The organism is Sediminibacterium sp., assembly GCF_030695065.1.
GTDB lineage: Bacteria > Bacteroidota > Bacteroidia > Chitinophagales > Chitinophagaceae > Sediminibacterium.
In genome coordinates this window covers 403,700-519,042 of sequence record NZ_JAUYTR010000023.1, presented here as the reverse complement: position 1 = coordinate 519,042, position 115,343 = coordinate 403,700, and the positions used below count along the sequence as shown (strand labels likewise).

Genomic DNA, 115,343 nt, shown 5'->3' with positions numbered 1-115,343 from the left:
AGGCCTAAATATAAAATTTATATACCGTTCTACCTTGAATTTTGTAAAAATGAGGGCCTTATTCTTGTTTATTGACTAATTTTTAACCAATCAGTTGGATTCATTTTGACTATTTTTGCTCCCTTGCAAGGGGAATAATCTTGCAATCAACCAAAATGAAAAAGATATTTTTATTATTTACGGTGCTGGTTGGTCTGGGCGCCGCAGCTCAAACTACCGAAACAAAGAAAAAAGATTGGAGCAAAATTGACTTAAGTGGACGCCCCAAAGATCATTTTATGATCCAGTACGGTGCCGACAGTTGGACAGGAAGACCCGATAGTGTTAGAACAGGTAATGGGTTTAGTCGTCACTTCAATTTTTATGTGATGTTTGATAAGCCTTTCAAAAACAACAAAAGAATGAGTTTGGCTTATGGAGCAGGTATTGGATCTAGCAATATCTTTTTTGATAATGTAAATGTAGATATTAAGTCTACTGCTGCTAGATTGCCATTTACTATTGCAGATAGTTTAAACCATTTCAATAAGTCTAAATTGACCAATATTTTCTTGGATATACCTGTAGAATTAAGGTATTACAGCAATCCAGAAAATCCAGCCAAGTCTTGGAAATTTGCCATTGGTGCTAAAATTGGTACCTTACTTAGAACACATACCAAGGGTAAAAATCTAGTAGACAAAAACGGCCAAACTGTTTATGGAAACAGTTTTGTTCAAAAAGAAGTTGCAAAAAAATATTTCAATGGAACAGCCATTGCTATAACTGGTAGAGTAGGTTATGGTATCATAGGTTTACAAGGAAGTTACCAAATCACTTCTGTTTTAAAAGAAGGCGTTGGCCCTTCTATGAACAGGTTTACTTTGGGGATTTCTATTAGTGGACTATAAACAGATCATTTGATAGAGAAAAAACAACTCATCTCCATTGAGGAGAAAGCAGTACTGGTTGGCGTAATCCTAAAGGACCAGACCAATGAGCAGGCAGCCGAATACCTAGACGAATTAGCTTTTTTGTCTGAAACAGCTGGTGCAACTACAGTAAAACGTTTTACACAGAAGTTGGCACATCCTGATAGTAGAACTTTTGTAGGAAAGGGAAAGCTAGAAGAAATTAAACAATATCTAAACGGTAAAAATATTACCCTTGTCATATTTGATGATGAATTAACCGGCTCTCAAATTTCTAATATTGAGAAAGAGCTGAATGTAAAAACCATTGACCGAAGCGATTTAATCTTAGACATATTTGCTCGAAGAGCAAGAACAGCACAAGCTAAAGTACAGGTAGAGTTAGCACAATACCAATATTTATTGCCTCGCTTAAAAGGAATGTGGAAACACTTAGAAAGACAAGGAGGTGGTATTGGTACAAGGGGCCCTGGTGAAACAGAAATTGAAACAGATAGACGTATCGTAAAGGATAAAATTTCATTGCTTCGCAAACGATTAAGTGAAATAGATAAACAATCTTTTACTCAACGCAAAGAACGCGGAGAATTTATTAGAGTTGCCCTTGTTGGTTATACCAATGTGGGTAAGAGCACGCTTATGACTGTTTTGAGTAAGAGTGAGGTATTTGCAGAAAATAAGTTGTTTGCAACATTAGATACTACCACACGTAAAGTGGTTTTTGAAAATACGCCCTTCTTATTAAGCGATACGGTAGGCTTTATTAGAAAACTGCCACACCATTTAGTAGAGAGCTTTAAAAGCACGCTAGATGAAGTGAGGGAGGCAGATATATTGTTACATGTGGTAGACGTTTCACATCCACAATACGAGGAACAAATTGGGGTAGTGAATAAAACCTTACAAGAGTTAAAAGCTTTTGATAAACCCATGCTCACCATTTTTAATAAAATGGATTTGTATGTTCAAAAGAATTTTGACGAGTGGCTAGAAGATTCAGTTAAAGAAGAAATCTTAAGAGATTTAAAAGACAAATGGGATTTAGCTACTAACGGCAACTGTGTATTTGTTTCAGCTACTGAAAAACAAAATTTAGATGCCCTGAGAGATCTTATATTAGAGAAGGTTAGAGAAATGTACGCCATTCGTTATCCCTACAAAACAATGCTTTATTAATTGGAAGAAGCAGCATTCAGTTGGATTAAAGTTGCCGATTACGCAAGCGAGCTACAATGGCAAGACAACCAAATGTGCATAGTTGAAGCAGATGGGAAAAAGATTACCCTGGCGTTGAACAACAAAGAATTGTTTGCATTTGCGCATAAATGTCCACATGCAAGTGGAATTATGGCTAATGGATTTATAGATGGTTCCGGTAATGTGGTTTGCCCTTTACATCGATATCGTTTTTCCATTCAAAATGGCCGTAATACCAGTGGGGAAGGCTATTTTTTAAAAACCTACCCCGTGAGAGAAAACGAAAACGGGGTTTTTGTGGGTTTTAAAAAAAGCTTTTTTAGTAATTTCTAGGGTATTTTTTTTGAAAGTATAGAGAAACCCCTATTTTTGCAACCCCGAAAGGGGAAATTCCTCCTTAGCTCAGTTGGTTAGAGCATCTGACTGTTAATCAGAGGGTCTCAGGTTCAAGTCCTGAAGGGGGAGCAATTTCAAAGTAAAAGGGTTATACTTTAATAGTATGACCCTTTTTTATTATTTGCTTTGCAGCATTAGTATTTCCCCATTTAGCCATCTCGTAAAGTATTGGCATCAAAGAAGTTCCTGCTGCAGTAAGCTCATATTCAACACGAGGGGGTAACTCTTTATATTCTTTTCGTTTAATCAGTCCAAAAAATTCTAATTCTTTGAGTTCATTAGTCAATACCTTATTGGAGATAGCTGGTATTAACTGGTTGAGCTTTCCAAACCTAATTGATCGATCTCCTATAACATTGAGTATTATTGGCTTCCATTTTCCTCCAATGATACTCATGGCTCTTGTTACCGGACAACTAAGCGGGTTGGAGATAAATTTTGCTGAAGAATTTGTAGTTACCATTTGGTTACTTGTATTTACTATTTTAGTTACAAAAATACACTATCGATTGTAGTTTTGTCAAAACAAATAATATGAAACAGATATTTGCATTAGGAATATTATTATGTAGTATGCAATTTTCCATTGCACAAAAGCAGGTAGTACTTGGCAAACAGGTGTTTGAATTACATAATGTAACAGGTTCAGTTATTAAATTTCAAGGAGAAAATGTCCTTAAAATCGAGAGAGATTTGCAATCATTACCATTTGATGCTAATAGATTAGAAGCAACTGTGGATGAAAAGCATTATGCAAAATTGGTAGGACTAGATGATTTTGAAAATGGGACTATTGAGGTTAAGATGTATAGTCAAATCCAAGACCCATCACCTTTTCCTGCAGCTGCTGGTTTTATTGGCTTATATTATAGAATTGCTCCAAATGATTCAGCATTCGAATCCATTTATTTGCGACCAAAAGTTGGTAGAGCAACCAATCAAATGTTTAGAAACCATGCTGTTCAATATTTCTCATATCCTAATTTTAAATTTGAAACATTGAGAAAGAATTATCCACCTGGTTCTTATGAAGGTTCTGCACCGGTTGCATTGAAAGAATGGATAACAATGAAAATTGAAGTTAATGGTGAAACAGCAGAGATGTTTATAAACAATATGAAGTATTCTTCTTTTATCGTTGATAAAATGTTGGGTAAAGTTAAAAAAGGAGGAGTTGGTCTTTATGTTGATATTGCAACAATAGGATACTTTAAGGACTTGAAAGTAATAAAAAGACCCTTAAAGGCTCCATCAAAGAAAGAGGAAAAACAGGATGGGATTTAACCTCCTGCAATTTCACACGATGACCAACTCTTTAATTTTCAGATAATTACAACCTTAATCATCGGCTTATAACTGCATCTTTCGTCTTTAAGGGGAGCTACACAATATAAGAGGTCATTTTTGACCTCTTTTTCTTTTCTACCCTTTACTAAATTCTTACTGGCATTGATTAAGACCCTCACTGGTAAGTTGAAATTTATAGTTGCATCTAATAATAATATCCATAAAGAATCCAAACATTTAATTAAATTAGGATTCATGAATAGTGTAACAAATAGAAGCATACTCTCTTTTTTCATCAAAAACTTTGTGTTGTCAGGTATCTATATCTACGGAATGGTGGTCATATATTTTTCAAGTATAAATATTGAAGGTTTACTAATTGGATTTTACCAAATGGCATTTACAATCATTCATATTATTATATTGCTATTATTAATGATCATTAAAGCTCCAAAATCAAAAGAATATAATAAAGCATTGCTATATTATGTGGCAGGAATTTTAGCAGTAACTATTTGTGGCTGGTCTTATGTCAAAATAAGCATCCTATTAAACTGGCATTTCTAATTATTGTTCCCATAATATTAAATGAACTAACTAAATGTTTTATAATAAAATAATGTCCTTTAGATAAGAGAAAAGCTGCATCTTTCGTCTGTAAGGGGAGCTTAAGTGTGAAAGCCATCATTTCTGATGGCTTTTTCTTTGTCCGTCAGTGAGTTAGGTGTGCTGCATCTTTTTAAGAAGACATATAACCTAATTTTTCAAACCTGTCACGTATATGACGTGTAGAAGTCGTTTTTGCTGCCGTTTATTCCTTATAGATTTGTAAAATGAAAATAGGAGGACACATAAAAGAAATTAGAATTTCAAAGGGATTTACCCAAACAGAACTATCTGAAAAGAGTGGTATTGCTGTAAGAACCATTCAAAGGATTGAGAATAGTGAGGTAACTCCAAGTATTTATTCTTTAAATGCTATCGGAGCAGCATTAGATGTAAAATTGAATGAATTTCCAATTGATGCAAATGGTGGTAAATTTGAATTCAAAATTGTCATCTCCAACTTCAGTAATCTTTTTGTAGATATTAAATCTTTAATTATAAGAAATTGGAAAACACTATTGGTACTTATCATTTTAGTATTTGGTACTCTATTTTATAAAGATTTAAAATCATTGCTTGTTATATCAAATGACAATTCTATCATATCTATTTCTACTATCAACTGCGGTTCTAAAAACGAGTGTGATATAGAACTTCTTAAAAAAGACAATAAGGGTAAGGTATTATGGAAGTGTATCATAGGCGGGACAAGTTATGATAGGGCAAGCCAAGTGCTTAGAACTAAAGACGGCAGTTACTTTGTAATTGGGTCTACTAGCTCTTTTGGTAAAGGGAATTATGATGTATTAGTAGTAAAAGTTAGTTCTGAAGGAGAAATTCTTTGGCAAAAAACCTATGGGGAATTCTTGAACGATTATGGATTAAGAATTGCTGCAGTTGAGGATAATTTATACCAAATTGAGGGAACGAAACAAATCTGTAAAACGGTAAATGTATCCAATGACTGTTACGACCAAGAGTGGTTATTTAAAATTGACGAAAGTGGTCTTGTTAAATAATTTCCTGATAGTCACAAACTCAATCATCGCATTATAGCTGCATCTTTCATTGAAAAGGGGAGCGAAATTCTAAAAAAGGTTATACTTTCAAAGTGTAACCTTTTTTTATTTGTAAATTAATGGTATGAAAATTCATACAACAATGCCCGATAAATTAAAACCATTCTTTTTACAAGAATTGAAAATTGCGGACAACTATTTTGAAAATAAGGATTACAAAACAAGTTGGTTTCATTTAGAAAGGGCTCATATCATCGGTCAGCCTTATCCTTATCATCATACCTTGGTTCATTGGAAAATGTTATTATTCGGAATTAAGATAAAAGACTTAAGAGAAATTATCGGACAGATACCTCGCTTAATTGTAGGGGGAGTAAAGTCGTTTGTTGGGGAAATACCTGTAGGCAATACTGGGGGAGCTAATATACCTCCTCTTAAAAGTATGGAGATTCCAGCCGACTTAAAATTGATTATTGAGGAGAATAAATGAGGATTAATAAAAAAATTTATGATTGAAGTAAAAAGGGTATCAAGCCCAAGTGAAATAATTGGCATCAGGGATTTACAGGCATTGAATTTAAAGCAGAATATAACTGCCGAAGAAGCCATTGACCAGGGTTTCCTTACTGCAGCCTATACGATAGAATATTTGCAGGAGATGAATTTAGCTTCTCCTTCCATCATTGCAAAGGATGGCGACAAAGTGATTGGTTATGCGTTGGTTGCAACTAAAGATATTAGAAATGGGCACGATCTTGTTGAAGGTCTTTTTGACGCAATTGATCAATCTGAACACAATGGGAAATTACTGAGGGATGTTAACTATGTAGTTGTTGGACAATTATGTGTAGCAAAAGAATACCGCGGACAAGACCTGGTGCAAAAGCTTTACGGACATTTCAGGGATTGTCTTTCAAAAGAATTTACTTACCTCGTTACGGATATAGCTCAAGCAAATACTCGTTCTCTTAAAGCACATAAGAAAAGAGGATTTCAAGTCATCAATGAATTGATGTATGGTGGTTTTGCATGGGATATTGTTTTGTGGGATTGGAATTCAGTAGATCAGCATCTATATTAAGAATACATTCATTTCCTAATAGTTACATGCTCAATTATAGAATTATAACTGAATTTTTTGTCTATAAGGGGAGCGAAATTCTAGAAAAGGTTATACTTTCAAAGTGTAACCTTTTTTTATGAATGACCTTAAGGAAATAAAGAATTTCGGGCCTTATATGGTCAAAGTAATGAATTTAATCAGAATTTATTCAAGAGAAGAACTAATGGCTTCTGATTACAAAAAAATCAAAAAGGACTTGATTAAAGCTGGAGTTAATCCTCATCCGAATATATTTTACTCTATTGAAATGGGATTACAAAATAAGCGCTGGAATGAAATAACTTCTGTAGAAAAGAAGGAAATTAAAAAAATTTTAGCCGATATAAAATAACTTTAATCATTTGGTTGATATTTACTTTTATAGATAAGTTTTACAAGATTGAATGAATTTGAAAAGTATTACTATTATAAAATTCAAACTTTATACTAGAACTAAAAAAATTGGCCTAGTTTCAATTACCAATTTCTCTCATCCACCCGCAAATAAAGAATTTGCTGATCACCCCGTTGATATTGGTACAATTGGTTACTTCCGAGATTTAAAAGTAACGAAAAGACCATTGAAAACTAAGCCTGATAGTGTTGAAAAAGTAAATGGCATTTAATAGCTTTTTGACCTTTTACTAATTTACCATAAAACTGATAGACTGTTTTTGTCGGTAAGTGACATTTCGCCCATTTTGAACTGCTGGTTTCCATTTTGGACTTCTGGTCATTAATCTTATGGCTTCTTCTTTTGAACCATAGCCAGGATCCGTTTCTGCTTTTATATCACTTATAGTTCCATCTTTAGCTACAATAAATGTTAGCACAACTGTATATCGTCCTGAAGGTGCGCCATTTTTGTATGGCAAGTCTCGATTAATATTCCGTTCTAAATATTTAATCCATCCATTTATTCCGCCAGGAAATTCTGGTTTAATTTCAACTTCTGTATATATTTTTTCATTTCCTTCCTCTTTCTTAATAGTATCCTCAGGAAGTTTTACATTCGTTTTAATAGTATCACTCAACTTATTATCAAAACTATCGTTTTGAGAAAAAGTCAAATTACAAATTTGCACAAACAATAAAAAAAGAAATATTTTTTTCATATTAATTTAAGTAATTGTTATAAACATATTGAAAATATTACACAAATAAAAGCACCAAAGCAATTGCTACACCTGCTATGGTAAATAAAATTCCTTTTTTGAATATTTGGGTACCTGGTGCAAACATCCAGAAAGTAGAAAGTACAAAAAACATTAACGAACAGCCAAAAAAGATATTTAAATAAAAAAGTGGATGCGTTGTGTTGGCTTTGTGAAAATTATTCATTTTGCTCACTATATAGGGCAGTTCTTTTACCTTATAGTCTGCTATTCCTGTTTTTAAGTTGTAAGTGCCTTTTTCAAAAACTAGTAGGTCTCCTTGCTGCTTTATAATTTTTAAATTTTTAATCTTTATGGCTTTCCCAATCGCTTCTTCATCTAGATTAGTGGCAATTGCTTCAATTTTATGTATCTCTTTTTTTAGAAAATCAGTATTTCGGAAAATTAATATGATTCCACTAACAGAATAAATTGCCATAATACCTGCTAAAAAAAATCCTAAGTAACGATGATAAACTCTCATGTTTTTTGATACTGCACTCATAATTGCTTAATATAAATTTGGGCGAAACTATCTACTCACGTCTTCAGTAGCTATCCGAATCGGGAAAAAGTTTTACGATATCAGTAAGTAAATGCACCACCATGATTTTTTTAACTAGAATTTTATTTGTGTTTCGCAAGAATTACCTTTACTTTGTAATTCAAAGTACTTTTAAATAAATTATAATGAATAAACAACAGGATCAGTTAGATGCCATCCACGACATAAAAAGGTTGATGGAGAGGTCATCTAGATTTTCTGCTTTAAGCGGTCTTTCGGGTGTTGTAGTAGGCCTATTTGCCCTTTTATCAATTTTAGTAAGCTATAGTATCCTTGGAATTTCTCCACTTAATTCAGTTTCTTATTTAGCTATTCTTGCTCCAAATGGAGTAATCAATAATGAACTATTGAATTTAATAGCCATCAATTTGGGCTGCACTTTATTGATTTCCTTTTTAACAGCCATCTGGCTTTCTAATAAAAATGCAGTTAAACGAGGTGAGAAAACATGGGATCTTTCGGCAAAAAGAATGTTACTCAATTTTAGTATACCCCTGACTGCGGGTGCTATCTATTGCTCCATTTTATTCGTGCAAAATCATATTGAACTAATCATTCCAGCTACACTCCTTTTTTATGGACTAGCCTTATTAAATGCAAGTAAATATACCGTTGATGATATTAGGTATTTAGGTGTATTGCTAGTAATTCTTGGTTTACTAGCATCATTTTACTTTGACCAAGCTTTTCTCTTTTGGGGAATTGGATTTGGGTTATTGCATATTATTTACGGATCGTTCATGTACTTTAAATACGAAAAGTGAAAAATAGCATAGAGGCTTTAAATAAGGCATTTGAAAGCAGGGTTAGATTAGGTATTATGTCAATTCTAATGGTAGCAGAATCTGTAGATTTTGGTACGCTAAAAGCTGAATTAAAAATTACGGATGGTAATATAGCAAGCCATATATCTGCATTAGAAAAACTAGAATATATCAATGTAAAAAAGCAATTTATAGGCAAAAAGCCCAATACCACTTATATCATTACAGCTAAAGGCAGGAAGGCATTCACATTACATATTCATGCATTAGAAAAAATAATTAAACAAACACTTTAATACGTATACAAATGGAAGGAAATTGGGTAACTAAAGCAATCATTGACAATCTAGAAAATCCTAGTCAATTAGAGCAGCTTTATCAAAGTGATAAAAAAACATTTGTTCATTCATTTGAGGATGTATATAAACAATTCAACCATCACTTATCAGCACAAATTTGGAATGAACGATTAAACAAAAAATATGAAGTAAATGTTTTAGCATTTAAAAAAAAAGATTTATTATTTCTGCTGATAGGATCACTCATTGCAGGAATTATTGCAAAAATTCCTCACTATTTTAAATTAATTGAAGATGAATATTATGCAAAAAATATTTCGTTTATTATAGTTCCACTTTTGGTATTATTTTTTTCATGGAAAAAGAATTTAAATCCTAAAAAAATAGCACTATCGTTAATGATAATTATAGCATCTGTGTTGTATATCAATCTGTTGCCTCCAATAGGTTCAAATAATTCACTCATTTTAGCATGCATGCACTTACCCATATTCTTGTGGTCGGTAGTGGGTTACACTTTCATTGGAGCTAACTTAAAAAATAATGCTTTAAAAATTAACTACTTAAAATTTAATGGAGACTTATTAGTAATGAGCGCATTGCTAGTAATAGCTGGGGGACTATTTTCAGGAATCACATTGGGATTATTTAATCTAATTGAAGTAAAGATTGAGCAGTTTTATTTTAATTACGTAGTGGTTTGGGGATTGTCTTCTATTCCATTAATTGCAACTTATTTAGTGCAAACAAATCTAAGCCTCGTTAGTAAAATTTCCCCAATTATAGCTAGAATATTTACACCATTGGTTTTGTTAACGGTTTTGGCATTTTTAACAACCTTACTTTACACTGGTAAAAACATTTACAGTGATAGAAATTTTTTACTGACTTTTAATGCTTTACTAATTGGTGTAATGGCAATAATATTATTCTCTGTTACAGAAGCCACAAAAAATGAGTCAAATAAAATAACACTATTGGTATTATTAATACTTTCGATTTTAACAGTAGTAGTAAATGGAATAGCACTATCTGCCATTTTATTTAGATTGGCTGAATTTGGGATCACTCCCAATCGACTAGCAATATTAGGAGCAAATTTGTTAATTTTTGTTAACCTGATTTTGGTATCTCTACAATTATATCAGGTAGTATCAAAAAAAGTGCCAGTAGAAAAGGTTGGTTTAGTAATTGCAACTTTTATTCCTTATTATGCTATATGGGCATTCTTAGTAACCTTTCTATTCCCAATTTTATTTCAATACAAATAAACCAATTGTTGCCATTTCCTCATTATATGTAATATCTATTAAATCTCTTTTCGATATATACAATTCCAACTGTTCAATAAATGGGCTTGTGGTAATTCGCTCAGGGGTGGCTATAATAATGGTAGCCCCCTTTTTAATAAATTGCTGAATCAGCTTAAGTAAAGATTCAAATTCGGAAGGTGCATAATTGGTATCACTCAATAATACTATATCAGCATTGATTGAAGCAGGAAAGAAATTCCAATCAGCACAAATAGCTTTAATGGTTTGAATACCCCATTGCTCCGAATTTATCTTCATTAATTCAACAGCATCAATAGAATAATCTGTGATTACTATTTCAGCTACATCTTTAGCAATCGAAAATGAAGGCAAGCCAAGTCCTGCACCTATTTCTACAACGGCTTTGTGTTTAATCAAATCGAGGTTCTGTTGAAGAAATGTAGTCAACGCAACTGCAGATGGCCAAACTTTTGCCCAAAAAGGAAAGGGCGTTGCTTGATTTTCTAAAAGTAAGGCTTCGTATGTTGGTTTAATCAATAAAGGATCTGGTATGTATAGTTTTACATTATTGGGGAAATTTTTCAGTACAAGGGGATATTGCATATTACAAAACGGAAAAGCTGTTACTTTAATATGATGTTTTCGTATAAGCTATTTACAGTTTTCTTAATTATTGCATTGAATCCATCTATATATTTTTGTTCACTGCCATTGATAATTATTACAAAACCATATTTTTTATTTGGCTCAAAAAACATTGCGCTGTTTAATCCATAAGCCGATCCAGTATGTCCTGTTAATGTAATTCCATTAATTAACTTATTCGATTTGGAAAGAGCCAATCCATATTGTTCTTTTTCTGAAAGCATAGTTTGCATTTGCTTGGCACTTCTTCTAGAAATAATTCTCTTGCCATTGGCTTTACCCATCCTACTGTGCATGATCATGTATTTGGCTAAATCAGTTGCTGAGATTTTCATTCCTCCGGTTGGAGAAAAAATGGGTGTTGAATAACCCATTGTATAATTGGCAATTTCCTCGCTTCTTGGAGCATAGGCATTGGGGGACAAAATAAACTTTACAGAATCGCTATTGTACTCGTATATAGCGGCAAACTTTTGTTTATCTAATGAGTCTACGCAATAGCCCCCATATAATTGCAAAGGTTGCAAAATATGTTGCTGAATATAAGTATCAAATCGTTCCCCCGAAATTTTCTCAATAATGGTTCCTACCATATTGTAGTTCAAATTGCAATACATATATCCCGAATCTGGAGCATAGTTATTATAGCATTTAGCCCAGTTGGCATTCTTAGCAGGATTAATAGCATCTAAACTAAAGTAACCTTGACTATCATTGATAGAAGATCGATGAGACAATACCATTCTAAGGGTAATTGGTGTTTCAGGAAATTTGGGATTACGAATAATAAACCCTACCAGCTTACTCATATCATCATCTAACGATATCAATCTTTTTTCTACTAGCTGCATGATGGCAGTAGCTGAAAATGACTTTGAAATAGATGCAATTCTAAAAATGGCTGAATTGGTTAGTGGTGTTTGCATTTCTTGGTTCTTTAATCCAAAAGATTGCGCATACACAATTTCATTTTTCTTTACTACTGCTACAGACATCCCCATTACCTTATGGCTATTCATTATGACTTGAATAGCCGATTCGGCTTCTTTATTTTGTGCTATTAATTCGGCTTTATCGGAAATTAATAGAAGTACTACCAATAAAAAATAATAGGTCTTAGGCATGAAATACGATTTATATTATGTTTGATTGCTTAAATTTAAATGCTTAATGCCATTACCCAATCAATCCAATGAAAAAGACTATTCAAATATTTATTTTAGTAGTAATTGCTTTACCCGCTTTAGCGCAAAATACTTTGGATAATATTGGTTTAACTAGTAGTAATTATGCCGCATCTGCTTATAGCCTGAGAAAGTTAAGCAGTACGTATAGCGGAAGCGCCATTCAAGTTAGAAGAAGCAACGATAATACTACTCAAGACATTGGATTTACGGCTGGTGGAAATTTAGATACTGATGCCCTAACAAGTTTCGTTGGTTCAAATACCGGATATCTTACAATTTGGTATGATCAAAGTGGTAATGCAAGAAATTTAGCACAGGCAACTACAGATAAACAACCCGTAATCATTGAATCTGGAGTGATTTATACAAGAAATACAAAACCTACCGTTTTTTTTCAAGGAGAAGAAAATGGATTAGCTTCATCAACTTACGATGGCATGGCTTGTGTAACGGCCAACTATTTAACTTCAAACCCCATTAGTGTAAACTTGGTTGCTGGCAGCAAAGCGAACCAAAGTTCAACTCATTTAAGAAGAGCAATTCAAGGGAGCAACAACTGGTTGGTAGGGCCATATCAAGACAAACATTCTTGGTTCGCTGGTGGATTTAATCACAATATTAATGAAGCTTGGTCTACCACCGAAGTAGAAGTTTTTACAGTAATTCAAACAGGAAGCGGAAACAGCTCTTATAGAAAAAGTGTTGCACAAACTACTGCTAATAACAACGGAATTCCAAGAGTAATGAATATGGGCGGATCAGGTGCATACAATGAACCTTTAAATGGATATATTAGCGAGCTTATTACTTTTAATTCAAGCTTATCTAATACAGATAGACAAACTATAGAAAACAATCAATATGGATTTTATATTGCTTCCCCTAGCTTAAGCAGTTTTGCCAATCTTACTAGGTATCGATTTGATGAACCATTTATTTTAAATACGCCAAGTAGCAATAGCAATGGATTGTTTAGTTACAGCAGCAGCAATACTGCAGTTGCTACAATAAGTGGATCAACTGTTACTATTGTTGGGCCGGGAAGCACCACCATTACTGCAAACCAGGCAGCTGGTGGCAACTATTCAAGCGGTAGTATTACTGCCACACTTACCGTGAATGGAGTCAATAATATCATCACCAAAACAGGAAAAATTACCGACAATACCGCAGATTATGTAGATAAATTTGGTAAAATAGGTGGAGCAGAAGCGGTATCTAAATCAGGCGTTATTAATAGAACAAGAACCGCTTATGATGGCTTATCGGCAAGTAATGCATCCAGTAGTGCTTATCAAATTAAACAAGATTATCCCAGTTCTACAGATGGTTTGTATTGGATTAAAAACGCCAATATCAATGGCGGTACTCCTTTTCAAATTTATGCAGATATGACCACCGATGGAGGTGGTTGGACCTTACTTTTGACAAATGCTTCTAATAGTGGCTGGACTTTTGCCAATACGATTGAGCGTAATACTAGTAGCCCCAGTATTAGCACCAGCTACTCCATAGTTGGATGGGCCGATTATATTAAAAAAAGTGCCAGCGGATTTCAGTACATGATTGATGCGGTAACCAGAAGAAGCAATGGAGCTATTTGGACAGCCAATGGCAATTATAGTTTTATCAACAACAATAATTCCCAAACCAATATTACCCTGAATACTAAATTTGGTAGCTGGGTTTATAATAATGACGGCATTGAAGAAAGAATGCCTTGGTACAGTAATTGCGCTGGTTTTTTAACTACTAGCTCAAGCTGCAATGATTCTTGGTGGGGAACTTTAGTAACAAGTGCTACCAATTGGTCCCCCGCTCCATGGATTGCTGGTGGATGCGGGATAGAAGGTTGCGTAACAGACCCAGTCACCATCTGGTACTGGGTCAGGTAACGCTACTTATTTTAAGGGTTAGTAGACCAAATAGAACTGTCTTTTACAAATACCCTTCTGTTTAATTTTAATTGTGCAATAATCAATTCTGCAAAATCTTCTGGATGCATCAATCGATCTTCATTGTTGTTAATTAAATTAGCTGAATGAGCTAATTCAGTTACAACAGTGCTAGGAGCCATTGCTGTTACCCGGATATTGTATTTGCGAACCTCTTGCATTAATGACTCTGTTAATCCCATTACACCAAACTTAGATGCACTGTAAGCACTGGTTGTTGCTGCCCCTTTTAAACCCGCTGTAGAAGATATATTTACAATATCCCCTGTTAAACGCTTCATCATATTAGGCAACACTGCCCGAGTGGTATAATACACACCAAATAAATTGACTTTCACTTGCTGCTCCCAAACTTCAGGGGATAGATCTAAGAATTTACCAAATGTACCCGTGCCTGCATTATTAATTAAAATGTCAATAGGACCTAATGTATTTTCAATTTTCTCTACTGCCCAGTTTACTTCATTAATATTACTGATATCAGTAGGGGCAATAATTGATTTAACTCCTAGCGCATTAATTTCAGCAGCAGCTTCCTGAAGGTCTTTTTCAGTTCGAGCTACCAAACCAATATGCACACCTTCGTTTGCCAATGCAATGGCAATGGCTTTTCCAATTCCTTTTCCTGCTCCTGTTACTAGAGCTACTTTATTTTTCAATGATTCCATAATAATTTATTATTGTGCTGAATAAATAGGGTAATCGGTATATCCTTTTTCGCCTGGGGTATAAAAAGTTTGTTGATCTACATCATTTAATGGAGCATCTAATTGATACCTATTTACTAAATCTGGATTAGCAATAAATGGAACTCCAAATGCTACTAAATTTGCATCGCCTGCTTCTAAAACCTTTGTAGCTGTTTCCTTATTAAAGCCTCTGTTGATAATTAAAGTGCCTTTGTAAATAGGTCTATAATGCTTTGCTATTTCTTTTACTGCAAATGGTAAATGATCAACTGGAACAAATGGCTCTGTTAAATGCAGATAAGCCAATCCATACTTATTTAATTTATTTACGATATAATCGTGTGTAGCTATGGTAGTTTCATCCATCGTAATTCCAAATAAACCATTTAAGCTTGGGCTTAATCTTAATCCAACTTTACTATATTCAATAACCCCTTTAAATGCATCTAAAATATCAAATAAAATTCTAGTGCGATTTTCAATAGAACCACCATATTCATCTGTACGATTATTAGAAGTAGCATTAAAAAACTGTTGCAATAAATAACCATTAGCGCCATGTATTTCTACGCCATCAAAGCCTGCTTTGATAGCATTTGCTGCTGCATTTTTAAAATCTTCAATGGTTTGCTTGATATCTTCAATAGTCATTTCCTTAGGCGTTACTGTATCAGTAAACCCATTTTTGGTGTAAGATTTTTCATTGGGATTAATAGCTGATGGTGCAAGCGGTAATGCTCCATTGTGAAAATCAGGATGCGACATTCTTCCAACATGCCATAATTGTATAAAAATTTTGCCTCCATTTTCATGTACTGCTTTAGTTACTAACTTCCAGCCTTCTACTTGTTCTTCGGTATAAATACCGGGAACATTAATATAGCCAACACCCCAACTGCTTACTGGTGAGCCCTCAGTTACAATTAATCCTGCACTTGCTCTTTGTGCATAATAAGTTGCCATTAACAGATTGGGAACGCCTGCTGCATTGTCTGCCCTGCTTCTGGTCATTGGCGCCATCACCATTTTATTAGTCAACTCCAATCCTGCCAACTGATATGGCGTAAATAATACTGAACTATTCATATTGTTGTTTTATATATGTTCAATTCCTTTTTCGTCTTCATTATAAGAACGCAAAAGCCCTTTTTTTACAAATGCTAAATGCCTACATATATTTCCTTCCTGAAGCAAATACTGTTTCCTTCTAATTTTTTGGGCGAAAAAAATGTTTAACAAGCTTTTGCTCTGCTTCGGAAAGCAACACTTTATCTTTAACTTGAGAGAAGAATACTTCGAACATTACTGCAAAATTACATCAAATGGCTATCATTTAATTTTAAACGAACAATCGAATATGAAAAAGAAATTATGGAGCATTTTAGCAATTTTAGGCTTTTCAACAATAATGGCTCACGCGCAACAATGGACACCGGAAGAACAACTAGAACTATTTGGCTATTGCGAAAAAGGAATATTGATGAAAGAATTGAGTATTTCGGAAGAAACAGCCAATAAAATTGGACAAATAAATTATTGGGCTACTTTACAAAAACTAAAAATTGAAGCCAACACCAACGATACTTTTGCTACCGCAAATGAAGTAAACCAAGAAGTACTAAAAAAATACAAAGCCTTATCTATAACTGGAGATAGAGCAAAAGGATTGATCAGCAGAATGAATGCAACAGGTTGTGCCATTACCCAGCTTAGGTTTATTAAAAGCTACGATACACTTACTAAAGCTCAATTGGTTACCGGTTACAAGGCCAAGTTCAGGAAAAAATTAATGGATCAGCTGGGAGTAAATGGAAGACAAGCCGATATGATTATTGACGCAGAAGCCTGGAAACAAAAAGAATCTTTGGTTGTAGCACAAATTGCTGAGTCTGATTTTAATAGAATTAGAAAATCAGTTTTGTTAAATAAAGAATATGATAAAAAATTAGTTGTAATAGACCTGACAGATCAACAAAAAAGTCAAGCAGTTGAATATTTTATTCAAAATCAATTATGAATAAATATACTTTAAGTAAAATTAGTTCGGATGATGTAAATCAATTACAACAGATTAGTCGTATTACTTTTAGTGAAACATTTGCCGAGCATAATACTGAAGAAGACTTAAATAATTATTTAGAGGTAGAACTTTCTATTAAAAAGTTAACTGAAGAACTCAATAACCCGAACTCCACTTTTTATTTCGTTAGCGAAAACAAAAGGGTAGTTGGTTATTTAAAATTAAATTGGAGTACTGCGCAAACTGAATTAATTGATGAAAAAGCTTTTGAAATTGAAAGAATATATATTCTAAAAGAATATTTTGGAAAAGGACTTGGTCAATTTTTATTAGACAATGCAATTACTAAAGGGAAAGCCCATGAACCAACTTATATTTGGCTAGGTGTTTGGGAAAAGAATGCAAGAGCCATTCGTTTTTATGAAAAAAATGGATTTAAAGTATTTAGTAGTCATTTATTTACTTTAGGAAACGACGTTCAAACAGATTTATTAATGAAATTGGAAATCAACAACTAATTCTATTTTTATGAAAACCATTTACTTAATCGCCGCAATCTTTTTTAGCTTATCGGTTCAAGCACAACAAAATTTAAAAGGAGCTTATACATCTAAAGAAGATAAAGAAGTAGTTATCTGTTTAATGGATGGTTATTTTGTTGAGACCAAATTCAATGTAAATACCAAAGCTTTTAATTATACTTGGGGTGGACCATTTGTTAAAGAAGGAAACAAGCTACTCATAACTATTCACTTTGATTCTAGAGATAAAGCTGCAGTTGGAAAAACAAAAGAGATTTCATTTGGTGAGAAGCACCAAATATTAATTGATAAAGGTGAAAATGTATTAGCTGGAAATTGGCGTATGAGCGGAAGAAAAAATGGTGATCAATTTACTGATAACCCACTTAGAGCACGTCGTACCTACAAATTGTTAACAGGTACCCGCTTTCAATGGATGGCCATCAATATTGAAACTGGTGAGTTCGCTGGTACTGGTGGAGGTACTTACAGTTTTATCAATGGAAAGTATACTGAGAATATTGAATTCTTCAGTCGTGACTCTTCAAGAGTAGGAGCATCGCTCAATTTTACTGGTAAGATTGAAAATGGGCAATGGCACCATAGTGGCCTTAGTTCAAAAGGAGATCCTATCTACGAAATATGGTCAAAAAACTAGTTCTTCGCTTTAATTGGAACTAACTTAATAATCCCTATCCAATGAAAGATTTTAATGATTGGATAACAAGGATCTATTTCCCACCATTTAGCTGCAAAATTAGGTCTCGCCCCAGCATGATGATGATTGTTTTGAAATAACTCTCCCAACATTAAGAAATCAATGATTAATGTGTTTTTTGAATGGTCTTTTTCTTGTGGAAAATTTCTATATCCATATTTATGTCCTGCCCAATTAACCACCGCACCTTGAATTGGTCCAATTAAAAAATGAATAGGCAAGAATAAAAACATCCACCATTCTGTTGCAAAGAAATAGTAGAATGTAATATATACTAGCGCAAAAAATATTCTTGTAATCCAACTGTCTGCAATTTTATCGATGATTGGATAAACAGGAAAATTTTTATCAAATTTTGGTTCAACAGGCATTGTTCCTTTTAAAACTCCATGGTAAACTTTTTTGGTATGCCACATCATCGTAAATACTTCTTTAAAAAAATGTGGCGTATGTGGGTCCTTCTCGGTATCGCTGTATGCATGATGCATTCTATGTAATATGGCATAAGCTCTTGCATTTAAGTATGATGTTCCTTGTGTTACCCAGGTATAGATATACCAAAACTTTTCCCAGAATTTATTCATGGTAAACATTTTATGTGCTGAGTATCTATGTAAATAAAATGTTTGTCCAAAAAGAGAGAGATACCAATGAAGTACAAGGAAAATGATAATGGCAGCCATAGAATCGAATGGATTTCGTTAAAAGAGATGCAAAGATTAGGCATTCTTTTAAATAAAAATCTTTTGTTAATGACTCTCAATTAAAATACGGGCTGTAATTGCACAGTAGATTATCACACAATTAAAAAAGATATATGAATAGCTTAAGGTTTTTCCCAACTCTTTGTTAAGGGATTATATTGTTTTAAAACTTTTGCAGGATTTCCCCCTACTATGGTGTATGGTGGAACATTTTTAGTAACAACTGAACCTCCTGCTACAATTGAATGCTTTCCAATGGTTACGCCTGCAACTACTACAGAGTTGGCTCCAATCCAACAATCCTCTTCAACTACAATGGTTGCAGTTGTTTCCTTCTGATCTTTTATTGGAATATCAGGGTCCGAATACCCATGATTTAACCCAGATAAAACAATGTTTTGAGCCAAGATGGTATTGTTTCCAATACGAACTGGTCCTATAAGGGTATTACTTAAACCTAGATGAACATTGTCTCCAATAATTACATCACCTACCATATTGTTAACGCAACAAAAATCTTCTATTACCGCTTTTTTACCTATTGAAAACATATTCCAAGGTGCAAGATCTAGCCTTGCATAATTTCTGATAGTTGCTTTGCGGGAAATTTTATGAATAAAGGGATTAACAAATAAACGAACCCATAGCCTGCATCCTGGTGTAGTTGCAGGAACCATAAGCCAGTAAACCAATTTCTTTAACCTTGGGTTCAATTTAATCCTTTCCACTATACTCATAGTATAAAAATATAATCAGTAAGCCTACACACCAATTTTAATTTCTCAAACTCAAATTATCAGCTTTAACCGGAAAAATAGCCCGAAAACCCCCATCTATATAATGAAACATTAAAAAAACATTAAAAACGTATATTTGCCGCTTATTTAACTGAAAATAAGCCATGAATACTCCTATTTCAGCTCAGAATCGTCGTTTTCTACCCATTTTAGCTTTTACAATAATTGCCTTCATGGCCTGCAGAGACCAAGAAAAAACTGGTACAGCAGAATTGATTCCTTCATTACCTGTTGTAGAAGTAATTCAAAGAGATACCTTATTACAAACAGATTATGTTGCTGATATACAAGCAGTGAAAAATGTGGAAGTAAGGGCCAGGGTTCAGGGTTTTTTAGAAAAAATACTCGTAGACGAAGGAAATGAAGTTAAAAAGGGTCAACCCATGTTTCAAATAAATGACCTTGAATACAAAACAGAATTGGCTAAAGCTAAGGCTGCTGTTTCTAATGCCATGGCAGAAGCCAAAGCAGCCGAATTAGAATTAGGTAGAACAAAAATTTTAGTAGAGAAAAATGTAATTGCAAAAACAGAATATGAATTGGCTGTATCAAAAGTAAGTGCTGCTAAAGCAAGAATTGACGAAGCTTTATCTGCACAAACCAGTGCAGAAACTAAATTGTCTTATACTTTTATACGTGCTCCATTTGATGGTATCATTGATAGAATTCCGCTGAAAATGGGAAGTTTAATTGATCCTGGTGCATTATTAACAACCATTTCAGATGTGCACAATGTGTTCGCCTATTTTAATATTTCTGAAAATGAATATTTGCAATATAGAAAAGCTGTTTTGAAAGGATTAAAAGAAGATCGTCCTGTAACGTTAGTATTAGCTGATGGAACGCAATATGGATATACTGGAAAAATTGAAACAAGTGATGGGGAGTTTAATGAAAATACGGGTGCCATTGCATTTAGAGCTCGTTTCCCCAATCCAAATAAATTATTAAAACATGGGGCTTCTGGAAAAGCCAGACTAACTACTTCAGTGGAAAATGCAATCATTATTCCTCAAAAAGCCACTTTTGAAATTCAAGACAAAACATTTGTTTTTGTTGTAGACAAAGACAATATCATTCAAATGCGTGCATTTAAACCAGGTAGAAGAGTAGCTCAATATTATATAGTTGAAGCTGGTTTAAAACCAGGTGAGAATATTGTTTATGAAGGTGTTCAAAGTATTCGTCAGGGTGCTAAAATTAAACCCATGAAAATGAATTTAGACAGTCTTATGCAAACAGCATTAACCATCAACTAAAGCAATCATGCTAGAAACATTTATTAAACGGCCAGTACTTTCTTTGGTAATTTCTATAATCATTACTTTACTGGGAGTACTTTCTTTGTTCACTTTGCCTATTACTCAGTTTCCTGATATTGTTCCTCCTTCTGTAACTGTTACTGCAAAATACACAGGTGCAAATGCTGAAGTATGTGCCAAAGCGGTTGCCACTCCATTAGAAAGAGCCATCAACGGCGTACCTGGAATGACTTATATGTCATCGGTTTCTAGTAACAATGGAATTACGCTTATTACAGTTGCATTTAAAGTAGGAATTGATCCCGATGTTGCAGCAGTAAGTGTACAAAATCGTGTAAGTACAGTATTAGATGAGCTTCCGGAAGAAGTTATTAAAGCCGGTGTTACCACCGAAAAGGATGTAAATAGTATGCTGCTTTACTTGAATGTGATGAGTGAAGACACCGCTGCAGATGAACAGTTCATTTATAATTTTGCCGACATTAATATTCTACAAGAACTTAAGCGTATTGATGGCGTGGGATTTGCTGAAATCATGGGACAAAAAGAATATTCCATGAGGGTATGGTTAAAGCCCGATAGAATGTTGGCTTATAATATTTCTGCACAAGATGTAATTAATGCATTACGCAATCAAAACGTGGAAGCCGCCCCAGGAAAAACAGGTGAAAGTTCTGGTAAAACGCCGCAAAGCTTGCAATATATTCTTCGCTATACAGGTAAATTCTTTGAGCCCAATCAATATAAAAATGTAGTAGTAAAATCAGAAAACAACGGATCAATATTGTATTTAAAAGATATTGCCGATGTTGAATTTGGAGCAATGACTTATAGCATGATTTCTAAAACAGATGGTAAACCATCTGCATCCATTATGTTAAAACAACGCCCTGGCTCTAATGCAAAAGATGTAATTACCAAGGTAAAAGCAAGAATGGCAGAACTAAAAGAAACATCATTCCCTCCGGGCATGAAATACAATTTTGCTTATGATGTTTCGCGTTTCTTAGATGCTTCTATTAAAGAAGTGGTAAAAACTTTAATTGAGGCTTTTATATTAGTTTTCATTATTGTATTTATTTTCTTACAAGATTTTAGGTCTACATTAATTCCTGCGCTTGCTGTTCCTGTAGCATTAATTGGAACATTGGCATTTATGCAAGTAATGGGCTTCTCCATTAATCTATTAACCCTCTTTGCATTGGTATTGGCCATTGGAATTGTAGTAGATAATGCCATTGTGGTGGTTGAAGCTGTGCACGTTAAAATGGAAGAGCAACACTTATCGGCAATGGACGCAACACTTGCTGCTATTAAAGAAATCGCTAGTGCGGTTGTTGCCATAACATTGGTGATGTCTGCTGTATTTATTCCTGTTGCTTTTTTATCGGGACCAGCGGGTGTATTCTATAGACAGTTTTCACTAACGCTGGCAGTATCTATTGTGATCTCTGGTATTAATGCATTAACCCTAACACCTGCATTGTGTGCGCTACTGATAAAGAACACTCATGAGCAACCAAAAAGAAAAAATTTATTAGGGCGATTCTTTACATCATTTAACAAAGGTTATTCGGCTACTGAAAACAAATACATGAATTTGGTTAGTTGGATTAGTGCAAGAAAAATGGTTACTATTTCATTATTGGTTGTATTTTTTGTTGGGACGGCTGGTGTAAATAGTATTTTACCTGGCGGCTTTATTCCTACGGAAGATCAAGGAATTATTTATGTTAACGTGTCTGCACCTGCTGGCGCAACTGTGGAAAGAACAGAGAATGTTTTGGTTCAATTAGAAAAAGTAATAAAAGACATTCCTGCTGTTGAAAACGTAACCACACTAAGTGGTTATAGTTTAATTACTGAAGCTGCGGGTGCATCATACGGTATGATGATGATTAACTTAAAACCTTGGAAAGATCGAGAACAAACTGTAGCTCAATTGATTCCTATTTTAAGAGACAAAACCAGTAAAATAAAAGATGCCAATATAGAATTCATGCCTCCTCCAACGGTACCTGGATTTGGAAATACCAGTGGTTTTGAATTAAGGGTAATTGATAAAACAGGTTCAGGAGACTTGCAACAAACTGCTAATGTAACCAACCAATTAATTCAAGACATCAAAGCTGCTGGTGTAGTTGGTGCAGCGTATACCGGGTTTGATCCAAGCTTTCCGCAATACATGATTCATATTGACTATGATATGGCTGCCAAAAAAGGAGTTTCTGTAGACAATGCCATGACCGATTTGCAAACATTAATTGGTAGCTACTATGCAACCAATTTTATTCGATTTGGCCAAATGTATAAAGTAATGGTGCAAGCATATCCAAACTATAGAGCCAAGCCCAATGATTTAATGAATATGTATGTGAAGAATGATCGTGGTGAAATGGTTTCTTACGGCACATTTATTAAACTTGAAAGGGTTTATGGACCAGAACAATTAACTCGATACAATATGTACACATCTGCAATGGTAAATGGAGATGCAAGTGCTGGGTTTAGTAGTGGTGAAGCCATTGAATCGGTGGATAAAGTGGCCAAAGAAAAATTACCTAGAGGGTACAGTTATGAATGGTCTGGTATAACACGAGATCAGATTGAGTCTAGTGGACAAGCCGCATCCATTTTTTTAATTTGTTTATTATTTGTATACCTAATTCTTGCGGCGCAATATGAAAGCTTTTTAATGCCGTTTGCGGTAATACTTTCATTGCCTACTGGAATTTTTGGAGCATTTGTTGCTTTGAAATTATTGGGTTTAGAAAACAATATTTATGCCCAAGTGGCTTTGGTAATGTTAATTGGTTTATTAGGCAAGAATGCCATTTTAATTGTTGAGTTTGCTATGCTAAGAAGAAGTCAAGGCTTCTCCATTTTAGAAGCAGCTAAGGAAGGTGCTGTTTCAAGATTAAGACCCATATTAATGACTTCGTTTGCTTTTATTGCCGGATTAATTCCATTGGTAATTGCTACCGGAGCTGGTGCAATTGGTAACCGATCTATTGGAACTGCATCTGCTGGTGGTATGCTATTTGGAACCATATTCGGTGTTATTATTATTCCTGGTCTCTATGTAATTTTTGCTCAGTTATCTGAACAATTAACTAAAAAGAAAACAGCGAAAGTAGCCGTTTCAATTGTTGAACATCCTGAACAACTATCTGATAGATAGAACCCATTTATATGAAAAATATTCGCATCGCTTTTGGTTTTATTGTTAGTGTTTCTATTGCAGTTTCTTGCGCAATGCCCAAAACAGTAAGTATTAATAAGGCGGAAGTTTTGCCCCCTGCTTTTCAAAATTCAATAGACAGTAATAGTATTGCTACCCTACCAAAGAAACTATTTTTCCCTGATCCTGCATTACAAGCATTAATAGATACAGCCATTCTATTCAATGCAGATATTAGAATTGCGATTCAACGAATTGCCGCAGCAAGGGCAGGATTTGGAATGGCACAGGGTTTAACAAAACCAAGCTTAGATGCGGTTGTATCATCAGGGGTAGATAAGTTTGGAGACTATACCATGAATGGGTTGGGCAATTACGATATGAATCTGTCTCCCAATATTAGAAAGGATCAGCAAGTTCCATTGAATATGCCTGATTTATTTGTTGGATTCAGAAGCAGTTGGGAAGCAGATATCTGGGGTAAATTATCCAATCAAAAAAAAGCGGCATACAGTAAATATTTAGCCACCGAACAAGCTAGACAATGGGCAACAACACAAGTAGTTGCACAGGTTGCTGGCTTATACTATGAATTATTGGCATTAGATAAAGAATTGGAGATTTTACAAAACAATATCAAACTTCAAGAAAATGCTGTTGAAATAGTTAAAGTACAAAAAGCAGGTGGCAGAGCAACAGAATTGGCTGTACAACAATTTAGTGCGCAGTTGTTGGGCACCAAAAGTATGTTGAATGTAATGCAACAAAGAATTATAGCAACCCAAAATATGTTGGGTGCTATTTCTGGAAAATATGATTTTACAATAAAAAGAGGGAAGCCCATTATAGACTTAGTTGTTCCTGATGTTATACAAATTGGTATCCCTGCTCAACTTTTGATTAATAGACCAGATATTAGAGAAGCAGAACTATTATTAGAAGCTGCGGGTGCAGAATTAGAAGCAAGTAGAAAAGCATTTCTGCCTTCTTTAAATATTAGTGCATATACCGCACTCAATAGTTTTAGGTCTTCTGTTTTGTTTAGTCCTCAATCGCTTACATACGGTTTATTAGGTGGCTTAATAACACCTGTGCTCAGTAAAAATATGTTGAAGGGTAATTATCAATTGGCAACTGCTACACAACAACAAGCATTTGAAATTTATAGAAAGCATATTATTTATGCATATCATGAAGTTCAAACCGAATTAAGCGGTATAGAACAATACAAAAAAATATACCAACTAAAAGTTCAAGAGACCAAAGGATTACAAGCCGCAGTGTCTGCATCCAATGATTTGTATTTAGGAGGATTGGCCACCTATTTAGAAGTAGTTACTGCACAGAGAGGTGTTTTAGAAGCTGAACTAGAACAAATCAATAGTAAAAAAACAGTATTCCTTTACTTAATTGATTTATACCGATCATTGGGTGGCGGTTGGAACTAACTATATTATGTTCTTTGGTAAATACCGTTGGTTATTGCATAGGTAACAATGCCTGCACTACATTTTGCACCAACTTTTAACATGATTCTTGTTCTATGCCCCTCTACCGTCCTTTTGCTTAAATGCAATTCACTGGCTATTTCCTTACTGGTTCTTTCGTCACAAATTTTTTCAATAATTTGTAGTTCACGCTCTGTAAAATTAGCCGTGAGTTTATGGGGGAGTTGATAATTTTTAGCAACAATATTGCTTAAACACACAGAACTGATTTTACAGAAATAGGGTTTCTGTAAGTAGGAGCTTTGTATAGCTTCTACAATTTCATCTGGATCGGCATGTTTTGATACAAAACCCAATGCGCCTACATCTAACAAATGCAGAATCATTTCATTGGTAATGGCATAAGACAATAAAACAATTGCAGTATTGGGTGCTGTTTGCAAAACAGTTTTTGCTACAGTTGCCGAATCGGATTCTAAATCTATCAACACTACATCTGGTTGATATTTCCCAATATCGGCTACCCAATTTTCTTTATACTGATCTTCACCTACTAGTGTTAAAGTATCATAAGATTTTAAAATACTTTTTAAACCCAATTTGTACATTAATTGATTGTCGGCAATAAAAACTTTAATGGCGCTTTTCATACCTATGCATTTATTTGTGAAAGAATGAATACGTAAATTTCCTATTAAAAATCACAAACAATATCGTAGAAATACGAATTTTTTATGTTTTTTTCACGATATTCAAGTAATGAAACAATTGCTTTTAACCACCATTATCAGTGGCTTTGTTGCTAATGCCAGCTTTGCTCAGCAGAAACCCAATATTGACAGCTTAGTAAAAGAATCTAAAAAAACTGAAGTTTGGGAACCTATTCCTGCCATGGTTACGCCAGGAAAATTAGCCAGTGATGCTCCCTCCGATGCCGTTATTCTTTTTAATGGAAAAAACACCAACGCTTTTCAAAAAGAAGGGGGTGGTGCAATGGGATGGAAAATGGATGCGCAAGGAATTTTAAATGTAGTGAAGGGTTCTGGTAATATTGAAACCAAAGAAAAGTTTGGGAGTTGTCAATTACATATAGAATGGAAATCGCCAGCAACAATTGCTGGAGCTGGGCAAAGCAGAGGAAACAGTGGTATTTTTTTAATGGGCAAATATGAATTACAAGTATTAGATTCTTATAATAATCCTACTTACTCAAATGGTCAAGCTGGGAGTATTTATAAGCAATTTATTCCACTAGTGAACGCTTCTAAAAAACCAGGTGAATGGCAGAGTTATGATATTGTATTTAATGCCCCTCGCTTTTTTTCGGATGGTACATTGCAACAGCCTGCAACCATAACCGTTTTTCACAATGGAGTTTTGGTACAAAATAATGTGACTATTCAGGGTGGCACAGAGTGGATTGGAGCCGCCTCATACAAAAAGCATGCAGACAAGGAACCTTTGGTAATTCAAGACCACGGAATGGATGGCGGCAATCCGGTAAGCTTCAGAAATATTTGGATTAGACCTTTAAATAACTAATTGAATTGTCTGGCAAATTCAATGGCTCGGTTTTCTGCCCAAGTATGCATTTGACCTTTCACCATAAACCCACAATGACCTCCCCTTTTAGGCATTTCTAGAAATAAATGTGGGTGTTGTTCTGCGGTTTCAATAGGCATGCAATTCGATAATAAAAAAGGATCGTTTACTGCTTGCACAATCAAAGAAGGGATATTTATTTGATGTAATAAAGGGCCTACACTGGCTTTTTCATAAAAGTCTAAAGCATTCTCATATCCATGTAGTGGAGCAGTGTATTTATTATCAAATTCTATAAAGGTTTTAATTTGATCGTAATTGGTAGCATCAATTTGGCCAGGAAACAACTTTGCTTTTAATTTAATTTTCTCTCCTAGTTTGCGCAAAAATCGCTTTAAATAAATATTATTCTCTTTGGTAGATAGTGCATCTACACTTCCTTTTAAACTACATGGTACCGAAAATCCAATAGCGCTCTTTACTTGAGTGGGAACCTCTTCCGGAAACTCTGCAATTGCACGAAATGTTAAACTTCCCCCCATACTAAATCCTACCAATATTATTTCTTGGTAACCATATTGGTCAATTGCATGTTGAATTACCCTTCTTAAATCGTTGGCATCTCCGTGGTGATAAAATCGAACCAATCTATTCATTTCACCACTGCAGCTTCTACAATTCCATCCCAAAGCATCATATCCATTGGCTTGAAACATTTTAGCCATCCCTGTAACATAATGTCTGGTAGAATCGCCCTCTAATCCATGCGTAATAATGACCAATTTATTTGCCGATTTTTTAGCTACAGACCAATCTAAGTCTACAAAATCTCCATCGGGCAACTCTAGTCGTTCCCGTCTTGCATATGCAAATGGAACTTTTCTAAAAATACTCGGATAAATACTTTGCAAATGACCATTAAACTGAAGAAGTGGTGTTTTATATTGAGTAGAACTTAAAATAGGCATTGTCTAAATTGTATGCAAATGTATTAAATACCTCATTTTATTTAACTTCAATATATGACTGGCACCCAATACTTAAAATTCCTGAACCCTTTGGCTTTATTTAATACCAAGAGAACTAGGGATATTTTTAAAGTAAACCCTACACTTCCTCCCGAAAGAAAGGAAGCAGATAAAATAGTGGTGAAAGTATTTGATTACACGCCTTCTTCATTAAATGAATTCAATTATGATGCAATTGAAACCTGTAATCAATTCAATGACAATGGAAATATCAGCTGGATAAATATTGATGGTATCAGAAAAAAGGAAGTAGAATCATTGTGCAATCATTTTGGAATTCATTATTTAATTGCAGAAGATATATTAAGCGTAGGACAAAGACCAAAAATGGATGAAATTAATCCTGTGCTCTATTGCTTATTGAATATGCTTTATTTTAATGATCAAGCAGGTACGGTAGAAACTGAGCAAATTAGCATATTACTAGGAAAGGATTTTGTTATTAGTTACCAAGAAGACGCAAGTAGAGATGTTTTTGATTCGGTTAGAGAAAAACTAAGAATGACTGATTCAAAACTAAGACTAAGCGGTGCCGATTATTTGTGCTATGCCATGATAGATATGATTGTTGATAACTATTATGTGGTAATGGACAAAATAGGTGACCGAATTGAAATGCTAGAAGAACGGATTATACGTAGCAGCAATAAGCGTTCTTTGGCAGAAATAAACGCGCTTAGAAAAGAATTAATAGTATTAAAAAGAAATGTTGGACCGGTTAGAGATATTGTAAATGGATTTGTAAGAACAGATAGTGAGCTGCTAGAAGAAAAAACCAGAAAATACTTTAAAGATATTTATGATCATATAGTACAGGCCAACGACTTAGTAGAAAGCCATCGCGATATGATGATCAACTTACACGATTTATATGTAAGCAATGTCAATTTAAAACTGAATGAGGTAATGAAGGTAATGACCATTGTTACGTGCTTACTAGCGCCAGCAACAGTAATTGGGGGAATATTTGGAATGAATTTTGACGTAATTCCTTACGCGCATGAACGTAATGGATTTTTTATTGCCACTACATTAATGATTCTAGTTCCAATCATTATGGTTTTTATATTTAGAAAAAGAGGATGGTTTTAAATTTTAACTTTTTTCCACCTTCCTTTTTTAAACAAAATCATACTGGTGATGGCAATACAGGTTTCAGTAATTACTATAGCCCAAAATACACCACTCGTTCCCCATTTGGCGCTTCCCGATAAATAATAAGCAACAGGAATTTGAAATATCCAAAACCAAAAAAAGTTAATGATGGTAGGCGTTCTACTATCACCTGCACCATTGAATGCATTCATCATCACCATACCTACTCCATAAAATAAATAGCCGAAGCTGATGATTCTTAGTGCCCTTGCTCCTGTTTCAATTACCACTGGTTGATTACTCATCAATCCCACAAAAAATGGTGCAGCTGTTATAAACAATAAGGAAACTATTCCCATGAATATTCCATTGTATTTAGCCGTTTTCCAAACAGATTGTTCTGCTCGTTCAATTTGTTTTGCGCCTAAGTTTTGCCCAACTAAAGTTGCAGCTGCATTACTCAAACCCCAAGCAGGCATTAAAAAAAATATAATTAATCGGATGGCTATTGTATATCCTGCTATTGCGTCACTACCATAACCTGCAATAATTTTTGCCATAAAAATCCAACTGGCTGATGCAATTAAAAATTGCAATGTTCCAGTAGATGCAATATTCAATATCGATTTAATAACAGTAAATACAGGTTTAAAATGAGAGAGGCCTAATTGAATCAAACCCTTTCCTTTATATAAATGATACAACTGATACAGTACGCCAATTCCTCTTCCTGTAGTTGTTGCCATAGCTGCTCCTGTTAATCCATAAAAATGAATCAGGATAGGGCATAATACAATATTACACAGATTAGCCAACCATAAGCTTTTCATGGCAATAGCTGCATCACCTGCTCCTCTAAAAATTCCATTGATTAAGAAGAGCAACATGATTACAATATTTCCAGTAAGCATAATGGTTACATACGTAGAACCGATGTTAATAATTTCGTCGGAAGCGCCTACTAAACTCAAAATTTCAGGTGCATACAACAAACCAGCAATACTAATAAGTACGCTTATACAAAGGCAAATGATTAAAGCCTGTGCACCAGCTTCTGCAGCTGCTTTGGTATCTTTTTCACCCACCCTTCTTGCCACCATAGCGGTTGCTGCCATGCTTAATCCAATTGCTAAAGAATAAATAATGGTTAGAACAGACTCTGTTAAACCAACTGTTGCAGCTGCAGCTGAACCTAATTTGCTCACAAAAAAAATATCTACTACTGCAAATACAGATTCCATGCACATTTCAAGTATCATTGGAACCGCGAGTAAAAAGATGGCTTTTCGCAAGCTTCCTTTTGTAAAGTCTTTCCCCTCACTATTTAATGATTCTTTAAACAATAAAAATATAGCGCGCAAACGGCCACCTACAGATACATTAGACATCAATAGTGTATTAAGATTTGTTTATTGCTCTTTTATATTATTTGAAATGATGGTGTAAAGCGTATTAGGATTAAATGGTTTTGATAAACAACCATTCATTCCAATTTGAACTGCTTTGGCCTCAATATCTGTTGTTATTACTGATGCGGTGAGCGCAATAATGGGAATTTGCTTATTTAATTTTCTAATATTGCTGGTTGCAGTATACCCATCCATCACGGGCATCTGAATATCCATTAAAATTAAATCGTAATGATTCTGCTTTACTTTTTCTACAGCAATTGCGCCATTTTCCGCTAAGTCAACTTCTGCATTCCAATTTCGCAACATTCGTTGCGCAACCATTACATTAAATTCAACATCTTCAACGAGCAATATTATTTTACCTGTTAAGTCGGGTTTGTTTTCATTTCCACTTTGCTTAGATTCTTCTCTTATTTCACTTGTACTCTTTTTAAATTTAAGTGTAAAGTAAAATTTAGATCCTACACCTAGATCACTATCAATGTATATTTCACTTCCTTGAAGTTGTAATAGTCTTCGAATAATGGTTAAGCCTAAGCCAGAACCGCCAAACTCTCTAGTAATATTATTATTTGCTTGAGTAAACCTTTCGAATATTAAATGTTGTTTTTCTTTTGGTATACCTATACCAGTATCTTCTATAGAGAACAATAAATCTACATCTTGCTTATTGTTGGCTTTCAATTCAACCCGTATAGTAATGGTGCCGTCTTTCGTAAACTTTACAGCATTGGAAATAAGGTTATTTAAAATTTGTCCTAATCTTACATCATCACATACCAAAAACTCAGGTATATCGTCATCGTAGGTAATCTTAATTCTATTGCGTTTTTCTTCGGCCTTTACTTGATTGGCCATCTTAATATTCTTAAGAAAATGCAATACATTGACATTTCGTTCAGCAAAAATAATTTTGCCTTCTTCTAATTTACTAAAGTCTAGTACATCATTAATTAGGCTTAACAAATTCTCAGAAGAAATTTCCATTACATTCAAGAGCTCTCTTTGATCTGGCGCTAGGTCTTGGTATTGCAATAACATTATGGTTCCAATTATTGCATTCAACGGAGTTCTAATTTCATGACTCATCACAGACAAAAACTCACTTTTTGCTAATGCAGCTTTTTCTGCAACTTCCTTAGCGTTTATTAGGTCTTGTTCTAATTGTTTAGTCTTGAGAATTTGTTTCTCTAAAAACGAAATGATATCAATAAGGTCGTCGTTGTCATCTGCAAATTGCTGAGGAGCAGAAGGATCAAGCGCTCGTATAGCTTCTTTAAGTTTTGATATAGACTGTTTACGTATATCGTTTTGTTCTTGTAAATCTTTTGTAGCCCTTTGGTATTCTTGTTCACTTACATCAAATGCATGTTCGGTAATTTTTCTATCTCTTTCAAAAGAAGAATAGCTATTGTTAATAGCAGCCAAGAGTTTAGCAATAGCTGGGTTAATTTCTTCCGCAGGTGATAGAAATTGTGAAATTTGTTTTTGAAGTAAACTATGATAAGACATTAAGTGGCAATAATTATATTTCTGTAAAAGTAGTGATGGTCATGGTTTGATTGTGCAATTCACAATTGGAACCAGGATTAAAAGGGGATAATTCACCATAGGAATAAAAACCAGTAATGGCGGTATGATTGCCAAATACCTTTTGTGCAGCTTCTACTTCTTCGGAAGTTCGATCTTGCAAAATAAGTTTTCTACCCACACAGCTAATTAATATTGCCAAATCTGCATGGTGGTCTTTATGCATCAAAGAGGTATTAGTAGCAGCAATGGAAGAGCCGTTAATCACTTTTTCAAAATTCACTTTCATTAATCTTAACTTACTTCCCTCTGGCATATTACCAGCAAAAATCATAGAACCATCTTTTTCATTCACATTTAAAATGGTTCTAACTAAATTTTTATCAACATCATTGGTTCTTAATGAAATAGGAAATAACAATGCAGAGCCGGGCAGCTCATCTACATATGGACCTAAGTATTCTTTGTATAAATCCAATGCTTTTTTACCATCAATTTCATACAATACATTCTTAGTAGATTTGGTAATAACTCGCTCTTTCCCAAACTCATCCCAGCCTCCAAAAGAACTATGTCCAATGGTTAAATTGGTTCCGTAAAATCCTATTGCAACCACCGTCCCTTCTTTTGCCACTGTATTTAAACCAACTTGTGTTTTTGCAAAACGAGCAGCATCACCAGCTAATCCACCTGTAACAGGAATATTATTAGTATTTAATTCATTGAATCCGGCAACTAGGTCTGAACCATTCACAAAGGATCCCTCAGAAATAACCAATACCGATACCAAATCATCTTGGCTTAATAGGCTCATTAAAGACTTGCCCGTTTCAAAACTATTTACATTTTTATTGATCTCTACTGATACCGACTTAACGCTTGCTTTTTCAAAATAAACTGCAGTTACTACTGCAGAATCATCATACACTTCATTGTGTAATATTTCGCCAGCTGTTGAACAACTAACGATGTCTGCATGAGCAAATTTTGATCGGATTTCATCAAACAATGTTTGATTAGTTATCAATTCACCAGAACCAAAAACAAGCACTAACTGTGCTTTTTCTGCCGGAAAATTTGTTGGAATATCATCTACTATCCACTTACCTAAACTATATTGAATTTGGGCCGTTTTCATTAAACTTAATCTTTATACTTAAAGATAGCCCTTTTCAATTAATGTGCACAATCATCCTTATGGGCATGGTCATGCACCCTGCAAAGCTTAAAGTTAAGATAATGGGCAACAACAATAAGTCCAACAGAAGGGATTAAGAGTATCAATTCTAGTTGGTGAAAATTAACTTTGACTATAAGAAATAAAATACCAAGCGAGAATAAGCTGATTGGCCACCAACTATGGTGATGCTTTTTAAATCCATGGTACAATGCGTAAATACCCAATACAAAAGCCAGCACAATCATAAAGTATTCGAAACGAATATTCTCAATAATATTTACGCCAAATAAAGGCAAACTACTAAGAAAAAGGGGTAATAGGGCACAATGGATTGCACAGGCCACCGAAGTGGCAATTCCCAATGCGTCCCAATTCATCTTAAATTTCATTCAGCACAAAACTACAACAATGCAACTTTGTTGCAAAATATTTGTTGTAAATCTATCTTACCTTTACCAAATAATATAGACTATGAGCAAGAGAGTATTGGTGTATCTAGGATTCTTTTTGGTTTTATTGGGTGCTTTTTATTTTTTCCTGTTTAGGGGAACAGATAAGTGGAAAAGAAAGCTTTCTGTAATTAGTTACGTTAAGCCTTTTCAATTTACCACTCAAGAAGGGCTCCCATTTAACGACAGAGATTTATTGGGCAAAGTAACAGTTGTGGAATATTTCTTTACCAGCTGTAAAGGAATCTGTCCTAAAATGAACAACAATATGAAGGGGATTTACGAAACATTTAAATCTGAGCCCGACTTTATGATTTTGGCACATACTTGTGATCCAGAAACAGATTCTGTTCCAAGATTAAAACACTATTCGGATTCCTTAAAAATAGATAGCAGAAAATGGGTGATGGTAACAGGGCGCAAAGACAGTTTATACCAATTGGCCAGAAGCGCCTACTTATTAGATGACCCTAAAAATAGTGTAGAAAAAATTGAAGATCAGTTTATACATACCCAATTTTTTGCTTTGGTTGATAGAGATGGAAAAGTTCGTTCTCAAATTTATGACGGGCTTAAGAAAGATGAGATAGAGAAACTAAAGCAAGACATTCAAGAATTGCTTAAAGAAAGATCTGCCAATAGTAATTTTGTAAATGGAATTTTTAATAACAACCCATAGCATTATTAATGCAGGATAAAATAACAGCCATTTTAAGGAAACACCAGCTCAGTATAACTGAAGCTAGAAAAAAGATTCTTTCTCTTTTTTGGGAAACTGGTAATGCATTGGCGCACGGTGATATTGAACAAAAAAGCAGCGAAGATTTTGATCGGGTAACGATCTATAGAACGCTTCAAACATTTGTAGAAAAAGGAATTATTCATACCATTCCAACCTCGGATAATTCTGTTCGTTATGCGCTTTGCAAAGATGAATGCGCGGCCGGACATCACCACGATGACCATGTTCATTTTATTTGTGACGACTGTGGTACTACTTATTGCATTGACGAAGTAAGTGTTCCAAAAGTAAAGCTACCAAAGGGTTTCAGCGCAATACAAACAGACTTGGTTATTAGTGGAACCTGTAATAAATGCGAACAATGATATTAGTAACTGGTGCCTCAGGTTTAGTTGGTTCTCATTTATTGCAACAGCTTGTTCAAACAGGGCAATCAGTAAAAGCATTGTATAGAAACACTATTCCAACAATCAACAATACCGAAGGGGTAGAATGGATTAAGGGAGATATATTAGATGTGGTGTCTTTAGAAGAATCTATGGACCAAATAGACCAAGTGTACCATTGTGCAGCAGTAGTGTCTTTTAACCCTGCCAAAAAGGGCGCTATGCAGCATACCAATATTGAGGGTACCGCAAACGTGGTAAACGCATGTATTAATAAAGGAGTAAAAAGATTACTCTTTGTAAGTTCTGTTGCAGCATTGGGCAGAATAAGAGAAGACAAGCCTATAGACGAAACCATGAACTGGACGCCAGAAACCAGTAATAGCGAATATGGAAAAACCAAATACTTATCAGAAATGGAAGTTTGGAGAGGTATGAGCGAAGGGCTTTCGGTAGTGGTAGTGAATCCAGTAATTATTTTAGGAAACGGAGATTGGGAAGCTGGGTCGTCGGGCATTTTTAAATCTGCTTACAATGAATTCCCTTGGTATACAGAAGGCATGAGTGGTTTTGTAGATGTAAAAGACGTTGTGCGTGCAATGGTATTATTAATGAATAGTGCCATTAATGGAGAACGTTTTATTTTAAGCGGGCACAATGCATTTTATAAAGACCTATTTGGGTTGATTGCAGCCGCCTTTCAAAAAAAGCCACCGCATAAAAAAGTGACTCCTATACTTGCTGCAATTGTTTGGAGACTAGAAGCGATCAAAGCATTTTTCAGCGGAAAAGACCCTTTATTAACCAAAGAGACAGCTAAAACAGCTAGGGCTAAAGTGAGCTTCAATAATACCAAGCTCTTAAAACAGTTTCCTGCATTTACTTATACCCCATTATCTGAGTCTATTGGTCGAATCTGCGGGGAATTGAAGCAGAAATACCAATTATGATTCCATTACTTTCTTCCATAATTCAGGAATACGTTTGATCCAAACCAGTTCTCTTCTTTTAATTGAAGCGTCTTCAGCAGGATAGCCAAAATAAGTTTTTCCACCAGCAAGTGAAGAGGGTACTCCACTTTGTGCCAGCACTACGGCATTGGCACCAATGGTCAATGTTTTACTAACCCCCACTTGACCCCAAAGCGTAACTCCATCCTCTATAATAGTACCACCTGCAATGCCTACCTGAGCGGCAAACAAACAATTTTTTCCGACGGTAACATCATGACCAATATGAACCATATTGTCAATTTTAGTTCCCTGACCTATTCTTGTTTCAGCTGTTACTCCACGATCTATCATACAACCTGTTCCAATTTCTACGTCATCTTCAATTACCACATTACCACAACTCAACATTTTTTTATACCAAACCGGTCTATTCTTTTTAGTATTATAATAAAATGCATCCCCACCAATTACTGATCCAGATTGTATTACTACATTGTTTCCAATTTTAGTATTTGCATGAATGGTTACATTAGGGTGAATGATGGAATTATTTCCTATCACTACATTTTTTCCAATGAATACATTAGGCATGATAATGGAATTTTCTCCAAGTTGTAAACTAGAATCAATTGCTTCACTTGCTTTAACAAAAGGACTAAAATGTTGAACAATTTTTAAGTACGCTTCAAAAGGATCGGCAACAACAAAAATTGTTTTTCCATTTGGAATGGTTACTTCAGCAGTATTGATGATAATAAAATCAGCAGCACTATGTAAACAGGTATCATAATATTTTGGATGATCAACAAACACCAAATCACCTTGCTCTACTTTATGAATTTCATTGATGCCTAAAATGGAAGCACTGGTATTTCCTGCAACAGATGCATTAATAAAAGTAGACATCCAAGAAACGGATACTGGCGATGGAAACTTCATTTGGCTGGTTTTAATCAACAATAAAGGTAATATGCTGTGCTTTCCCGAAAATTTTTTTTTAGCAATTGGAGCAAAATCTTTGTTCAAAAAAATGAATTTTCTATCGTGTATTTTTAATTATATAATTAATGAACAAAAAAATTGCATATTCACAAAACGCTTTGTTCATCAATGTTTCAGCGAATTATAAAAATTGATTCGCCATTTTATATGCAAGCGTTTTTGTTCATAAACGTTCTTTTTTAATGCCGTAAAAAACTGCTGAATTCACATTTGGAACTAAAATGTTAATAAAATTGTTTAAAAAAATTTTTGAATAAGTTAAAAGTCTTTTTAATATTGTGTAGGGAAATGCGTTTCCCTGTACTTACTAACCCATCCATATACAAGGTCTCGCTTCTGCGAGACTTTTGTTTTATACCAATTACAACATTGAATTTATGAGCGAAGTACATTTTTCCGAACAGGAATTAATTAGAAGAGAGAAGCTTGCAAAATTGCAAGCAGCAGGTATTGATCCATTTCCCGCACCATTGTATCCGGTAAATAGTTTCTCTACAGACATTAAAAATAATTACACCGAAGAAACCAAAGAACAGTTTAGTAATCTTTGTGTAGCAGGTAGAATTATGAGCATCAATGATAAAGGAAAAGTTTTCTTTATCAAGATTCAAGACAGCAAGGGAATTATTCAATTGTATGTTAAGCGAGATGATATTTGCCCAGATGAAGACAAATCATTTTGGGACAATGTAGTTAAGCACGGTTTAGATTTAGGTGATATAATTGGGTGTACTGGTTATGCTTTCATCACTAAAACAGGTGAAACTTCTGTGCATGCACAAACAATTGCATTACTCACTAAATCATTAAAGCCACTACCGGTTGTTAAGCGCGATGAAGAAGGAAATATTTTTGATGCAGTAACCGATCCCGAATTTCGTTACCGTCAACGATATGCCGACTTAATCATCAACCCAGATGTAAAAGACACATTTGTAAAGAGGACTAAAATAATCAATACCATTCGTGAGTATTTAAATGCACAGGGTGCTATTGAAGTAGACACACCCGTATTACAAGCAATACCTGGCGGTGCAGCTGCAAGACCATTTATTACCCACCACAATGCATTGGATGTTCCTTTTTATTTAAGAATAGCGAATGAATTGTACTTAAAGCGATTGATCGTGGGTGGATTTGATTGGGTATACGAGTTTAGCCGCAACTTCAGAAATGAAGGGATGGATCGAACCCATAATCCTGAATTTACCGTTTTAGAGTGGTATACGGCCTACAAAGACTATATCTGGATGATGGAAATAACCGAGCAGTTGTTTGAAAAAATTGCTTTGACCATTCATGGTACAACCGATGTACAGTTGGGAGATAAAGTGATCAGTTTTAAAGCACCTTTTAAAAGAATCAGCATTCATGATGCTATTAAAGAGAATACTGGTATTGATGTAAGCGAAATGGACGAAGCGGGTTTAAGAGCTGTTTGTAAGCAATTAAAAATAGACGTGCCGCCTACCATTGGTAAAGGAAAATTGATTGATGAAATTTTTGGGGCTACCAGTGAGCATACTTATGTTCAACCAACTTTCATTATTGACTACCCGGTTGAAATGAGTCCGCTAACTAAGAAACACAGAAGCAAGCCAGGTTTGGTAGAGCGTTTTGAATTAATGGTGAACGGAAAAGAATTGGCCAATGCATACACTGAGTTAAACGATCCTATTGACCAGCGCGAACGTTTTGAAGAACAGGTTAAATTAATGGAAAGAGGAGACGATGAAGCCATGTTTATAGATTATGACTTTTTAAGGGCATTGGAATACGGTATGCCCCCTACATCGGGCATAGGCATTGGAATTGATCGCTTGTGTATGATGATGACCAACCAAGCATCTATTCAAGATGTGCTCTTGTTCCCTCAAATGAGACCCGAAAAATTTGAAGATTAGTCTACAAATAAATCAGGATACAATTGGCCACCTGGCACAACCGCATATTGATCTAAATTGGTAATACCTTCTTTGGCAAGCACTTCTTCGTCAATGAAGGTATTACCCGTATAGGCCAAACCTGTTTTAGACAAAATATAATAAACGCTATCGGCAATAATTTCAGGCGTTCTACTCATATTGGCCAATGCTTCACCGCCCAATAAATTTCTTACAGCAGCAGTATCAATTGTGGTTCTTGGCCACAAAGCATTTGAAGCAATGCCATCCGATTTAAATTCAGCAGCCCATCCCAACGCCAACATACTCATATTGTATTTGGTAAGGGTATAAGCAATATGGCCGCCCATCCATTTGGGTTTTAAGCTAATTGGTGGAGATAAAGTAATGATATGTGGATTGGTGCCTTTTTTTAAATAAGGCAAACAATGCTTTACTACTAAAAATGTACCTCTAACATTAATGCTTTGCATCAAATCGAACCGCTTTACTTCGGTTTTCTCGGTATTGGTTAAAGAAATAGCGGATGCGTTGTTAATGACAACATCAATCCCCCCAAAACGATCTACTGCTTTTTGCACAGCAGCAATAATTTGGGCTTCGTCTCTAATGTCTACTTGAACGGCCAATGCTTTACCTCCAGCTGCTTCTATTTCTTCTGCTGCAGAAAAAATAGTTCCACCTAAACGAGAATCTTCTTCTACGCTTTTGGCAGCAACAATAATATTAGCTCCTTCTTTAGCTAATTTTAAAGCAATGGCTTTTCCAATACCTCTGCTGGCACCTGAAATGAATACAGTTCTGCTCGTAAATGATGACATATACAAAAAGTTAGTTACTCAATTTAAGCTAAAGCCGTTTGCCAACCGAGGAATTCTTTGATGACTTCTTCGGTTTCTTTACAAGCTCGCTCTAAGTTGTCATTCAAAATATTTTTATGAAAATGATTCTTAAATGAAAGTTCATAACTGGCTTTATTCACTCGATTAGCAAGGCTTTCAGGGGTTTCTGTTCCCCTGCTCTCTAATCGATTTTTTAATTCTGCTACAGAAGGCGGCTCAATAAATATAGACAAGCAACGATTCGGAAACTGGTCTTGTAAGTGAATGGCCCCTTTTACATCAATATCTAAAATAGGGGTTTTGCCCAAGTTCCAAATGCGCTCTAATTCTGCTTTTAAGGTTCCGTAATAACTGCCTTCGTATACCATTTCCCATTCTACAAAAGCGTTCTCTTCAATTTTATGTTTGAAGTCTTCTTCAGAAATAAAATGATAATGCACCCCATCTTTTTCTTCCCCTCTTGGTTTTCTTGTTGCTGCAGATACCGATAAACACAAAGCAGGATATTTCTGCAATAAAAAACGAGTAATAGAAGTCTTGCCCGAACCGGAGGGCGCGGCTATGATTATGATTTTACGACTATCGGCTGTCATTCAACAATGTTTTCTGCAAATAAACATTTATTTGTTTATAACTACGATTATTTGCTTTAGCCAATATAATATCCGAAATTTACAATGGATAGTTAACCTGCTTTAAAGCATTCAAATTGTTCACCATGAATAGCGAGCCCGCCTATCAATTGCTTTTTGACCAAAACCCTAACGCAGTATTTTCATTAGACTTAGAAGGGAATATCACTTTAATGAATAAGCAGTTGCCTATTTTATTAGAGTGCCCTGAATCGAAATTAAAAGGTGAGAGCATTTTTCCATTTATGTTGCCCGAAGAAATGGAAGATATTTTTAGAAAGTTTAATTTGGCTAAAGCGGGTGCTACCGAAAAATTTAGGTGCAAAATTCAGACTGTTAAAAACAAGGAATTAACCTGGGTAGTCACTTATATTCCCATCAAAATTGAAGAAACCATTACTGGTATTTATGCTTTAGTGAATGATATAACCGATCAAGTAGAAAGTGAACTTCAATTAGAAAAATCTGTAAGAGATTTAAGAAAAATTTTAGACGCTTCATTAGATATTTTATGCGTACTCAACATAAAAGGAGAATTTGTTAGAATAAATCGTCAAGTGGAGACGCTGTGGGGTTATGAAGATTGGGAGTTAATTGGCAAAGACCATATTGACTTTGTATTTGAGGAGGACCGAAGAAAAACATTTGAAGCATTTGCTCAAATTAAACATGGAAAAGAATTAACCAACTTTGAAAATAGAATCGTTAAAAAAGACGGATCAACTATTATTATGCAGTGGTATGCTAACTGGGATAGTTTAACACATTCGGTTTATGCCAGTGCTCGTTATTTAAAATACTAGCACAAAACTTTATTTTCCCTTTTATTCATTTTTTTCTATCTTGATTTTCCCAATCGATTGCTATGCGTGTATGCTGGAACCTTTTTCTGCAACTGCAGGGATGGACTATTCGTGATGAATTTCCCTATCACCTGAAAAAATGTGTCATTGCTGTTGGCCCTCATACCAGTGCTTGGGATTTTGTTGTGGGCTTAGCTGTGAGAAGTAAACTTAGACTCTATCATTTAAAGTTTTTAGGTAAGGCAGAATTATTCAATGGACGTTTTGGATTCTTTTTTAGAAAAGTTGGTGGTTTTCCGGTTGATCGATTCAGCAACAATAATGTGGTTGACCAAGTAGTGGAAAAATTTAATGCTAGCGACTCTTTTGTATTGGCTTTATCACCCGAAGGCACACGAAAAAAAGTAGAGAAACTAAGAACTGGATTCTATCATATTGCCCATAAAGCGGGCGTACCCATTGTTTTGGCTGGTTTAGATTTTGGAAGAAAACAAATCACTTTCTCTAAACCCTTTATGCCAACTGGTAATATGGAAGCAGACTTTCAATACATCATTCATTATTTTGCTGATAAAGATGGCAAAATACCCGAATACGGTTTACAACATTTAGATCAAAAAGCCCCCAACTAATTATGATAAACGCTTATCCAACCATCATTGATCGTTTTTGCTTTTTCGAAGAAAGCCAACCCAATAAATTGTTTCTATCTGAACCCGTAAAAGGGGTTTACCAGGAATTTACTTGGTCTAAAGCAGGTAAAGAAATTAGATCAATGGCCGCTTGGTTGCAACAATCTGGTTTACAACAAGGCGATAAAGTAGCCGTATTGAGTAAAAACTGTGCACATTGGATCATGGCCGATTTAGCCATCAATATGGCTGGTATGGTTGCTGTTCCTTTGTATCCAAATATTACCAGCAATGCGGTAAATGAAATTTTATTGCACAGCGAAGCCAAGACCATATTTGTTGGAAAGCTAGATAACCCAGAATTAATTAGAATGGGCATACCAGAAGATATGACCCAAATCAGTTTTCCGTTTTATTTAAATGGAGGTTGTTTAAACTGGGATGATTTAGTACAATCTACTTCGCCATTAACCGAGCTTACCCCGCTTGATGCTAAAGCACTCTCATGCATCATTTATACTTCAGGAACCACAGGCGCACCTAAGGGGGTGATGCATAGTAACCATACCATGTCTTTTGCAGTGTATTCATTTTTAGAAAGTACGCCTCCATTAAAGGACGAAGTGTTTTTCTCTTATTTACCACTCTGCCATGTTGCAGAGAGAATGTTGGTTGAATGTGGAGCAATTTTTACAGGAGGTTGTATTCATTTTGTAGAGACCATGGATTCTTTTTCGAAGAACCTTCAATATACGCAACCCACTATTTTTTTAGCTGTTCCCCGAATCTGGGAAAAAATTAGAGAGGAAATATTGCGTAAAATGCCGCAACAAAAATTGACTAGGCTATTAAAAATTCCACTGATTTCTTCCATTATCAAAAAAATGATTCGGAAAAAATTGGGCTTAGGAAGGGTGAAGCATTTGTACACTGGTGCATCGCCTATTAATCCTATGGTTTTAGACTGGTTTTACCAAATAGGAATGGAAATTCAGGAAGCTTACGGAATGACCGAAAATTCTGCTTTGTCTCATTCCAATAGAAAGGGGGCTTGTAAGTTTGGTACCGTAGGTCAATCTTATCCTGGTGTAACAGTTAAACTAAGTGAACAAAATGAAGTGTTGGTGAAGAGCGAAGCCAATATGTTAGGGTATTATAAAGAACCAGTATTAACTGCTGAAATGTTTGAAGACGAGTATTTAAAAACAGGAGACGAAGGACATATTGATACAGAAGGCTACTTAAAAATCACCGGAAGAATTAAAGACCAGTTCAAAACCAGTAAGGGTAAGTATGTTGCACCAGCTCCAATTGAATCTAAAGTATTGTCTGATGCCATGATTGCCCAAGCTTGTGTAGTAGGATGGGGTATGCCAGCACCATTATTATTGTGCACTTTATCTGAACATGCCAGACAATTGGCAGAAACCAATTTGCAAGAACACTTGCACCAATTATTAGAAAAAATTAACCAAGAATTAGAACACCACGAGCAATTGGCTAAACTGATCATTATGGCTGAAGAGTGGACTATTCAAAATGGTATTTTAACCCCTACGCTCAAAATAAAACGTAAAGTTTTAGACGAAACCTTTAAAGACTATTATAACAATTGGTATAACGCAACAGTAAAAGTGGTTTTTGCATAACTTGCACCCTATTATAAATAATATGTAAGACCAATGAAAATGAAAATCTACACATTTGCCGCTTTGGCTTCCTTTACTTTATTTGCTTGTGTTAGCCCGAAACAATTAAGACAGGCCGAAGCCAGATATGGCGAATTAAATGGCGCTTATGCTGAATTGCAAGGAAAGTATAGAACATTAGAAGAAGAATTGAGTAAATCGAAGAACCAAATTAGTAATCTGCAAACACAGAAGCAATCTGCTGATGCCTTATTAAACACAACCAGTTCTCAGTTGGATTATGTAAAGCAAACCAACAATTTGGTATTGAATCAATTAAAAGACCTTTCTGTGGTAACAGGTGCTCAAGCCGAGAGCATTAGAAGATCACTGGAAAATATTGGTGCCAAAGACTTATACATTCAAGACCTACAAGGCTCTATTGCCAGAAAGGATTCTTTGAACATGGCATTGGTAATGAACCTAAAAGGGGTATTGGGTAATATTGACGACAAAGATGTAAATATTAAAGTAGACAAGGGTGTAGTATATGTTGATATTTCTGATAAATTGTTATTCAAGAGTGGTAGTTATGAAGTAACCGAAAGAGCAAAAGAAGTATTAGGAAAAGTTGCCAAAGTGTTGAATGCACAACCTGACATTGAATTTTTAGTGGAAGGTCATACAGATTCTATTCCGTTAATTAAAGGCGGCGGAATGATAGACAACTGGGATTTGAGTGTTAAAAGAGCAACCACTGTTGTAAGAATTTTACAAGAGTCTTATGGAATGAATCCTAAAAGAATGACTGCTGCAGGTAGAGGAGAGTTTGTTCCTTTAACAGATAACTCAACAGCTGAAGGAAGGGCTGCAAACAGAAGAACCAGAATCGTGATTATTCCTCAATTAGACCAATTCTTCAAATTATTGGAAAGAAAAAAATAACAACAATTTGTTAAATGCTGCTAATAGAACGTTAACCCAATTAAAAAGGGTTGGCGTTTTTTTTATATTAGATATATATCATAAATTGAATATCCAATAAGCCCTATGTTTCCAAACAGTACCAATATCCGAATCAGCTTGTTTTTGCTGATGCTTTTTATGGGGTTGGCGCAATTGGGTACTTCACAAACTAAAACCGTTAATACCCCCTTAGTAAAGAAAGGATTTATTGATTTAAGCAAGTCGAATCTTGATCAAACGCCTGTTTCCATTACTGGTGAATGGGGTATTTATTGGGAGAAATTGCTAACAGAATCTGATACCAATTCCATTCCAACTGCATATACTTATTTTCCAAATCATTGGAATAACACAATCATAAATGGAAAATCTCTGCCAGCAAAAGGATTTGCAAGCCATACAGTAAGGGTAATTGTAAATAGTAAACAGCAGCATCATTTAGCCATCAAATTACCCGACACTTACTGCTCTTTTCAATTACTGGTGAATGGAAAACCACTGGCCAATGCAGGAGTTCCAGGAACGAATAAAGAAAGTACAAGGGAGCAATGGTTAGAACAAGTAGTAGCGCTTCCTTCTGTTGACACTTTAGACTTAATACTACAAATAGCCAATTTTCGACATTCTAAAGGGGGCCCATATAAACCCATATTGATTGGTAACCATCAACTACTTCAATCTGATAAAGCTGCAGAAGATGGTTTTGATTTATTGTTGGCTGGTGCTTTATTGATGGGGGGCCTATTTTTTATTGGATTGTTTTATTTTGGCAAGCACGATAAAGTTATTTTATTCTTCTCCTTATTTTGTATTGCATATAGCTACAGAATCATTGGTTCTGATAATTATGTTTTACATAGCTTGTTCCCCCATTTTCCTTGGATAATTGGTGTGCATTTAGAATACCTCAGCCTTTTTATTAGTGTAATATTTTTCATGTTTTACACAAAGTATTTATTCCCAGACGAAACCAATAAATGGCTACTTTATGTTGAAGCAAGTTTAGCTACTCTTCTATGTTTAACTGTAATTATTTTCCCTCCTAGTATTTTTACTCAATTAATCAATCCTTTCTTAATTGTAATGTTCACTGTAATTGGACATGCATTCTATATTTATATTAAGGCTTATGTAAACAAAAAGCTAGGTGCCAAATATGCTTTGCTGAGTACGGGTATTTTGTTAATCATATTCCTTTTAATTAATCTTAAGTATTTTAATATAATTCAGCCTCCTCGATTTGTCCTATTTTTTGGCTATCTCTCTTTCTTCTTTTTCCAGTCGCTAATATTATCATTTAGATTCGCATACATTTTAAAGGAAGCTAAAAAAGAAGCTGAGCAAGGGCTCAAAGCAAAAAATGATTTTCTGAGCACTATGTCTCATGAAATTAGAACCCCGCTAAATTCCATTTTAGGTATGACCAATATCATGCTAATGGAAAAGCCTTCTGAAGATCAAAAAGAACAATTGAATGTGCTCTTGTTTTCGGCTAATAATCTATTATCAATCGTAAATGATATTTTAGACTATAATAAAATTGAAGCAGGAAAAATTGGCTTTGAATCCATAGAAATGGATCTCAATAATATTGCGAATAAACTAATTTCAGGTTTTAGAACCCTTGCAAAAGACAAAGGAATTGATTTGAGGATTTTGATTGATGATCAATTAAAATCCAAGCTTATTGGAGACCCTACAAGAACAAGTCAAATCATTGGTAACCTTATACACAATGCCATTAAGTTTACCAAAAAGGGTTATGTAGAATTAAGAATAAGTGTTAAAGCGCAGGATGCTACCAGTGTTCGCTTACTAATAGAAATAGAAGACACCGGAATTGGAATTGCACAAGAGAAACAACAATTAATTTTTGATCAGTTTACTCAAGCAGACAATAGTACTTCTAGAAATTTTGGCGGTACGGGTTTGGGGTTAGCTATAAGTAAAAAATTATTAGAATTACAAGGATCCAGTCTTCAACTTAAAAGTGAACCTGATAACGGTTCTGTGTTTTACTTTGAAATTAACTACCCAATTTTTGCTCCTGTTTCAAAGGAAAAAGAGATTGAGATAAGCTTAGCACCTACCGAAGATAGCAAGCCCCTAACTGGTATGTCTATTTTATTGGTAGAAGACAACGAGGTAAATATTTTAGTAGCAAAAACTTTTTTAGGTAAATGGGGTGCTACAGTTGATATTGCACAAAACGGACAAGAAGCGGTTGATCTATTTAACCCAACTATTCATCAGATTATTTTAATGGACATGCATATGCCTGTGATGGATGGGTATGAAGCCACCCGTATTTTAAGAGATCGTGGTGTAACAACACCCATTATTGCTTTAACAGCTAGCTTACCTAGAGAAATAGAAGATCGTATAAAAAGCACCGGGATAAATGATATAGTAGTAAAACCCTTTATACCTGCTGAACTGTTTAAACTAATTCTGCACTATACCGGAATTCACCGTTTATAAAAGCCAACCTTAGCCTATCTTGCGTTTGAATTTATTAGTATGCAGGATTATTTGAATGGACTTAATGAGTCTCAACGGGAAGCGGTTACACATATTAAAGGGCCATTGATGATTGTTGCCGGTGCAGGCAGTGGAAAAACCAAAGTATTAACTACCCGAATTGCACATTTAATGGCAAATGGAGTAGATGCATTTAATATACTAGCACTTACATTTACCAATAAGGCTGCAGCAGAGATGAAAGAAAGAATTGAAAAAATTCTTGGTAATGCGGAAGCTAGAAATTTATACGTTGGAACCTTCCACAGTGTATTTGCCAGAATACTTAGGGCGGAAGCTGGTAAATTAGGATACCCTAGTAATTTCACCATTTACGATACTGATGACAGCCGTTCTGTTTTAAAAACAGTCATCAATGAATTGCATTTAGACGACAAACATTATAAACCCAATATTGTTGGTAATAGAATTTCTTCAGCAAAAAACGCTTTAGTAGGTCCTGCAGAATATGCAACCGATTATGCCATTCAGCAAGAAGATGCAAGATCAAACAGGCCTGCTATTTCGCAAGTATATGCCGCATACGCAAAGCGTTGTTTCAAAAACGGCGCAATGGATTTTGATGACTTGTTATTGAAAATGTATGAGCTGCTGAATAATTTTCCTGAAGCATTACACAAGTACCAGCATAAGTTTAAATATTTACTTATAGACGAGTACCAAGATACCAATCCTGTTCAGTATCAAATTAGCAAGCTCTTAGCTGCAGCACATGAAAATATTTGTGTAGTAGGTGATGATGCGCAAAGTATTTATAGTTTTAGAGGAGCCACCATTGAAAATATTTTACAATTTCAGAAAGACTACGACGATGTAAAAGTGGTGAAACTGGAACAGAATTACAGAAGCAGTCAACAAATTTTAAAAGTAGCCAATCAAGTTATTAAAAATAACAAAGGACAAATACCCAAAAATCTTTGGACCGAAAACGAAGAAGGCGAAAAGATTAAGTTGGTGAGAACCATGACCGATAATGAAGAGGGAAAATTTGTTGCCGATACCATACAAGAACAAAAACTTCGCAATCATTATTTTAATAAGGATTTTGCCATTCTTTACCGAACAAATGCCCAGAGCCGATCTTTTGAAGAAAGCTTAAGAAAAATGGGGATTGCTTACCGAATTTATGGGGGCGTAAGCTTTTATCAAAGAAAAGAAATCAAAGATATTCTTGCGTATTTAAGGGTGATTGTAAATACGAATGATGAAGAAGCATTGAAAAGAATCATTAATTATCCTGTTAGGGGTATTGGCAAAACAACTATTGAAAAATTAGTCATCATTGCCAATGAACAAAATATTCCCATGTTTAATGTAGTGAGCAGGGCAGGGGAATTTGGATTTAAGTCGGGAACACTAGAGGCATTGCAAAACTTCACTACGATGATTCGCTATTTCCAAAGCATGTTAACAGATAAAAATGCTTTTGATGTAGCCACACAAGTGGGTAAGCATACCAGTTTGGTAAAGGAACTGTTCAACGATAAAACAACAGAGGGACTTGCCCGTTACGAAAACGTACAAGAATTATTCAACTCTATTAAAGAGTGGACCGAAAGCCCTAGTAACGAAGACGGAGAGTTAGGCGATAAAACGTTAGGATCCTATTTACAGCAAATTACTTTGTTAACCGATGCCGACGATGACAAAGAAAACAATGATGTAGTAAAATTGATGACCATACATGCTGCAAAAGGTCTAGAATTTGGCTGTGTATTTGTTGGTGGAATTGAAGAAACCCTTTTTCCAAATTCAATGAGTATTAATACTAGAGAAGAATTAGAAGAAGAAAGAAGATTGTTTTATGTTGCCGTTACCAGAGCCAAACAAAGACTATGGTTAACTTATGCCAATTCAAGGTATCGTTTTGGTCAGTTGGTTCAAAATGAACCCAGTCGATTTATAGACGAAATGCCTGAAGAATCTATTGACAAAACATATGCAGGTGGTGGTGCTAGAAATCATGCTGGATCCGAATGGGGCTCTGCATATGAACGAATGCAAAGAGGTTTTGGAAATGCGTCTCAACAAGCTGCAAATAAATATGGTCCGCCGCCATCAAAAAAACCAGCAAGTAGCAGACCTGAATACATGCCCATTCAACCATTGGCACCCAAAGTAGTAGCCCATATTCCATCTGCTGATTTTGCGCCTAGTGATACTTCTGGTTTAGAAGTAGGCCAAAAAGTAGAACACCAAAAATTTGGTTTTGGAATAGTGAAAGCCATGGAGGGTTCAGCACATAATCCGGTTGCTACCATTGACTTTGCGCAAAATGGAGAAAAGAAGATTATGTTGAATTACGCAAAACTGAGAATCGTTTCTTAAGGTTTTCTGTATTTAGCAACACGTACGGATTTTTCTCTTGTAGTAGTCGATTTTAAAAATGGTTTGTATAATCCACCATTGGGTTGTGGCAACAAAACCGTACCTGGTAAAAACAAAAAAGAAGACGGTGGTTCGGCTGGTGCTTCTGCTACCTTTTCTACTGTACCCGCGTTATTAGTATTGGAATCTGCTTGAACCAATGATTCTGTTTTTTCAATGGGTTTTTTATACGTCATTTCAGCACCGGCTAAAAAGGTTTGTAGTGTTTTTATTTGTGGGCGCTCTACACTTGCTAGCGGATAGGTACTCACTGGATTTCCACTCAATCTTTTTCCAGAAGAACTGTATTGTGCTGTTACATTTTCGGTTTTTAGGTATTGAAGAAACCTATCCATGATGGTTAACCAACGACCATCGGTATCAGGTACCCCAAATTGTCCAATGATTCCTTTCTTATTGTTTTGTTTTAGCCATTGCACAAATGGCATTGCCCGTTGTATTCCCGTTGAATCCCATGCTTGATTTTGGTCGTAAGAGAAAAGGTATTTTCCTGTAAAGTCATTATCAAAATAACAATGCGCATTAAAGACCAATTTATCTTGCGGATCATTTAAGTTTTTTAACTGATCGCTATAGTCTGCCCAACTTTCAGCGGCTGCGTAATTGTTACCCGACACAATAATGCGGCTTCTTCTATCGGCCATACGAATTGAACTAATGGCCCATTGTGCCGATGTTTGCCAATCAAATGCCTGCATATCATGTGGCTCAGACATTAAATTATATCCATAAATATTAGGGTATCCCGAAAATGCATTCGCAATTTTATTCCAACAATCAGCAAAATCTTGTCTACTAACAGAATAAGAACCCACTATATAATCCACCCCGTATTTTCTATACCTGCCCCCATTATACATAGACAATATTACTTGCATATCTCTTTGGGCAGCCCATGAAACAACTTTCCGAATTTCTCCAATTTCACCATAATCCAAATCTCCACCCAAGGTTTTTTGTACCCGCTCCCACCTGAAAGGAATCGTAATTAACCTAAATCCTTTCTGGTAATAATAATCCAGCTCTTCTTCAGATGGATATTGGTAATGTTCGTTTAAGTTACCTGGAAGTTGATTTTCATTGATTTCGCCCCCGCCTAGGGTCATTCCTAGCATAAAAGGGTCGTTTTGGGCATTTAATTGGCCCGAAACACATATAAAAAACATCAAAATGAAAATGATTCGCATATGCCTAATTATTAGCTGCTTATCTAAATCATGAGTAGCGCATGTAGAATAACGTAAAAAGAGGGCATTTATTGAGTGAACTTACGATATCCGAAAAATAAGGGTCAGGAATGGGTTAAACCCAAGGATTGAACTTTTGCTCCAAACGAATTGTTTTAAATTTGCAGTAGAATAACTTACGTAAAACAGCATACTATGATTAAGACTGGCAACCCTGTCATCAGCATTTATACAGAAATGACTCCCAATCCAGAGACCATGAAATTTGTGGCAAACAAATTATTGTACCCTGGTAAAAGCATTGACTTTGCAGATGAATCCTTAGCTACTCCTTCGCCATTGGCTAAAGAATTGTTCAGCTTTCCCTTTATCAAAAGTGTGTTTATTGCGAGCAATTTTATCACATTAACCAAAACAATTGATACCGAAGATTGGCAAGATATTATTCCTACCATCAAAGAGTTTTTGAAACAATACTTAGAGAACGGCGGTGTAGTGGTAAATGAAGAAGAGGTTGCAAAAGTAAAACAAGAAGCAAGCAATACCGTAAGTGCAGACGACGATGATATTGTTAAACGCGTAAAAGAGTTACTAGAGAACTACGTAAAACCTGCTGTTGAAATGGATGGCGGTGCTATACAGTTCAAAAGCTATAATGATGGTATTGTAAACCTTATGCTACAAGGTTCATGTTCAGGCTGCCCTTCTTCAATGATTACATTGAAAGCGGGAATTGAAGGAATGATGAAACGCATGATTCCTGAAGTAAAAGAAGTTGTTGCTGAGGCAGAATAAGCTAGAAATGCTTAATTTTCTGTCAATGTAACAACATGAAACTATTTCTTACCAAATTTTTTTATTCCTATTGGGATGCAACTATAGCGTCTGGATTGGCAACAGTTTGGTTATTACTATATACTAAACATGGTGGAATAGGGGTATGTCCTGATGGCCTTACTTATTTAAGTGTCGCAAAAAATTTTATTACAAATTTTTCTGTTTCCGATTTCAGGGGAATTCCAATGGTTGTATTTCCACTGGGATACCCATTATTCTTATCGCTGTTTCTATTGATGGGTGCTGACCCAATTACCATAATAGGTCCTATTCTGAACTGTTTACTCTTTACAGGTCTTTTGTTTATGAGTAGTTATATTTTTCAACAAGTAAAATTCTATAGTTCATTTGCAAGGTTGCTATTGCTCTTGTTTTTAACAACCAGTACAGCCCTACTAGAAGTATATTCAATGCTTTGGTCTGAGACCCTTTTTTTATTTTTACTATTATTATTTTTTATTCGGATTCATCAATATTCGTTAAAACAAAGCCTACGAAATCTATACGTTGTATCTATAATTACCGCATTACTCTTTTTTGTTCGATTTGCAGGAATTACTTGCATCTTAACAGGGGGATTAATCATTTTATTACAAAAAGGTCTTCCATTAAAGCAAAAATTGAAACACTTGGTTTGTTATGGATTAATCAGCCTATCATTAACCACAATAAATGTAGCGTACAATAAAATGCTAAGTGGTACGCTAACAGGCGTAAGACAAAAAGCCATCAAAACAGTTTGGGAAAATGTATACGATTTGTCTGAAGTATTTAAATTTTGGTTTCCATTTCCATCCGCAACATTAATTGGTTCAATAGCAGTTATTATCCTTTTACTATTTGTACTTGCACTTCCATTTGTAAGTACTTTTTTGCAACCGAAAAAAGTAACAAGAATCGAATTTATAATTGCTGCTTTTTTTAGTGTTTATATCATTTTCATGATTGCTATTTCTTCCATTTCAAGATTTGAAACGTTGAATAGCAGGCTCTTAATACCTGCGTTTATTTGTTTGCCAATTTTATTAGCGAATGGGGGTGTTTATTTGACTCGTAAAAAACATCTCGCTTTGCGTGTTCCCATATTCCTGATTTTGCTTTCTGGTTATGGATTTGCACAATACCATAATTACAAAAACAATCGTTTCACTTGGGAGGGCGTTTCCTATTCAGGAATACCTGGATATACAGATGACTATTGGAAGTATTCTCCAATGATTAATTTTATACAAAAAAATCCTACCGTTTTTAGTGAACAAAAGATCTTCTCCAATGCAATAGATGCATTGTATTTTTTATCAAATACTAAAGCATTTCCATTGCCACACAAAGATATTAAAAGCGAAATAGACCTTTTCATAACAAATAAATCATTTTATTTAGTTTGGTTTTTCAATACAGAAAGTTTTGATCTTATTCAAATAGATCAAATAAAAAAATATTACTCAATAAAAACAGCATGGCAATTTAAAGATGGAGTTATCATTGGTTTTTGATCAATTCGTTACCGGTATTCAACAAACCAGCTTGCTTGAATTTGTTGCTGTATGTGCAGGTATTGCTAGTGTTTGGTTTAGTAGAAAAGAAAATATTCTAGTTTACCCAATTGGACTAATTAATACCACTATTTATATTTACTTAAGTTTAAAGGGACAGCTATACGGTGAAGCCAGTGTTAATTTATACTATACCGTTGTAAGTATATATGGTTGGGTTTGGTGGAGTAAAATCAACCAAAATACCCAAGAAGCTCAATTAAAAATCACCCTAAGTAATTCAAGAGAACGAATTCAACAGTGGGGGTTTTTTGCCTCTTTTTATGTACTAATTTTTGTTGCACTCACTTGGTTAAAAGAATCTTTTGCACCCGAAGCAATTCCTTGGGCAGATGCATTTGCAAGTGCAACAGCATATACAGGAATGTGGTTAATGGCTAGAAAAAAAGTGGCTAGTTGGTATTGGTGGATAGCAACAAATATTGCTTCTATTCCGTTATACTTTGTAAAGGGCTATGTTTTTACTAGTGTGCAGTTTTTGGTACTATTGATTCTAGCCATTGCCGGCTTAATTAGTTGGCATAAAAAAGCACAGCATGAATGGCATTAAGAAATTTGTAATTCTAGGACCAGAAAGTACGGGTAAAAGCACATTGTGTAAATCGTTGGCCGAGCATTATCAATCGGCCTGGTGCGAAGAGTATGCAAGAGAATATTTACTAAAAAATGGTACCAGCTATACCCCTTCTGATTTATTGAAGATTGCAAAGGGACAATTAAAATTAGAAGAACTAACCATAAAGTCATTAGCAGATAGCAATAAAACGCCAATTCTATTTATTGATACCGATATGTATGTGATGAAAGTATGGAGTGAATATGTATTTGGTGAATGTGATTTTTTTATTTTAGACAGTATCGTTAAAAGAAAATACGACGGTTATTTATTGTGCAATATTGATTTGCCATGGACAAAAGATGAATTAAGAGAATACCCCGATGAAAAACCCAGACAAGAATTGTTTGCTATTTATAAAGACTTATTAATGAACCAAACAACCCCATGGGCTTTAATTAGTGGGAATGATGCAGAACGAACCCAAGCTGCAATAAAAGCAATTGATGGTTTTATGCTTTAACGTAACAAAGTTTTGATGTCTTCATCTCCTTCCAAATTATTCATCTGCTTTAGAATTTGGGGATAACGCCATGCAACCCTTCTGCTCATTGGTTTAACAGTAAATTTTTTAGGATTAGGTAAACATGAAATAATCATGGCAGCTTCTGCGCGTGTGAGTTTAGCGGCATCTTTTTTAAAATAGTGTTTTGCAGCTGCCTGAATCCCAAAAATACCTGGGCCCATTTCTATTACGTTTAAATACACTTCTAGTATGCGCTCTTTGCCCCAAACCCATTCAATTAATTTGGTAAAATAGAGTTCGGGCACTTTACGAATAAACTTGGTGATAAATCCTCCCTGCCATAAAAAAACATTCTTGGCTGTTTGCTGTGTAATGGTACTAGCGCCACCACCTAATGGAATTTTTGTTTTCTTTCCTTTTTTCTTGGGCTTTAAACTCTTCTCAATAGCATCCCAGTCAAATCCACTATGGTCTGGAAAAGCCTGGTCTTCGCTGGCAATAGCCGCAAGCTTCACTGAATAATTGATTTGATTCCACGAAACATAATCCCTTTTAAGCCCATACCCAAAAGTATTGGCTATTTGGGTAATAGTTATAGGAGGCATTAACCATCTACAAACAATGGTATATACAAGTGAAGTCAAAAACAAAATGAGTAGAATTCGTTTTGTTTTTTTCCAGATTTTTTTAATCACAAATTATTATTTCAACAGAAAGATACAATCTATTTTAGCTTGTCACCAAAATTGAGCACACCCCAAATCAATGCTATTCCAAAACCAATTAAAATCAGGCCCGATAATTTATTGATGCGATGTAAAATAGAGGGGGTTAAACGCTCTCGTAATTTACCAGCTAGGGCAACTTTGGCAATATCGGAAAGCAACACAAATACCAAACAAGTAATAAAAACAATCCACTTGTATTGATTGGGATTGGGGGTACTTGCAGCATCTCCCGTAATAGCGGCTGTCCAGGCAAACCAAAAAAGAAATACTGCTGGGTTAAGCATATTCATAAAATAGCCCGACAAAAAAATACCCGCTAAGTCTCTTTTACGAAATTTCTTGATTTCAATTTTATTGTCTTCATCTACAATCACTTTCTTAAAGAAAAAAGTATAGATACCTACGCCAATTAAAAAAATACTTCCGGCTATTGCAATGGTATTGCTATGAGAAAGTGCTGTAGTAAAAAAAGAAGTAAATACATTGCAAACCAGCACCAAACTAATATCACTGGCTGAAACACCTGCTACAAACGTATAACCCGCTTTATGGCCATTGGCCAAACTTTGTTTGATGATAGCAAAAATGACCGGACCCACTGAAATACTCAGAATCAATCCCAAAACAAGTCCCTTCATCAATGGTGCAATCATGCCAATAACCTTTGTTTAGTCCGTTTACAAAAATAACTGATTAGTGCAATTTTAACGGATAATTGTTGCGCTGATTATTTTATCTAAACCTGGGAAATGTTTTACCAAATATTGATTGCCATACAAGTAAATGGAATCTTGCAAAGGAAGAATGCGTTTTGCATATTGGTCGTTTAATTGAAAGAAGACGTGCATGCCACTAATTACTTTACCAAAAGGAGGATAACCGCGTACTCCTTCTCGTATGGTAGTATCTAATTTGGCATTGTTTTGCATGTCCACAAAGAGTTGAGTGGTGCGAGAGTTGATTCCACTTCTTGCAAATGAAACCATTCCCTTTTTATGCTTTTGAAGTACGGGTTCGTCTTTTAGTCTGGCTTTGTCCCAAAAACTGCTTTCTTTAGGGTTATCAGAAATTCCAAACTGCACTACATAGTCTTTCTCTACCCTAAAAATAAAGATATTGGTATAGAAGCCTTTCTTCACTAAAGTATAAAATCGGTCTGCTGCAAGTGGAGCCCAAGAGCGATAAGACTGAATAATAAAATTCCCTTTATTGGTTTTAAAAAGCACTTGAAGTGTTTCAGGTGATTTTAAGTCTTTATATACAGAACTGTTATTTTTATTAGCTATTTGCGCAAAAGCAGTAGAGCACAAAAAGAGTATTGTTACAATAAAGCAGGCAAGGAATGGCTTTAGCTTCATTTGTTTTTTTCTAAGAATTGATACCAGTCATTTAACATGGCCCCTTTTAACACCCTTGGAAATTTATGTTGACCACCTACTTTACCTTTACTCAACATAAAGTTCATAAAGTCGTCTTCTTTTAATACGGTCAATCTAATTTCTTTTAAAGCGCTTTTTCTTTCAACAGCATAATCATCGTTGAGTTCGTTTAAACACTGGTCTATAAAACTACACACTGCTTTTTCACTAACAACGTCGTTGCATGCAAGAAACCAATGGTGACCAAAGAAATTGTCTACAGGAATACCTGCCACTGTAAATTCGGGAATACTAATATTGAATTTTTGAGAAGCCATTTGAACCGCTTTGTTCATATTGTCTACGCTCAAATGTTCTCCAACTAAACTTAAAAAGTGTTTGGTTCTTCCGGTAATAATGATCTCCGATTTTTCTTTATCTACAAACCTTACTGTATCTCCAATTAAATAACGCCAGGTACCAGCAGTGGTGCTGATTAATAATGCGTAATCCTTTCCTTCTTCTACTTCATGCAACATCAATGCCTCAGGGTTTTCAATCATTTCTCCATCAGCAGTAAAATTGACATCATCAAAAGGAACGAATTCTAAAAATATATGTTCGTTGGTTACCAATCGCATGCCTTTTGCGTATTGCCTATCTTGATAGGCAATAAATCCTTCGCTGGCTAAATAGGTTTCTATATAAGTGATGGGTTTACCCAACATTTTTTCGAATCCTTTTTTGTACGGCTCAAAACTTACTCCGCCATGTACAAAAAATGCGAGGTTGGGCCATAGCTCATGAATATTATTTAACTTATAGCGTTCCACTATTTGCTCTACACACATTTGAATCCAAGCGGGTACGCCAATTAAAAAACCTATATCCCATTCAGGAGCTTTCTCTACTATTTCTGCAATTTTTTTATTCCAGTCTTTTTGTTTGGCTATTTTTTTACCTGGCTTATAAAATGGTTGAAACCAAAACGGCGCTTTCTTTGCAGTAATACCACTAAGATCACCGGCAAAATAGCCAGGCCCTTTTTGTAATTCAGTACTTCCTCCCAAGGTTAACCAACCTTTTCCAATAGAAGTAAAAGGAATATTTTCATACTTACCCAAACTGAGCAATTGCTTAATCATGACAATTTTATTGCCCCGCAATAAATCGTTGGTAATGGGTATGTATTTGCTTGCAGACTCACTTGTTCCGCTGCTTAACGCATAATATTTTATTTTACCTGGCCAACAAATATCACTTTGACCCTTGATGGTTTTATGCCACCACTCATTGTAAATTTTATTGTAATTGAAGGTTGGAACAATTTCCTGAAACTTTTTTCCTGGATGTTTGCTCAATAAGATTTCATCAAAACGATATTGCTGACCAAAAGATGTAAACCTTGCTTTTTTCAACAGTTTTTTTAGCACCCTCAACTGATCTCTGCGGAGATTGTTCTGTGGAAGCCTCAGTGCTTTCAAAATAGCATTCGGCAGTTTAAGATCAATTATAGACATGCGTTCGTTAACAGTTAAGCTACGAAGCTAAACTAAATGAATTATATATAATATTTTGTGAAAACGCTTATTGAATTTTTTTCTTGAAATAGGCCATCCAAGCAGTAAAGCGAATGCCCATTTTTAAACACCAAACCCCCATTAAGCCGCCATATAAATGGTGGTATTTTTCAACAAAAATAATCATGGATCCATAAAAATGGGCTAGGTATGCAGGGTCTTGTTTTGAACTTGCTCCTTTATAATGGGTAATTGTTAAGTTGCCTAAATAATGGTTCTCGAATCCTTGCTGAAGTATCCTTAAACTGAGGTCTATATCTTCCCCGTACATAAAAAAAGATTCATCAAAACCGCCTATTTTTTTAGCTAATGCTGTTGGCATCATCATAAAAGCCCCCGCTAAAACAGGTATTGTATGAATTTGATGTTGATCTAAATGGCCCAAGGCGTAACTATTAAAAAAAGCGGTATGTGGAAATAGCGCTGCCAATCCGGTCAATTTAAATATAGCGCCCAATAAACCAGGCTGGTCCCTTTTGCTTTCGGGTAAAAAACGACCTTTTCCATCAATCATTTGCACACCAATGGCGCCAACTTTTGAATTGGATGTTAAATACTGAATAGCCTCTTTGAGTACATTGGGCTGTATAGATGTATCTGGATTTAAAAACAAGACATACTTTCCACCTGCTTTTTTTAAGGCCAAATTATTGGCCCGCGCAAATCCAATATTTTGGTTTAAACAAATCCATTGAACCAGGGGAAAGCTTGTAGCCAAGATAGTTTGCTTGGCTTCATCTGTATCATTATCTACCACTATGATCTCTGCTTTTAACGTACTCAACGCTGTAGACACTGCTTGCAAACAAGTATCCAAATAGGGATAGACCCTATAATTAACAATGATTATGGAAAGTTCGGTAGTCACAATATTGTTCCAAAGATGCAGAATCTGGGTTACTTTTGCGCCATGCTTAAACAAACCTTATTAAAAGCCACCGAAGCAGGGGCTGTTCAACTTCGACATTTTTTTAATGGAACATTTGCCATCAGCAATAAAGAAGGCATTAATAACCTGGTAACCGAAGCAGATCATGCAGCAGAGAAAGCCATCATGGATACCATTCAAGCCGAATTTCCCGATCATTTTATTTTAAGTGAAGAATCAGGAGAGTTAAAACAAGATTCTACCTATAAATGGATTATAGACCCTATTGATGGAACAGTAAACTTTGCCAATGGCATTCCAATTTGCTGTGTGAGTATTGGTATTGAGAAAGCCGGTAAAATGATTATGGGTGCGGTATACAACCCTTTTATGAATGAATTTTATTTTGCTGAAAAAGGGGCTGGGGCTTTTTTAAATGATCAAAAAATTCAAGTAGGAAATAAAACTACATTAATCAAGAGCTGCTTAGTAACGGGTTTCCCGTATACTTATTTAGACGCACCCAACGGGCCTTTGCAGGTTTTTGAAAAATTAATCAGAAAGGGGGTTCCTGTAAGAAGATTGGGAAGTGCTGCAGTTGATTTGTGTTGGGTAGCAGCAGGAAGATTTGATGGATTTTATGAACACAAATTACAAGCCTGGGATAGTGCTGCAGGATTTTTAATGGTAGAAGAAGCTGGCGGAAAAGTAACCGACTTTAAAGGAGATTATTATTCTCCTTATCAACCACATATTATTGCAACCAATGGCCATATTCACGATGAATTAGTGGCTGTTGTAAACGGGGGACCTTTCTAAAAAGATTGTATGGAACAAAGAACAGAAATAGCCGACTTAGGCGAGTTTGGTTTAATTGAGCACTTAACCAAAAATGCAGAAATACAAAATGCTTCTACCATTTTAGGAGTGGGTGATGATGCTGCAGTAATTGACCATTTTGGTAAGCAGACGGTAGTTACAACCGACTTGTTATTAGAAGGCATTCATTTTGATTTAATGTATACCCCATTGAAACATTTGGGGTATAAAGCGGTAGTAGTTAACCTCAGCGATATTTATGCAATGAATGCCATACCCACTCAAATTACTATGAGCATTGGTATTAGTAATCGCTTTAGCGTTGAGGCTTTGAATGAATTTTATGAAGGTGTTTATTTTGCTTGCGAAAAATATGGCGTTGATTTAATAGGAGGTGACACTTCTTCTTCATTAAAGGGGTTTGTTATATCGGTTACTGCTATTGGCGAAGTAGCTCCCGATCAATTTGTTAAGCGCAGTACTGCCAGAAAAGGAGATTTAATTTGTGTGAGTGGAGATGTAGGAGGGGCTTATTTAGGGTTGACTTTGATGGAAAGAGAGAAAAAGATTTACCAAGAAAATCCAAATATTCAACCAGACTTAGAAGACGAGAGTTATATAGTAGGTAAATTATTAAAGCCTGAAGCTAGAAAAGACATCATTGAGTTTTTTGCCAGCAACCAAATAGTTCCAACTGCCATGATGGATGTAAGCGATGGAATAAGCAGCGAAGTTTTGCATATTTGCAAGCAGTCTAATTTAGGTGCGCGTGTGTACGAAGAAAAATTACCCATTGCTGATGCCAGTAGAAAAGCTGCATTTAAATTTGGATTAGACCCAACCGTTTGCGCATTAAATGGTGGAGAAGATTACGAATTGATTTTTACCATTGCTCAAGAAGACCACGATAAAATTGTACTGAACGAAGAAATCAGTGTGATAGGATACATCACCGACCTAGAAGAGGGCGTTAAGCTCTTAACCAAGGGTGGCAATCAATACGATTTGAAGGCACAGGGCTGGAATGCTTTTAATTCTTAAGCATGAAAAGCTTGCTGGTATTGATTTGTGGGGTTTTATGCCTGGGCGAATTGAACGCCCAGAAAGCATATAGTGCTTTACCCAAATATGCAGCAGCGCAAGTAAAAGAAGATGCATGGGTACTCAAAAAAGTGTTGGAAGCCAATCATCCCAGCTTGTATTGGTATACCCCCAAAGAACAATTAGACAGTGCGTTTGAACAACTGTGCAATAGCTTTACTGATTCTTTAAATGAAATTGAATACAGAAATAAAATTGCCCAATGGGTGGCGCTAATAAAATGTGGACATACCACTACATTGTATTCAAAACAGTTCATTAAACAATTGCCACAGTTCAGGTATCCACGATTTCCATTACAAATCAAATTTTGGGAAGACAGTGCAGTTGTGTTGAGTAATGGTTATTTTAAAGATTCTATTATTCAACGAGGAACCATTTTAAACAGTATTAACAATAAACCCATTTCGTTTTACAGAGATAGTTTATTCAAACAAATTGCTACTGATGGTTATGCTTATAATCACCAATACCAAACACTGAGCAGTAGTTTTCCGGATGGATTTAAACAAGTATTTGGAGTAGACAGTAGTTACCTTATTGGATACCAGAATCAAGTTGGAAAAGAAGACACTATTTCATTAGGCAATTTTGTTCCAGCTCCAAGGGATAGAAGTATTAATAGACCCAGACCAACACAGAGACCACCTTCATTAAGCAAAAGACAATTGCGCTTATTGGCCATTCGTTCGCTTAGTATTGATACCATTACGCATAGTGCATATATTCGGTTAACCAGTTTTAGTAAAGGAAATTTAAAAACTTTTTTTAGGCGCAGTTTTAAAATATTAAAGAAAGAAAATATTCAACACTTAATACTCGACTTAAGAGAAAACGGAGGAGGAAGAATCACCAATAGTATTGCACTTACTAAATACTTAAAACAAACTCCTTTTAAAATTGCCGACTCAGTTGCTGCCATCAGTAGAAAATTTAAATACGGCAAATACATTCAATCTAGTTGGTTGTATTGGTTGGCAATGAACTTAGGGGCAAGCAAAGCTGCCGATGGATCCATTCACTATAAAAGATTTGAACGGCATTATTATCAACCCAAAACCCGATTTGCTTTTAAGGGTAACACTTATTTAGTGCAAGGCGGATACACTTTTTCTGCAGCTACTATGGTTGTGGGCGCTTTAAAAGGACAAGAAAATATTCAAGTAATAGGAGAGGAATCAGGCGGAGGACAGTACGGTAATTCGGCCATGCATATACCCCATATTACCTTACCAAACACCAAGTTAAGAGTAAGGCTTCCTTTGTATAGAATGGTTATTAATCAAAACTTACAAAAAGGAAGAGGCATTGAACCAGACATAAAAATACCGCCATCTTCGTATGCAATCCGTGTAGGATTTGATCCAAAAATGGCGGCAATTCAAGCTTTGATTAAAAACAAAAACAATTAGTGTTTTTCTCCTGGCTTGCACTTTTCTTTTATTTCATGAAACACATCATGTGTAGCAGTAATTAAAGTAGTTAATTCTTTATCTGATTTTTTTGCTTTTACGGCAGCTTCTACTGCAGTACACTTTGCAACCAATTGTTTTAAGATGGGCTTAGCAACTTTGGCATCATAGGCTGCTGGTACTGCGCCAGATTCCCATGCTTTTGCTTTTGCAACTAAGTCTGCAATATTCGTTTTCAAAGGCTTTAAATTTCCTTCTTCTGCAGGATGAAAGGTTTTGCTCATCACTCCGTGAAAATCTTCCATTTGTTTCCAACTTGCTTCTTGTGCATTTGCGCTAAAACCAACAATTGCAGCAAAAGCCAATACCAATAATTTTTTCATGTTGTTTAATTTTTTAAGTATTCAAAGTTAATTCATTCAACAGATTGAATCAATGACAATTGTTCATTTAAACCAATCCAATCTGCTTTTTGGCCAGGCTTTAACATTCCAGTAATTCCTTGCTGTTGAATCACCTGTGCTGGATACAAGGAACACATTCTAATAGCTTCTCCCAATTCAATCTTACAAGATTGATGCAGTTTTTGCATGCCCGTTAACATGGTTAATGCAGATCCACTTAAAATGCCGTTGGATTCATATTTATCTCCATTTAACTGATGCGGATATGCGCCTGTAGCAGTATCGGTAACTGCATCGGTAATGGCAAACAACCGATTTCCCATTTGTTTTTTAGCAATTTGAATGGCTTCAAAATTCACGTGGTATCCATCTGGAACAATACTGCAATACACAGTAGGGTGATTAAAAATTGCTCCCACCATTCCGGGCTCTCGGTGATTTAATGCGCTCATAGCGTTGTACAAATGGGTAGCGGTGCTGATCCCTTCGTTAAAAGCATGCGTAGCAGTTGCATAATCTGCATTGCTATGACCTGCAGAAACTACTACACCATATGATTGTATTAAATCTACCATTTCGGAATCACAAACCTCAGGTGCAAGGGTAATCATGGTGATGATTCCTTTTCCGTACTCCAATAAATCCTTCACTTGTTGAGCAGTAGGCTGGTAAATAAATTCTGCTAAATGCGCACCCCTTTTGATGGGATTGATCCAAGGACCTTCAACATGTAAGCCAATGCAACGGTTATTGGGCAATTGTTTAAATGCCTTTACTGCATCAATGCATGCATGAATAACTTCATTACTATTGGTAGCAACTGTTGGCTGAAACCAAGCAGCACCGCCCTTTACACAGTAGTCTTTTAATAATTGCAACGCTTCTACTGTTGGATATACACTCAGCAATTGCCCGCCTGCCCCATAAATTTGTAAGTCTATTAAAGCTGGAATAAGTATTGGTAAATCATGCGTTACGGGCGCTTTAAGTGCTACAATAGGTTGAATAGATTCAATGATGCCATCGTTCACTATCAATGCATGATTGAGCAACCATTCTGTTCCAGTAAAAATTTTATTTGCTGCAATAATTTGTTTCATAAAAACTTAAGTATGATAGATATTAAATTGATCGGCGTCTTTCCAAAATGGAAAACGCTGGCGAATATCTAGTAAATGTTGAGGGTCTAAAATATGGGTACTAATGGCTTCTTCATGCGCACAGTGATAAACTACTTGGCCCAATGGATCTATCAACATAGTATCTCCACTATGATTGATTCCATTGGCGTCTTCACCTACTCTATTTACCCCAATTACATAACACTGATTTTCAATGGCCCTTGCAGTGAGCAAAGTTTTCCATGCATGGTTTCTGCGTTCTGGCCAATTGGCTACATACACCAATAAATCGTATTCGGGCGCATCTTGTATTTGCTGTCTTGCCCAAACTGGAAAACGCAAATCATAACAAATTTGTAGATTTATTTTCCATCCATTCACTGCAGCAATTAATCGCTTATTGCCCGAAGCATAAAACTGATTTTCTCCAGCAAATGCAAACAAATGTCTTTTGTTATAATGCGCCACAGTTCCATTGGGCAATACCCATAGTAATCGATTGTAAAATTGTTCTTCTTCTTCAATTATTACAGAGCCCGTGAGAATAATTTTTTGTTGTACAGCCATGGTCTTCATCCACTGAACCGTATTGCCCTCCATGGTTTCAGCCAATTGAGCCGGATTCATACTAAACCCAGTGCTAAACATTTCTGGAAGAATGACCAATTGACCTGGGGCGGTTTGTGACTGAATTTTTTGGGCAAATTGAGCCAGGTTAGCAGCTTTGTTTTCCCAAACTAAATTGCTTTGTATTAGGGTTACCGACAATGGATGCATATACCAATTTTAAACCAGCAAGTTAGTTGATTCGGTATTGCAATTGCAATCCTAAATAGCGGTGTTTATTTAATTGGATAGTGGTTTCTCTGCTTTGGTGAACCAACTCAATTTGTGCTGCCCATCTTCCTTCAGAATAAGCCAATCCAATAGTATTTTGAAATAGTAGGGTTTTAGGGTTGAGCGTAACCGCCGAATCAGTAGCCGTTTTACTTCCCCCTGAAATAGTAGCATTATATCCTTGCGCAGTAATTTTGGGATTCCAATAAATATAAAATTCCTTATTGGGCATTCCCGTTTTTTCAACGGCAGCATTCCATAATTGGCTGCTTTGGTTGCTATTAAAAAGACCATAGAGCATTTTAGTTCCAAGGGAGGCATTTATAAAAGCAGTACCTAATTGAGCAGCACCCCAACCCATCCATTTAAATTTATTGGTGGCCACTAGGGTATGCGCATAAAGTACTCCTGTATTCAATACGAGTTGGTTACTAATTTGATAGCGCCATCCTAAAAAAGGAGCATACTGCAACCAGCGATGGTAGGTATTCTGTAATCCCTCTCCGCCAGAAGCTGGACCAATAATACCAAGGGTTCCATTGATTTGGAAAACCGTTTTTTCCTTGTTAAACCAACTACGGGTATATTGAATATAGGTATAGCCTGCATAAGGGCGATCTATATCTGCTGGGGTTCTGGTGGTTCTTTTAAGTGGGGTAAATATTTGTTGACCTAATTCAAAACGATGGACTCTTTTTTGTTTTTTCTTAGATTCATCGGCATAGCCCAAGTGCAAAAAAATGCCGTTGGAATAATACGCGTCTTCTAGCTTTAATAAGTATGCATCGTTCTCTGTAGTAAATCCAACCTGCTGGGCAGTTGCTTGAAAGCTAAAAAAACAAATGCAAAAAAGGTATATAAAAAGGGGTTGATTTTTCATTTGTTGGCCCTAAATTTTTTCAAAATATTTTGAACCAAGCTAGGTTCAAAACCTCTTTGCTGTAAGAACGCGGTTGTTTTTACTGTTCGGTTAATATATTGTTCGTTTTTGAGGGTATTCCATTTAGTTGTTATCAATTTTTCGGCAACGGCAAGGTAGTCTTCTTCCGGAATTTCTTTCATTGCTTTTTTGATATTGTATTCGCTTACCCTTTTTTGTTTTAAGGCATAAGCAATTTTTACCTTACCCCATTGCTTTTGCCTGAAATGGCCACCAACAAAGGCTTTTGCATAACGTTCCTCATTTAAGTAGTCTTCTTCAATTAATCTAGAGAGCAACATTTCTACACTTGCTTTTCCCAATTTTAGACTGTACAATTTTTCTTTCACTTCTTGGTGACACCTATCTTGGTATCCACAATAGTGTTTAAGCTTCATGAATGCTTTTTCAATTGTTGAATCTGGTTCGGTTGAAAACAACTGTTAGTATTTTTAAGTAAAGTAATTATATTTGTTTCAGGACCCCAAATATCCCCTCGATAAAACGAAGTCCTGAACAAGAATGGCTGCAACTCAATACAATGTTTGTTTGATAGATGACGATAAAATCTATCAGTTTACTTCTCGCAAAATACTCGAGTCTACCGGACTTGCTAAGAATATTTTGTCCTTTTACAACGGAAGTGAAGCCATTGGGTTTTTTAGAGAAAAACTAACCCAGGGGCACCATGAGTTGCCCGATGTTATTTTTTTAGACATCAATATGCCCGTGATGAACGGCTGGCAATTTTTAGATGAATACCATAAAATAATAGAGCAGTTTAAAAAGCCTATCTATATTTATATGGTGAGTTCTTCTGTAGACGACTGCGATATTCAGCGTTCAAGGGAATACAGTGGGGTTACAGACTATATTGTAAAGCCCATCAACAAGATTAAATACCAGGAGCTGATAGACCGGCTCAACTTCTACAATGGCTAGATTTTGGGTGTAAATTGCTTGTGAAATATCATCCCTTTACAGTAAGTTTGTCCTGATTAAAATGATCATATGAAATTTATCGTTTCTTCCTCTTCGTTGTTAAAACATTTACAACAAATTAGTGGTGTAATTAATGCCAATACCGTATTGCCTATTCTTGAAGATTTTTTGTTTGAAATAGAAGATAAAAAGTTGAATGTAGTAGCTACCGACTTAGAAACAGTGATGCGTGTGCAAATGGAAGTAGAGAGCAAGGCCAATGGCCGTGTTTGTATTCCAGCAAAAATATTGATGGACTCTCTAAAGAATATTGCAGACCAACCACTCACTTTTACCATCGATAAAAGCTTTGCTGTAGAAATCACCAGCGACAACGGTAAGTACAAAGTGATGGGAGAGAATCCAGATAACTTTCCAAAAGAACCATCAGCAGACGATACTACCAGCTTTAATATGCACAGCAGTGCCTTATTAACTGCCATCAACAAAACCTTGTTTGCAGTAAGTGGAGACGATTTAAGACCAGCTATGACAGGGGTATTTTTTGAGTTGAGCAAAGACGGGGTACAATTTGTAGCCACCGATGCACATCGTTTGGTTCGTTACAAGCGCACCGATACCCATGCTACCAAAACTGATTCATTCATTGTGCCTAAGAAGCCATTGAATTTATTAAAGAATGCATTACCTGATAACGAAGACGATTTAACGATTAGCTATAACAGCAACCATTTGTTTGTAAAGCATGGTTCAACACATATGATTTGTCGTTTAATTGATGCCAGGTTCCCAGACTACAAAGTGGTAATACCTGCAGACAATCCTTATAAATTGATTGTAAATAAATCTGCTTTCCAAAATGCATTACGTAGAGTAAATGTATTCTCTAACAAAAGCACCAACCAAGTTGCTTTAAATATTACTGGCTCAGAATTGCAAATGGCTGCACAAGACGTAGACTTCAGTTTTGAAGGTAATGAGCGCATGAGCTGTCAATACGATGGAGAAGATTTACAAATTGCTTTCAACGCACGCTTCTTAATTGAAATGCTGAACGCAGCAGATACCGACGATGTAAAAATGGAATTGTCTACTCCTACCAAAGCTGGTTTAATTAAACCAACCGAGCAGGCAGAAGGCGAAGACTTATTGATGTTGGTAATGCCGTTGATGTTGAATAATTAAAAGCTTAATTGCATGATAGATTCCATCATCGACTATTTCAATACTATTCCTAGTTTACACAGAGCGCTGATTTTAGCGGGTGGAATTTTATTTTTCTGGATAGTGGAAGGCATAGTACCCTTGGCCAATTTTAAGTACAATAAATACCGTCATGCGGGCATCAACCTGTTTTTCACAGCAACTACCATTATCATCAATTTTGCTTTTGCATTAGTTATTGTAAAAGCCAGTGAATGGGCCATCGTTAACCAATTTGGTTTATTGCAATTGACCACTATGCCTGCTTGGCTAATGTTGATTGGGGGTTTGTTATTGCTGGATTTAGTGGGTGCTTATTTTATTCATTTTATTGAACACAAAATAAAATGGATGTGGAAGTTTCATATGGTGCACCATGCAGACACGCATGTAGATACCACTACCGCTAACAGACACCATCCAGGTGAAAGTGTTTTTAGGGCGGTGTTCACCACCGTTGGGGTGATTATTTGTGGCGCTCCTATGTGGCTGGTCATGTTGTACCAGAGTTTGAGTGCAGTATTGTCTCAGTTTAATCATGCCAATATGCGTTTGCCGCTTTGGTTAGACAATGCCATTAGTTGGGTGATCATATCCCCCAATATGCACAAAGTTCACCACCATTATCAACAGCCACAAACAGACAGCAACTACGGTAATATCTTTTCGATTTGGGACCGCATATTTGGTACTTATAATTACACTCCAGTAGAATCTCTGCGCTACGGATTGGATGTGCTGGACGACAGCACAGATGAGGCCCTCAATTATCAGTTGAAGATTCCCTTCGACAATAGCATTAAAACACATTACTAGGAAGTTTAGCATCATTTTTTTCTACTTCAGCCCGAGGTAGTGCATCTTTGTACAAAGTTTTATTTATGAAGATTGTTGCAATGATTCCTGCGCGTTATGCAGCTACTCGTTTTCCTGCTAAATTGATGCAGCAGCTCGGTAACAAATCGGTGATTCGTCATACCTATGATAATACGCTAGCCACCCGTTTATTCAGCGATGTAATTGTAGTAACCGATAGCGATATTATTTTCAATGAAATCACTAGCAACGGAGGCAAAGCCATCATGAGTAAAAAAAATCATGAGAGTGGAAGCGATCGTATTGCAGAAGCTGCTGCTGATTTAGATGTAGACATCATAGTAAACGTTCAAGGAGATGAACCCTTTGTACAAAAAGACCCTTTAGAAAAATTATTGACCACTTTTAATGAACCTAGTGTACAGGTTGCTTCATTAATGCAAGAACTAAAAGACCCTGCTTTAATTGAAGATCCGAATTATGTTAAAGTAGCAGTAGACCGAAATATGAATTCATTGTTTTTTTCACGCAGCGTTATTCCTTATCCTCGAGATAAAAGCATAGCTGTTCCTTATTATGAACATATTGGGGTGTATGCTTTTCGTAAACAAGCATTACTCAATTTTACCAATTGGCCAATGACTCCATTGGAAGCCGCAGAAAAAATTGAATGCTTACGCTACCTTGAATATAGTGTGCCATTAAAAATGGTGCTCACCCAGTACATGGGAGTGGAAATTGATACGCCGGAAGATTTAATAAAAGCCAGTAAGCTGTTATAGTCTATCGTACAATGCGCGTAGCTTTTCACGAGTCATGATGCTTTCCCAGTCTTTACCCAACGCATTTTCCCATAAAGGTTTCATTCCCAGGGATACATTCATCATGGTTTCAAATTGCTCATCGGTTAATCCTTTACAAATACCCTGTGGTATTTCAATTTGATTTTTCTCTACCATCAATTTGAATTCCTTTACACCTGCTGGATAATATTCTTCCAAATGATTCATGACAATGCAATTGCCAATGCCGTGCTTGGTACCTAGTAAATAACTCAAACCATAACTCACTGCATGAGCAACTCCAACTTGTGAATAAGCAATGCTCATTCCACCAGCATAAGAAGCCATCATCAATTGATCATCGCTTTCGTTGTCCCAATGATTTTTTTCAACAAATACTTTTTGACAAAGCTGTAAAGCTTTCTCTCCATAGCTTTTGCTGAACTCATTTAAATAAGTGCCTTCTAAACTTTCGATGCAATGGATATAACAATCCATTCCGGTATAAAATCGCTGATTTGCTGGAGCGTCTTTGGTTAATTCAGGATCTAATACAATTTGGTCAAAGGGCGTAAAGTCTGAATTCATTCCCAATTTTCTAGTTGGTCCCGTTAACACAGTGGTTCTACTTACTTCGGCTCCTGTTCCACTTAAGGTAGGAATGCCAACTTTGTATACACCCGCTTCCTGAACCAAGTCCCATCCCTGGTAATCGGCCGATGATCCAGGATTGGTCATCATCAAAGAAACCGCTTTCGCTAAATCCATGGTTGATCCACCTCCTATGCCAATTACGCCACTTATGGTTCCAAATTCTTCTTTTAATGAGCGAGCCAACTCATCTACCTGACTCGTTTTTGGTTCATAAGTAACATTGGCCAACACTACTTTGTCTTTGCCTCTTAATGGAATGCGATTCAGCAATGGTTTCCCCTCAAAATAATGGTCTACTAAGAATACCATGGGGGCATCGCCCTTTCTATGTGGGGTCAATATTTCATCTAGTTGATTAAAACTGCCGCGGCCAAAAACCACATAACTAACCATCTTAAAATTCCTGAAGCTCATAGTGTTGTTTTACTTGGTAAAGTTCGTATTTATTTCCAGATAGATCTCATGGGCCAGAACCATATATTCTCGAACACAGAAATATTTCCATCACTAAAAAATTCTATGCCAGTATCGTTTTCTTCTGGGAAAATTTGTGAAGTAAATACCAGTTCTCCATCATTGGCATACACTTCAACAATACTTTTATCAAAGAAGATATGCAGTTTTACTTTATCGTTTTGTTGTTTTAAGTACGCATTCTTCTTAGCAAAATAGGGATACTGTTTGCTAAATCCTGAAGGAGTATTGGTTCTATCAATAAAAAGTTGTTCAAGTGTTGCATCGTATCCAATTACAAAATTTCTATTTCCACCAACTGCAATTTTAATTCCACTCACACTTGTAATGGCAGGCTTCAACTCAACTTCCATTTCAAAACAATTGCTTCTAAATGGAAGAACATACCCATTCTTAACTGCTATAGGTCCCTCTAATACTTGTCCGGTAGAACGTATGGCTCGTAAGGCTTTAACGGGTTCTTGCACGAGCACCCACTCTGATCCCATTTTTTTCACGGCTAATTTTCTAGGCAATGACATAGCGCCTTTCCAAGGATTAGTAGGTATTTCATTGGCATAGTTCCAGTTGTTTACCCATCCAATAGAAATGGGAATTCGATCTGGTGTATTCTTATATGTAATAGCGGCATAATAGTCGCTACCATAATCGGGCCTTACTATTTTATTTTGTGGGTTTTCATTGTAAAATTTAGCGCCATCAAATTCTCCCACAAAATATTGCATGCTCGAGTTTTGTGATACCAATAAAACCCATTTCTTTTTATCGGGTTCTCCTACAACAGGTACTTGAATTAAATCAGGACATTCCCATACACCAGATGTATCGCCAATTGGTCCAAAATCACTTTGGAATGTCCACTGCTTCAAACTAAACGATGTATAAATGGAAATCATTTTTTCGTTTGGCATGGCCACCATCATCACCCATTGTCTGGTCTTATCGTGCCAAAATACATTGGGGTCTCTAAAATCACTCATATTTAAATCGAGTACAGGATTACCTGAATACTTACTCCATGATTTTCCATGATCAATACTATAGGCCAAATGTTGGGATTGATTAACACTGTCGTGTGCCGTAAACACTGCCACCAGGGGTGGGTTCTCTCTGTTATTACTTAATGCGCTAGTGTTTTTTGCATCGTATACCACCGATCCAGAGAAAGCCATTTTACCATCTTCTTCCCTTAGTGCCAATGGCATTGGCGTCCACTTCACTAGGTCTTTGCTCACTGCATGTCCCCAACTCATATGTCCCCAAATATTTCCAAAGGGATTGTGTTGATAAAACAAATGGTATTGACCATTATGGTATACTAATCCATTGGGGTCGTTGATCCAATTTTTTTGTGAAGAAAAATGGTACTGTGGCCTAAAGCGCTCCGCATAATAAGACGTTTGCGCATTTAGTATAAAAGGAAGTATGAATAAAATAAGACCGACCGTTTTTTTCATGAATCAAAATTATGCTTACTTAAATTTAATGAATTATACTGATGCTTCTTTATTTCATCTCTGTCAAGGTTTTTTGTAACCTAAACATTTCATCTCTTAATCTGGCAGCTTCTATAAAATCTAAATCTCTTGCGGCTTTCTCCATTTCTTTCTTCACTTTCTTAATAGCTGTTTCTACTTGCGGTATGGTTTTAAATTCTACTTGTTCTTCTGCAGCAATTGGCACCAAAGATTCTTCTTGTTGTAAAGCATATGGATTAGAAGGATCATAGCCTTTAATATCTAATACAGAAGTTTGTGCAAATACTTGCTCCTTACTTTTAGTTACTGTTGTTGGGGTAATACCATGTTCTAAGTTATAAGCAATTTGCTTGGCCCTTCTTCTAGTGGTTTCATCAATGGTACGTTGCATGCTCTCGGTCATTTTATCTGCATAAAAAATAACCAATCCATTTACATTTCTTGCAGCACGACCGGCTGTTTGTGTTAAAGAGCGTTCATTGCGCAGAAAGCCTTCTTTGTCAGCATCCAAAATAGCTACCAGCGACACTTCCGGCAGGTCCAATCCCTCCCTTAATAAATTCACCCCCACCAATACATCTATCACCCCCAAACGTAAGTCGCGCAAAATTTCTACGCGTTCCAATGTATCTACATCGGAGTGTATGTATTTAGATTTGATATTGATTCGGCCCAAGTATTTGTCCATTTCTTCGGCCATTCTTTTGGTTAAAGTAGTTACTAAAACTCGATCCCCTTTTTTAACCCGGTCGTCTATTGCATCTAATAGATCATCTATTTGATTGGTACTGGGTCTTATTTCTATTGGTGGATCTAATAAGCCAGTGGGTCTTACCACTTGCTCCACTACCACTCCTCCTGTTTTCTCTAATTCATAGTCTCCGGGTGTGGCGCTAACAAAAATGGTTTGCCCAGTTAAACTTTCAAACTCATGAAAATTAAGTGGACGGTTATCCATAGCACTGGGCAGTCTAAATCCATAATCTACTAATACCAATTTTCTACTTCTGTCTCCGCCATACATACCTGCCACTTGCGGAATGGTTTGGTGGCTCTCATCTATCACACATAAAAAATCTTTGGGAAAATAATCCAATAAACAGAAGGGTCGCGTACCTGGTTTTCTTCTATCAAAAAACCTTGAATAGTTTTCAATTCCATTGCAATAGCCCAATTCGCGAATCATTTCCAAATCGTATTCTACCCGCTCTTTTAAACGAGCCGCTTCTATAAACTTACCCACCGATTTAAAGTACTCCACCTGCAACATCATTTCGTCTTGTATCTCGTGCATCACTTCTACAATCATGTCTTTGGGAGCAAGGTATAAGTTGGCGGGGAATATAGCCGCCGTATCCATTAGGCCAATCCGCTTATTGGTAGCGGTTTCTATGCTTTCTATCTCTTCTATTTCGTCTCCAAAAAATGTAACTCGGTATCCAAAATCTACATATGGCAAGTTGATGTCTACTGTATCTCCTTTAACCCTAAAAGTACCGCGGGTAAAATCGCCCTGCGAACGATTGTACAACGAGTTAACCAATGCGTGCAAGAAACCTTGTCGCGACAATACTTGTCCTTTTTGTATGCGAATAATGCCATTCTCATATTCAGTAGGGTTTCCCATACCATAAATACAACTTACGCTTGCCACCACTATGATATCTCTGCGACCACTTAATAATTGGGAAGTAGCTTGTAGTCTTAGTTTATCTAATTCTTCATTAATACTCAGGTCTTTTTCAATATAAGTACCCGTCACTGGCATATATGCTTCTGGCTGATAGTAGTCGTAATAGCTTACAAAATAGCCCACTGCATTCTCAGGAAAAAACTGCTTGAACTCTCCATACAATTGCGCCACTAAGGTTTTATTGTGGGTCAAAACCAGGGTTGGCCTTTGTACCTGCTGTATCAAATTGGCTATGGTAAATGTTTTACCACTTCCGGTTACCCCCAATAAAGTTTGGTATTGTTCGCCTTCGTTTACCCCATCAACCAGTTCTTGTATGGCTTTAGGCTGATCCCCTGCTGGCTGATAATTCGTGTGTAACTGAAAGGGCATAACTAAAATATTGAGCAAATTTAGACCCTAATTGGCCAAATCGGGCATTTTACTGCTTTTTAACATCGCTTTTGAAAAACTTAATATTAATTAATTGTTACCTTTTTGTAACTTCAAGAAAATCGGATATCGTTGAAAACCGCCGTTTGGACCATATTAATCATCAGTTGCTTAGGCCTTCCATCCTTGAAGGCCCAGGGGTTGACTGTTCAGGGAATCCCCGAAAGCCAACAAACATATATTAATTTTTATGGAGATACGGTACATACCCCTGGAATAAATCGATTACAGGTTCATTTAAATGAGCCCATTTCTTACCCTTCAATCGAGTCGTTTTATACTAGTTTAAGTCAATTACCCATTGACCAATTACTAAATAATTTATTGTTTTATAAACAAGAAAAGCAATTAGACGATTGGTTGTTTTATCAGTTAATTAGAACTGCGGCGGAATCAATCAGCCCTAAAAAAGAAAACTACCATCGCTATACTTTATACAAATGGTTTTTGTTGAATCAAACGGGCTATGCTGCAGTTACCCGTTTAAGGAACGATACTTTATTGTTGTATGTTCAGTCTAGTGAAAATGTATACGATATTCCATCTATGTTTTATAATCAAGAACAGTATATCTGTTTAAATTTCCACGATTATGGAAGCAATATCAATTTCGAGCAAGGTCGTTTTCAAGACGTTCAAATAGTTAAACGCAGTATTGCTACTAAAGAATTTTCTTATAAAATTAATCGCATGCCCGATTTTAATCCGGACAGCTATGAAGTAAAACCGATTCAGTTTGCATATGGTCAACGCAATTATGAGTTCAAAGTAAAAGTGAATAAGTCTATTAATAAATTATTCAATAATTATCCTTCTGTTGAATATTCAATGCAGTTTACTGCTCCATTAAGCAGTGCCACTTATGAATCGTTGATTCCTGCTTTAAAGCAAACAGTGGCTAAAATGAATCAGAAAAAAGGAGTAGACTATTTAATGCATTTAACTCGTTCTTCTTTTGCATTTGAGAACGATGCTACTTTGTATGGTAAGGATAAAAGATTCTCTCCTGAGCAAACTTTATTTTCGGAATACAGCGATTGCGAAGACCGAGCTGCCTTCTTTTTTTATTTGGTAAAGGAGATTTATAATTTACCAATGATTGTACTTTCTTATCCGCAACATGTAACGGTTGCTATACAATTTGATTCGCCTCAAGGAAATCCAATTGTATACAAGGGCAATCAATACTGGGTATGTGAGCCCACCCCACAATTAAAAAACCTGAAGATTGGACAAGGTATTCCTTCGCTTAAAAAAGAGGCATTTGAAGTAGTGTACGAATACCAGCCTACTCATCGCTAGTATTTATTTTCTTCTAATGGTATGTATATAAACAGGGGGCTGTAAATATTGATTGGCTTCTTTTAAATCGTGTATTTTTCTAACGATGGGCATACCTCTAACTACTGAGCCAAATGCAGCAAAGCCCAATCCGTCTTCCATATTTTCGCCTCCATAATCAAATCCAGTTTCGTCTTCTACCATTATAAAAAATTCAGGACCACCTGAGCCCGGCTCGTTCCTTGCCATTGATATCGTTCCTTCTTTGTGCAATATGCCGGTTTGTTTTGTAGACTCGTGTGGTATGCCTTGTAAGCTTTGTGCTAATTTGTTATTCGATTTCCATATACCTCCTTGAACTAAAAAAGCTTTTGGGGCATTAGATGGTTGGTTATACATATTTAGCACCCTGTAAAAATTGCATTGATTGTAATACCCTGAATCTATATAATTCAGAAATGCATTAGCAGTTAACGGCGCTTTATTGGTATATAACTCTATTTCAATTTCTCCATACCCTGTTTCAATAATCACATGGGGTAATCCTTTTTGTTCTGGCTCTTTGCAGGATGCTATAAATAGAAAGAAACATATTGTGATAAACCATTTATTCATAGAATCATTGGTTGGATATAGTTGATTGCTTTGTTAACTCTAAGAGTGTTATTTGCGACTTTTGAATAGGGCTAAAATTATTATCGGATACCAATAATATGCTTCTATTTCCATTAGGCAAAATTGGACCAAAACTAATTCCCTCAATATTATCTGTATAAATACCCAACTGATCCAAATTCATCAACAATGTTTTTTTCATTGGTTGATATTGTGCAGGCGCTTTTAATGAAGCAAAATCTGTTACGTCGGTTGCATTGGTATAGTCTGCTAAAAATATTTTAATACTACATGGTATTCTTCCTGTAGAATAGGATCTTTCTAGTACAAGAAGCTGATTATTTCCAATCCATAAAAATTCTGGAACACTATTGATTTTAAATTCATTTACCGGATTGGGTATATGTGCAACTGGAGCTAATTCATAAGCAAATTGTTTTACACACTGCTTGCTTTTACTATCAAATGTATAGAATCGAATCATTGCTCCATTGGGCTCTAAGTCGGCTCTTGGACCATCTTCTTGCAATGGTTCTTCTACATTAACCATTAATTGTTGATAATTATTAATGTAGCTCATTCCTTCTAAAACACCATTCTGTCTAGGCCCTTTTTCTTGCAAACTCATATAAAGATTGGCAGGCATTTGCAAGCTATCTTTCCAAGATCCATTTCTATTTACATAAAAAACGGTAGGATTAATTAAAATACTGTCTTTGCCCCTAATAGTTCTTTCGCCTTCACTGCTCCAGACCAATAAATTATTGATTGGATTGTATCGCATGCTTTCGGGGTCCGGCGTTTTGAACGGGTTTTCTTTAGAACTCGGATAAGTTTTGCCCATTTCATCCTTTAAGTAAGAGCGCTTGGTGAATATAACTGTATCAATTTTATTTTGATTGATGGCAATTTTTGCTTTGTAAAATCTAGCAGGATTTAATGAAGAACGATCATCGCATACCATATAATATTGATTATTCTTTTCATCATAATCAATAGAAGACAGCCCTCCAACAATGGTTTCCTCAAAAGTATAATTATGGGGAATGGTATACGAGTGCAAATACTTTAAATGAGTATTTGTAGGGGTGTAGTTTAAAGTTAATTGTTGCGTACTTGAGCAAGAAACAATCAGTGTAAAAAATAAAACGGAAATGCCTAAATTAATCTTCATAAAAACTGTTCAGGCGGCAAATGTAATAAAAATGGGCTACCATCGGTTTACCCGTGCATATTGCACCATCATGGCGGTATTTTTTAAATTTAGTTTTCTAAGAATATTTCTTCGGTGAGTATTGATTGTTAATACACTTAAATTAATAGATTCTGCTATTTCTTGACTGGTTAAGCCTTTGCTGATTAATGAAACAATCTCTTTTTCTCTTTTGCTTAACCCACCATCTTCCTCCTTTAATTGTGTTTGCAGTTCTTCGCCCCACATAAATACATGATTTCCTGCAAGCACTTGTTCAACGGCTTCAATTAGCTCATCTGATGAAAGGTTTTTGATAATATATCCTTTTACACCCAATAGTCTGCATTGGTGCATAATATCGTTGTCGTTCTCCATGCTCAGAATAATAATAGAAGCCTGTGGATATTTGTGTAAAATTTTCTCTGCTACTTGGTAACCATTACCATCAGGAAAATGATAGTCTAATAAAAAAATGTCGGGGCGCCTATCCTCGTATAATTGAAAAGCATCTTTTGCGGTAAAAGCCTCTCCTACCCAGTTAATCCATTCTTGTTCTTTTAAAACCATTTGGATGCCTTCCGCAAATATTTTATGGTCATCGGCAATGGCTAATCTTGTTCTATTGGGCATGAAGAGAGTTTTGCGATCCGGATATTTCTATTACAATACTAGTGCCTTTTAGGTTTGAATCAATCAAAATTTTTCCACCTAAGTATTCAACCCTATATCGGATATTTTTAAGCCCGATACCTTCGGATTGATTGGATATGAAACCAGTTCCATTGTCTTCTACCAACAAGGTTATGGTTTGATTGCTTGTTTCTTCCCATAATGAAATGTACACTTCAGTGGCATGTGCGTGTTTTTTAACGTTATAAATAAGTTCTGACACAATTCTATACAAACCAGCTTCTACGGCTAATGGATACCTATTATTAATTGTACAGTTTAAATGGGTGGTAAATTCATTAGACAAATTCCACCTTGCAACTGTTTTCTCTAAAATAGCCACAAGCCCTTTTTCGGGTAGATTAACCGGCATTAAATCATGTGCTATATTTCTTAAATCTTCAATTGCTTCAGACAATTGTGCATCTAACCAAGATTGGTTGAGAGCGTCTTGTTTCAACTTATTAAATGCGCCAATTCTAATACTTCCCAGAAGCCCACCTAATCCATCGTGTAATTCTCTAGCCAATCTAGATCGCTCTTCTTCTTGTGCTTGAATTAACCTATCTGCTTGCATGCTTCTTTCAATTGTTAACTCTTGCTGAGCCTGTTCTCTTTCTTTTTTATAATAGTTATAACGCTGTGTTAAACCAAATGAAAGAATTGTACTATTCGCCAATATTCCAATTGCTGATCCATATTTGTTTATAAAGAAAACCCAATTCTCTTGTACGTTGTATTGAGAGAGAATAATCAAAAAAATAAAGATTGCTAAAGCCATAAAAGCAGCTAGAAAAAACAAGGAGATTGCCTTTGCTTTTTTATAACTCGTGATAATGAAAAATAAAACAGTAAGGGTAGAAACCAACCATAAAATGTTGGCAGCACTAAGTGTAAAATACCTTATCCCTTCATTAGCTAATGCTATATCACTAATTACAAAGGTTCCAAATAATAGCAATAATAATAATTGTAAAATGCGTGTAAAGCTATTGTACAATGGCTTTTTTTCGATGGAGGCAAAGTACCTTCTTGATAATTCTAGTATAAAAATGAAAGAGCTAGTACTAAATAATGGCCTGGCTTTACTAGCCATTTCTGGATAGTTTGGCCAAAAGTATTGAAATCCTAAGCCCCAGTTTGCTATAACCCAAAGCGCAGAGGAGCTAACAAATAGAATATAAAATAAATGAATATTGTCTCTTAAAGATGCCCATAAAAAAAAATTGAGTAATACCAGAAAAATCATCCAACCAATAAAAATTCCGTATGCCATTTTTTGATTGGATAGGTATTGAGTCATTTCTTTTTCGGCTACTACCCGAATGGGTAATTCTAAAGATTCTCCTTTTTTATCCACTTCAATTAATAGGCCTTTTGCTTGAGGGGGAATTTGAAACCAAAAGTCAGGATCATTAAGTGTTCGCTTCTTAAACTTAAAATAATCTCCTGATTCATACACTAAGATTGGCTCATTCGATTTTATAGAATAAATTCTGATTTTATTAATATGCGGATTGCCTACCTGCAAATAGCTTGCTGGCTGATTGGAAATTTTTACATAAACCCACCATTTATATTGAGAATAACCAGGATTAAAAAATCCATTAACAATACTGTCTTTTTGAGCTATTAAAGAATCAAAAGCATTAGCTGGTGTGAGTTTTTGCTTATCGGCAAATACAAAAATGACCGGCTCTTGATAATTGTTTTTGGTTTGGGTTATTGTGAAAATTGAATATACCAACCCGGCAAATAGCAATAAGCTAATAAATATGGCAACAAGCTTATTGTTTTTTCTCATCATTGGAAATTTAAAATGATTCGCTTTTTAAAACCGCTTATTTCAAAAATAGGGGTGGATAAGTGTTTTCCCAATCGGTTGCTTTTTGATAATTTTTTGCAGCCAACAATATTGCTGCTTCTTGGTATAAGTTGCCTATAAAACTTATACTAGTAGGTAATCCAGACCTTTTATCAAAACCTGTAGGTGTACAAACCACCGGCTGACCTGTTAAGTTGGTTATGGCTGATTGATTTCCGCTTCCCCTTGTTGGGCAAATAAGCACATCAACACTGCTTAATGCTGCGTGGATTTTTTGTTGCAGCTGGTAACGCATGCGATTGGCATTTACATATTCCACTGCTGGTACCAATCTAGAAACCCTAAAACTATTTGGCCAATCAAAAGGCCCTTGTCTTGTTAACTCGTCGTCTATATTTAATCTGGTTAAGCCATCAAATGCAGCCGCGGATTCTGCGCTAATAATTACATCCATAATATTGGCTTTATAAACTGCGGTATCTGGAAATTCAATTGGAATTAACTGTACCCCCATTTTCTTAAACGTTTCTAATACTTTCCATTCATTTCTTGATGTGTCTTTAATAAGGTCAAAATAGTTTTTTGCATACCCGATTCGCAATTTTTTAATGTCTCCCTCTGGTTGATAGTTAAATGGAATATTTACTGCAGACCTATCTAAACCATCGGTACCGTGTATATAGTTAAATACGATTGCTGCGTCTTCTGCAGACCTGCATATTGGACCAATCTTATCTAAACTCCAGCTTAATGCCATAGCACCTGTTCTACTAATTCTTCCAAACGTTGGCCTTAACCCAGTTGCTCCACAAGTAGATGATGGAGAAATAATTGAACCCCAGGTTTCTGTTCCAATTGCAAAAGGAACCAAACCAGCAACTGTTGCAGAAGCAGAACCAGCCGATGATCCCGAAGAACCTGTTTTTAAGTTCCAGGGGTTTTTTGTTCTTCCCCCATACCAATAATCTCCCATGGCTAAAGCACCCAAGGTAAACTTTGCCACTAATATTGCTCCAGCATCTTTTAATCGATTGTACACATATGCGTCTTCATCAATTACTTGATTTTTATACGGTTCGGCGCCCCAAGTTGTTTTTGTTCCTTTTACGGCAAACAAATCTTTTAATCCATATGGAATACCATGCAGTAGTCCGCGATATTTTCCCGATGCAATTTCATCATCTGCCGCTTTTGCTTGTTCAAGGGCAATTGATTCTGTTATAGATATTACACATTGAAGGCTGTCTGCAAATTGTTTTATTCTTTCAATAAAAAACTGGGTAAGTTCTACAGAACTAATTTGTTTTGTTTTAATTAAAATAGATAATTCTGCAACGCTAAAAAAGGCAAGCTCAAATTTGTTAATTGGGCTTTTTATATTTTTATTAAACTTCCATTTAATGGCATTTTGCTTTGTTTCAATTTGCATTCCAGGAACAATAGGACTTTGCCATAGGCTCATAGGTAGGCCATTGTTTAAGCTGGTTTGATGCATATCTCTATACACTTTTAGGTTGTCTTTAATACCTGCATACATGGTATCTACCTCTTTATTATTGTATTGTAAGTCAAATAGTTTTGCTGCCGATACAATATCTTGTTTAGCAATAGTGTCTTGTGCATAGGATTGCAACCCAATTAAAAGCGCAATTAGAATGGTGTATTTTTTCATAGATAAATTTTTTAGCGCACAGCTACAAATTACCAATATAGGATAGTTTGAACAATTATTTAGTAGGGTTTTTACAAGGAACAATTGTTCTTGCAGAAAGAATGAATAACACTAAAATGATAAAAGCAGGATAACCAAATAAGCAGTAAAGCAACCCTGTAACTAGAATGAGATAAAGTGGATATGCAATAAACAAACACCCAAACATGACTGAATCATAAAATACCGTCCCTTTTGTTTTAGTAAAAACTCGCTTATGAATAAACCTAAAAAGTGGTTGGTGCAATAATATCCCAAGATCAGCTATTGATTGAAGCGTTTTACTGTTTATTATTTGCGAGGGTGCTGGTTCTATGACTAATTGTTTAAGCTGCTGCTTTATTTCCGTGTTAAAATGGTTCATGTTTTTTGCTCTATCTTGAAAGGGTAAGAGTTCTTTTGCTAAAATAGGATTGCCTAATGCTAGCTGAACCGTTTTTCCCCATTTATTAAAAGCATCATATGCAATACCTATTGGAAGGATATTTAGTGAATTTTTTCCCTGATAATCCAACGCAATTCTAGCGGCTCCTTTTTTAAATGGTTGTAATTGATTGGTCAATAAACAAATTCCTTCAATAAAAATTAATACAATTCCATTGTTTTCAAGTATTCTTTTAGAAGCTGCAAATGCATAGTTATTAAGTACCAAATTCTCTTTTCCTTCGCTAAGTCTATAAATAGGAATCATATTTAAAAGACCCAATAAAAACCGATGGTATGGTTGGTTAAATGCGTCTCCTCTGGCTAAAAAATGAATAGGTTGTTTAAAAAATGCAGCAATTATAATTGCATCAAAAAAAGAGTTGGGATGATTAGCAGTAAGAAGTAGTGGGCCTTTTAACTTGAAAGCCTGTCTATTTTGTATATATATTTTTCTACAGAAAAAAAATAAAGCAACACGAATAAGCGGCTTAAGTATTGAGTAAATCAATGCCTTTTATTTTATGGTAATCTTACAGTAACAAAAATATTTGCACCTAATCCTAAACCAGCATTTTTACCCAACAATGTGTAATAGGCTTGTATAGTTGGAGTAATCATTCGGTTAATCTTTCTACCTACACTTAAATTAAATGTAGCGGCATTAAAGTTTTTATTCAATTGCAAGTTGGGATTAAATGCCGTGTTTACACTTTGAGAAACTTGATGAGATAGAGAGGCTGTTACCGAAGTATGCTTGTTATACATTTTACCCATTGTAATTACTGCTCTATATTGATTGGGACCATCTTGGGAGTCTAAAAATCTAGAATAAACAAACTCCACAATGGCGAATCCGTTTTTGTATGGTGTAAAAGAATAGTTGGCGCCCAACATGACCGCTTTAGATGCATATCCCAAATAAGGTGTTTGAATATTTTGATAAGCTGGAATTCCAACACTACCCCTTATTGTAAAATATCGTTTATAATCAAGAGAGGGAAAGTGTACAGATAAGCCAAGATTTACATCGGTAACTCCTGATTTTGTTTCTGAATTAGCTCCATTTACCAATGTTTGTACTGCAAAAGGAATGGTTACAGACAAATCAACCCTTCTGCCAAGTCCGTGTGAAATATTTAAACTATATGAACTTGCTTGAAAATAATCACCAGGATTATTGCTTATAAGTTTTCCTTGATCATTAAAATATTTGGAAGAATAAAAATAATTAAAGGTTCCTGTTATGGCTGTTCTTTTTTTACCAATTGGATAATCTGCAAAAGCCGAATTGACACTGCAAAGTATGCAGGCCATCAGTAAAATAATATGGTTATACTTCTTTTGCATCTACTTATCTTTTCTTTTTACTTACAGATTTTTCATTAAACCAAATACCAATAAATGAATTATGGTAAACCGGTATTTCGTGTCCTAAGTCTGGAAAAATAAATAGTTCACTTTTTGAAAGCGCATCATAAGGTAATTTGTTGTACGCAGCAATAGCGCTTCCTGGAGCAATAAATTCATCTTGTAAACCTACCGCATATAATACTGGACACTTTACTTTTGGCATAAAGTTTTGTAAGTCAAAATAATTGAAGGTTTCGAGCATTTGTTCTTCGGTAAAATCTGGATTTTCTCTTAGGTACCTTACAATAGCGTCTGAAGGGAAGGCCAGTTCTCGTTTGTTTTTACCAACAGCAAAACTATTTTTCCAATCTGCAAAAACGGGATTGCTGGCAATTACGGCATTAATTTTATCTGGCATTAATGCCGCAGTTACTAAACCCATAGTTGCGCCCTGACTTCCACCAAAAGCCAATACCCTATTAAGGTCCATCCCCATATGACCATGCGCATAAACAAATTCAACTGCTCTTATACAATCCAAGTAAATCCCCTTATAAACATATGCGTCTTTGTCTTCAACTTTTAGCATTATCTGCTCTATGTTATCGGGATTAAATTCTTTCTCATGTTTTTTATCAATCCCTCTTACGTTTACAGAAAAAGAAATATACTCATCAAAAAGTAGCGGCATTACTTCTTTCTTATACCCACCAAAACCAATAATAACCGGATATTTCCCTTTTAACTTTGGGATAGATAAGTAGCCATAAAAAGGAAACTCATCTATTCCCTTCATTTCTACTCTATATACATCATGGTATTTAGTGCTATGCTCTTCGTCTCTAGAAATTTTATATTGTGGGTCTACCTTTGCTAATTCACTCAATCCGTTTTGCCAATATTCATCAAAATCGGGTGGCAAATAATAGGGCGTTTTGATTTTACCAATATTGTAGCCAAATGCATATTGCGCGGTATCATCATAAGTGGAAGTATTTGTTGCTGCTCGCAAATTGTATACTCCTTCCTTTTTAGGTTTAGGAATTTCAATCTGGAAATTTTTTTGGCCTTTTTTAGCAATTTTAAGTTTAACCTGTGTTGAGCTAACGGTTTCTCCTAACTCTGTTTCTACAATAGCGGTAAAAGTTCCATCCTGTCTTACTTTATATTTATTGGCAATAGAAACAGAATACTTTATTTTTTCACCATCATAAAAAACCCCATCCTTTTTAAAGGGCTTTAACTTGATAATCATTTCCCCTTCTTCTTCGGGGTACTCTTCTGTAGCTGGAGCGTCTTTTACTTCTTCTGCATTTAGAGCTTGTCTACTTGCGTCGCCCGATAAATTGTCTTTAGACCAACTAAGTGGGGGCGTATTAACAATGGGTTCTTGATTAATTTCAGGTTTGCGATCTTTAGATTTTCTTGGTGGGCCAATATAAGCAAAGCTTCCATCGTAACTACTGTTGAAATTGGTAAGTTCAACTGTCATTTTGATGGTATAGTTTCCCTCTTTTACAATAGGTACCTCAAAATTAGACACCAGTGTTTTTTTGGCATTCACTTTTACATCTAAACTATTGATTAGTACCTCTTGATTGGAATTGTCTAATACGGTATATACCAAAGTACCCTCTTGAGGATCCTTTAAGTTGTTTACAAACTGAATTTTATATTTAACAGGAAACTTTTTATTGAATCTTGCTTTCTTATTATAGGGTAAAATGCTAACTGTAACAGGGTCTTTGGTTTTCCCTTTTTGTGCCTTCCCTTCAATGCACCATAAAACTATTCCTGCTATAAGTAGAAATGTAACTTTAATAAGGGTGCTATTTTTTGGATGGAAAATCATAATTAATTTTTCTTTTCTAAGAAGTTAGATTTCCGAATGTATAAGTTGATAGGCTCTTCTATAAACTTATACAAAATAATTGAGATAAGGGTTAATACGAGCAGGTGAGAAAACAATACCAATGCAGTATAATTCAAATGTTCAGATAGCCACCAATATTCGTTTTTATCTAACCAAGCATAAAAAACATCTGCTGTATTGTGCAACCAGTCTGAAGTTAATCTAGAAATAAAACCAAGGTGAATCAAATAAAGTATATAAGAGCTTTTTCCAACTAATTCTCCTGTTTTGCTTCCTAAAATAGATTTAACAACAGAGTTTTCTTTAATTAAACCATAAAAGAACGTTGCAATTGCAATTGGCAATAAAATATTATTCGTAAAAATACCAATTGGTTGGTATAGTGCAAATGGTACTTCTTTACTGATTGGTTGATTAATCATTATTAGGTTGGTACAAGCAATTCCAATGATTCCTAGCCAAGTGTATAAAGAAAAATTACTTACAGAATCGTCTGCCTTTCTTATGATCATTGCTAATACCATTCCCGCAAAAAACTCAAACGTTCTTCCAAGAAAAGTTGAAATAAATAAGAATTTAAATGAACTAAAAAATCCATAAAAATCTACGTTTCTAAATATCAATACCAATAGAACACCAAAGGCTGTAATTACCAATGGGGCAACCAAAAAATAAATTTTACTTCTTTTAATTAAAATAAAAAATATGGGAGCAGAGAAATAAAAACACTCTTCTACGGTTAAAGACCAGCCTTGTGCAATACCTGTAAACTTCATGTCATCAAAAAATCCTCTGAGGAAAGTGATGTTCATGATGAACAAAGTAAGTGGACTATTCTTTCCGTTGTAAATGCTGGTATCATTGGCTATCCAAGCAAATAAGAAAACAACAATGGTTAAAATAAGATAGATTGGATAAACGCGAGCGATTCTGTTTTTTAAATATTTACGCATCCATTTACTAGATAATTCAACATTATCATAATAACGCAAACAAATTAAAAATCCACTTAATACAAAGAACATTGATAGTGGAAAATGAAACTCATTTAATACCCTAAACAATAGAGGTGGAAAATCTTCTTGATTAAAGTGATGAAAAAAAATCAAAATAGATGCCAGGCCTCTAACACCAGTTAACGATGGTATATATTGTTTCGCTGTCATTAAAAATAAGTGCTTTTATAGTTCACCAACCAAGGATATGGATCCTCCGCCACCTTTACCTGTATTCCTTCCGTTCACGTCTGTAAAAACAGAGAGGAAAATTTGATATTTTTGGCTGATTTTTCTGCCATACCCAGCTGTTAATCTAAAATAATTAAACTGTCGGTTCAAGAACAAATTGTTTGGATTCAAGACTAACCCGGTTTGGGTACTGGATGATTTGGTGCTGGCCAATTGAAACGTCAATTTATTGTCTTCGTCTAATGGAATTCCCAATAGTGCATCACCAAAAATTTGGGTGGGTCCCTCTGGGCTAAAATATTGGCGAACACCTAAATTAATATCAAAATAAGTATTCGAATATCGTTCCCCATTAGATCCAGAATAGGTGAATTTTACTTCTCCTCCTACTTGTTGAAAACCGGTAAATGGTTGTTTACCTGCATCGTTGGTATATAATGGAACAATTAAAGAACCTGTTACGGTCAAAAATTTAGAATAATCAAAGGTGTTTAACAAATAAGAAAGTCCAAAGCTGGCATCTCCAAAACTAGAATTAGACTGAGCTAAATTCGTTTCTAGTTTTCTTTGCATGATATAAGAGATGTTTCCAACAAAATCCAATCGCTCTCCAATACCAATACCACCATAAATTCCAAAGTAATGGGAGGCAAATCTACCTCCATTAGAGAATGGAATATAGGTGCCCGCTGCGTCCCAGTATCCCTTAGTGGTATATAAATTATAGGAGGGTACCAACAAATATTTTCCCCTTCCAATTGGAAAACCCGCATAAGCTGAATTAGCTACAAATGCTATAATTATAAGGCTCAATAATTTTTTCATCAATATTTATTTACGTTGCTCAGAGAATTTTTTTCATCCAAAAACTTTCATAACTATAATACACATGATCCATTCCATTGTCATCTAAACTCATGTATATATTTCTATTATCAATTCTTATTTGATTGTATAATGCAATTGCAGCTTGAGGTGGACAAATCGTATTTTTTTGATTGTGCCCAAACAATACCCTGCAACGAATATTTGGTGCAAAATTTACTGGGTCAAAAAAGTCCCAGTTTTTAAATAAAGCATCCTGGTTTAATCGGTTTCTTGGATTTTTAATATATGCCTGAAAATTGGCCACTGGCCAAGGCATTACTTTTTGTGAACCTGCCATAAAAAACAAGGTTCGCATATCGGTATATACAGGTCTTTCAATAATGCAACCCTGCGGTCTGTTGTCTAAAGATGCTACTACAGCAGCCAAAACCGCGCCCTGACCCTCCCCTTTGACAATAACTTTTTTTAGATCTAATTTTAAGTAGTCGTGTCTATATAGAAAATCTAAACCGCGAAGTGCATCCATATAAACAGCTCGATAGATGTATTTATTGCGGTCATTTAAATTAATTATGTTGAAAGTATTAAAATCTGCATTGGTATTGTCTTTACTATTTCCGTGACCTCGAACATTTACCCTAAAAACCGCCATATCCGTTCTTAATGAATCTGGGCGCATATCTTGTAAATAACCAGGTAGCTCATAAATAACAGCAAATTTTCCTTTACGTTTAGGTACCGACAACCAACCTCGAATGGTTTGGTATTCGAGCGATTGAAACTCTACCAAAAAGACATCTACATCTCGGGTGCTTTGATCGCCCCTTCTTGTTACTCTAAATTTGGGATCAATATTGACCAATTCTCTTCTTGCATCGTCCCAAAACTGATCAAAATCTGCTGGTCTATTAACATTCGAGTAAACTTTTTCTGGATCAACCCCATACCCAAAATTCAGGGTATCTACGTAATTATTGGCCGAAACCATTAGTTGTAATTGATAGAAGCCCGGTTTGGTTTTATCATTTTCAAGGTATAGGTCTTTCATATACCCCTTTTTGGCGTCCATGGTAAAACCCATTTCTTGATTAAACACTTCTTCGCCTTTATAATTCACCACTTTGGCTTTGATGGTGCCTCGTATTTTTTCTTTGGTATTATTTCGAAAACGAAGATTATAGCCAATCTTATCGTCGTCTCTAAAAATGGCTTCTTTTCTGAATGGTTTTATATCGAACCCTATTCCTTTCTGAGCATGCGCAACACCACCGAATACACAAGCCATAAAAATTAGGCATTGCAGAATACGGCCGCTCAGGATAGAATAACTGGGTACCTTTGCGTTCATTTGCACGAATGAATTAAAAATTAGGGCATTAAAGAGCCACTAAGTGTTTGATAAACGCCTAGATAGGGGTGAATATTATCTAAACAGGGATTAATTTAATACAAAAGCCCCGGCCTTTGCAGACCAGGGCAATTTACTAACCCATCTAAAAAGCGATTTATTGTTCAGTTGCTTCAGCGGGAGTTTCCGCCACCACAATTAACTTAGCCCTAATTTTAGCTTCAATTTCATTGGATAATTCCGGATTATCGTGTAACAAGGTTTTAACCGATTCCCTTCCTTGACCTAGTTTATTGCTTTCATAGCTAAACCAAGATCCGCTTTTTTGAACTATACCCATTTCTACGCCCATATCAATAATTTCACCCACTTTGCTAATACCTTCACCAAAAACAAGGTCAAATTCAGCTGCACGGAATGGTGGCGCTACTTTATTTTTTACCACTTTTACTTTCACCCTATTTCCTATTGCAGTATCACCGTCTTTAATTTGTGTCATCCTTCTAATATCTAAACGCACTGAAGCGTAGAACTTTAGGGCATTACCACCCGTTGTGGTTTCTGGATTTCCAAACATTACCCCAATTTTTTCACGGAGCTGGTTAATGAAAATACAAATGGTATTGGTCTTGTTAATGGTTGCGGTTAATTTTCTCAAGGCCTGACTCATTAATCTAGCCTGCAATCCCATTTTGCTATCACCCATTTCGCCTTCCAATTCTCCTTTAGGTACCAACGCAGCAACAGAGTCAATAACAACTACGTCTAATGCACCTGATAAAATAAGTCGATCGGCAATTTCTAATGCTTGCTCTCCATAGTCGGGTTGAGAAATCAAGAGATTGTCTACATCTACACCTAATTTCTGTGCATAAGCGCTGTCAAAAGCATGTTCCGCATCAATAATAGCACACATGCCACCCTTTTTTTGTGCTTCAGCAATAACATGAATTGCTACCGTTGTTTTACCAGAAGATTCTGGTCCATATATTTCAACAATTCTACCCTTTGGAAGACCACCTACACCTAATGCAGCATCTAAGCCAAGCGAACCAGTAGAAACCACTTCCATTGGGGCTGTGCTTTTTTCATTCATCATCATTACACTTCCTTTGCCAAAATCTTTATCGATTTTATCAATAGTCAGCTTTAGCGCTTTTAATTTTTCTGCATTACTCATGTTGTTCTTTTTAGATGGTCAAAATTAATGAGGTGGTAAAACTAGTGGTTTTTAATTATACACACTAATTTTTTTAGTATTTTTTTACTAACGTGTTTAGTTTTCTGTTTATTGTACCAAAAATAATACGCCACCAAATAGTTTGGCAGCGTATTAATACATTTATTGCTGTTTTTTTAGCTATTTACCAGCCAATTCCATAATCTTCTCCGTTATTAGACGAGCCGCCCCATAAGCTATTGTGCTTTCTATCTATAAAAATGGCATTAATTGGACCGCTGGTTCGTTGCCCAAAACTGAGCTTGTACCCCATTTTTTTTAATGCCTCTCTGGTTGGCTCAGGTGTTCTAGCAGAAAGCAATAAATCTCCAGCTTTCGGTTTACGGTCTTTTATTTTAGTACCACCCAATGATAACCAAAGTTGGTTGGTATTAATGTTTTCAGCTTCTGATGCTTGTTGAACAGTCATTCCAAATTCAACCATATTTAAAAAGAACTGCATCAAATTTTGGTCTTGGGTATCTCCTCCTTGAACCGCAAATGAAAGATAAGGTTTGCCTTCTTTTAATGCCATTGAGGGGGTAAGTGTTACCCTTGGGCGCTTTCCTGGTGCAACAACATTAAATGGGTTGATGGCAGCATCCAATACAAAACTTTGCATCCGCTGACTCATACCAATACCCGTGTTTCCCGCTATGGTAGCAGGTAACCATCCACCGCTAGGTGTAATAGACACTACCCAACCTTCTTTGTCTGCAGCTTCAACACTGGTAGTTCCTCTCCAAAGACGGTCCATATAGGCTTCTAATTCCGCTTTAGCTGTAACACTGCTATCGTGTGCTGGAACAAAATTTCTCTTTCCAGTGCTGTCCATTTCCAAATTCCATTGTTTAATTTGTTCGTTGTATGGATTAACCCTTCCTTCAAAAGGATATGGATCTCCTGGAGCAATTAAGGCATTATTTTTTTCTGGGTTGATTAATGCTGCCCGCTGTTTAGCATACCCTTTACTTAGTAAACCACTCATGGGCTGAGGGGTTGGAGCAAACGCAGGATCACCATAATAAAAATCACGGTCCGCAAATGCAAGGCTCATGCTTTGATATACCGTGTTAATATATTGAGGCGAATTGTAGCCCATTTTTTTTAAGTCAAAATTTTCTACAATATTCAAAGCCTGCAACATAGAAGGGCCTTGTGTCCACTGAGTAAGTTTATACACATCAATGCCTTTATAATTAATCATCGATGGAACTTCTTCTTTTACTTTCCAATTAGCCAAATCTTCTTTGGTGATTAATCCGCCTTGCTCTTGTGCACCTCTAACAAATTCATCTGCAATATCTCCTTTATAAAAACGGTCATAAGCTGCTTGCAAAGCTTGTTTGCGCGTTTTTTTATTCTTTAATGCCGTTTGCTCTGCTTCTACTAGTTTTTTTAACGTGTTTAATAAGTCTTGTTGCACAAATATTTCACCTGCTTCTGGGGCTTCTCTTTTTTCACCTAAATGAGGCAGCAATACTTTTTTACTATAAGGCCATTGCTTTATCCTTTCTTTACCCCTTTCAATACTATTGGCGGTTTGCGCGTCAATTGGATAACCCGCGGCCAAATCCATTGCAGGTGCCAACACTTGCTTTAAGCTCATGGTACCATATTCAGATAACATATGAATAATACCGCCTACAGTGCCTGGGGTAATAGCAGCCAACGGACCGTATTCTGGCGGAAACTGGTACCCTTTTGATTTAAAAAACTCAGGAGTGGCACCGGTGGGGGCAACACCCAATGCATTAATACCAATTACTTTTCCTGTTTTTGGGTTGTAAATAATGGCTTGGGTTTCTCCTCCCCAACTCAACACATCCCACATAGTACAAGTAGCAGCTAACATTGCACATGCTGCATCCACCGCATTTCCGCCTTGTTGAAAAACCATTGATCCCGCAGTAGCTGCGAGTGGTTTACCCGTAATGGCCATCCAATTTTTTCCATGCAATGGCGGCTTTTGTGTAGCCTGCGCCACAATCATTGTTGTAATAAATAATAATGCTGAAGTCAAAAAGCTTTTTCTCATAAAAGATAGTTGATTGGGGTTTTATTTTGTTTCTTGGGCTTTCATTACTCTTAATAAATTTCCGCCCATTATTTTAGTTACGTCTTTTTTGCTGTATCCTTTTTCTAATAAAGCCTTTGTAATTAAAGGATAGCTAGTTACATCTGTTAATTCTCGTGGGCTAGCACTAATGCCATCAAAATCGGAGCCCATGCCCACATGATCTACCCCAATTCTATTCACTATATAATCTAAGTGATCTAATAGCATGCTCATTTGGGGCTGAATAGCCAACGATTCTTCTTTGTATTTTTCTACTACAATTGCTTGTGCATATTCTTTCTGCATTCCGTTTGCAATCAATTCTTTTATTTCGGCTTGTTTGTTTTGTAAAAAAACTTTTTCTCTGTTTTTGAATGAGCTGTCTATAAATGCGGAATAAAAATTTAATTGAATAACACCACCATTTTTTCCAACAGCATCAATTTGATCGTCTTTTAAATTCCTAAAAACCGGACAAAGAGTATAAGCATTGCTGTGAGAAACTAAAACGGGTTTTGTGGTTGTTTGTATAGCGTCCCAAAATGTTTTTTCGCCCACATGACTCAAATCTACCATCATTCCCAATTGGTTCATTCGTTGTACCACTTGTTTACCAAAATCATTCAATCCCAATTTTGCAGTAGGATCGTTTTTTAATTTTGTTTCATCCATTGCAGAACTTGCCCAGCTGGTAGAATTATTCCAGGTAAGTGTCATATAACGAACACCTCTATTATACAATAAGTCTATTTTATTTATATCATCTTCAATCATATGACCACCTTCTACTCCAAACATGGCAGCCAGTTTATTTTTACGCACTGCTTTTTTTAAAGCATCATACGTTTCTACAATTTCAATTTTTTTTGGATTTCGTTTTGCTACAGCATAGAGTGTATCTATTTCTCTATTAGCCCAAGAGTAAGGTTGAAGTTTATCGCCATCACACCAAACACTAAAAAGTTGAACATCAACACCGGCTTCTTTAAACCTATTTAAATCGGAATGTGTTTTTCCTTTTAGGTCTTGGTCTATTAATACATTTTTTTCAATAGAAGCGGTAAGCAAATCATTGTGTGAATCTGCCATGATTGCTTTTCGATGTACTTTTTTATACGACTGTGCTTGAGCAACAGAACAACAACATATTAGTGCAACAATAAAGTACTTCATTTGATAGCTTTGGCTAAAGCTAAAAAAATTGTGCTGTTAGCAACTAAATAATTTTTGAATGGATGAACAAGCAATTCATATTATAAAATAATACTTATTTAAAAGGATTGCTCCATTTTGTATTGGTTGCAATAGTAGGATCTGTCAATGTTTTCATAAATGCAACCAGTGCAGCTTTTTGTGCATTAGTTAAATTCAATCGGATAGGGGAACCATTGGGTTGTTTTAGTGCATTATCTAAGTTTGGATGTGCTTTTACCCCGCTATTATAATGTTCAACTACTTCTTCTAAAGTCTTAAACCTGCCATCGTGCATATAAGGTGCTGTAAGTTCAATATTGCGTAAAGTATGTGTTTTAAATTCTCCTCTACCTGCACCATTATCGGTGGTTGTATTAAGGTCTAATCCATTATTACGAGGTCCATTATTAGCAGAAACAAAAGCTTCTGTAGTATGACATCCAAAACAGCCTGCTCCTCCATTTTGAACAGGGGTGATAAATATTCTTTTCCCTTCATTTTCTTCTGCAGTAAAATTGGCAAAATTAGCAACAGGGTTATTGGCTTGAGCTCTTCCTGCATCGTATTTACTATTACTACTTACTATACTTCTAACAAACTGAGCAAGGGCCAATGCAATTCTATTACTACTTATAGCAGTATCTCCGAAAGCATTTTGCATTAAAGGGGCATAAAATGCTTGTTCTCTAACTCGTTGAAGTAAGGTTGGAATTGTCATACCCATTTCTGTTTGGTCTTGAAATGGCATTAATACTTGTTCTTCTAAAGTAGCAGCACGCTCATCCCAAAAGAACCTACCACGTTGATAAAACTTGGCATTAATTAAACTCATAGAATGCCTACCTGTTTTTCCTCCTGCAAAACCATTACTTAATACTGCAGTATCACTAAACCCAAAAGAAGAATTATGGCAACTTGCGCAAGAAATGGTTTTGTTTACACTTAAACTTTTATCATAAAACAAAACCCTTCCTAATGTAGCACCATTATTTGTTAGTGTATTTGAAGCTGGTGTATTATCAATACCATTTACAGATGTAGGTGCACCGCCTCCAGCATTTACAAAAAAGTACGCTGGTAAATTTAAGTTAACATAATCAAAGGGTACTGTTGGTAAATTTAGTGCGGCCGAAATAATAGGATTATCTGTTGAAGTAATTGTTGGAGTAACTACTGTTTCATCACTTTTATTACAGGCAATTATTGCAAGAGTTACCAGTAAACTTAAAAAAACATTCTTTATCATATTAGCCATTTTTGGCTTAGATACCTTTTTCGTTTAAAAGTTTATCCTTAAAATAGAAAGCTTTGTTAAAAGAAATAAATTGGCTTTTAACCGCCTATTAACCCGGCAGCTCTACTGATATCCATCATTCTTTCCATTGGTTTTAAAGCTTGTAGCCTTAATTCTTCATCCATTAATATTTCAGGTAATTCATACTTCATGCAGAGGTATATTTTCTCTAAAGTATTTAGTTTCATATAAGGACAATCATTACAAGCACAATTGTTTTCTGGAGGTGCAGGAATAAATGTTTTTGTTGGATTATTTAATTGCATTTGGTGTAAAATACCTGTTTCAGTTGCAACTATATATTCGGATGTATTGTCTGTTTGTGTGTATTTTAATAATTGGGTAGTACTGCCAATGTAATCAGCAATATTTAAAATAGCTTCTTCGCATTCCGGGTGTGCAATTAATTTTGCTTTTGGATGTCTAATTTTTAGTTTAACAATTTTCTCTAAACTAAAAATTTCATGAACCATACATGCACCATTCCAAAGTAACATTTCTCTACCAGTCTTTTTACTTAAGTATGCACCCAAATTTTTATCAGGAGCAAATAAAATTGGCTGATCTAGTGGAATGCTTTCAATAATTTTTTCTGCATTTCCACTGGTACAAATTATGTCACTTAAGGCCTTTATATCTGCGGTGCAATTGATATAAGAAACAACAATATGATTCGGATGTTTTTCTTTAAATGCTTTAAATAAAGCAGTAGGGGCACTGTCTGCTAAAGAACAACCTGCTTTTAGGTCTGGTAATAAAACTTTTTTGGATGGATTTAAAATTTTTGCGGTTTCCGCCATAAAGTGAACTCCTGCAAAAACAATGGTATCGGCTGTTGTTTGTTTAGCTTGTTGTGCAAGACCCAAACTATCCCCAATATAATCTGCCACATCTTGAATATCAGTTTCTTGGTAATAATGGGCAAGTAAAACGGCATTTTTTTCTTTTTTTAGTTTTTGTATCTCAGCAAAGAGATCTAATTCCGGATCAATTTCCAAATCTAAAAAACCGTTTTTTACTAATTCTGCTTTTGCTATGTTAATATCCAAAGTAATAATATTTAATAATTATTTATATAAAATCAACTACTACTATTATGCGTGTGTATATCGGGATAACTTAGTTACCCACATAGTGCAAAGTTAACCTTACTTAGTTTATCCACCATTATTCACTTTTTTTTAAACAGTGTTTTAATTGTTTTTAGTAGTATATCCTTGTTTATTAACAGAGCTGTATAATTGAATTCACAGTATGCTATTTTATCAATTCACTTTTCTTGCACTGTTAATTAACAAGCATAAGTTGATAGGATTTTTTATAATTAACCCCTTTTTTACATTTTTAGCTTGATTTATTCTTTTTGTTTCCACAAAAATTTAGGCCAAAACATGATTTTTCCCCTGAATATTAGGGTTACCAACAGAATAATGTGCATATTTTTCCACAACTTATTCTACCTGTTTTTCCCTTATTTTTGCCTCCCCGTATATGAAGCGGGATAAATTATATATTAATTATTAATTATGTCTGTAATTCAAACTATTCGAGACCGTGGCACCTGGATTATTTTTGTAATCATTGCTGTTGCATTGATTGCCTTTATTCTGCAGGATGGTGCTGGACGTGGTGGATCTGCTTTTTCTAACAGTTCTGTTATTGCAAAAGTTAATGGTACTTCTATTGAGCGTGGTGCTTTTGAAGAGCGTTTAAAATCTCAAGAAGCCATGTATGCGGGACAAGGTGCAACCCGCGATCAATTAATTGGTACTGTCTACAATATGGAAGTAGATAATATAGTATTGAACCAAGAATTTGACAAGTTGGGTCTTACTGTTTCTGCCAAAGAATTAAACGACATTTTATTTGGCGAAAATTCTCCTTTGCGTCAAGAATTCACCGATCCAAAAACCGGAGAATTTAAAGTGGATGATGCTAAAAGAGCATTTGCACAAATTAAAAAGAGTAAGAACGCAGAGCAAATTAAGATGATTAATTCTGGATACATTGAGCCAACTATTCAAAATAGTTTGCGCAATAAATATCAAAACCTATTAATACAGTCTGTTTATGTTCCAAAATGGATGGTAGAGAAACAACAAGCAGATAACAATGCGGTTGCATCTGCATCTTATGTTTATTATCCTTATGTTGCTTTACCAGATTCAAGCGTTAAAGTTTCAGAAGCAGATATTAATAAATATGTTAAGAAGCATAGTAATGAATTCAAAAAAGAAGAAGAAACACGCTCAATTGCATATGTAACTTTTAGTGCAGCACCTACTTCTGCTGATTCGGCTGCAACGCTAGCTCAAATTAATGATTTGAAAGCTGAATTTGCTGCTTCTTCAGACGCTGCTGCTTTTCTAGGAAAAGTTGGAACCGAATTGGCTTTTTATAATAGCTATTTTGGTGGTTCTAGAATTCAAGTAACGAACAAAGACTCTATTATTCGTTTACCCATTGGTGGTTTATTTGGACCTTATGTAGATGGTAATAATTATGTAATTGCCAAAATGGTTGGTATTAAACAATGGCCAGACAGTGTTACTGTAAGACATATTTTAATTGGCACTAATGATCCTCAAAGTGGTCAACAAGTTAGAGATGATTCTACTGGTAAAAAATTAGTAGATAGTATTCAAACTGCTATTAAAAATGGTGCAGACTTTAATGCAATGGTTTCAAAATATTCTGATGATGGTGGTAGTAAAGAGAAAGGGGGAGTGTATGATTATTTTCCACAAGGTCAAATGGTAATTCCATTTAATGATTTTGCTTTCGATAATCAAGTAGGGGCAAAGGGTGTTGTTAAAACAGATTTTGGTTACCACTATATTGAAATATTGGGTCAAAAAAACAGAGCTCCTGCATATAAAATAGCTTATCTGGCTAAACCAATCATTAGTAGTAATGAAACAATGAATGAAGCTAATACTGCTGCTGCTACTTTTGCATCAGGTGCTAAAGGAACTAAAGAGTTTAATGATAATGCTGCAAAATTGGCTAAACCAATTTTATCTGCAACTGAAATTAAGCAAAATGATTTTACTGTTGGTACTATGGCTAACACTCGTTCTTTAGTTAGATGGATTTATGAAAACAAAGAGGGTGCCGTATCTGATCCTACAGAAGTAGGCGATCAAATTATAGTTGCGATGGTTACCAATATTAATAAAGCAGGACTTATGGGTGCTGCTGAAGCAAGACCATTGGTAGAAGGGTTAATAAGAAATGATAAAAAAGCTAAAATTATCATTGATTCTAAAATGAAGGGAAGTAGTTTAGAGGAAATTGCTAAATCTTCTGGCTCTTCAATATTAAGAGCCGATAGTTTAAGTTTTGGTTCTGGATTCATTAATGGTGTTGGTAATGAACCAAAAATTGTTGGTGCTGCATTTAATAAAGTTATACAAGGAAAAGCCTCTTCTTTAATTGCTGGTAATTCAGGCGTTTTTGCAGTAAAGGGTGAAACTATAGCCGCCAAAGCCGCCGACGCTTTACCTGAAACAGTTAAGCAAGCATTAATACAAAATAGAAAAATGGCTATTTACAGAAGTATTGAAGCTTTAAGAAAAGCTGCAACTGTTAAAGATTACCGTTTTAGTTTTTATTAGTATTGTTAATAAATTCGAATTATAGCCCACTTTTAATAAAGTGGGCTTTTTTTTGCGTGTATCGTAAAATTTGATCTGTCCAATTAGCTAATTTTACATCTAATTATGGAACCTATTGTTAATAAAGTAGCCGAAAGTGGAATCATTAGCCTAGATTTAGAGGCTTTTTTTCCAAAGGAAAAAATAATGGTCTTTGATTTAAAAGATTATTTATTTATGGAATTAATTCTAAAAGAAAAAGATTTTAGAGCCGCTTTACTTACAACCGATTGGGAAAAATATAGGGATAGTTATGTTGCTTTAACGTGTAGCGCAGATGCTATTATACCAATGTGGGCGAATATGTTGGTTACTGTTTATTTAACACCACTTGTAAAAGGGGTATATTTTGGTACTGAAGCTTATGTAAAAGAACAGTTATTATTAAGCGCGCTAGACCTTATTCAAGGTGTTGATTATACCGATCAAAGAATAGTGGTAAAGGGATGTGGAGAAGACCCTGTTCCCGCTTCTGCATATGTTAAAATAACTAGTATATTAAAGCCTTTTGCAAAGAGTATAATGTATGGAGAACCATGTAGTACTGTACCTTTGTATAAAAAGAAATAAATAATTTAAAGAACGGCTTTCTTGGTAATTGTTCTATTTTTCACTTCTTCAAACTGTTGGTCATAATCTTTTCTTATTGTACCAAAAAGCCGATCCCAAATAAGGGTATATAATCCGTAGTTCCCCTTAAAGTATTGATGATGCTGATTGTGGTTTACTGATGTGTTAATCCATCTTCCAATTAAGGTTTTATTAAATCCTTTAGGATACAGCTCATAACCAAGATGACCATACACATTATAGATAATCGAGAATAAGAAAAAGAGTGCTAGGTGCGTAATATGTATAGGTATAGTAAAATAAAATATCACTACAATTCCCTGTTCAATTATTGCTTCTAATGGATGAAAAGCATATGCTGCCCAGGGGGAAGGATTGGTTGATTGGTGATGTACTAAGTGGACGTATTTAAATACAGATGGATGGTGCATAATACGATGCATAATGTAAAAATACAAATCATGCATAATAAACATAAGTGGAAATGCTGCATAATAATAACCCCAACCCATTCCATCCATTTCTTTGTATCTAGTTGTGTTTGGGCCTATACTTGGGCTGTTTAAGATTACAACGATTAAACTAAATATGAATATGGTGCTTAATGAATAAGAGAGCTCTCTTAAATAATCTTTTGTTTTAGGGAACCGTTGTTGAATTTTTTGATAAAGCCATTGCTTTCTAAATATGATGTAAAACAATAAAAAGGCAATAAGCGCAGTACCAATATAGCGGCTACCAATTTTTTCAAATGCTTTAAAAAATAATTCCCAATTCATTGTATCAATTTAATGTGCTTCTAACCAGTTTTTACCTCTACCCACTTCTGCTTCTACCGGTACTTCGTTGGGTAATGGAAGTGCGTTAACCATGCAATTAATGATCAATTCTTGTAAAGCATCTGCCTCTGCTTCAACTGCATCAAAAACCAATTCATCGTGCACCTGTAAAATCATTTTAGATTCCCAGTTTGTTTTTTTCATCTCAGCATGAATTTTGATCATAGCCATTTTAATCATATCTGCTGCAGTTCCTTGAATAGGAGAGTTAATGGCGTTTCTTTCAGCAAATCCCCTCACAGTAAAGTTGGCACTATGTATATCTTTTAGCCATCTTTTTCTACCCATTAATGTTTGTACATAGTCGTGCTCTTTTGCAAACTTGATTTGATAGTCCATATATTGTTGAATATATGGAAACTCTTTTTTATAGTTTTCTATTATTTCTTTTGCTTCTGCTCTACTTACACCAAGATTTTCTGCTAATCCAAAAGCACCTTGGCCATAAATGATTCCAAAATTTACACTTTTCGCTTTGTACCTCATTTCTTTTGTAACGGCAGTTTCTTCTACTCCATATACTTTGGCAGCGGTGGCAGTATGAATATCTTTTCTTTCTTTAAATGCCGCACACATATTTGGATCTCCACTAATAGCAGCCACAATTCTCAATTCAATTTGTGAATAGTCTGCACTCATTAATATTCTTCCTGGTACTCGCGGCACAAAAGCTTTTCTTATTTCTCTACCTCTTGCTGTTCTTATTGGTATATTTTGAAGATTTGGATTATTGCTACTCAATCTTCCCGTTACTGCTACTGCTTGTGCATAAGAGGTATGTACCCGCCCCGTTTTCTTGTTAATCATTTCGGGCAAAGCGTCTATATAAGTAGATTTTAATTTAGTCAATTCTCTAAATCCTAATATATCATCGACTATTTTGTGTTGATTAGCCAATTTTAGTAAAACATCTTCTCCTGTAGCATACTGACCCGTTTTGGTTTTTTTTGCTTTTGGATCTAATTGTAATTTATCAAATAGCACTTCACCTAATTGTTTGGGAGAAGCTAAGTTAAATCTTACCCCAGCTTGGGCGTAAACACTTTCTTCGCATTTTTTTGCCTCTATTTCTAATTCTCTGCTGTATTCAAACAAAAAAGCTTCATCTACTTTTATGCCCTCAAACTCCATATCTGTTAAAACCCTTACCAAAGGATTTTCTACTTCATAAAAAATCTTTTCTACCTCTTTTGCTTTCAGTAATGGAACAAAGCATTGTTTTAGTTGCAGCGTTATGTCTGCATCTTCAGCAGCATATTCTTTTATTTTATCAATTTCAACATCACGCATATTGCCTTGGTTCTTTCCCTTTTTACCAATAAGCGTTTCAATAGAAACGGGTTCATATCCTAAATATTGAGCACTGAGTAAATCCATACTACGTCTACCTTCTGGCTCAATTACATAATGAGCGAGCATGGTATCAAATAAATCACCCTTTGGTTCTATACCATACCATTTCAATACCAGTAAATCGTATTTAATATTTTGTCCTACCCAACATTTATTTGAATCCTCAAATAAGGGAAGAAATAGCCTTAATTTTTCTATTGTTTCTTTTTGATTACTACTAAATGGTATATAATAGGCTTTGTTATTTTCATACGAAAAACTCAGGCCGACTATTTCTACATTATTGGCATCTGTACCTGTTGTTTCTGTATCAAAACATATTTCTTTTTTAGTCAACAACTCTTTTACCAGATTTTGAATTGCTTCTACTGAGTCTATTAATTGGTATTCGTGTTGGGTGTTTTCTATGTTTTTATCTGCAACCAACCCATAAGTTGGTGTATTATTATCTTCTTCAATAGTAGTTTTGTTTGTCCCTGCTTTTTGTTCAACCGCATTTCCAAATAAGTCGGTTTGTACACCTTGTGGTGCAGATTGAAATGCATTAAAAGTTTCGCCAAGAATTCTTTTACCTAATGTTTTAAATTCTAATTCTGTAAACACCGTATTCAACTCTTCTCTATTCCATTCTTTCAGCCGATAATCTTCTTCATGAAATTCAACGGGAACATTGGTGATAATAGTGGCCAATTTTTTACTAATAATTGCCGACTCTTTCCCTGCTCGTACCTTTTCTCCTAGTGCCCCTTTAATTTTATCTGCATTTTCTAAAACTCCTTCTAGTGTATGGTATTCCTTCAATAGTTTAGCTGCTGTTTTTTCTCCTACTCCTGGAATTCCCGGTATATTGTCTACCGCATCACCCATTAATCCTAGCATATCTACCACTTGCTCTACTTTAGCAATATCCCATTTTGCACAAATTTTTTCAGCATCAACAATTTCCTCGGCATTACCGTATGCTGGTGGCTTATATATATATACATGTGGTTTTACCAATAACTGGCCATAGTCTTTATCTGGGGTAACCATAAATACTTCATACCCTGCATCAGCTGCTTGCCAAGCTACAGTACCAATAATATCATCCGCCTCATAACCATCTAATTCTACCACTGGAATATTAAAACCTCGTATGATTCTTTGAATGTCGGGAATGGAAGACAACAAATCTTCAGGTGCTTCTTGTCTATTTGCTTTGTAGTCTGTAAAATCTGTATGACGTTCGGTTGGCGCATGTGTATCAAAACACACTGCCAAATGAGTGGGTTTTTCTTTATTAATAAGATCAAAGAGGGTAGAAGTAAAACCAAACTGTGCATTGGTATTAATTCCTTTAGATGTGATTCTTGGATTCCGAATCAATGCATAATATGCTCGATATATTAAAGCCAACGCATCTAACAGAAATAGTTTCTTTTCCATATGGCTAAGGTAACAAATAGGCTTATACAAAAAGCCCGGTAACAAAATGTTCCGGGCTTCTCTTATTTAGTAAAGGAATTTATTGCTATTACTTGATTGAATATTTGTGTTTATATCGCTCATACAATTGTTTGTGTTTATCGTCTAATACAATCTTTCTTCCTTGTATAAAAGCGTGTTCAACAATGCTGGTATGCATATCTAGAATATCCCCAGTGCTAATAATAATATTTGCGTCTTTACCTTTTTCTATAGACCCTGTGGTTTGATCTGCACCCAAAATTTTTGCCGCATTTAATGTAATTGCGCTTAGTGCTTCTTCTTTAGTTAAACCATAGGCCGCAGCTGTTCCTGCATTAAAAGCTAGGTTTCTTCCTCTGTTTTGTGGATCATCATCGTTTATACAAAACAAAACGCCCGCTTTTTGTAAAACTGAAGGTGCTTTATAGGGCATATCTACATCATCATCGTCTAAGGTAGGCAGGTTATGCATTTGACTTAAAATAACACTAATATTATGTTTTTTTAATAAGCTAGCTATTTGCCAGCTTTCTGATCCACCCACAATTACTACATCAAACCCAAACTCTTTTACAAAATCAATGGCCAACAACATCTGTTTAACCTGATTTCCATGTAAAAACAATTTTTGTTTTTTCTGAAACAACCCTCGAGCAGCCTCCAATTTCAAATTGCTTTCTTTGGGTGTATTTTCAATATACACTTTTGCTTCCCTAAAATATTTTTTTACAATTTCTATTCTATCTAAAGCTGCTTTTAGTGGATCTGTTGGTGCTTGAGGCATAAACTGTGCAAATAATGCACCCAATCTACCGCCTGGACGACCCAATAAGCTGGGTAAATATATATGCATACCATTGTCCATTTTATATGCAGCATCTTCCCAATGCCAAGCATCTAATTGAACCACACTAGATTGACCCGCAAGCAAAGAGCCAACAGGAGCAGTGTGTGCCAATAAAATACCATTAGAACGCAATGTATTCGTAATTTTTGAATCTGCGTTGTAGGCTGCAATAGAACGAATACTTGGATTCATGTCTCCAATTTCATTGAAATCGGTTGTGGCCCTTACTCCACTTATTTCTTGTAAACCCAAATTAGATGCAGGTAGAATTAGTCCAGGATAAATATGTTTTCCGGTTACATCAAAAACCTGAACATCTCCTTGGGGTATGGTTATATTATTTCCAACTTCTTCAATTTTCCCATTATTCATTTTAATGGTGGCATTTTCTATAACCGTTCCATTTCCTATATGTACTGTTCCATTCTTTAGGAATATAATACCCTTTTGCGCTTTCGCTGGGTAAATGGTTTCCTGTGCTTTTGTAACTCCAACTAAAAGGAGTAAAGCGCTAAGTGATATGATAATTTTTTTCATGATAATGTTTTTAGTGGTTGCTATTGTGTTCAATACCTTCTTCTTCACCCGCTTCAATTTCTAGTAAGCCCAATTTATGTCCATGGTCTAAACAAGTATGTACGTATTTAAAGCTTGGTGTAAATGGAGCCATTGGAGCACCCGTTCTTTTTTCACCCACCATTTTGCTGATTAAGCGTGTACGTTCTGCCTTTACATCTTTTCTCATTGCTTCATCTTTAGCACGGTCAAAGAAAATAGTTCCATCTACAACTGTGTACAGTGATTTTGCATAAATACTCAATGGATGAGCAGACCATAAAACCAAGTCGGCATCTTTTCCTTCTTTAATGCTTCCTACTTTACTGTCTACATGTAACATTTTAGCCGGATTGATGGTAACCATGTTTAAGGCATCTATCTCACTCATTCCACCATATTTTACACTTTTTGCAGCTTCTTGATTTAAGCGACGTGCCATTTCAGCATCATCAGAATTAATAGCAACGTTTAAACCAACTTTGTGCATAATTGCTGCATTATAAGGAATGGCGTCTTGCACTTCATTTTTGTAAGCCCACCAATCAGAGAAGGTAGAAACTGCTGCACCATGTGCTTTCATTTTATCTGCCACTTTATAGCCTTCTAAAATATGGGTGAATGTATTTACCTTAAAACCATATTTTTCTGCAACACGCATAGCCACCACAATTTCACTTGCTACATAACTATGACAAGTAATAAAGCGTTTGCTGTTCATTATTTCTACTAAGGTTTCAAGCTCAAGGTCTTTTCTAAAAGTACTTGTTGTAGCACCTTTTTTCTTGCTATTTGCTTCGTGCTCTTTTTTAGCAGCTTCATAAATTTTAGCCCTATTAAAGGCATCGTTTAATACCTGCTCAACACCCATTCTAGAATCAGGAAAACGAGTATTTCCTTGAGTAGATGAAGAGCGCTTTACGTTTTCACCTAAAGCAAATTTTATAAATGGATCAGCGCCTTCAAACATTAATCCTTTATCGTCTTTACCCCAACGAAGTTTAATTAATTGAGTTTGTCCGCCAATTGTGTTGGCAGATCCATGAAGAATATGAGAGCTGGTAACACCACCACTTAATTGTCTATAAATATTGATATCATCTGGATCAAGGTTGTCTTGCATTCTTACTTCCGATGTAACAGATTGTCCGCCCTCATTAGTAGATGCTGATGCAATATGAGAGTGTTCGTCTATAATTCCTGCAGTCAAGTGTTTTCCGGTTGCGTCAATCACTTTAGCAGTAGCATCACTTAATCCCTTTCCAACTTTTGCAATTTTTCCGTTCTTAACCAATACATCTGTACCGTCTAGTTTGCCCGCTTTCTCACTAGTCCAAACAGTAGCATTTTTGAATAAGATGGTTTCTGCTTTTGGAATATTTTCTTCGTCGTTACCAAATGCAGTAAAAGGATAAAAAGATTTACTGGTTTTTGGAATAGATTTTGATTTTGATTCTTCTGCCTTTGCTGTAGTTAAACTTACTTCTTCTGCAGACCAAGTAATATGATTTCCTAAAGAATCTACACCAGTTCCATTCCAGCTATTACCATTGCTAAATCCACTTAATTTGGCTGCATTTGCTGGTAATGGTGCTACCGCATTTGCTCCAGCTCCCATTCCAACACGTCCAACTCCACCCATTCTTCTTTGCATTGGAGCAAAACTGATTTTTACCACTTTGCCATCATAGCTAAATCTAGTAGACAATGTATCTTTCCCAACTAAAGTGGCAGAATTATTTGATTTTACTTCTAATGAATAATTTTGTGTTCCGTTGTCTGAATTTACCATTAAAGTATAGTTACCATTAATACCTTTCCAAGCATCTTCTTTAATTGCATATTTGTTTCCGTTTACCCAGTTTTGAAGAATGATTGATTTTTCAGAAAATACCGGAGCGGTAGAAATAACGAAGTTGGCTATTTTGCCCTCTTCTAAACTACCTACCTTATCATATACACCTAACCAAGTTGCTGGATTTTTGGTTAATGCCTCCATTGCAGCTTTTTCAGACAAACCATATTCTATTGCTTTTCTAAGATTGCTTAAAAAAGATTTTGGATCTCTTAAATCAGAAGTGGTTAAACAAAAAGGTATACCCGCTTTTTCAATTGCCGCAGGATTGGTTGGTCCTAATTCCCAATTTTTCATATCGGCCAATGAAACCATTCTTGCATCATTAGGATCTTCCACATCTTGTGCTTGTGGAAAATTTAGAGTAACAATCATTGGAGCTTTTGTAGCAGCTACTTCTTTTATTCTTTGGTATTCTTTACCAGTAGATTTCAGAATATATTGAACGCCAAATTCATCACCTATTCTATCTGCTCTTAGTACATTCCATAAATCAACTCCTCGGTCTTGAACATCAAATATTTGTGGGAGGGTTTGATTGGAATTAAAATATTGTAGCGTAATATTAAATCCTTCTTTAGTTGCCGCTTCTGGATTGTTTTTGTACCAAGCTGCATCGTTATAGGTTTGTCTTAAAAGGGCTATAGAACCCATTAATGAAGAGGGATAACTTTGAGTTGAAGTGCCTTTGTTAAAAGAATAGTGCGCAGCAGCTTTTTCTTTTACTATTACAAAATTGTCCTTTTCTCCAGATAAAGTTACTACAGCACCAGTACCTCTTACAATTCCATCTTTTTGGTGTGTAAGAACTGTTCCAAATCCGGCTTCGCGCATTGGCTTAGCCTTAGCATCATCTACGCTGAAAATTTTATAAGCATTCACTTCAGATTTTAATGCTTGATTCCAACCATAAGCTCCTTTTTGATTATTTGTAAGTTGAGCTGGACCACCAAAACCCCCGCCTCCTGTAGGTCTTTGAACCTGAGGCATTCCATAGTCTGAATAAATGTCTATAAAAGATGGATAGATGAACTTGTCTTTACAATCTATAACTACTGCATCTTTTGGAACAGTCACATTTGTTCCAACCGCAATAATTTTACCATCTCTAATAACCATTATACCGTTTTGTATGGTACTCTGGGCATCTTTAACAATGGTGGCATTGGTGAATGCATAGCAGCCATCTCTTTTATCTGCTACACCGTTCACTGGAAATGTTTCTTGGGCATGCAACATGGTTGTCAATACCAAACAAGAAAACAACAACTTGATTTTTCTCATAAGTAAGGTTGTTTAAGTAGGATTCTAAAGCTACTAAAATTGTTAATCTAATAAATTTTTGCGCTTTATTATTATGATGAATGGGTGAGGGGCTTATTGTGCTATTTGTTCTTTTTTGTATCTAGCTCCATTGGGGTCTATTTTTAATTTAATATGTCCGGTTTCATCTGATATTGCGCTTAAAAAAATACTTGTTCCACCCTTTTCTTTATTGGAGACATTTAGCATCTTTTTGGATTGATCTCTCTTAGTAATATTATTTAATGGAATTTGAATATGTAAGTTTGTTTTTCCATTAAGACCATAATCTCCACCAACAAATAGATTTAGTGCGGATGTGGCTATTTCCATTCTAGGAATATGAATATTTCCATTTTGTATAGTTATTTCATTCTGAATGTTTGAAAACTGCAAAGAATCAAGTTTGCGTTTTTTAAATATATGTTCTTGTATTTTAATTAATGGTGGATAGTTCAATAACGCACCTTGATTTAATTGAAAATTCAAATGCGCTTTAATTTTATTTGGATTAAAGCCGCCTTGTTGGTTAATTGGCCCTATTAATTGACCCTTGATAAATAGTATACCACGAATATTTTTATAGGAAATACCCGGTAAGTTAAAATTACCCATTCCATATAATAGCTCATCGGCTTTAACGCCAATAATATTGTACTTGGCAAATAGTGTTTTTACACCCTTATCGTAAATTATTTTTGAGGATAACTGAATATTTCCTTTTCCCATATTCATACTTAAACTACTAAGTTCCCATATTCCCGTTTTTAAACTAATGGATGATTTTAGATTTGTGGTTGTTAGTTTTTGCCATTTTATTGACTTTGCTTCTAAATTGATATGAATAGTTTCGTTTTCAAGTAAATGGTCAATTTTACTAAAAGTTGTCTTAATAGGCTTTTTACCTTTTTTGAAATTATGTTGTAGTGTGGTGCTAAAATTATTTAAATCTAAATATGGACTCTTTATGTTTAGTACAATATTTGCTTTCCCGGGAGTATTAGGAATTGCTGAAAGTGAGTTTGTAGAAACGCCTGTTACATTTATATTACTACCATCTTTTGTTCTAGCCGTTAAATTTTTTATTTCAACCGTATTATTATTTAGATTAATCTCAGCTTGAGTATTAATGATGTCTTTTTGAATGGGTTTTATATATATTTCTCCATTAACAATTTGTAATCTGCCTGTAATTTTAGTATTACTCTCCAATATATTATTTAATGGGCCCTCATAGTTAATGTTAATTATACCTAAACCTTTTTTAATGATTATATTTTCTGTATTCAAGGGTAAATTTAATTTTGTTAAATCAAATTGACTGCTAAAGCCTCCTTTTAAATTTGGATTAGTAAGATTGTTTAATTGAATATTTGTGGTTTTAATAGGAATGCTATGCCAATCACCAGTTAGTTTAGTTAATAAGATTGTACTGTTTGAATCTGACGGTGTTTGTTCTTTTTTTACTTGGTTATTAAAACTCCCCTTTACATCTGCTTTGGTAAATTGAATTTGATTCGTACCAATTATTGTCTGTTTCGTTTCCCAGTTTGCAATTACATGTGGTTCACCTCCATTTAAAGGGCCTGTAATAGTTGCATCAATTGATAATGGTTTTGTAATTGTTATGAACTTCAATACTCGATTAATATTCTTTGTAAGAAATAATTGTGCAATATCAAATGGAATACTTTTCGTTGATATATTTAATTTGAACTGTCCATCTTTTTTTAAATCAAAAATGCCTTGTATATTAAACGGTATTGATCCAATTATTAAGGATATGTTGTTAACCGATAGTGTTTGAATTTTATTATTTAGTTGTAATGTATATTTCCCTTTTAGTATTTGATTTTTTAAGAAGCTTCCTTTTAAATGATTAAATGTTAACGACCGAACAGTCATTTCTTTTTTTATAGTTAGTTCAGTTATTTCACCTGTTTTATTGGTTAGTACTTGTAATTTTTTTATGTTGAATTGAAAGTTCTTTAATTTTTGATCGTCTTTGATGATGATATTAAATTCATTCAATTCAATATTTTCTGGCATTGGAAATGTAGATTTATTTTCTGCTTTTCTTTTTTGTTTTAATTCATCAAGGTTGTGTTTTCCTAGTGAGTCTGTATAAATAAAGAGTTGTCCATTATTAATTTTTGTTTTGCTAAATACAATACTTCCAATTAATAAAGGCAAGGGTTTTATTCTAAGGGATACTTTTTTAGCCGTAAATAGTTTTTGATGATGCGCGCCATACATTGGCCCTTTAACATCTATATGATCTAACTGTATAGATAAATTTGGAAATTGCTCTATTAAACTTAAGTGAATGTTTTTGATTTCGACAACGCTATGGTATTTTTTTTCTATAGACTTACGCGCTTCTACTAGTAGTTTATATTTGTTTTGTTCAATATAAATACTAGCAATAAAATACGCCAGTATAATGAATAGACTTATACTAGCGAAACCATAAGCCAACCATTTTAGGATTCGCTTCAAAAGATTTGTTTTCCTGAAGTTAACTTATCTACCCATGTAAACCATTAGAATTTGTATATCTGAAGGATTTACACCGCTGATTCTGCTAGCTTGTCCCAATGTGCTGGGTTGAATTTTTTTCATTTTTTGTAATGCTTCATTGGATAATGCACTGAGTTTGGTATAATCAAAGTTGGTCGGAATCACCATGTTCTCCAAATCACTCATTTTATCTACAAGTTGTTGCTCTTTCTCAATATAGCGTTCATACTTGATTTGTATTTCTGATTGAAGCAGGGAATCATCAGATATTTCATGCAATGTTTCTTTTAAGGTTGGAAGCGAGTCTTGCAAATTTGCTAGGGTTACATTCGGTCTTAAAATAATTTTTGATGCTTTTTGTTTTTCTGTAATTGTTGCAGATTGAATACTGGTTAAATATTCGTTTATTTCATTTGGTTCTACTGAATAGTTTTTAAGGGTATCTTTTACAAAGGAAACTTCTGTTTTTTTAATATCAACCGCTTTCATTCTACCTTCTGAAGCCAACCCAATTTTATAACTTTTTTCTGTTAATCTTATATCGGCATTGTCTTGTCTTAGGAGTGTTCTAAACTCTGCTCTACTGGTAAACATTCTATACGGTTCGTCGGTGCCTTTATTTATTAAGTCGTCTACCAAAACGCCAATATAAGCTTCTGATCTTTTTAGGATAAAGGGTTCCAAATTTTTTGCTTTTTGGTGTGCATTTATGCCAGCCATTAAACCTTGACAAGCTGCTTCTTCATATCCGGTTGTTCCGTTAATTTGACCTGCAAAAAATAAATGACTGATTTGTTTTGTTTCTAAAGCATGTGTTAATTGAGTCGGCATAAAATAGTCATACTCAATTGCATATCCTGGTCTAAATATTTTACATTTTTCAAATCCAGGAACTTGTCTTAGTGCAGCCATTTGAACTTCTTCGGGTAGAGAAGTTGAGAAGCCATTTACATAAATTTCAACTGTATCCCAACCTTCTGGTTCCACGAATAATTGATGCCTGTCCCTATCTGCAAATCGACTGATTTTATCTTCAATACTTGGACAGTATCTTGGACCTACACCTTCTATTCTTCCCTGATACATGGGTGATCTGTCAAAACCTGTTTTTAATAAATCGTGCACCGTTTGGTTGGTGTAGGTAATAAAACAACTCCTTTGGTTTTCCGCTTTTACTTTAGGAATATTTATATAAGAAAAACCAACTATATGTTCGTCTCCCTTTTGTTCTTCCATTTTTGAATAGTCCAAGCTTCTACCATCTACTCTTGGAGGTGTACCAGTTTTTAATCTATCACTTTCAAATCCTAAAGCAACCAATTGTTCTGTAATTCCAGTTGCTGCTTTTTCTGCAACACGACCACCTCCAAACTGTTTTTCTCCAATATGTATCACTCCATTTAAAAAAGTACCACTAGTAACTACTACAGACTCAGCCATAATCTCGTGACCAAGACCTGTAATTACCCCACATGCTTTGTTGTTCTTAATAATAATTTCTTTTACCATGTCTTGGTAAAAATCTACGTTAGGTGTTTTTTCTAGCCATTCTCTCCATTTTGCAGCAAAAAGCATTCGATCATTTTGTGCTCTTGGGCTCCACATTGCTGGTCCCTTACTTAAGTTTAGCATTCTGAATTGAATGGTACTTAGGTCGGTGATGATTCCACTGTATCCACCCATTGCATCTATCTCTCTAACAATTTGTCCTTTTGCAATTCCACCCATTGCAGGGTTGCAACTCATTTGGGCAATGGTTTGCATATTCATGGTAATCAACAAAACGGAGCTACCCAAGTTGGCAGCTGCCGCTGCTGCCTCACATCCTGCATGTCCAGCGCCCACTACTATTACATCGTATTTTGAAAACATGGTGCAAAGATATTATAGGATAAGCCCTAACCGAATTTTTTTAATATTTCTCTTTCAGTTAAGATTGATTTTGCAGAACCTGTTTCAAGGTACTGTTGGTATTCATCAGCTGAAAAGCTAGGTATAGCCTCCAGTTCGGTTTTATTTGCTTGTAGAAAACCAATAAGCTTTGCAGAAGGAATAGTGCTGTGCTCAATTAAAATAGCATCCAACTTTTTTAAATAATATAAACATCCCTCAAATCCAGCGTCTTTATAAAGCTTTTCAAAATAATTCTTGGCAAACATTAAATCAATAGAATGCCCTGAGCCCCCTTCTATTGGTGTAACTCGAATATTTAAGAATCCCCAACAGGCTTTCAACTCTTCTTCATCACTGGTATTAAACCAAGCAATTGGTATAATATGTTCAAATTGCCACGCTTTTCCAAAGTTCTCCCAGCTTAGACCATTTGAGAACTGTGCTTCAATCCACTTTCGAAGGTCAATTTTGCAAAGACCAAAGTAGGGTGCGTATTGTTCACTAGGGGCATTTTCAAGCACAAACCGCCTGAATGCCATTTGCCATTTTCTTTTTTCGTTCTGCATAGTTGCTTTATAGGGCCTAAAGTTCTATGTTCCACGAATCACATCCAAATAATGTTTCAGGGTGGAACGGTTGCCCGTGGAACCTCCAAGTTAACCTGGTTAAGGGAGTCTGGCAATCAATGATTAGTTTTTAGACAAATCCCCACAACCTAGTTCTTGTACGATAAGGAATTGATTATTGGGAAGTTGCTTCACGCTAACCCCAATTTTGGTGTAATTAGGATTGAATAGATTTTTCCTATGGCCCAGATCGGGTAGGTTAATGTCTAAATAAAGTAATAAAAGAGAGCTGAGTCCTTCATTGTCATTCCCCAAAGAGATGTTTTCTCCAGAACAGTTCTTATAGCCCACTTTTTTCATCCGATCACTAAAGCTTGAACCATCTGAAGATTGATGACTTACCCTTCCATTGTTTTGTGCAATATCTTCTGCATGTAATTGTGCAGCCTTTGTTAGCTTCAATTCTGGCTCAAGAAATGGAAGGGGCGTTATTTTGCCTAGATCTTTAATCAGGCTATTTGCATATTTCCCTTTTAAGCTGGGCTGTAGTTTAATAAACGGCAAGAGGGCCCCATCTCTAAAAGCCTTTGGATAAAGTCTGGCGAAGTTGGTCCAATAAATAAAGGAGCGGGCAGCCTTGCTAGCGGATTGGTATACATTGTTTTGTTCTAGTTTTTCAACTAGATCTGTGTTAATGGCAATATTGGGTTCAAAGGGAATGTCTTTAAGAACTACCTGACTGTATTGTTGGGCATTCAGATAACCAGAACAAAATAAAAAACATCCGATTACCAATACTTTTAGATTCATTGTTGGGCTTTGGCCATTAGTTGCAAATACTGGTCCTCTTTTTGCCTCATCACTACAATTTCACTTTTCTTTTTGTCTTTATAGCCACACAAATGGAGGGCACCATGAAAAAGGACTCTTTGCATTTCATTCTGGAAGGAAACCCCCTGCTGTGTGGCATTGTCTTTTACCCGATCTATGCTTACATATATTTCAGCATCAATGGGTTCACCTGGTTCGTTTAAGCCAAAAGTGATGATATCGGTGTAATAATTGTGTTGCAGAAAGTCTTGGTTAATCTTCAAAAGCATTTCATCGGAACAGAATATATAGTTGATGGCCCCCAGCAGTTTTTTCTCTTTTTTAAAAATAGATGCTATAAAAGATTTTAACCCTGCTTTGTTTTTAAATACAAATGGACGATCTCCGGTTCTAAAGTTGATTTTGGTCATAGTTGGTTATTACTCCAAAATTCGTAACAAAACCAATACGGGCTAGATTACCTTTACCATATAATCGGAAATATGAAAAGATTGTCTGAATTGACAGCGGGGCAAAAGGGTATCATCGATTCATTTGAGAAGGACGAGATTTTTATCAAACTCATGGAAATGGGATGTGTGCCAGGCGAGAAAGTAAAAGTGGAGCAAATTGCTCCTTTAGGAGATCCTATATCAATTTGTGTATCTGGTTACCGACTTAGCTTAAGATTAAGCGAGGCCAACAGTATTTTTGTAACCGAAGATTTGTCATAACAACCTGATAATCAATAAGTTATATGAAAATAGGCCTCTATTTTGGATCCTTTAACCCCATTCATACGGGCCACTTGATTATAGCCAGTCATGTTTTAAACGAAACCGATTTACAGCAAGTATGGTTTGTGGTGTCTCCCCAAAACCCTTTTAAACAAGAACATAGTTTATTGAACGAGTATCATCGCTTGCATTTAGTGCAGTTGGCGGTAGAAGAAGATACAAGACTTAGGGCATCAGATATTGAATTTAAGCTACCCAAGCCTTCTTACACCATCGATACCTTGATTTATTTAAAAGAAAAATATCCGCAACACGAATTCACCATCATTATGGGAAGCGATAGTTTCCAGAATTTACCCAAGTGGAAAAACGCTCCGCTATTAATTAGTGATTATGCATTCATTGTTTACAATCGTCCTGATTTTGTAGTCACCAATAAACACGAAGCACGAGTAACTATTTTAAATGCCCCCTTATTAACCATTTCTGCAACCCATGTTCGGGATAATATTAAAGCAGGAAAAAGTATTCGATACTTGGTTCCAGACAAAGTGCGCGAATATATAGAAGCTAACAAGTATTTTAAGTAAAGACTTCTTCATCCACTTAAATAATATTCAACAAGAGCCCGTGTTTTTCTAAGCTGAATACGATAGATTTATTCTCGTAAAACAACGCTATGAGAAAAATATTTCTGCTCGTCTTTATTACCAGCTCTTTACAAGTGTTTGCCCAATCATTAACGGTAGACCATATTATGCGAGATCCTAAGTGGATGGGAACATCGCCTTCAAATTTATTTTGGAGCAACGATAGTAAAACAGTTTTTTTCAATTGGAATCCACAAAAAAATATATCAGATTCATTGTATGCATTTTCAATTAATGCAACTGCTCCAGAAAAAGCCAATAATACTATTATTGAAAAAAACAGCGCATTAAATAATGCAGTCTATAATTTATCTGGAACACAAGTGGTGTATGCTTTTCGTGGAGACATTTATTGGATGGATATTAAAACCAATAAAACCATTCGAGTAACACAAACGGAAGAACAAGAAAATAATCCATCCTTTATCATGAATGATGAGTGGATTGTTTTTACCAAGTCTCCTAATTTATTTGCGTGGCATACCAAAACAGGTGTACTCATGCAATTGACCAATATTGGTACCGGTGGGAGCACAACTGTAGGAAACTTCAATCGCTCCGCGGCTACAATCAACTCACAAACCCAAGATGGATGGCTGCAACAGCAACAATTAGATTTATTTGAAGTGCTCAAAGATAGAAAAGACAAAAGAGAGCAGCGAGCCAATTATGTTAGAAACAATCGAATGGTGTATAATGACACCATCAAAAGAATTGCAACGGGCGATAGAATGATGCAAGGCCTACAAATTAGTCCAGATGCACGTTTTGTAACTTATCGATTGTATCAAGCGCCAAGTGGAAACAAGCAAACCATTGTTCCAGATTATGTAACAGAGTCTGGTTATACCAACAATTTAAATACCAGAACTAAAGTGGGTAATGCCTTGGGCAAATTTGATTTTTATGTTTGGGATCGTGTTCGGGATACGTTGATGCAAATAAAAACCGATGCCATACCTGGTATTCAAGACTTACCCGATTATGCAAAAGATTATCCAAAAAGATATGAAGGAAAAAAACCAATCAATCGTTCAGTAGCAATATATGGTCCTTATTGGAACAGCAGTGCAAGTTTTGCGATTGTAGATATTCGTTCTCAAGATAACAAAGACCGTTGGATCATGCAATTGGAAGCTGTAACTGGAAAATTGTTGCTTATCGATAGACAAAGAGACAATGCATGGATTGGTGGTCCTGGAATTGGTGGTGGAAACTTCGGAACAAAAGTTGGATGGGTAAACAATGACCAATTTTATTTTCAAAGCGAAACTTCGGGCTATTCGCACTTATATATGTACGATGTAAAAACACAAAATAAAAAAGCATTAACTGCTGGTAATTATGAAGTGCAAGATTTGAAGTTGAGTAAAACCAAACAGCATTTTTATTTATTGACCAATGAAACACATCCTGGAAAATTAAATTGGTACCGTATTAAAACAGATGGTACTTCAAAAGAAAGAATCACGGCATGGGAAGGAGGATATGAAGTGAGCATGAGCCCCGATGAAAAATGGATTGCCTATCGATACTCTTATATCAATAAGCCTTGGGAATTATTTGTACAAGAAAATGCGCCCGGCAAAAAACCCGTTCAGGTCACCAATCTTTCAATGAGCGATGAGTTTAAAAAATATGATTGGAAAGAAGCAAAAGTGACTACCATTCCTGCACGTGATGGTCAATCCATTTATGCAAGAATTTATGAACCAACTGCAGCAAAGAAAAATGGGGCAGCGGTATTTTTTGTTCATGGTGCGGGCTATTTACAAAACGTGCATTATTGGTGGAGCAGTTATTTTAGGGAATACATGTTCAATAATTTATTGGTAGACAAGGGCTATACGGTGATTGATATCGATTATAGAGCCAGCAGTGGTTATGGTAGAGATTGGCGCACGGGTATCTACAGACATATGGGAGGGAAAGACTTAACCGACCATGTAGATGCTGCAGATTTCTTAGTGAAAAATTATGGCATTGATCCAAAGCGAATTGGTTTGTATGGTGGATCTTATGGAGGCTTTA

The 115,343-nt window shown here is 35.5% G+C and carries 106 protein-coding genes and 1 tRNA gene (1 of these 107 cut by a window edge); 50 read left to right on the top strand and 57 right to left on the bottom strand.

What is annotated here, in order from left to right; translation table 11 throughout:
• The first annotated feature begins 155 nt into the window (after positions 1-155).
• From Q8S25_RS13085 to Q8S25_RS13070, 4 genes are all read left to right on the top strand, one after another.
• The gene (locus tag Q8S25_RS13085; protein ID WP_305538475.1) at positions 156-890 is read left to right on the top strand and encodes an outer membrane beta-barrel protein; all 735 of its coding nucleotides are present in this window, start codon (positions 156-158) and stop codon (positions 888-890) included.
• 9 nt (positions 891-899) lie between these two features.
• Positions 900-2,087, top strand: a complete 1,188-nt coding sequence (gene hflX, locus Q8S25_RS13080; RefSeq protein ID WP_305538473.1) for a GTPase HflX — start codon at positions 900-902, stop codon at positions 2,085-2,087.
• Positions 2,088-2,441, top strand: coding sequence for a Rieske 2Fe-2S domain-containing protein (locus Q8S25_RS13075; protein WP_305538471.1), 354 nt, complete (start codon positions 2,088-2,090; stop codon positions 2,439-2,441).
• A 58-nt stretch (positions 2,442-2,499) separates the two neighbouring features.
• A tRNA-Asn gene (locus Q8S25_RS13070) sits at positions 2,500-2,573 on the top strand.
• A gap of 19 nt (positions 2,574-2,592) precedes the next feature.
• On the opposite strand, the gene Q8S25_RS13065 is transcribed toward Q8S25_RS13070, so the two are convergent.
• On the bottom strand, positions 2,593-2,901 hold the full coding sequence (locus tag Q8S25_RS13065; protein WP_305538469.1) for a helix-turn-helix domain-containing protein: 309 nt from the start codon (positions 2,899-2,901) through the stop codon (positions 2,593-2,595).
• Between the two features lie 137 nt (positions 2,902-3,038).
• Between Q8S25_RS13065 and Q8S25_RS13060 the strand changes: the two genes are divergently transcribed.
• The 7 genes from Q8S25_RS13060 (at position 3,039) to Q8S25_RS13030 (ending at position 7,144) form a co-directional block, all read left to right on the top strand.
• Positions 3,039-3,788 (top strand): hypothetical protein, encoded by a 750-nt coding sequence (locus Q8S25_RS13060; protein WP_305538467.1) that lies wholly within the window; start codon positions 3,039-3,041, stop codon positions 3,786-3,788.
• Between the two features lie 165 nt (positions 3,789-3,953).
• Positions 3,954-4,358: a hypothetical protein gene (locus Q8S25_RS13055; protein WP_305538465.1), complete on the top strand. Its 405-nt coding sequence runs from the start codon at positions 3,954-3,956 to the stop codon at positions 4,356-4,358.
• 266 nt (positions 4,359-4,624) lie between these two features.
• A complete protein-coding gene (locus Q8S25_RS13050) occupies positions 4,625-5,416 on the top strand; it encodes a helix-turn-helix domain-containing protein (protein WP_305538463.1) in 792 nt (263 codons plus the stop codon).
• 124 nt (positions 5,417-5,540) lie between these two features.
• A complete protein-coding gene (locus Q8S25_RS13045) occupies positions 5,541-5,906 on the top strand; it encodes a DUF3703 domain-containing protein (RefSeq protein WP_305538461.1) in 366 nt (121 codons plus the stop codon).
• 18 nt (positions 5,907-5,924) lie between these two features.
• A complete protein-coding gene (locus Q8S25_RS13040; RefSeq protein WP_305538459.1) occupies positions 5,925-6,497 on the top strand; it encodes a GNAT family N-acetyltransferase in 573 nt (190 codons plus the stop codon).
• A 118-nt stretch (positions 6,498-6,615) separates the two neighbouring features.
• Positions 6,616-6,870: a TfoX/Sxy family DNA transformation protein gene (locus Q8S25_RS13035; protein WP_305538457.1), complete on the top strand. Its 255-nt coding sequence runs from the start codon at positions 6,616-6,618 to the stop codon at positions 6,868-6,870.
• A 52-nt stretch (positions 6,871-6,922) separates the two neighbouring features.
• A complete protein-coding gene (locus tag Q8S25_RS13030) occupies positions 6,923-7,144 on the top strand; it encodes a hypothetical protein (RefSeq protein ID WP_305538455.1) in 222 nt (73 codons plus the stop codon).
• 18 nt (positions 7,145-7,162) lie between these two features.
• On the opposite strand, the gene Q8S25_RS13025 is transcribed toward Q8S25_RS13030, so the two are convergent.
• A complete protein-coding gene (locus tag Q8S25_RS13025) occupies positions 7,163-7,633 on the bottom strand; it encodes an energy transducer TonB (protein ID WP_305538453.1) in 471 nt (156 codons plus the stop codon).
• 37 nt (positions 7,634-7,670) lie between these two features.
• The gene (locus Q8S25_RS13020; RefSeq protein ID WP_305538451.1) at positions 7,671-8,177 is read right to left on the bottom strand and encodes a hypothetical protein; all 507 of its coding nucleotides are present in this window, start codon (positions 8,175-8,177) and stop codon (positions 7,671-7,673) included.
• A gap of 185 nt (positions 8,178-8,362) precedes the next feature.
• Here Q8S25_RS13020 and Q8S25_RS13015 point away from each other — a divergent pair, with 185 nt between their 5' ends.
• The 3 genes from Q8S25_RS13015 to Q8S25_RS13005 are packed head-to-tail and all read left to right on the top strand — an operon-like array spanning position 8,363 to position 10,571.
• Positions 8,363-9,001 carry a hypothetical protein gene (locus Q8S25_RS13015; protein ID WP_305538449.1) on the top strand — a complete coding sequence of 213 codons (639 nt, stop codon included), beginning with the start codon at positions 8,363-8,365 and terminating at the stop codon, positions 8,999-9,001.
• Complete coding sequence (locus Q8S25_RS13010) at positions 8,998-9,297, top strand: transcriptional regulator (protein ID WP_305538447.1); 300 nt, start codon at positions 8,998-9,000, stop codon at positions 9,295-9,297. The genes Q8S25_RS13015 and Q8S25_RS13010 overlap by 4 nt, the downstream gene beginning before the upstream one ends.
• An 11-nt stretch (positions 9,298-9,308) precedes the next feature.
• Positions 9,309-10,571 (top strand): hypothetical protein, encoded by a 1,263-nt coding sequence (locus Q8S25_RS13005; protein ID WP_305538445.1) that lies wholly within the window; start codon positions 9,309-9,311, stop codon positions 10,569-10,571.
• Here the strand turns inward: Q8S25_RS13005 and Q8S25_RS13000 are convergent.
• Both Q8S25_RS13000 and Q8S25_RS12995 read right to left on the bottom strand, forming a co-directional pair.
• On the bottom strand, positions 10,554-11,177 hold the full coding sequence (locus Q8S25_RS13000) for a methyltransferase (protein ID WP_305538443.1): 624 nt from the start codon (positions 11,175-11,177) through the stop codon (positions 10,554-10,556). The two genes, Q8S25_RS13005 and Q8S25_RS13000, sit on opposite strands and share 18 nt — an antisense overlap.
• A 20-nt stretch (positions 11,178-11,197) precedes the next feature.
• The gene (locus tag Q8S25_RS12995; RefSeq protein WP_305538441.1) at positions 11,198-12,343 is read right to left on the bottom strand and encodes a serine hydrolase; all 1,146 of its coding nucleotides are present in this window, start codon (positions 12,341-12,343) and stop codon (positions 11,198-11,200) included.
• Between the two features lie 68 nt (positions 12,344-12,411).
• On the opposite strand from Q8S25_RS12995, the gene Q8S25_RS12990 reads away from it, so the two are divergent.
• Complete coding sequence (locus Q8S25_RS12990; RefSeq protein ID WP_305538439.1) at positions 12,412-14,301, top strand: fibrinogen-like YCDxxxxGGGW domain-containing protein; 1,890 nt, start codon at positions 12,412-12,414, stop codon at positions 14,299-14,301.
• A gap of 11 nt (positions 14,302-14,312) precedes the next feature.
• Here Q8S25_RS12990 and Q8S25_RS12985 read toward each other — a convergent pair whose 3' ends face one another.
• A complete protein-coding gene (locus Q8S25_RS12985) occupies positions 14,313-15,029 on the bottom strand; it encodes a 3-ketoacyl-ACP reductase (RefSeq protein WP_305538437.1) in 717 nt (238 codons plus the stop codon).
• Positions 15,030-15,038: 9 nt separating this feature from the next.
• On the bottom strand, positions 15,039-16,136 hold the full coding sequence (locus Q8S25_RS12980) for an alkene reductase (protein ID WP_305538435.1): 1,098 nt from the start codon (positions 16,134-16,136) through the stop codon (positions 15,039-15,041).
• A 271-nt stretch (positions 16,137-16,407) separates the two neighbouring features.
• Here Q8S25_RS12980 and Q8S25_RS12975 point away from each other — a divergent pair, with 271 nt between their 5' ends.
• The 3 genes from Q8S25_RS12975 to Q8S25_RS12965 are packed head-to-tail and all read left to right on the top strand — an operon-like array spanning position 16,408 to position 18,249.
• Entirely contained in the window at positions 16,408-17,067 is a 660-nt protein-coding gene (locus Q8S25_RS12975) for a hypothetical protein (protein WP_305538433.1), read from the top strand.
• Positions 17,064-17,588 (top strand): GNAT family N-acetyltransferase, encoded by a 525-nt coding sequence (locus tag Q8S25_RS12970; protein WP_305538430.1) that lies wholly within the window; start codon positions 17,064-17,066, stop codon positions 17,586-17,588. The genes Q8S25_RS12975 and Q8S25_RS12970 overlap by 4 nt, the downstream gene beginning before the upstream one ends.
• Positions 17,589-17,598: 10 nt before the next feature.
• Complete coding sequence (locus tag Q8S25_RS12965; protein WP_305538428.1) at positions 17,599-18,249, top strand: hypothetical protein; 651 nt, start codon at positions 17,599-17,601, stop codon at positions 18,247-18,249.
• Here the strand turns inward: Q8S25_RS12965 and Q8S25_RS12960 are convergent.
• Positions 18,246-18,992 (bottom strand): acyl-CoA desaturase, encoded by a 747-nt coding sequence (locus Q8S25_RS12960; RefSeq protein WP_305538426.1) that lies wholly within the window; start codon positions 18,990-18,992, stop codon positions 18,246-18,248. The two genes, Q8S25_RS12965 and Q8S25_RS12960, sit on opposite strands and share 4 nt — an antisense overlap.
• Positions 18,993-19,135: 143 nt before the next feature.
• Positions 19,136-19,750, bottom strand: a complete 615-nt coding sequence (locus Q8S25_RS12955; RefSeq protein ID WP_305538424.1) for a DapH/DapD/GlmU-related protein — start codon at positions 19,748-19,750, stop codon at positions 19,136-19,138.
• 164 nt (positions 19,751-19,914) lie between these two features.
• Here Q8S25_RS12955 and Q8S25_RS12950 point away from each other — a divergent pair, with 164 nt between their 5' ends.
• Genes Q8S25_RS12950 through Q8S25_RS12940 form a run of 3 tightly spaced genes read left to right on the top strand, consistent with a single transcriptional unit; the run spans position 19,915 to position 25,701 of the window.
• Complete coding sequence (locus Q8S25_RS12950) at positions 19,915-21,069, top strand: efflux RND transporter periplasmic adaptor subunit (protein ID WP_305538422.1); 1,155 nt, start codon at positions 19,915-19,917, stop codon at positions 21,067-21,069.
• 7 nt (positions 21,070-21,076) lie between these two features.
• Positions 21,077-24,253, top strand: coding sequence for an efflux RND transporter permease subunit (locus tag Q8S25_RS12945; protein WP_305538420.1), 3,177 nt, complete (start codon positions 21,077-21,079; stop codon positions 24,251-24,253).
• 11 nt (positions 24,254-24,264) lie between these two features.
• The gene (locus tag Q8S25_RS12940) at positions 24,265-25,701 is read left to right on the top strand and encodes a TolC family protein (protein WP_305538418.1); all 1,437 of its coding nucleotides are present in this window, start codon (positions 24,265-24,267) and stop codon (positions 25,699-25,701) included.
• 5 nt (positions 25,702-25,706) lie between these two features.
• On the opposite strand, the gene Q8S25_RS12935 is transcribed toward Q8S25_RS12940, so the two are convergent.
• Positions 25,707-26,351: a response regulator transcription factor gene (locus Q8S25_RS12935; protein WP_305538416.1), complete on the bottom strand. Its 645-nt coding sequence runs from the start codon at positions 26,349-26,351 to the stop codon at positions 25,707-25,709.
• Positions 26,352-26,460: 109 nt separating this feature from the next.
• Between Q8S25_RS12935 and Q8S25_RS12930 the strand changes: the two genes are divergently transcribed.
• On the top strand, positions 26,461-27,243 hold the full coding sequence (locus Q8S25_RS12930; protein ID WP_305538414.1) for a DUF1080 domain-containing protein: 783 nt from the start codon (positions 26,461-26,463) through the stop codon (positions 27,241-27,243).
• Here the strand turns inward: Q8S25_RS12930 and Q8S25_RS12925 are convergent.
• The gene (locus tag Q8S25_RS12925) at positions 27,240-28,211 is read right to left on the bottom strand and encodes a YheT family hydrolase (protein ID WP_305538412.1); all 972 of its coding nucleotides are present in this window, start codon (positions 28,209-28,211) and stop codon (positions 27,240-27,242) included. The genes Q8S25_RS12930 and Q8S25_RS12925 overlap by 4 nt on opposite strands.
• A gap of 54 nt (positions 28,212-28,265) precedes the next feature.
• On the opposite strand from Q8S25_RS12925, the gene corA reads away from it, so the two are divergent.
• Positions 28,266-29,363, top strand: coding sequence for a magnesium/cobalt transporter CorA (gene corA / locus Q8S25_RS12920; protein WP_305538410.1), 1,098 nt, complete (start codon positions 28,266-28,268; stop codon positions 29,361-29,363).
• On the opposite strand, the gene Q8S25_RS12915 is transcribed toward corA, so the two are convergent.
• The 4 genes from Q8S25_RS12915 to Q8S25_RS12900 are packed head-to-tail and all read right to left on the bottom strand — an operon-like array spanning position 29,360 to position 33,877.
• Positions 29,360-30,754 carry an MATE family efflux transporter gene (locus Q8S25_RS12915; protein WP_305538408.1) on the bottom strand — a complete coding sequence of 465 codons (1,395 nt, stop codon included), beginning with the start codon at positions 30,752-30,754 and terminating at the stop codon, positions 29,360-29,362. The two genes, corA and Q8S25_RS12915, sit on opposite strands and share 4 nt — an antisense overlap.
• Before the next feature lie 21 nt (positions 30,755-30,775).
• Positions 30,776-32,290 carry an ATP-binding protein gene (locus tag Q8S25_RS12910; RefSeq protein ID WP_305538406.1) on the bottom strand — a complete coding sequence of 505 codons (1,515 nt, stop codon included), beginning with the start codon at positions 32,288-32,290 and terminating at the stop codon, positions 30,776-30,778.
• A 13-nt stretch (positions 32,291-32,303) separates the two neighbouring features.
• Positions 32,304-33,446: an FIST signal transduction protein gene (locus Q8S25_RS12905; RefSeq protein ID WP_305538404.1), complete on the bottom strand. Its 1,143-nt coding sequence runs from the start codon at positions 33,444-33,446 to the stop codon at positions 32,304-32,306.
• A 38-nt stretch (positions 33,447-33,484) separates the two neighbouring features.
• Complete coding sequence (locus Q8S25_RS12900; protein WP_305538402.1) at positions 33,485-33,877, bottom strand: MerC domain-containing protein; 393 nt, start codon at positions 33,875-33,877, stop codon at positions 33,485-33,487.
• An 82-nt stretch (positions 33,878-33,959) separates the two neighbouring features.
• On the opposite strand from Q8S25_RS12900, the gene Q8S25_RS12895 reads away from it, so the two are divergent.
• The 3 genes from Q8S25_RS12895 to Q8S25_RS12885 are packed head-to-tail and all read left to right on the top strand — an operon-like array spanning position 33,960 to position 36,015.
• Complete coding sequence (locus tag Q8S25_RS12895) at positions 33,960-34,616, top strand: SCO family protein (RefSeq protein ID WP_305538400.1); 657 nt, start codon at positions 33,960-33,962, stop codon at positions 34,614-34,616.
• Positions 34,617-34,624: 8 nt separating this feature from the next.
• On the top strand, positions 34,625-35,044 hold the full coding sequence (locus tag Q8S25_RS12890; RefSeq protein WP_305538398.1) for a Fur family transcriptional regulator: 420 nt from the start codon (positions 34,625-34,627) through the stop codon (positions 35,042-35,044).
• Positions 35,041-36,015, top strand: a complete 975-nt coding sequence (locus Q8S25_RS12885) for an NAD-dependent epimerase/dehydratase family protein (protein ID WP_305538396.1) — start codon at positions 35,041-35,043, stop codon at positions 36,013-36,015. Before Q8S25_RS12890 ends, Q8S25_RS12885 begins: the two co-directional genes overlap by 4 nt.
• On the opposite strand, the gene Q8S25_RS12880 is transcribed toward Q8S25_RS12885, so the two are convergent.
• Positions 36,010-36,957 (bottom strand): UDP-3-O-(3-hydroxymyristoyl)glucosamine N-acyltransferase, encoded by a 948-nt coding sequence (locus tag Q8S25_RS12880; RefSeq protein ID WP_305538394.1) that lies wholly within the window; start codon positions 36,955-36,957, stop codon positions 36,010-36,012. The two genes, Q8S25_RS12885 and Q8S25_RS12880, sit on opposite strands and share 6 nt — an antisense overlap.
• A gap of 440 nt (positions 36,958-37,397) precedes the next feature.
• Between Q8S25_RS12880 and lysS the strand changes: the two genes are divergently transcribed.
• Entirely contained in the window at positions 37,398-38,924 is a 1,527-nt protein-coding gene (gene lysS / locus Q8S25_RS12875; RefSeq protein ID WP_305538392.1) for a lysine--tRNA ligase, read from the top strand.
• On the opposite strand, the gene Q8S25_RS12870 is transcribed toward lysS, so the two are convergent.
• Together Q8S25_RS12870 and gmk are read right to left on the bottom strand one after the other, a co-directional pair.
• Positions 38,921-39,745 carry an NAD(P)-dependent oxidoreductase gene (locus tag Q8S25_RS12870; RefSeq protein ID WP_305538390.1) on the bottom strand — a complete coding sequence of 275 codons (825 nt, stop codon included), beginning with the start codon at positions 39,743-39,745 and terminating at the stop codon, positions 38,921-38,923. The two genes, lysS and Q8S25_RS12870, sit on opposite strands and share 4 nt — an antisense overlap.
• Positions 39,746-39,768: 23 nt before the next feature.
• Positions 39,769-40,359 (bottom strand): guanylate kinase, encoded by a 591-nt coding sequence (gmk, locus tag Q8S25_RS12865; protein WP_305538388.1) that lies wholly within the window; start codon positions 40,357-40,359, stop codon positions 39,769-39,771.
• A 125-nt stretch (positions 40,360-40,484) separates the two neighbouring features.
• On the opposite strand from gmk, the gene Q8S25_RS12860 reads away from it, so the two are divergent.
• The 6 genes from Q8S25_RS12860 to Q8S25_RS12835 all read left to right on the top strand — a co-directional run bounded on the left by Q8S25_RS12860 (position 40,485) and on the right by Q8S25_RS12835 (position 49,296).
• On the top strand, positions 40,485-41,201 hold the full coding sequence (locus Q8S25_RS12860; RefSeq protein ID WP_305538386.1) for a PAS domain-containing protein: 717 nt from the start codon (positions 40,485-40,487) through the stop codon (positions 41,199-41,201).
• Between the two features lie 62 nt (positions 41,202-41,263).
• Positions 41,264-41,833 carry a 1-acyl-sn-glycerol-3-phosphate acyltransferase gene (locus Q8S25_RS12855; protein ID WP_305538384.1) on the top strand — a complete coding sequence of 190 codons (570 nt, stop codon included), beginning with the start codon at positions 41,264-41,266 and terminating at the stop codon, positions 41,831-41,833.
• Between the two features lie 2 nt (positions 41,834-41,835).
• The gene (locus Q8S25_RS12850) at positions 41,836-43,482 is read left to right on the top strand and encodes an AMP-binding protein (RefSeq protein WP_305538382.1); all 1,647 of its coding nucleotides are present in this window, start codon (positions 41,836-41,838) and stop codon (positions 43,480-43,482) included.
• A 33-nt stretch (positions 43,483-43,515) separates the two neighbouring features.
• On the top strand, positions 43,516-44,406 hold the full coding sequence (locus Q8S25_RS12845; protein ID WP_305538380.1) for an OmpA family protein: 891 nt from the start codon (positions 43,516-43,518) through the stop codon (positions 44,404-44,406).
• A gap of 105 nt (positions 44,407-44,511) precedes the next feature.
• Entirely contained in the window at positions 44,512-46,908 is a 2,397-nt protein-coding gene (locus Q8S25_RS12840) for an ATP-binding protein (protein ID WP_305538378.1), read from the top strand.
• A 39-nt stretch (positions 46,909-46,947) separates the two neighbouring features.
• The gene (locus Q8S25_RS12835; protein ID WP_305538376.1) at positions 46,948-49,296 is read left to right on the top strand and encodes an ATP-dependent helicase; all 2,349 of its coding nucleotides are present in this window, start codon (positions 46,948-46,950) and stop codon (positions 49,294-49,296) included.
• Here Q8S25_RS12835 and Q8S25_RS12830 read toward each other — a convergent pair.
• Positions 49,293-50,543, bottom strand: coding sequence for a glycoside hydrolase family 5 protein (locus tag Q8S25_RS12830; protein ID WP_305538374.1), 1,251 nt, complete (start codon positions 50,541-50,543; stop codon positions 49,293-49,295). The two genes, Q8S25_RS12835 and Q8S25_RS12830, sit on opposite strands and share 4 nt — an antisense overlap.
• 195 nt (positions 50,544-50,738) lie before the next feature.
• Here Q8S25_RS12830 and Q8S25_RS12825 point away from each other — a divergent pair, with 195 nt between their 5' ends.
• The 4 genes from Q8S25_RS12825 to Q8S25_RS12810 are packed head-to-tail and all read left to right on the top strand — an operon-like array spanning position 50,739 to position 54,015.
• Entirely contained in the window at positions 50,739-51,338 is a 600-nt protein-coding gene (locus Q8S25_RS12825; protein ID WP_295191527.1) for a NifU family protein, read from the top strand.
• 35 nt (positions 51,339-51,373) lie between these two features.
• Positions 51,374-52,876, top strand: a complete 1,503-nt coding sequence (locus Q8S25_RS12820; protein ID WP_305538372.1) for a hypothetical protein — start codon at positions 51,374-51,376, stop codon at positions 52,874-52,876.
• Positions 52,854-53,486, top strand: coding sequence for a nicotinamide riboside transporter PnuC (gene pnuC, locus Q8S25_RS12815; protein WP_305538370.1), 633 nt, complete (start codon positions 52,854-52,856; stop codon positions 53,484-53,486). The genes Q8S25_RS12820 and pnuC overlap by 23 nt, the downstream gene beginning before the upstream one ends.
• A complete protein-coding gene (locus tag Q8S25_RS12810; RefSeq protein ID WP_305538367.1) occupies positions 53,473-54,015 on the top strand; it encodes an ATP-binding protein in 543 nt (180 codons plus the stop codon). Before pnuC ends, Q8S25_RS12810 begins: the two co-directional genes overlap by 14 nt.
• Here Q8S25_RS12810 and mtgA read toward each other — a convergent pair.
• From mtgA to Q8S25_RS12785, 5 genes are all read right to left on the bottom strand, one after another.
• A complete protein-coding gene (gene mtgA, locus Q8S25_RS12805; RefSeq protein WP_305538365.1) occupies positions 54,012-54,713 on the bottom strand; it encodes a monofunctional biosynthetic peptidoglycan transglycosylase in 702 nt (233 codons plus the stop codon). The two genes, Q8S25_RS12810 and mtgA, sit on opposite strands and share 4 nt — an antisense overlap.
• A gap of 29 nt (positions 54,714-54,742) precedes the next feature.
• On the bottom strand, positions 54,743-55,399 hold the full coding sequence (locus Q8S25_RS12800; protein WP_305538363.1) for a LysE family translocator: 657 nt from the start codon (positions 55,397-55,399) through the stop codon (positions 54,743-54,745).
• Positions 55,400-55,450: 51 nt separating this feature from the next.
• Positions 55,451-56,104 (bottom strand): peptidylprolyl isomerase, encoded by a 654-nt coding sequence (locus Q8S25_RS12795; protein WP_305538361.1) that lies wholly within the window; start codon positions 56,102-56,104, stop codon positions 55,451-55,453.
• The gene (locus Q8S25_RS12790) at positions 56,101-57,624 is read right to left on the bottom strand and encodes a GH3 auxin-responsive promoter family protein (RefSeq protein WP_305538359.1); all 1,524 of its coding nucleotides are present in this window, start codon (positions 57,622-57,624) and stop codon (positions 56,101-56,103) included. The genes Q8S25_RS12795 and Q8S25_RS12790 overlap by 4 nt, the downstream gene beginning before the upstream one ends.
• Before the next feature lie 67 nt (positions 57,625-57,691).
• On the bottom strand, positions 57,692-58,552 hold the full coding sequence (locus tag Q8S25_RS12785; protein WP_305538357.1) for a glycosyltransferase family 2 protein: 861 nt from the start codon (positions 58,550-58,552) through the stop codon (positions 57,692-57,694).
• 42 nt (positions 58,553-58,594) lie between these two features.
• Between Q8S25_RS12785 and Q8S25_RS12780 the strand changes: the two genes are divergently transcribed.
• From Q8S25_RS12780 to Q8S25_RS12770, 3 genes are read left to right on the top strand one after another with little or no spacing between them, the layout of a single operon-like run.
• Positions 58,595-59,371, top strand: coding sequence for an inositol monophosphatase family protein (locus Q8S25_RS12780; protein ID WP_305538355.1), 777 nt, complete (start codon positions 58,595-58,597; stop codon positions 59,369-59,371).
• Positions 59,372-59,380: 9 nt separating this feature from the next.
• On the top strand, positions 59,381-60,412 hold the full coding sequence (gene thiL, locus Q8S25_RS12775; protein ID WP_305538353.1) for a thiamine-phosphate kinase: 1,032 nt from the start codon (positions 59,381-59,383) through the stop codon (positions 60,410-60,412).
• A gap of 2 nt (positions 60,413-60,414) precedes the next feature.
• A complete protein-coding gene (locus Q8S25_RS12770; protein ID WP_305538351.1) occupies positions 60,415-61,884 on the top strand; it encodes a S41 family peptidase in 1,470 nt (489 codons plus the stop codon).
• Here Q8S25_RS12770 and Q8S25_RS12765 read toward each other — a convergent pair.
• From Q8S25_RS12765 to Q8S25_RS12745, 5 genes are read right to left on the bottom strand one after another with little or no spacing between them, the layout of a single operon-like run.
• A complete protein-coding gene (locus Q8S25_RS12765; protein WP_305538349.1) occupies positions 61,881-62,267 on the bottom strand; it encodes a hypothetical protein in 387 nt (128 codons plus the stop codon). The two genes, Q8S25_RS12770 and Q8S25_RS12765, sit on opposite strands and share 4 nt — an antisense overlap.
• A 32-nt stretch (positions 62,268-62,299) precedes the next feature.
• Positions 62,300-63,388, bottom strand: coding sequence for an N-acetylglucosamine-6-phosphate deacetylase (gene nagA / locus Q8S25_RS12760; protein ID WP_305538347.1), 1,089 nt, complete (start codon positions 63,386-63,388; stop codon positions 62,300-62,302).
• A 6-nt stretch (positions 63,389-63,394) separates the two neighbouring features.
• On the bottom strand, positions 63,395-64,186 hold the full coding sequence (locus Q8S25_RS12755; RefSeq protein ID WP_305538345.1) for an amidohydrolase: 792 nt from the start codon (positions 64,184-64,186) through the stop codon (positions 63,395-63,397).
• Between the two features lie 22 nt (positions 64,187-64,208).
• Positions 64,209-65,126, bottom strand: a complete 918-nt coding sequence (locus tag Q8S25_RS12750) for a lipid A deacylase LpxR family protein (protein WP_305538343.1) — start codon at positions 65,124-65,126, stop codon at positions 64,209-64,211.
• Positions 65,123-65,563: a regulatory protein RecX gene (locus tag Q8S25_RS12745; protein WP_305538341.1), complete on the bottom strand. Its 441-nt coding sequence runs from the start codon at positions 65,561-65,563 to the stop codon at positions 65,123-65,125. Before Q8S25_RS12745 ends, Q8S25_RS12750 begins: the two co-directional genes overlap by 4 nt.
• 124 nt (positions 65,564-65,687) lie before the next feature.
• On the opposite strand from Q8S25_RS12745, the gene Q8S25_RS12740 reads away from it, so the two are divergent.
• The 4 genes from Q8S25_RS12740 (at position 65,688) to kdsB (ending at position 68,908) form a co-directional block, all read left to right on the top strand.
• Positions 65,688-66,107, top strand: coding sequence for a response regulator (locus Q8S25_RS12740; RefSeq protein WP_305538339.1), 420 nt, complete (start codon positions 65,688-65,690; stop codon positions 66,105-66,107).
• 69 nt (positions 66,108-66,176) lie between these two features.
• A complete protein-coding gene (gene dnaN, locus Q8S25_RS12735) occupies positions 66,177-67,292 on the top strand; it encodes a DNA polymerase III subunit beta (RefSeq protein WP_305538337.1) in 1,116 nt (371 codons plus the stop codon).
• A gap of 12 nt (positions 67,293-67,304) precedes the next feature.
• Positions 67,305-68,126 carry a sterol desaturase family protein gene (locus tag Q8S25_RS12730; protein WP_305538335.1) on the top strand — a complete coding sequence of 274 codons (822 nt, stop codon included), beginning with the start codon at positions 67,305-67,307 and terminating at the stop codon, positions 68,124-68,126.
• Between the two features lie 65 nt (positions 68,127-68,191).
• On the top strand, positions 68,192-68,908 hold the full coding sequence (kdsB, locus tag Q8S25_RS12725) for a 3-deoxy-manno-octulosonate cytidylyltransferase (protein WP_305538333.1): 717 nt from the start codon (positions 68,192-68,194) through the stop codon (positions 68,906-68,908).
• Here kdsB and Q8S25_RS12720 read toward each other — a convergent pair.
• The 3 genes from Q8S25_RS12720 to uvrB are packed head-to-tail and all read right to left on the bottom strand — an operon-like array spanning position 68,903 to position 73,579.
• The gene (locus tag Q8S25_RS12720) at positions 68,903-69,976 is read right to left on the bottom strand and encodes an iron-containing alcohol dehydrogenase family protein (protein WP_305538330.1); all 1,074 of its coding nucleotides are present in this window, start codon (positions 69,974-69,976) and stop codon (positions 68,903-68,905) included. The genes kdsB and Q8S25_RS12720 overlap by 6 nt on opposite strands.
• 29 nt (positions 69,977-70,005) lie before the next feature.
• Positions 70,006-71,493, bottom strand: a complete 1,488-nt coding sequence (locus tag Q8S25_RS12715; protein ID WP_305538328.1) for a glycoside hydrolase family 32 protein — start codon at positions 71,491-71,493, stop codon at positions 70,006-70,008.
• Between the two features lie 49 nt (positions 71,494-71,542).
• Entirely contained in the window at positions 71,543-73,579 is a 2,037-nt protein-coding gene (gene uvrB, locus Q8S25_RS12710) for an excinuclease ABC subunit UvrB (RefSeq protein ID WP_305538326.1), read from the bottom strand.
• Between the two features lie 132 nt (positions 73,580-73,711).
• Here uvrB and Q8S25_RS12705 point away from each other — a divergent pair, with 132 nt between their 5' ends.
• Entirely contained in the window at positions 73,712-74,941 is a 1,230-nt protein-coding gene (locus Q8S25_RS12705) for a hypothetical protein (protein WP_305538324.1), read from the top strand.
• A 3-nt stretch (positions 74,942-74,944) separates the two neighbouring features.
• Here the strand turns inward: Q8S25_RS12705 and Q8S25_RS12700 are convergent, their stop codons facing one another.
• The 16 genes from Q8S25_RS12700 to nadA all read right to left on the bottom strand — a co-directional run bounded on the left by Q8S25_RS12700 (position 74,945) and on the right by nadA (position 94,762).
• Complete coding sequence (locus tag Q8S25_RS12700; RefSeq protein WP_305538322.1) at positions 74,945-75,535, bottom strand: peptidylprolyl isomerase; 591 nt, start codon at positions 75,533-75,535, stop codon at positions 74,945-74,947.
• A 4-nt stretch (positions 75,536-75,539) separates the two neighbouring features.
• On the bottom strand, positions 75,540-76,709 hold the full coding sequence (locus tag Q8S25_RS12695) for an esterase-like activity of phytase family protein (protein WP_305538321.1): 1,170 nt from the start codon (positions 76,707-76,709) through the stop codon (positions 75,540-75,542).
• Between the two features lie 36 nt (positions 76,710-76,745).
• Entirely contained in the window at positions 76,746-77,360 is a 615-nt protein-coding gene (locus tag Q8S25_RS12690) for a response regulator transcription factor (protein WP_305538319.1), read from the bottom strand.
• Positions 77,350-79,203: a 7TM diverse intracellular signaling domain-containing protein gene (locus Q8S25_RS12685; RefSeq protein ID WP_305538317.1), complete on the bottom strand. Its 1,854-nt coding sequence runs from the start codon at positions 79,201-79,203 to the stop codon at positions 77,350-77,352. Before Q8S25_RS12685 ends, Q8S25_RS12690 begins: the two co-directional genes overlap by 11 nt.
• Positions 79,204-79,240: 37 nt before the next feature.
• Positions 79,241-80,896, bottom strand: a complete 1,656-nt coding sequence (locus tag Q8S25_RS12680) for an amidase (protein ID WP_305538315.1) — start codon at positions 80,894-80,896, stop codon at positions 79,241-79,243.
• A 55-nt stretch (positions 80,897-80,951) separates the two neighbouring features.
• Entirely contained in the window at positions 80,952-81,869 is a 918-nt protein-coding gene (locus Q8S25_RS12675) for a 1-acyl-sn-glycerol-3-phosphate acyltransferase (RefSeq protein ID WP_305538313.1), read from the bottom strand.
• Positions 81,870-81,880: 11 nt separating this feature from the next.
• Positions 81,881-82,708, bottom strand: coding sequence for a hypothetical protein (locus Q8S25_RS12670; protein WP_305538311.1), 828 nt, complete (start codon positions 82,706-82,708; stop codon positions 81,881-81,883).
• A gap of 4 nt (positions 82,709-82,712) precedes the next feature.
• Positions 82,713-84,563 (bottom strand): acetylxylan esterase, encoded by a 1,851-nt coding sequence (locus Q8S25_RS12665; RefSeq protein ID WP_305538309.1) that lies wholly within the window; start codon positions 84,561-84,563, stop codon positions 82,713-82,715.
• Between the two features lie 2 nt (positions 84,564-84,565).
• A complete protein-coding gene (locus tag Q8S25_RS12660) occupies positions 84,566-85,750 on the bottom strand; it encodes an acyltransferase (RefSeq protein ID WP_305538307.1) in 1,185 nt (394 codons plus the stop codon).
• A gap of 15 nt (positions 85,751-85,765) precedes the next feature.
• Positions 85,766-86,596, bottom strand: coding sequence for a hypothetical protein (locus Q8S25_RS12655; RefSeq protein ID WP_305538305.1), 831 nt, complete (start codon positions 86,594-86,596; stop codon positions 85,766-85,768).
• A gap of 19 nt (positions 86,597-86,615) precedes the next feature.
• Positions 86,616-87,884, bottom strand: coding sequence for an acetylxylan esterase (locus Q8S25_RS12650; RefSeq protein WP_305538303.1), 1,269 nt, complete (start codon positions 87,882-87,884; stop codon positions 86,616-86,618).
• A 220-nt stretch (positions 87,885-88,104) separates the two neighbouring features.
• Positions 88,105-89,127, bottom strand: a complete 1,023-nt coding sequence (gene recA / locus Q8S25_RS12645) for a recombinase RecA (protein WP_295191405.1) — start codon at positions 89,125-89,127, stop codon at positions 88,105-88,107.
• 184 nt (positions 89,128-89,311) lie between these two features.
• A complete protein-coding gene (locus Q8S25_RS12640) occupies positions 89,312-91,204 on the bottom strand; it encodes a gamma-glutamyltransferase family protein (protein WP_305538301.1) in 1,893 nt (630 codons plus the stop codon).
• A 21-nt stretch (positions 91,205-91,225) separates the two neighbouring features.
• Complete coding sequence (locus tag Q8S25_RS12635) at positions 91,226-92,398, bottom strand: dipeptidase (protein ID WP_305538299.1); 1,173 nt, start codon at positions 92,396-92,398, stop codon at positions 91,226-91,228.
• 94 nt (positions 92,399-92,492) lie between these two features.
• Positions 92,493-93,665, bottom strand: a complete 1,173-nt coding sequence (locus tag Q8S25_RS12630; RefSeq protein WP_305538297.1) for a cytochrome-c peroxidase — start codon at positions 93,663-93,665, stop codon at positions 92,493-92,495.
• An 86-nt stretch (positions 93,666-93,751) separates the two neighbouring features.
• The gene (nadA, locus tag Q8S25_RS12625) at positions 93,752-94,762 is read right to left on the bottom strand and encodes a quinolinate synthase NadA (RefSeq protein WP_305538295.1); all 1,011 of its coding nucleotides are present in this window, start codon (positions 94,760-94,762) and stop codon (positions 93,752-93,754) included.
• Positions 94,763-95,239: 477 nt separating this feature from the next.
• Here nadA and Q8S25_RS12620 point away from each other — a divergent pair, with 477 nt between their 5' ends.
• Positions 95,240-97,330, top strand: coding sequence for a peptidylprolyl isomerase (locus Q8S25_RS12620; protein ID WP_305538293.1), 2,091 nt, complete (start codon positions 95,240-95,242; stop codon positions 97,328-97,330).
• Between the two features lie 105 nt (positions 97,331-97,435).
• On the top strand, positions 97,436-97,939 hold the full coding sequence (locus Q8S25_RS12615; protein ID WP_305538291.1) for a DUF2480 family protein: 504 nt from the start codon (positions 97,436-97,438) through the stop codon (positions 97,937-97,939).
• Positions 97,940-97,944: 5 nt separating this feature from the next.
• Here Q8S25_RS12615 and Q8S25_RS12610 read toward each other — a convergent pair whose 3' ends face one another.
• From Q8S25_RS12610 to ybeY, 9 genes are all read right to left on the bottom strand, one after another.
• Complete coding sequence (locus tag Q8S25_RS12610; RefSeq protein ID WP_305538289.1) at positions 97,945-98,718, bottom strand: sterol desaturase family protein; 774 nt, start codon at positions 98,716-98,718, stop codon at positions 97,945-97,947.
• A gap of 9 nt (positions 98,719-98,727) precedes the next feature.
• Positions 98,728-101,556 (bottom strand): DNA polymerase I, encoded by a 2,829-nt coding sequence (gene polA, locus Q8S25_RS12605; RefSeq protein WP_305538287.1) that lies wholly within the window; start codon positions 101,554-101,556, stop codon positions 98,728-98,730.
• An 88-nt stretch (positions 101,557-101,644) separates the two neighbouring features.
• Positions 101,645-102,961 (bottom strand): amidohydrolase family protein, encoded by a 1,317-nt coding sequence (locus Q8S25_RS12600; RefSeq protein WP_305538285.1) that lies wholly within the window; start codon positions 102,959-102,961, stop codon positions 101,645-101,647.
• 10 nt (positions 102,962-102,971) lie between these two features.
• Entirely contained in the window at positions 102,972-106,118 is a 3,147-nt protein-coding gene (locus Q8S25_RS12595) for an amidohydrolase family protein (RefSeq protein ID WP_305538283.1), read from the bottom strand.
• A 93-nt stretch (positions 106,119-106,211) separates the two neighbouring features.
• Entirely contained in the window at positions 106,212-108,635 is a 2,424-nt protein-coding gene (locus Q8S25_RS12590) for an AsmA-like C-terminal region-containing protein (protein WP_305538281.1), read from the bottom strand.
• Between the two features lie 24 nt (positions 108,636-108,659).
• Positions 108,660-110,528, bottom strand: a complete 1,869-nt coding sequence (gene mnmG, locus Q8S25_RS12585; RefSeq protein ID WP_305538279.1) for a tRNA uridine-5-carboxymethylaminomethyl(34) synthesis enzyme MnmG — start codon at positions 110,526-110,528, stop codon at positions 108,660-108,662.
• A 26-nt stretch (positions 110,529-110,554) separates the two neighbouring features.
• Entirely contained in the window at positions 110,555-111,115 is a 561-nt protein-coding gene (locus Q8S25_RS12580; protein WP_305538277.1) for a hypothetical protein, read from the bottom strand.
• 123 nt (positions 111,116-111,238) lie between these two features.
• Complete coding sequence (locus Q8S25_RS12575; RefSeq protein ID WP_305538275.1) at positions 111,239-111,925, bottom strand: CAP domain-containing protein; 687 nt, start codon at positions 111,923-111,925, stop codon at positions 111,239-111,241.
• The gene (gene ybeY / locus Q8S25_RS12570; protein ID WP_305538273.1) at positions 111,922-112,356 is read right to left on the bottom strand and encodes an rRNA maturation RNase YbeY; all 435 of its coding nucleotides are present in this window, start codon (positions 112,354-112,356) and stop codon (positions 111,922-111,924) included. The genes Q8S25_RS12575 and ybeY overlap by 4 nt, the downstream gene beginning before the upstream one ends.
• A 72-nt stretch (positions 112,357-112,428) precedes the next feature.
• On the opposite strand from ybeY, the gene Q8S25_RS12565 reads away from it, so the two are divergent.
• The 3 genes from Q8S25_RS12565 to Q8S25_RS12555 form a co-directional block, all read left to right on the top strand.
• On the top strand, positions 112,429-112,659 hold the full coding sequence (locus Q8S25_RS12565) for a FeoA family protein (RefSeq protein ID WP_295191353.1): 231 nt from the start codon (positions 112,429-112,431) through the stop codon (positions 112,657-112,659).
• A gap of 23 nt (positions 112,660-112,682) precedes the next feature.
• Positions 112,683-113,252, top strand: coding sequence for a nicotinate (nicotinamide) nucleotide adenylyltransferase (nadD, locus tag Q8S25_RS12560; protein WP_305538271.1), 570 nt, complete (start codon positions 112,683-112,685; stop codon positions 113,250-113,252).
• Between the two features lie 89 nt (positions 113,253-113,341).
• Positions 113,342-115,343, top strand: partial view of a prolyl oligopeptidase family serine peptidase gene (locus Q8S25_RS12555; RefSeq protein ID WP_305538269.1) — the 5' portion only. Its footprint extends 389 nt past the window's final position; the window shows 2,002 of its 2,391 coding nt (coding positions 1-2,002); its start codon is at positions 113,342-113,344; its stop codon lies off the right edge, out of view.

What these genes read in the sequence shown, in the direction of transcription:
- Q8S25_RS13040 (WP_305538459.1), top strand. Translation starts at nt 5,925, where the DNA reads ATGATTGAAGTAAAAAGGGTATCAAGCCCAAGTGAAATAATTGGCATC.
- Q8S25_RS12890 (WP_305538398.1), top strand. Translation starts at nt 34,625, where the DNA reads ATGCAGGATAAAATAACAGCCATTTTAAGGAAACACCAGCTCAGTATA.
- thiL (WP_305538353.1), top strand. Translation starts at nt 59,381, where the DNA reads ATGGAACAAAGAACAGAAATAGCCGACTTAGGCGAGTTTGGTTTAATT.
- corA (WP_305538410.1), top strand. Translation starts at nt 28,266, where the DNA reads ATGACTGGCACCCAATACTTAAAATTCCTGAACCCTTTGGCTTTATTT.
- Q8S25_RS12955 (WP_305538424.1), bottom strand. Translation starts at nt 19,750, where the DNA reads ATGAGTATAGTGGAAAGGATTAAATTGAACCCAAGGTTAAAGAAATTG.
- Q8S25_RS12820 (WP_305538372.1), top strand. Translation starts at nt 51,374, where the DNA reads ATGAAACTATTTCTTACCAAATTTTTTTATTCCTATTGGGATGCAACT.
- Q8S25_RS12565 (WP_295191353.1), top strand. Translation starts at nt 112,429, where the DNA reads ATGAAAAGATTGTCTGAATTGACAGCGGGGCAAAAGGGTATCATCGAT.
- Q8S25_RS12685 (WP_305538317.1), bottom strand. Translation starts at nt 79,203, where the DNA reads ATGAGAAAAAACAATAAGCTTGTTGCCATATTTATTAGCTTATTGCTA.
- Q8S25_RS12620 (WP_305538293.1), top strand. Translation starts at nt 95,240, where the DNA reads ATGTCTGTAATTCAAACTATTCGAGACCGTGGCACCTGGATTATTTTT.
- Q8S25_RS12935 (WP_305538416.1), bottom strand. Translation starts at nt 26,351, where the DNA reads ATGAAAAGCGCCATTAAAGTTTTTATTGCCGACAATCAATTAATGTAC.
- ybeY (WP_305538273.1), bottom strand. Translation starts at nt 112,356, where the DNA reads ATGACCAAAATCAACTTTAGAACCGGAGATCGTCCATTTGTATTTAAA.
- Q8S25_RS12880 (WP_305538394.1), bottom strand. Translation starts at nt 36,957, where the DNA reads ATGAAGTTTCCATCGCCAGTATCCGTTTCTTGGATGTCTACTTTTATT.
- Q8S25_RS12640 (WP_305538301.1), bottom strand. Translation starts at nt 91,204, where the DNA reads ATGAGAAAAAGCTTTTTGACTTCAGCATTATTATTTATTACAACAATG.
- Q8S25_RS13035 (WP_305538457.1), top strand. Translation starts at nt 6,616, where the DNA reads ATGAATGACCTTAAGGAAATAAAGAATTTCGGGCCTTATATGGTCAAA.
- Q8S25_RS12660 (WP_305538307.1), bottom strand. Translation starts at nt 85,750, where the DNA reads ATGACAGCGAAACAATATATACCATCGTTAACTGGTGTTAGAGGCCTG.
- Q8S25_RS12925 (WP_305538412.1), bottom strand. Translation starts at nt 28,211, where the DNA reads ATGCCTATTTTAAGTTCTACTCAATATAAAACACCACTTCTTCAGTTT.
- Q8S25_RS13065 (WP_305538469.1), bottom strand. Translation starts at nt 2,901, where the DNA reads ATGAGTATCATTGGAGGAAAATGGAAGCCAATAATACTCAATGTTATA.
- Q8S25_RS12895 (WP_305538400.1), top strand. Translation starts at nt 33,960, where the DNA reads ATGAGCAAGAGAGTATTGGTGTATCTAGGATTCTTTTTGGTTTTATTG.
- Q8S25_RS12650 (WP_305538303.1), bottom strand. Translation starts at nt 87,884, where the DNA reads ATGGCTTGTGTATTCGGTGGTGTTGCGCATGCTCAGAAAGGAATAGGG.
- Q8S25_RS12965 (WP_305538428.1), top strand. Translation starts at nt 17,599, where the DNA reads ATGAAAACCATTTACTTAATCGCCGCAATCTTTTTTAGCTTATCGGTT.
- Q8S25_RS12985 (WP_305538437.1), bottom strand. Translation starts at nt 15,029, where the DNA reads ATGGAATCATTGAAAAATAAAGTAGCTCTAGTAACAGGAGCAGGAAAA.
- Q8S25_RS12915 (WP_305538408.1), bottom strand. Translation starts at nt 30,754, where the DNA reads ATGTCTAATGTATCTGTAGGTGGCCGTTTGCGCGCTATATTTTTATTG.
- Q8S25_RS12755 (WP_305538345.1), bottom strand. Translation starts at nt 64,186, where the DNA reads ATGCATCCATTGTCGGTAACCCTAATACAAAGCAATTTAGTTTGGGAA.
- Q8S25_RS13050 (WP_305538463.1), top strand. Translation starts at nt 4,625, where the DNA reads ATGAAAATAGGAGGACACATAAAAGAAATTAGAATTTCAAAGGGATTT.
- Q8S25_RS12575 (WP_305538275.1), bottom strand. Translation starts at nt 111,925, where the DNA reads ATGAATCTAAAAGTATTGGTAATCGGATGTTTTTTATTTTGTTCTGGT.
- Q8S25_RS12695 (WP_305538321.1), bottom strand. Translation starts at nt 76,709, where the DNA reads ATGAAGATTAATTTAGGCATTTCCGTTTTATTTTTTACACTGATTGTT.
- nagA (WP_305538347.1), bottom strand. Translation starts at nt 63,388, where the DNA reads ATGAAACAAATTATTGCAGCAAATAAAATTTTTACTGGAACAGAATGG.
- Q8S25_RS12835 (WP_305538376.1), top strand. Translation starts at nt 46,948, where the DNA reads ATGCAGGATTATTTGAATGGACTTAATGAGTCTCAACGGGAAGCGGTT.
- Q8S25_RS12595 (WP_305538283.1), bottom strand. Translation starts at nt 106,118, where the DNA reads ATGAGAAAAATCAAGTTGTTGTTTTCTTGTTTGGTATTGACAACCATG.
- Q8S25_RS12840 (WP_305538378.1), top strand. Translation starts at nt 44,512, where the DNA reads ATGTTTCCAAACAGTACCAATATCCGAATCAGCTTGTTTTTGCTGATG.
- pnuC (WP_305538370.1), top strand. Translation starts at nt 52,854, where the DNA reads ATGGAGTTATCATTGGTTTTTGATCAATTCGTTACCGGTATTCAACAA.
- Q8S25_RS12745 (WP_305538341.1), bottom strand. Translation starts at nt 65,563, where the DNA reads ATGAAGCTTAAACACTATTGTGGATACCAAGATAGGTGTCACCAAGAA.
- Q8S25_RS12610 (WP_305538289.1), bottom strand. Translation starts at nt 98,718, where the DNA reads ATGAATTGGGAATTATTTTTTAAAGCATTTGAAAAAATTGGTAGCCGC.
- Q8S25_RS12720 (WP_305538330.1), bottom strand. Translation starts at nt 69,976, where the DNA reads ATGAGCTTCAGGAATTTTAAGATGGTTAGTTATGTGGTTTTTGGCCGC.
- Q8S25_RS12885 (WP_305538396.1), top strand. Translation starts at nt 35,041, where the DNA reads ATGATATTAGTAACTGGTGCCTCAGGTTTAGTTGGTTCTCATTTATTG.
- Q8S25_RS12900 (WP_305538402.1), bottom strand. Translation starts at nt 33,877, where the DNA reads ATGAAATTTAAGATGAATTGGGACGCATTGGGAATTGCCACTTCGGTG.
- Q8S25_RS12905 (WP_305538404.1), bottom strand. Translation starts at nt 33,446, where the DNA reads ATGAAAACGGCCCAAATTCAATATAGTTTAGGTAAGTGGATAGTAGAT.
- nadD (WP_305538271.1), top strand. Translation starts at nt 112,683, where the DNA reads ATGAAAATAGGCCTCTATTTTGGATCCTTTAACCCCATTCATACGGGC.
- Q8S25_RS12970 (WP_305538430.1), top strand. Translation starts at nt 17,064, where the DNA reads ATGAATAAATATACTTTAAGTAAAATTAGTTCGGATGATGTAAATCAA.
- Q8S25_RS13000 (WP_305538443.1), bottom strand. Translation starts at nt 11,177, where the DNA reads ATGCAATATCCCCTTGTACTGAAAAATTTCCCCAATAATGTAAAACTA.
- Q8S25_RS12740 (WP_305538339.1), top strand. Translation starts at nt 65,688, where the DNA reads ATGGCTGCAACTCAATACAATGTTTGTTTGATAGATGACGATAAAATC.
- Q8S25_RS12690 (WP_305538319.1), bottom strand. Translation starts at nt 77,360, where the DNA reads ATGCCCAATAGAACAAGATTAGCCATTGCCGATGACCATAAAATATTT.
- Q8S25_RS12630 (WP_305538297.1), bottom strand. Translation starts at nt 93,665, where the DNA reads ATGATAAAGAATGTTTTTTTAAGTTTACTGGTAACTCTTGCAATAATT.
- Q8S25_RS12600 (WP_305538285.1), bottom strand. Translation starts at nt 102,961, where the DNA reads ATGAAAAAAATTATCATATCACTTAGCGCTTTACTCCTTTTAGTTGGA.
- Q8S25_RS12615 (WP_305538291.1), top strand. Translation starts at nt 97,436, where the DNA reads ATGGAACCTATTGTTAATAAAGTAGCCGAAAGTGGAATCATTAGCCTA.
- Q8S25_RS12910 (WP_305538406.1), bottom strand. Translation starts at nt 32,290, where the DNA reads ATGTCTTATCATAGTTTACTTCAAAAACAAATTTCACAATTTCTATCA.
- Q8S25_RS13060 (WP_305538467.1), top strand. Translation starts at nt 3,039, where the DNA reads ATGAAACAGATATTTGCATTAGGAATATTATTATGTAGTATGCAATTT.
- Q8S25_RS12790 (WP_305538359.1), bottom strand. Translation starts at nt 57,624, where the DNA reads ATGTCTATAATTGATCTTAAACTGCCGAATGCTATTTTGAAAGCACTG.
- Q8S25_RS12945 (WP_305538420.1), top strand. Translation starts at nt 21,077, where the DNA reads ATGCTAGAAACATTTATTAAACGGCCAGTACTTTCTTTGGTAATTTCT.
- Q8S25_RS12825 (WP_295191527.1), top strand. Translation starts at nt 50,739, where the DNA reads ATGATTAAGACTGGCAACCCTGTCATCAGCATTTATACAGAAATGACT.
- Q8S25_RS12800 (WP_305538363.1), bottom strand. Translation starts at nt 55,399, where the DNA reads ATGATTGCACCATTGATGAAGGGACTTGTTTTGGGATTGATTCTGAGT.
- Q8S25_RS12975 (WP_305538433.1), top strand. Translation starts at nt 16,408, where the DNA reads ATGAAAAAGAAATTATGGAGCATTTTAGCAATTTTAGGCTTTTCAACA.
- Q8S25_RS12655 (WP_305538305.1), bottom strand. Translation starts at nt 86,596, where the DNA reads ATGAAAAAATTATTGAGCCTTATAATTATAGCATTTGTAGCTAATTCA.
- Q8S25_RS12665 (WP_305538309.1), bottom strand. Translation starts at nt 84,563, where the DNA reads ATGATTTTCCATCCAAAAAATAGCACCCTTATTAAAGTTACATTTCTA.
- Q8S25_RS12950 (WP_305538422.1), top strand. Translation starts at nt 19,915, where the DNA reads ATGAATACTCCTATTTCAGCTCAGAATCGTCGTTTTCTACCCATTTTA.
- recA (WP_295191405.1), bottom strand. Translation starts at nt 89,127, where the DNA reads ATGAGTAATGCAGAAAAATTAAAAGCGCTAAAGCTGACTATTGATAAA.
- mnmG (WP_305538279.1), bottom strand. Translation starts at nt 110,528, where the DNA reads ATGTTTTCAAAATACGATGTAATAGTAGTGGGCGCTGGACATGCAGGA.
- Q8S25_RS12855 (WP_305538384.1), top strand. Translation starts at nt 41,264, where the DNA reads ATGCGTGTATGCTGGAACCTTTTTCTGCAACTGCAGGGATGGACTATT.
- Q8S25_RS12770 (WP_305538351.1), top strand. Translation starts at nt 60,415, where the DNA reads ATGAAAAGCTTGCTGGTATTGATTTGTGGGGTTTTATGCCTGGGCGAA.
- Q8S25_RS12810 (WP_305538367.1), top strand. Translation starts at nt 53,473, where the DNA reads ATGAATGGCATTAAGAAATTTGTAATTCTAGGACCAGAAAGTACGGGT.
- Q8S25_RS13025 (WP_305538453.1), bottom strand. Translation starts at nt 7,633, where the DNA reads ATGAAAAAAATATTTCTTTTTTTATTGTTTGTGCAAATTTGTAATTTG.
- polA (WP_305538287.1), bottom strand. Translation starts at nt 101,556, where the DNA reads ATGGAAAAGAAACTATTTCTGTTAGATGCGTTGGCTTTAATATATCGA.
- Q8S25_RS12795 (WP_305538361.1), bottom strand. Translation starts at nt 56,104, where the DNA reads ATGAAGCTAAAGCCATTCCTTGCCTGCTTTATTGTAACAATACTCTTT.
- Q8S25_RS12780 (WP_305538355.1), top strand. Translation starts at nt 58,595, where the DNA reads ATGCTTAAACAAACCTTATTAAAAGCCACCGAAGCAGGGGCTGTTCAA.
- kdsB (WP_305538333.1), top strand. Translation starts at nt 68,192, where the DNA reads ATGAAGATTGTTGCAATGATTCCTGCGCGTTATGCAGCTACTCGTTTT.
- Q8S25_RS13005 (WP_305538445.1), top strand. Translation starts at nt 9,309, where the DNA reads ATGGAAGGAAATTGGGTAACTAAAGCAATCATTGACAATCTAGAAAAT.
- Q8S25_RS13085 (WP_305538475.1), top strand. Translation starts at nt 156, where the DNA reads ATGAAAAAGATATTTTTATTATTTACGGTGCTGGTTGGTCTGGGCGCC.
- gmk (WP_305538388.1), bottom strand. Translation starts at nt 40,359, where the DNA reads ATGACAGCCGATAGTCGTAAAATCATAATCATAGCCGCGCCCTCCGGT.
- Q8S25_RS13030 (WP_305538455.1), top strand. Translation starts at nt 6,923, where the DNA reads ATGAATTTGAAAAGTATTACTATTATAAAATTCAAACTTTATACTAGA.
- Q8S25_RS13045 (WP_305538461.1), top strand. Translation starts at nt 5,541, where the DNA reads ATGAAAATTCATACAACAATGCCCGATAAATTAAAACCATTCTTTTTA.
- Q8S25_RS12750 (WP_305538343.1), bottom strand. Translation starts at nt 65,126, where the DNA reads ATGAAAAATCAACCCCTTTTTATATACCTTTTTTGCATTTGTTTTTTT.
- Q8S25_RS13020 (WP_305538451.1), bottom strand. Translation starts at nt 8,177, where the DNA reads ATGAGTGCAGTATCAAAAAACATGAGAGTTTATCATCGTTACTTAGGA.
- dnaN (WP_305538337.1), top strand. Translation starts at nt 66,177, where the DNA reads ATGAAATTTATCGTTTCTTCCTCTTCGTTGTTAAAACATTTACAACAA.
- Q8S25_RS12635 (WP_305538299.1), bottom strand. Translation starts at nt 92,398, where the DNA reads ATGAAGTACTTTATTGTTGCACTAATATGTTGTTGTTCTGTTGCTCAA.
- Q8S25_RS12700 (WP_305538322.1), bottom strand. Translation starts at nt 75,535, where the DNA reads ATGAATAAATGGTTTATCACAATATGTTTCTTTCTATTTATAGCATCC.
- Q8S25_RS13015 (WP_305538449.1), top strand. Translation starts at nt 8,363, where the DNA reads ATGAATAAACAACAGGATCAGTTAGATGCCATCCACGACATAAAAAGG.
- Q8S25_RS12680 (WP_305538315.1), bottom strand. Translation starts at nt 80,896, where the DNA reads ATGAAAAAATACACCATTCTAATTGCGCTTTTAATTGGGTTGCAATCC.
- Q8S25_RS12845 (WP_305538380.1), top strand. Translation starts at nt 43,516, where the DNA reads ATGAAAATGAAAATCTACACATTTGCCGCTTTGGCTTCCTTTACTTTA.
- lysS (WP_305538392.1), top strand. Translation starts at nt 37,398, where the DNA reads ATGAGCGAAGTACATTTTTCCGAACAGGAATTAATTAGAAGAGAGAAG.
- Q8S25_RS12860 (WP_305538386.1), top strand. Translation starts at nt 40,485, where the DNA reads ATGAATAGCGAGCCCGCCTATCAATTGCTTTTTGACCAAAACCCTAAC.
- Q8S25_RS12580 (WP_305538277.1), bottom strand. Translation starts at nt 111,115, where the DNA reads ATGCAGAACGAAAAAAGAAAATGGCAAATGGCATTCAGGCGGTTTGTG.
- Q8S25_RS12930 (WP_305538414.1), top strand. Translation starts at nt 26,461, where the DNA reads ATGAAACAATTGCTTTTAACCACCATTATCAGTGGCTTTGTTGCTAAT.
- Q8S25_RS12980 (WP_305538435.1), bottom strand. Translation starts at nt 16,136, where the DNA reads ATGAATAGTTCAGTATTATTTACGCCATATCAGTTGGCAGGATTGGAG.
- uvrB (WP_305538326.1), bottom strand. Translation starts at nt 73,579, where the DNA reads ATGCCCTTTCAGTTACACACGAATTATCAGCCAGCAGGGGATCAGCCT.
- Q8S25_RS12830 (WP_305538374.1), bottom strand. Translation starts at nt 50,543, where the DNA reads ATGCGAATCATTTTCATTTTGATGTTTTTTATATGTGTTTCGGGCCAA.
- Q8S25_RS12995 (WP_305538441.1), bottom strand. Translation starts at nt 12,343, where the DNA reads ATGCCTAAGACCTATTATTTTTTATTGGTAGTACTTCTATTAATTTCC.
- Q8S25_RS12670 (WP_305538311.1), bottom strand. Translation starts at nt 82,708, where the DNA reads ATGCAAAAGAAGTATAACCATATTATTTTACTGATGGCCTGCATACTT.
- Q8S25_RS12765 (WP_305538349.1), bottom strand. Translation starts at nt 62,267, where the DNA reads ATGAAAAAATTATTGGTATTGGCTTTTGCTGCAATTGTTGGTTTTAGC.
- Q8S25_RS12940 (WP_305538418.1), top strand. Translation starts at nt 24,265, where the DNA reads ATGAAAAATATTCGCATCGCTTTTGGTTTTATTGTTAGTGTTTCTATT.
- Q8S25_RS12960 (WP_305538426.1), bottom strand. Translation starts at nt 18,992, where the DNA reads ATGGCTGCCATTATCATTTTCCTTGTACTTCATTGGTATCTCTCTCTT.
- Q8S25_RS12730 (WP_305538335.1), top strand. Translation starts at nt 67,305, where the DNA reads ATGATAGATTCCATCATCGACTATTTCAATACTATTCCTAGTTTACAC.
- Q8S25_RS12850 (WP_305538382.1), top strand. Translation starts at nt 41,836, where the DNA reads ATGATAAACGCTTATCCAACCATCATTGATCGTTTTTGCTTTTTCGAA.
- Q8S25_RS12870 (WP_305538390.1), bottom strand. Translation starts at nt 39,745, where the DNA reads ATGTCATCATTTACGAGCAGAACTGTATTCATTTCAGGTGCCAGCAGA.
- Q8S25_RS12990 (WP_305538439.1), top strand. Translation starts at nt 12,412, where the DNA reads ATGAAAAAGACTATTCAAATATTTATTTTAGTAGTAATTGCTTTACCC.
- Q8S25_RS12715 (WP_305538328.1), bottom strand. Translation starts at nt 71,493, where the DNA reads ATGAAAAAAACGGTCGGTCTTATTTTATTCATACTTCCTTTTATACTA.